A 115,343-nucleotide genomic window follows, 5' to 3' on the forward strand; every position below is an offset into this window, starting at 1 on the left:
ACACCGCATGTTTCACGGCCACCTCGCGCAAGGCATTCTGGTTCAACAGTGACAGCTCGCTGGCGGCCTGGCGCGCGGCCGGCAAGCGATCATAGAAGCCTTGGGCCAATGGGCAGGATTCGCCGTGGCAGGCTTTGTCCGGATGTTCGCAGGCCTTGTCCCGGGCGATCATCTCCAGAACCCGCAGCGGCGGCGCATCCGCGCTGTCGAGGATCACCTGCGCAGCATCGAGCGCCAGTTTGCGCCCCGGCGTTTTTGCCGTAAGAAAGAACACCTTGTCCAGTTGCTGCGGCGCCAGCGCCTTGAGCATCGGAAACAGCGTCCCAAGCGTCTTGCCGATGCCGGTCGGCGCCTGCGCCATCAGGCACCGGCCGGTGCTGACCGCCTTGAACACCGACTCGGCCAAATGCCGTTGGCCCGGACGAAAGCCTGCGTGGGGAAACGCCAGTTGCTGCGCCGCGCCGTTGCGCGCCTCGCGATGGGCCATTTCCTGTTCGGCCCAATGCAGGAACAGTCGGCAATGTTGCTCGAAGAACTCCTGCAATTCTCCAGCGCTGAAGGCCTCGACCAGGCAGGTTTCCTTTTCGCTGACGATGTCGAAATACACCAGCGCCAGGTTGATCTGCGCCAGGCCCAGTTTCTGGCACATCAACCAGCCATAGACCTTGGCCTGCGCCCAATACAGTTGACGATGGTTGGCCGGTTGTTTGCTCAAGTCCCCGCGATAGGTTTTGACTTCTTCCAGGCAGTTTTGCGCCGGGTCGTAGCCGTCCGCCCTGCCCCTGACCTTCAACGTCTGGTACAGACCTTCAAGCGCGACCTCACTCTGGTAACCCTCGCTACGCCGGGACGCCACCGTACGGTGGCCGACGATACCTTCCAGTGCCGTCGGCGAAGGCGTGAAACGCAGGTCGAGGTCCCCGACCTTGGCGGTGAATTCACACAACGCCCGCACCGCGATGCTGTAGCTCAAGCGCCCTGCTCCGCCCACTGCACGTAGCAAACAGCAATCGGCATCTGGTGATCATGGCAGAACTCGAGCCAGCGCAACTGGTTGTCCTGCAGGCGATCACCGGGGCCTTTGACTTCGATCATGCGGTAGGTCTTGTGCTGCGGCCAGAACTGAATCAGGTCCGGCATGCCGGCGCGATTGGCCTTGATGTCCAGCAGCAGGCGGTTGAACCAGTGTTTGAGGTGCTCGGCGGGCAGGCAGTCCAGGGCCTGCTCAAGCAGTGGTTCGCTCAACGCGCCCCAGAACACGAAAGGCGACTGCACGCCCCACTTGGCGACATACCGCTCACGGATGGTCTGGCGGTAACGTCCGTCATCCAGCTCGGCAAGGCAGGCCTGAAACAGGTCGGCCCGGCGCGCCTGGAAGTCTTCATTGAGCAAATCCGCCGGCCCGCGCTGGAACGGGTGGAAAAACGCCCCCGGTAACGGCGCAAAGATTGCCGGCCAGCACAGCAACCCGAACAACGAGTTGATCAGGCTGTTTTCGACGTAATGCACCGGCGCCGATTCCTCCGCCAGATGCGCTTGAACGTAAAACTCCACCGACAGCGTCGGGTCGGTTCTGGGCAGTTGCAGATCGAGACGCTGCATTTCCCGTGGAGAGGATCGTTTCACTGCCGGCCCGCCGAGTTTGCGCCGCAGCCTGGGCACCACTCGCAGTAATTGCTGTTGTTCGGCGGCGCTTTCCGGCGATTGCCCGGCAGCAACGGCCAGGTCCATGGCCAACTGATACTCGCCGCAGCGCTCCAGCACACGAATCAATCGCGACCGTGCGCCAGGCCAGGCGCACTCGCGGTATATGCCCAGGGCATTGGCGAAATCCGCCACGCGCTCGCAGTGCTGACCGATCTGGAACAGCAATTTGCTGCGCCGTTTTTGCAGCCAGGGATTGCTCAGCGCCAGCCCGTTGATCTGCTCGACAACCGCCTCCACCGCTTCACCGGCCTCGAACTGCTGCTGACAGTCATGGAGAAACAGGCAAGCGTCCACGTCCTCGCGACTGCGCAAGCCGCGGGATTCGGCGCAGAACTCGACTTTTTCATAGGTAAAGATGCCGAGGTCGGCAAGCACGAATTCCGACCAGTCCTGGTAAAGATTGCCGAAAAACATCAGGCGCAGGCGATCGCACAAGCCCATGATAGTCAGGCTGAACAACCGATCATCCAGTGGCGCGCACCACTGATTGAAGGGTTGAACCTCGGGAAACCGTTCGCTCAATGCAGGCAGCCAGTCGGACTTTTTCCCTTTGGGCTGATCGATGGCGGCACCGAAACATTGAAGGATTTCGGCCTTGAGCAACGCCTCGAACACCACGTCGAGCGGCAGCGGCGACTGCTCATCGATCCAACCCTGGGCCAACAGCGGCTCAGCGGCCATGGCAATGTCGCCGATCTCGACGTAATGCAGTTTGCTCGCCCGAAAGTGAACACCCTTGCGCATGACCATCCGGACCAGGAGCGCACGGGGTTCCCGGGGCAGTCGATTGAACTCACGGATGAAGCATTGCTCCTCGACACTCAATACATCGGCATAACGATGTTCAAGCCAATCAAGCACTTGCATGAAGTTGTTCAAGTAATAGAACGGATCGTCGAGGGGATTTGTGGTCACAGGAAAACAGGGCCGTGGCGTACGAGTACTGGTTATGCGTACAGATACCAGCTACGACCCGTCCGGTGCAAACGGAAAAGGATAAGCGGCGGCGCGATCCGTTTTTTTTGGGTGGCCCATCGAACTTTCCGGGGATCCGTCGCACCAACGGCGGTAGAAGTGCAGCGGCGATTGAAGGATTTGAAGCAGTCGCGCTGATTTTTGGAGGATGAGAGGTGGTTATGAATATCAAGACACTGGGTTTGCCACTGGTAGCGGCAGCCCTTCTGGCCCTGGCCGGTTGCTCGACGCCAACGGTGGTGACACTGCAGAACGGCACTCAATATTTGACCAAGGACATGCCAAAAGCCAATACCAAAGAAGGCTTTTACGAGTTCGAAGATATTTCCGGGGCGAAAGTGAAGGTCAAGGTTAATGACGTGGCCACGGTTCGCAAGGAAGACTGAAGACCGCGTTATCGTTCATCGCCGGCAAGCCGGCTCCTACAGGTCATGCGTCGTTCATGAAAACACCGATAACCTGTAGGAGCCGGCTTGCCGGCGAAGAGGCCCTTACAGGCGCCACATCACCTTCAAGCGATGACGACATTGGCCAGGCTATCCAGCCCAACCCCGACCAACGTTACCGAATCACTGCCAAACGTCAGCACCGTGTCTTGCCCCACAACCGTGGCATGGGCGCGTACGTCATCATTCGGCGCCACCCCCTGAACCCCGAGAAACACCAGTTTGTCGTTCGCCTGATAACCCACGACCCGATCATGGCCAAACGCGCCACTGAACAGGAACGTATCGATCCCGCCACCCGCCTCCATCAGGTCATTTCCTGCCCCGCCCACCAACACGTCGTTACCTTGGCCGCCCACCAGATGGTCGTTGCCGTCCAGACCAAACAACCAATCACCGCCGGGATGCGCCTTCAACGTATCAGCCCCCGCTCCGCCCTTCAGCGTGGACGCGTACTGCGTCAGGTCATTGCCCACCGCAAGGCCGTTGGCGGTGACCTTGTGGGTCACGTCATCCTTGAACAGCCCCCAGAGGAACCCCGGCTCCTTCGTGACAATGCTGCCGATGTCGCGGGTGATGCTGATGCCGCCCTGCGCATCGCGGATGTACAGGTTCCCCGCACCGTCATTGGCGAAATCGAAGTTTTTCACTGCCTGCTGCAGATCCAGCACGTTACTGCCCTTGCCACCCAGCACGATGTTGTAGCCGCCTCCGTCGCGGAAGGTGTCGTTGCCGTCGCGGCCTTCCAGGTAATCATTACCCTTACCGCCCTGGATCAGGTCGTTGCCGTCGCTGCCAATGATGAAGGTGCTGCCCTTGTGGGTTTCGGCGTTGCGATTGAGGTCCTGAACCCAGGTGCTGCTGCGCGCCGGGTCAGAGAGGTTGGCAACAATGACGGTCGAGTCCTTGCTGGTGAGGTCGTAGAACTTTGACTCCAGCACCCGCGTCATGCCATCGCCATACCCCGTGGGCAGGTGGGAAATCCAGGTCGGAATATTGAGGATGGAATACGGCAGCACATTCCACGCCGTCGAGGCGTAATGATCGTTGAAGCTGACAATGTTGTTGGTCGCCGAGTCCTGATGCGCATCGTGCACGCCCAGCGACGACAGGTTGAAGGACGAGCCGTCGAGTGCGCGGAACACCGGGTCATTCTCATAACCGACGTTCAGCACTTTATCGGTGCTGCTTTGCGTCGGTGAGGCGTAGGCGATGTAGTTGGCATCCTTGTAGAACCCGGCCCACTTGTCGTTGCTCAGGTCCGCCAGGCTATTGACCGCCAGGCCGCCAAGGCTGTGGCCACTGACCAGCACGTCCTTGCCCGACAAGCCATTGGCCCGGGCAAACGCGGCAACATCGGCAAGCAAGTCGCCGAAGGCCTCGCCCACGTAGTTTTTCGCGTAATCCTTGGGCCCCAACGCTGCCAGTACGTCGTTGATCACGTCGGCGATCGAATCGCTGATCAGGCTTTCCCGAGGTCCACTGGTGCCGCGAAAGGCCACGCCGATTTCGCTGAGATGGCCCTGCGCATCGTACTTGCCGAGGATCTCCACTTGGGCGCTGGTGTACCCGGCCTTTTCGCCGAAGAACGTTCCGCGTGCATCAACCTTGCCGTCGTAACCCAGCTGCGCAGCGGTGATCGGCGTCCAGCCGGCTTTCTGCACCGCCGCCAGCGCGGCTTTTTCCGAATCCGGGTTCCACGGCACGCCGGGAATCACGCCCTGGGAGTCAGTACCGCCAATCAACGCGGTCACCAGCGTCGCCGGCAAACCCAGGCCGAAGCCATTGTGCTGATAACCGGTGGCAAAGCCGTTATCGAGGTTGTGATAGGAGTACAGCGTGATTGCCATGGCGTCGGTGAACAACGCCTTTGAATCTGCTGTGCCGAAGTTTTTGTAGTCGTACACACCCATGGTAAAGCCTCTCTTTTGTTGGAATTGTCAGAGATCTTTCCGGCGTTCCTTCGGGCCTTGCCCAAATGCTTCGTCAACCTTGGCCAGGTCTTGCTCGTTCAAGGTGCCGGCGTAGTAATGCAACTTGGTCCATGCCATCAAATAGTCGTAGCGGCTCTGCGCGAGATCGCGGCGTGTGGTGTAGAGCTGCTGTTCGGCGTTCAGCGCGTCGAGGTTGACCCGCTCACCGCCGAGAATGCTTTGCCGGGTCGACACCACCAGCGCTTCGGCGGACGTCAGTGCTTTCTGATAGGCCCGCAGCTTGTTCACCCCCGACAGGCACGCGCTGAACTGGCGACGCAACTCGATCAGGGTTTCCCGTGTCTTGCCGTCCAGTTCGTATTCGGCCTGTTCCATGGCGCGGCTGGCCTGACGGGTCGACGCCGAGACACCGCCACCGGCGTACAGCGGGACGTTGACCTCGATGCCGATGGTGTTGGTGTCGTAGCGCTGGTTGTAGGTGTTGCCGCTTTCCGATTCGTTCTGGCGCACCGTTGCGTAGGCGCTGACTTTGGGCAGGTGCCCGGCGCGATTGCGCTCCACCTCGTAGCGCGCCACTTCCAGCGCCTGACGTTGCGAGGCCAGGGCCGGATTGTTGGCGACCGCCATCTCATGCCAGGTGTCGTAATTGGCCGGTTGCAGGGTGAAGGTCTGGAACTGCTGATCCAGCGGCGCGAGATCGCTGATATCGACGGCCGGCACGCCGATCAGCGCGCCCAGTTCTCGCAGGGACGCGTCCTGTTCGTTGCGGGCTTCGATTTCTTCGGCGATTGCCAGCTCGTAGCGTGACTCGGCTTCGAGGATGTCGGTGCGCGTGCCCTCGCCCTGACGGAACAGTTGCTCGTTCTGCCGGAACTGTTGCTCGAAGGCTTTCTTCCTGGCCTGGGCGATGTCGATCTGGTCCTGGGCGAACAGCGCCTGGGTGTAGTTCTCCAGCACCCGCACCAGCAATTGCTGGCTCTTGCCGCGAAAGTTCTCATCGGCGAACAGCGATTGCGCCACGCCTTTGCGGTACGTCGCGTAGGCCTCGTAGTCCAGCAGCGGTTGTTGCAGGGTCAACGACGAACCGTAACTGCTGTAGTTGCGGTCATCGCTCTGGTTTTGCCCGCGCTCGTTGAGGTAAGTGACCTTGGAGGTGTTGCGGCCCTTGTTGTAGTTGTAACCCAGTTTCGGCAGCAGCCCGGCGCGGCCGATCGCGCGGTTTTCAAGGCCGGCGTCGCGCTCCTTGATCGCGCCGAGGAACACCGGATCATTGCGCAACGCTTGCTCGTAAAGGTCGAACGGTCCCATGGCCATGGTCGGGTTACAGGTCAGCAGCACAAGGCTCGCCGCAAACACAGACAGCTTATTCATACAGCGCAACATCCTTATTCCTCGGTCAACGCGGAACCTGCCCGGTCGAGCAGCGGCTTGAACAGATAGTTGAGGAGCGAACGCTCGCCAGTGCGCACGAACATTTCCGCGGGCATGCCGGGCTTGATCACCAGGCCGTTGAGTTTTTCCATGGCGTGTTCGCTGACGCTGCTGCGCAGTACGTAATACGGAGCGCCGGTTTTCTCATCGACCATCTGGTCGGCGGAAATCAGGCTGACTTCGCCGGGAACCCGTGGTGTGCGGCTCTGGTTGAACGCGGTGAACAAAATGTCCACCGGCAAGTGCGTACCGACCTTGTCGATCAGGTTGATGGGCAGATGCCCTTCCACTTCCAGGCGAGTGCCCTGCGGAACGATTTCCAGCAGGGTTTCGCCCTGGCGCACCACCGCACCTTCGGTATGCACCCCGAGGTTGACCGCGATGCCGTCGGCGGTGGCGATGATTTCGCTGTGCTGCAAGTCGAAACCGGCGGAGGTCAGTTGCTCCTCCAGCGTCACGCTTTTGAGCTGTGCGTCGGCCAGCTGAGTGCGGACTTCTTTCTGGTACTCCTCGATGTGTTGTTGCAGTTTCAGCCGCGATTCGAGGATGCCCTGCTCCACCCGGCCGCTTTCGCCGGTGTTTTCTGCCAATTGTTGTTGCACCTGCGACAGTTGGCGCTGGTACTCCATCAGCCGATTGCGCGGGATGTAGCCGTTGTCCGCCAGCGGCTGAAGATTGCTCAGTTGCTGTTGCAGGGAACTGGCCTGGGCGGTCAAGTCCGAGCGTGCGCGGCGCATCCCGGCCAGTTGCGCGCCAGCGCCTTCGATGCTGGCGCGCAAGGCAGCCTGCTCGCGGGAAAACGCTTCACGGCGGCTGCTGAACAACTGGCGCTGGCCTTCCAGTACCAGCGCCAGACGCGGGTCGGGATCGTTGCTCAGTTCGGCGGGGAAACCCACCTGCTTGAGGTTGTCCCTTTCGCTTTGCCAGCGTGCCAGGCTGGCCCAGGCCATGCGGTATTGCGCTTGCAGGGATTGCACGTCGGCGGCGACTTGCGTCTGGTCGAGTTGAAACAGCGGCTGACCCAGCTTCACCGCTTGCCCCTCGCGCACCAGAATCCGGCTGACCACCCCGCTGCTCATCGATTGCACCGCTTTGCGCTTGCCCGAGACCACCACGGTGCCTTGCACCGGAATACCTTGGTCGAGCGGCGCCAGGCTGGCCCAAGTGAAGAAACTGCCGGCGCCGACGATGGCCAGAATCCAGCCCATGCGCGCAAAAAACCGCGCATCGCGCTCGGGGCGTTCGGCGATGTAGTCGTGTTCCATGTTGGCTTCGCTGAGGTTGCTCATACACCCGAACTCCTTGTCGAAGGCTGATAGTGCCGGCTCATGCTCAGCCCACCCGGTGCCTGCGCAGGCTTTTGTTCCTGGGCGCCGGAAAGCGCCTTGAGCACGTCCTGGCTCGGGCCGAACGCTTGCAAACGACCGTCGTTGAGCACCAGCAACTTGTCGGCCTGGGCCAGCGCCGAAGAGCGGTGAGTCACCAGGATCACGCTGGTGCCCTGGGCCTTCATGTGCGCGATGGCACTGGCCAGCGCCGCTTCGCCGACGGTGTCGAGGTTGGAGTTCGGTTCGTCCAGCACCACCAGGCTCGGCTTGCCGTACAAGGCACGCGCCAGTGCCACGCGCTGTTTCTGACCGCCGGACAAGCCACTGCCGTCCTCGCCGAGCAGCGTGTCGTAACCCTGAGGCATGCGCAGGATCAGTTCATGCACACCCGCCTGTTGCGCGGCCGCGACGACGGTTTGCGGATCGGCCTCACGGAACCGGGCGATGTTTTGCGCGATGCTGCCGCTGAACAGTTCGATGTCTTGCGGCAGATAACCGATGTAGGGACCGAGCTCGTCGCGATTCCAGCGATGAATATCGGCACCGTCGAGGCGCACCGTGCCACCAAGGGTCGGCCAGACGCCGACCAGCACTCGGGCCAGGGTCGATTTGCCGGAACCGGATGCGCCCAACACGCCGAGCACTTCGCCGGCATCCAGGCTGAAATTGACCAGGTGCAACGTCGCACCACGCTGCCCCGGAGGACCGGCGCTGACCTGTTCGAAACGGATGTGGCCCTTCGGTGCCGGCAGCGCCATGACGTCGTCGCCCGGCGGGAAGGCTTGCAGCAAAGCATCGAGACGGCGGTAAGCGAGCTTGGCGCCGCTCCACTGTTTCCAGACCGCGATCAATTGATCGATGGGGCTCAGGACGCGGCCCATCAGGATCGAACCGGCAATCATCATCCCGGCGGTCATGTCGCCCTTGATCACCAGTAGCGCGCCCAGACCCAATACGAGGGATTGCAGGCACAGACGCAAGGTTTTGCTCAGGGAACTGATGACCGCGCCGGTGTCGCTGGCCTTGTTCTGCTGGCCGAGGAAACGCGAATGCACCTGGAACCAGCGATGACGCAAGGCGCCGAGCATGCCCATGGCTTGAATGGTTTCAGCGTTATGCAGGTGACTGGTGGCCATCTGGCTGGACTTCTGGGAGAAAACCGCCGCTTCTCCCAAAGGCTTTTTGGTCATGGCCTCATTGAGGCACGCCAGCCCGATCAGCACTACCGCGCCCGCCGTGGCAAACACGCCGAGCCAGACGTTGAACAGATAGATCACGAGCAGGTACACCGGGAACCAGGGGGCATCGAAGAAGGCGAACAGCGCCGGGCCGGTCACGAACTGGCGAATGTGAGTCAAATCCCCCAGCGACTGCCCGGCGTTGCCTTCGCCCCTGAACAAATTGCGCTCGAAAGCGGCCTGATAAACCCGCAGGTTGAAGCGGCGCTCCAGTTGGCTGCCGATACGAATGACGATAAAACTGCGAATAATCTCCAGCAAGCCGATAAACGCAAAGAACCCCACGACCATCAGCGACAACATGGCCAGCGTGGTTTCATTTTGCGATGACAGCACCCGGTCATAGACCTGGAGCATATAAATAGAAGGCACTAACATCAGAATGTTGATTAGCGCCGTAAAACAACCGACGCTGATCAGAATGCTCTTGTAATCACCCAGCGCCCTTATTAACGGCGTGGAAACCGGGTTATTCGCCATCTTCATGGGCTCTTCCTGAGGTGTTATCCCGCGCCTGCCTGGCGAGGTCGTTACTTACACTTTAATAACAACTTGGCGCATCTCGATTAATCAAGCGGGTGCTCAAGTATTATGATCAGCCCGGACTTTGAAGTGCCTCGATACAGCCCGTCGCGCTGACGACTGAAAAACACAATCTTCGACCCTTCCTTGCCGGTGAGCGCGATGCCGTCGGGCTCAGGGAACCAGCCGACCGGTTGCTCCTCCAGCCATTCGACGAGGCACTCTGTGCCGTCGCCCAACGTCTGGTTGGCTTTGAATTCGAGGGGGCAAACGATCGACGGGTTGTCTTGCTGCGTCACCCGCCATTTTCCCGCCAGCTCCGACGGGTCTGCCAACTTCAGGCTGCTTGCCATGGCTACATCTCCAAAAAACATCATGAGCGCGGCTAACAGCCACACGTTTGTTTTGCAGGTAAAAGCGTTACAAATCATAGGCGTTTCACTCAGGGTCGTGGCTCAAGTGACAAAGGGCGGCGCATCGGCGCCGCCCTCCTTCTGCCTTGAATCAGGCCACGATGTCCGAGTACGCCGCCTGGCCGACGGTGCTGACCAGGAAGTCCGCCACACCATGCCCGGAGAAGTCCACCGACAGCAGGCTGTTACCACCGGAGGTCGTCAGCACGGCATCGCCCGCCGCACCCGTGAATGCGCTCACGAAATGCAGGCCTGCACCGTTGGTGATGCCGGTCAGGTCGATCTTGTCGAGGCCGCTGACAAAATCGAGGATCTGGTCGACTGCACCCGGTTTGGAGTCGCTGCTGGCGGCGAACACGAAGGTGTCCGAACCGGTGCCGCCCCACAACTTGTCCGCACCGCCCGCGCCGTAAAGGATGTCGTTGCCGGCACCACCCTTCAGCTCGTTGGAGACGCCGTTACCGATCAGCAAATCATTGCCCGAACCGCCAATGGCGTTTTCGACGGTGACGCCCTTGGCGATGGACACGTTACCCACCAGGCCGCCAACGTCGGAGAACGAGGTCTCATTGAGGTTGATCTTCTGGTTTTGGGTAAACCCGGAGAAATCCAGGGTGTCCTTGCCGCCCGCGTCCCACACCGAAAACACGACCTTGTCCGCCGACGAAGACGCGCTCAGGAAATCGCGACCGGTGTTGGAGTTGAAGCCGTAAGTGGTGTCACCGGTGCGAGTGGTGGTGTTGGCGCCGTAGAGTTTCTGGATGGCCGCGATATCGTCGATCAACGGGCCCGACGCATAAGCTTCGACGCCGCCCTTGCTGAAGTTCTGGCTGGTGTTGCTTTCACTCCAGTAACTCATGACGCTGTAGCCGCGGGTGTCTTGCCCGTAGGACGCGTCGTTGTAGGTCGGTGCGCCTTCACCGGCGTTGTAGTCGCCGGGGTGTGCCAGGCCAAGGGTGTGCCCGATTTCGTGGGTCAGGGTTTGCCGGCCGTAGTTGTTCAGGTCCGGGGTCTTGTTGGGCGTGTAGCTGCTGTTGATCAGGTACCAGGAAGTCCCGTCGTAACCTGCGCCCGTGCCAGGCAAATAAGCGAATGCCGCTGCGCCGTCCTGGCCGCCGCTGTAGTTGCCGAAGGTCATGTGACCGTCGCCGCCGGTGGCCTTTTCCGTGAAGGTGACATTGGCGACGTCGGCCCAGGATTGCAGGGCGAGCACGGTCTGGCCTTTCTGCTGGGCACTGAACTGACTGAACCCGGTAATCCCGTGCTTGTTCATGGTGCTCGACGAGGCCGAGGTCAGGAACGTGTAGGTCAGTTCGATTTTGCCGCTGCCGTCCTTGTCGTGGTAGGCAGCTCCGTCGCGCAGCAATTGGGTGGCTGCCTGATCGACGGAGAACGAGGGTTTGCCATTGACCGTCAGATTGCCGCCACGGTCATACTGATGGCTGAAACTATTGATCTGGTTGAACGCAGAACTGGGAGCCGCCAAGGCTTGAAATGGCTGGAATGCCTGTTCAGCGGAATCAATAGCGCTGTCTTTTACTTTCGACATAAACACACTTCCTTGTTTTGCTATGGAACAGTTTTTTTAGATAGCAACAATCTCTGGCGAGATCGTCCTATCACTCGCCCAATGAAGGCGAAAGAAAACTGACACAATTTGAAATCAATCGTCCACTACTTTTTTGGCGTCAAGTTTGCGCACTTCAGAATATGCCCGAAAACAATAGGCGCGATTAGAAGTCAGTGCATTTAAAATAATGAGCCAGCGTTATTGTCGGACAATCTACAATTTAAATATTAAATAAAAGTAAGTTGCCGGGATCAAAATCGTCCGACTATTGGCGTTTTGATTCGCGCACTTCCATGGGTAAAAATTAGACTTTTCGAAGAATGAGACCACACTGAATACCGGGTTAACTTTCTTCGCGGACCTCATGAAATGATCCGGGTGAAGTCGAGATGAAAAGGGTCACGCCCTTGTGGGTCAGGCTCATTACCGCCAGTGCGTGTGCGGCAACGAGCCTGTGCGCGAATGCCGGGATTTCTACGGTCCTGGCAACCAGCTTCGACTGCGCCAGGGCCAGCGCTGCCATCGAGAAGCTGATCTGCCGCACCCCACAACTGAAGCAGATGGACATTGAACTGACGCGCCTTTATCGCCTCGCGCTCACGGACGATCATTCAGTGCCGCGGCCTGACAAAGTCGAGATCGAACAACGGTTCTGGGTAGACGCCCGCAATCGCTGCTCTGCCGAGGCGGAACCCAAGGCCTGCACGATCCGCAGTTATGCCGAGCGTGCGCATCAGCTTCGGCAGGGCTCGGTGATTGCACGAACCAAGGATCCGAGCAGGCTCACCGACGGCCCGGTAGCCTTTCGTTGCACCGGGCTCAACGCGCTGATTGCCGTCACTTACTTCAATGTCGAGCCGCGTGTCGTGTACCTGAAATGGGCGAATACCTCTGCCACCCTTATCCAGGTGCCAAATGATTCCGCTACCCAATTCAACGGCAAGGATTACCGGGGGAGCTACAGCTTCTTGCAGAACGGCAGCGATGCCTTGTTCCAGATACCCGGCTCAGGGCAAATGAGTTGCACGGTCGAGCCGGTCGGCTGATTGCGCAACGGGACGTCCTGTCCCGATGCGTTGGTGCAACCTGTCAGCTGCCCGTGCGAATTTTGTTCCACACCCGTGTCCGTATCCGGTCGATGTTCAGCGGCATCGCTTCCAGCGCGAACAGTTTTCCCATCATTTCCGGGCTCGGATAAACCTTGGTGTCGTTCTTGATTGCCGGGTCGATCAGGCTGTCAGCCTGTTCGTTGCCATTGGCGTAGTGCACGTAGTTGCTGATGCTGGCCATGACGGCCGGGCGCAACAGGTAGTCCATGAAGGCGTAGCCGGCTTTCTCGTCCGGGGCGTCGGCGGGCATGGCGACCATGTCGAACCAGATGGCGGCGCCTTCCTTGGGAATCGCATAGCCGATGTCCACGCCGTTCTTGGCTTCCCTGGCGCGATTTTCGGCCTGCAGGATGTCGCCGGAGAAACCGACCGCCACGCAGATGTCGCCGTTGGCGAGGTCGCTGGTGTACTTGGACGAGTGGAAATAGCTGACGTAAGGCCGGACTTTCATCAGCAGCGCTTCAGCCTTCTTGTAGTCTTCCGGGTTCTTGCTGTGATGCGGCAGCCCCAGGTAGTTCAGCGCGGCCGGCAGCAGCTCGGGCCCGTTGTCGAGGATAGCCACGCCGCACTTCTGCAGCTTTGCCATGTTTTCGGGTTTGAAGATCAGGTCCCAGGAATCCACGGGCGCGTTATCGCCCAGCACCGCTTTGACCTTGGCAATGTTGTAGCCGATGCCGGTGCTGCCCCACAGGTACGGGAAGCCATGCTCGTTGCCCGGGTCGTTGGTTTGCAGGGCTTTGAGCAGTACCGGGTTGAGGTTCTTCCAGTTCGGCAACTGGCTCTTGTCGAGCTTCTTCAGCGCCCCGCCCTCAATCTGCCGCGCCATGAAGTGGTTGGACGGGAACACCACGTCGTAACCGGATTTGCCGGTCATCAACTTGCCGTCGAGGGTTTCGTTGCTGTCGTACACGTCATAGCTGAAGCCGATGCCGGTTTCTTTCTGAAAGTCTTTGGTGGTGTCCGGGGCGATGTAGTCCGACCAGTTGTAGATCTTCACGGTGTCGGCGGCGTGACTGAGGCTCACGACGAGCGCCAGGGGAGCGAGTGCCAGGGTCTTTCGGATCATGAGTGGATTCCTGTGTGAGTTTTTGTTGGCAGGCAATCAGAGGATCAAAAAATCAAAACGTAGGTCTTGCGTACGGTTTCCTGGATGTCCCAGATACCGAGGCTGTTGGCTGGCAACATCAGTGCGTCACCGGCTTCTATATGGAGGGTTTCACCGTCATCCGGAGTGAAGGTGCAGCGCCCCTGGATGAAATGACAGAATTCCTGGGCCACGATCTGCCGACGCCAACGGCCAGGGGTGCATTCCCAGACGCCGGTTTCGACACCGTCGTCGCGTTCGACGCTGGTGGTGGACGCCACCGCCACGGGAGTTCCCAACGGCACGGCGACCGGGTTTGATTCGTCCAGCTTCAGGGTTGCGGTGTTCTTGAACTGCGTGATGCCCATGGGAGTACCTGTCTATGGAGAAAGCGTCGATTACTGCATGAAACCTTCCATGATCCCGGCGACCCCGCTGGCCAGTTTGCGTCGCCAAGGCGCGGTAGCCGGGTTGGCCAGGGTCTGGTCTTCATGGACGAAGCTGCGGATGATCGCGTTGTAGCCGAGCCAGCGGCAGGGTTCCGGCTCCCAGGGTTTCAGTGCATCGAGACCGCCCTGAGGAATGACCCATGGCTGGCGAACCAGCTCGGTATCGCGTTGCAGGATCAAGTCGGCCAAGGTCCGTCCACCCAGGTTGCTGGCACCAACGCCCTCCCCGCCATAACCGCCGGAAATCGCAATGCCGCTCGCTTGATCGCACAGCATGTGCGGCTTGAACCGCCGCGACATGCCGAGGTTGCCGCCCCAGCCATGGGTAATACGTACGTTCTTGAGTTGCGGGAAAAGTTCGCCGAACAGGTAACGCCGCAAGTCGACTTCACTGGCGGTCAGGTCGAAGTCATGGCGCAGCTTGCCGGCAAACTGATAGCCACCCCGCGCGCCGAACACCAGGCGGTTATCCGCCGTACGCTGACCGTAAGTCACCTGGCGACTGCTTTCGCCGAACGCCTGCCCGTGGCTCAGGCCGATTTCGTCCCAAGTGGCGGCGGACAGCGGTTCGGTGGCGACGATCAAGCTTTGCACCGGCAACTGATAGCGCCCCAGCGGAGGCAGCGTGGTCGCGTACCCTTCTACCGCCGGAACGATCCAGCGGCTGCGCACCATGGCCTTCGCCGTGCGCAGGCTGCCCGATTGCCAGTGGGTGACCGGACTGTTTTCGTAAATCCTGACGCCCATGCGTTCGACCGTCCGGGCCAGACCTCGCACCAACTTTGCCGGGTGCAGGGTCGCCACGTGCGGTGCATAGATACCGCCATAAGGCTTGGCAATTCTGATCTGTTGCGCCAACTGCTCGGGGCTGAGCCAGCGGTAATGGCTTTCCGTCAGGCCCTGGCCATACAGTTTGTCCAGATACTGTCGCAGGCTGGTTTCCTGTTCCGGATACCGCGCCGCGCAATACAGCGCCCCGCCTTTACGGTAATCGCAGTGGATGCCTTCACGTTCGAGGACAACTTCGACTTCATCGGGAATGCTATGCAGCAGGTCATACGACGCCCGCCGCCGCTCGGCCGGTAAATCGGCGAGCAAACGGTCTTCCCCCAGGAGGTTGCCCATCAACCAGCCGCCATTACGCCCGGAGGCGCCAAAACCGGCGGTCTGCGCTTCAACGATGGCAATGTTCAGGCCCGGCGCCAGGCGCTTGAGGTAGTACGCGGTCCAGAGCCCGGTGTACCCCGCGCCGATGATGGCGACATCGACGTCAAGATCGTGTTCCAGCGCCGGACGCGCCAACAACGGCTCGTCGAGTTGATCCATCCACAAACTGATAGTGCGCCACGCCGGCATGCAAGACTCCGCCACTCAAACTTCGATGGCGTTGATCCTAGTGCGTGGGCTCAGAGGCTGTCTTGCGCGCGTGCACGCAAAGAAATTTGTTTGACGTAGGCCTTGGGCGACAGACCGGTGTGCTGGCGGAAACAGCTGTAGAACGCCGAGAGCGAATTGAAGCCGGCGGCAAATGCCAGATCGTCGATACGCAGTGGCGGCGCGGCGTTCTCCAGCGCGGCGAGCACATGTTGCAAGCGCGCCTGGTTAACGTAGCGGTAGAAACTCTGGCCCAGCACCTGGTTGAGCAGATAGGACATCTGATTGCGGCTGTACCCGCACGCCTTCGCCACCCGTTGCAAATCGAGCTCCGGGTCCAGATAGGGTTGCTGGTGCTGGAAGTACTGTTGCAGGTCTTGCGCCATGAAACTCAGCTGACGCGGCGACAACCCGAGCCGACTGACGGCTGGGCGCGCACTGTTTGCGGTTTTGCTGACGGGCTGCTCATGCACCAACGAGGCGTATTCGTTGACACGCCAGATCAGACCGTCGCGGACGGTAATCGCCTCGCTGGCCCGAAATGACACCAACCCTTCACCACCGCGCAGAGTAATGCGGTACTGAATGAACGCGGTGTTGCCGTCCAGACGGATGCGGTCCGAGTGCTCCAGCGCTTCATCCGGATCGCGCGGCATGCTGCTGCGCACGTACTCGCGCAACTCGTCCAGCCCCATCACGCGGTTCTGGAAGAAGTCGCTGTACTGGATGTCCGGGTGATACAACGCCATGACACCGTCCAGGTCGCGGTGCTTCCAGCGCAGGTGATAGCGCATGACCGTCTCGCTCGTGGCCTGGGTTTGCAGCGGACCATCATCATCGGCATGCATAAAGGACTCGACGAGAAAAAGGCGAGCTTGCCGAAATTCCGCACCGGCTTCAATGAGCAAGCAGTACCGGCCTTTTGCTGAAAGGTCACAGCGCTGGGAGCCGAATCAAAAAAAAGCAACCAATTGCCAATCGGCCTGAAAAATCCACATTATTTTCACATGCGGATGCTACTTTTAAAGACAGTCAACGGTTGAGCCAATGAAGGCTCTTCCCTCCTAACATGAGCTAACGGAAGCGCTCGATGAATCAGGCGGGCAACATATGAATAAAGGGTTCAGTAAAGTCACCTTTCCAAACGCCTGCCAGCTGATGCGCTGGCATTTTCATCCCATGGGTTTTGAGGCGAGCATGGACGCACCGGGCAGCATGATTGCCCGTCTTTTTGACCGTGCCACGGGCGAGACCATGATCGCCATTGCCGGCATTCCATGCGCCACTGTCATGAACGCAGCGGACGTAGAACGAATCATTGAAGCGGTGGAGGATGAGCTTGAGTCTTTCATTCCTCCGGTGGCCCTCAAGAGTTATGCCTGAAGGTTGAAGCGCAGCTGCCATAAAAAAAAGCCCACATCTTGTGGGCTTTTTTGTGAGTACGGGTTTACGCCGATGTCTTGCTCCGGTGATCGGCAAAAAACGCCTTGCCCTTGCCGATCCGGTCGGAGGCCTTGGGCATGTTCGCCGCCTGGGTGTCCTGGCCATCGACATACCAGTAGCAATGGCTGACCGCCCGGGTGATGCCGACATAGGCCAGTCGCAGAATCTCGTCTTTTTGCGCGTTATCGTAAGCTTCGTTGTCGCCAGCCTTGCCCAGACCCGCCATGCGGTAGACCTGATTCTTGTAGGGCGAACTGGTCAGGTGCTGGCAGTCTCCCAGCAGAAACACGGCGTCGGCCTGAAGACCCTTGGCGCTGTGATAGGTCAACTGCTTCAGTCGTCGCGACTCGTACGGCAAGCTAGAATCAACATTAACTACAGGCTGAATATGCTCTTCTATCAATGACTTATCGCTGCTTTTTCGATAAAGCATCAAGATTGTATCGCCCTGCCTGTAGTGCTCCATCAACCGCTTGGCCAAGCCTTGATCATCCCGATCAAGCACGTTGACTGGCAGCAGCGCTTTCGACTCGCCACTGGCCTTGGCCTTCTTGCCGGCGATGGCCGGTGCGGCGCGTACGATGTGTTCGGCGGCATCAATGATGTGTTGATGGCTGCGATAGTTGTCGCTGAGCATGACCTTGGTCGTGCTCGGCGACGGGAACTCCTTGTTGAAGTCCATGAAATACGTCGGCGAACTGCCGCGCCATCCATAAATGGACTGCCAGTCATCGCCCACGCACAGCAGCGACGAACGCTGAGCGCCGCGCCCCACGTGCATGGCCGGGCCGCGACTGCGAATCTCGGCGAGGCTGGCGCGAATCCAGGAAACAATCTGCGGCGATACGTCCTGAAACTCGTCGATCATCAGGTGCGACAGCGGCCGCAGCAGTTCATCGCTCAACAGCTTCTGGTTTTCCGGGGAATGCTCGCTGAACAAGGCAAACATGCGGTTGTAGGTCATCACCGGGGGCTTCTGATCCAGCAGATGATCTTCCAGGGCTCGCCAGAACAGGCTCAAGGCTTCGAAGAAAAACCGGTCCGGGTCGTCCTTGGCGAAGCTCATCTGGCCCACGGCATTCGGGACATCCAGGCCAAGGTTTTCGATGAACCCGGCCGCCGCGACAAAACAGTCCAGCAACGGCGCGGAACCGAGCTCGCCCTTGACCTTGTAATCAAACCCCGGCCCGGCGCTGGCATCGCCCGCAAGGGAGGCCAAAACACGCTTTGAAGTTTCATAACTATCTAGCCATATCAAAGGCTTACGACAGAAAGCTTGAAACAGGGTTCGCTTTACCGCCCATTCCGCACGGACGCTGAGCTTGGCATTCGGGCGGCTGACCTGCGGGTTTTCCCGAGGATCGAAACCCAGCACGACCCACGCGTCCAGGCTCGGGATATAGCCATGACAATGAAAGGTCGAGCCATTGATATCAAACGACTGGCGATTGGGCTCGATGCCTTTGATGGGCCAGGCACCCGCGCGAAACCACAAATCTTCAATCAAGTCGCACAGTTCTTCATCACGCTTGGCGGCCAGTTCGGTCACGGCCATGCGTTTTTGCACGTCCGGGTGATCGCGCTCCAGCTCCTTGAGCTGCAAGGCATGGCGCGACAACGGCTTGATCAGTTCGCGAAAGCGCTCATCACGCGTGTGCAGGTTGTGATAGCAGGCGTTGAGCTGCTGACGCTGGGCGTCGTTGATGCGTAAGTCGAAAGGATTGCTATCGGCCTCCTCATCAGCACCTTGCACACGGTTGCTGAGGTTTTCGAACGCTTGCAGCCGCTCGAAGCCCGGCAGGCTGCGAACCATGGGCAGGATTCGCGAATGGAAGGTGCGCACCAGGTCCCGCGCCTCCTTGAAACCGAGCGGCCGCCCCCAGAGCGCAAACATCTCGATCAGTTTGTTGATGAAGTCCTTGCGCGACTCCCGTGTAAAGGTCACGACGGTCATTGAGCTCAGCTCAAAGCCCAGATAGTGGGTCAGCAGCAAAATACGCAGTACCAGGGTGGTCGACTTGCCCGCCCCCGCGCCGGCAATGACCGACGTCGATGGCGTATCGCTGAAGATCATTTTCCACTGCGCGGCGCTGGGTTGAGCGTGCGGCGCGAGCAAACGAGCGACATCGGCCTTCATGCGCTTCTTCAGCTCGGCGCTCAATGGCAGGCGCCAGTCGTCGAACAGGTTGTCATCGACGTTGGGGGGCCGGTGCTCGGTGGAGCGCGAGTCACGAATCAGCAACACCTGCCGACCTTCCTCCAACCCTTCGAGCCTGCCTTCCTTATAGCCGTAATCCACCCCGGCGCTGTGACCGCTGCGAAAACCGTCGGCCTGGCCATGCAGCCATGACGCCCGATGTTGTGCACGCAGACGCGTCAGCCCATGGCCAAAGAATCGGGCGGCCAGGCGCTTGAGCAGCGGCATCTCGGCCAGGGGACGAAGTTCAGGAGGAAGATCGGGGGTGTGTTGCGGCACGCGGGCTGACTCCAGGGTGTGAGGCTGTTGAGGGCTATGGTGTCTGCATTTGCCGCTCAGTTCTAGTGAAATGCTTACAGGTCATTGGCTTATGCGATGAAGTGAAGGCTGGATGAGAATGTTTCGAGGTGATTTGATATCAATTTATTCGATTGTATTGAGGCATTTTTTACGCTTTTTATCGATCAGTGCCTGATAGATGATGCTCGCCATTCACCACCCCTTTCAGGAGACGATCATGCTCGAACTCAGACCCTTCAACTCCCTGGGCGGCGCCCACCATGGCTGGCTGGATGCTCATCACCACTTTTCGTTCGCCGAATACTACGACCCTAAACGCATGAACTGGGGCAACCTTCGGGTGTGGAACGACGACGTGATCGCCTCGGGTACCGGTTTCCCGAAACACCCGCACCGAGACATGGAAATCATCACATATGTCCGTGAAGGTGCGATTACCCACGAGGACAACCTCGGCAACAAGGGCCGCACCGAAGCAGGTGACGTGCAGGTCATGAGCGCCGGCACCGGGATCGCTCACAGTGAGTACAACCTGGAAGCGACTGAAACCAGGATCTTCCAGATCTGGATCATCCCGAACGAAACAGGCCTGGCACCGTCCTGGGGTGCGAAACCGTTCCCTAAAGGCCAGCGCGAAGGCTTCGTGACCCTGGCCAGCGGCAAGGCCGGCGACGATCAAAGCCTGCGGATCCGTGCGGATGCACGCCTGGTTGCGGCGAACCTGAAGGCTGGCGAGTCTGCGGAGTATCGTCTGGACAATGGCCGCCGTGCTTACCTGGTTCCGGCGACGGGCGTGATTGAAGTCAATGGCTTGCGAGCACAAGCTCGAGATGGTGTTGCGGTGGCTGATGAGCAGGTGTTGCGCGTGACGGCCATTGAAGACAGTGAGATTGTTTTGGTGGACCTGGCTTGATTGGGTAAATGCCGGGCAAAAAAAGGGGCGACTGTCATAGTCGCCCTTTTTTTGCCGATGGCTTTACTGACGCCTTCGCGGGCAAGCCTCGCTCCTACAGGTTTACGCCGACCACATTGAACCGTACGACATCGTTTTTGTAGGAGCGAGGCTTGCCCGCGAAGGGGCCCTCACTTATTTCGCAGAAATAGCGCCATCCACCAATGTTTGAGCTTCGGCAACCAACTGCTTGAGGTGTTCGTCACTGACGAAACTCTCGGCGTAGATCTTGTAGATGTCTTCGGTACCCGACGGACGCGCCGCGAACCAGCCGTTTTCGGTCATGACTTTCAAACCGCCGATCGCCTGGTCATTACCCGGCGCATGACTGAGGATGTTCTGGATCGCTTCGCCCGCAAGCTGGGTCGAGGTGACCTGCTCCGGTGACAGCTTGCTCAGCAAGGCTTTCTGTTGCGGATTGGCCTTGGCATCGACCCGCACCGAGAACGGTTCGCCCAGTTCATCGGTCAACGCGCGATACGCCTGGCTCGGGTCGCGACCGGTGCGGGCGGTCATTTCCGCGGCCAGCAGCGCCGGGATCAAGCCGTCCTTGTCTGTGCTCCACACACCACCGTCCTTGCGCAGGAACGAGGCGCCGGCACTTTCTTCGCCGCCAAAACCCAGCGAGCCGTCGAACAGACCGTCCGCAAACCATTTGAAACCGACCGGCACTTCGTACAAACGACGGCCCAAACGCTTGGCCACGCGATCGATCAAGCCACTGCTGACCACGGTTTTACCCACGGCTGCATCGGCGCGCCATTGCGGGCGGTTCTGGAACAGGTAGTCGATGGACACTGCCAGATAGCTGTTCGGCGCGAGCAAACCACCGGACGGCGTCACGATGCCATGGCGATCGTGATCCGGGTCGCAGGCGAACGCGACGTCAAAACGCTCTTTCAGGCCGATCAGGCCTTGCATGGCGTGGCTGGACGAAGGGTCCATACGAATCTGGCCATCCCAGTCGACCGTCATGAAGCGGAAGGTCGGATCGACCTGCGTGTTCACCACGTCCAGATCCAGCTTGTAATGCTCGGCAATCGCCGACCAGTAACGCACCCCTGCTCCGCCCAGCGGATCGACACCCAGACGCAGTTTGGCGTCGCGAATGGCGTCAAAGTCGATCACGTTGATCAGGTCGGCGACATAGGTATTGAGGTAATCGTGACGGTGCGTGGTGCTGGCCTTCAGCGCCTGCTCGTAGCTGATGCGCTTGACGCCGGCGAGCTTGTTGCCCAGCAGCTCGTTGGCCTTGGCTTCGATCCACTTGGTGATGTGGGTATCGGCCGGGCCACCGTTGGTGGGGTTGTATTTATAGCCCCCGCTTTGCGGCGGGTTATGGGACGGCGTGATGACGATGCCGTCTGCCAGGCCCGAGGTGCGGCCACGGTTGTAACAGAGAATCGCGTGGGAAATCGCTGGTGTCGGGGTGTACTCGTCACCCTCGGCAATCATCACCGTCACGCCGTTGGCGGCCAGCACTTCGAGGGCGCTGGCGCCCGCCGGGGTCGACAGCGCGTGGGTGTCGATGCCGACGAACAGCGGACCATCGATGCCCTGGGCTTCGCGGTACAGGCAGATCGCCTGGCTGATCGCCAGAACGTGCCATTCGTTGAAACTCAAGTCGAACGAGCTACCTCGGTGCCCGGACGTGCCGAAAGCGACACGCTGGGTGGAGATCGCGGCATCGGGCTGGCCGGTGTAATAAGCCGTTACCAGTCGCGGGATGTCGACCAACAACTCTGCCGGTGCCGGTTTGCCCGCAAAAGGACTGAGTGTCATGCAAAACCTCTGAATAGAGTGGTTCAGGAATAGGGACGCAGTTTACTGGCAGTTTGACCGCAACGCGATGGGATCGATCCACGGACGCAAAGGATGTTTTGCGGACATGCTCAGTCTACCGATTCCAGGCGCAAGGCATCGCCGAGCAGACTCAGTGCAGCGGCCAGATCATGATCACCGCCAAAGCTATGACTGAGGCGCAAGTGCTGCGTGTGCAGGCCCTGCAAACTGAACAGCTCGCCCGGCGCAATCACCACCTGATGCTTGAGCAGGCGCTGAAACACCCGCCGCACATCAACCTGACGCAGGGAGCGCACCCAGATCGTTGCACCGCCCTGAGGCTCGACAAAATGCAAGGCATCGCCCAGGCGCTCCTGCAACAACTGCGTCATCTGCACCTTGCGGTCCTTGAGCAACCTGCGCAGCACATGCAGGTGCTGGTCGATCCGTCCGTTACCGTACAAACGGGCGATGGCTTTCTGGCGAATCGGCGACAGGCGAAAGGCACGCAGTAAAAAGTGCCGCTGCAATTCGGCGCTGAAATGCCGTGACAATAGAAAGCCGTAGGGCGCTTCCGGGCCGATGATTTTCTCGAACGTGGAAAACACGATCAGCCGGTCTGGGTCGAGCAGGTCACGAAACCGCAAGCCGCCCGGTTCAAATTCGAGTTCGCCGTAGCAATCGTTTTCCAGCACCCAGCTGCCATGCCGTTCGAGGAGCTGCGCAATGGCTCGTCGGTTGTCGTCATCTGCAAGGCTGCCTTGCGGCATGTTCAAAGCGGATGACAGCACGACCAACCGCACCGGGTGGGTCTCCAGCAGCTTCTTGAGCTGTTCGACGTCTAGCCCGCCATCGGCTTGCAGCGGCAACTCGATCACCTGGACATCGGCGGCCTGAAGCAAGCGCAGAATCGCCCAGTCACACGGAGACTCAAGGACTACCGCGGCGTCTTTGAGGCTCAACACGGCGATCAGTATTTCCAGGACGCCGCGCAAGTCGGCGCCAATGTAAACGTCATCGGCATGCCAGCAGCGTACCGGCGTTGTGGTGTAGCGCGCTGCCAGGGCAGCACGCAGTTCCAGTTCCCCGCAGGGCTGCGAAGGCGGTTGCGGCTGGCGCGGATACTGGCGCAGCAGTTCCCGTTCCAGCAGCAGTAACGGACTGTCAAGGGGTTGCAACAATGCCGGCTCATCAGCGCTCAACACCAGCATGCCTGGGCACCTGGCACTGAAATAAACGCTTTCGAGCAAGTCATTGCCATTGCCGGGCGCATTGATGGCGGACACCGGCAACGCGTAATAGCCGGATTTGGCGACCGAATACACGCGCCCTTCTTTCTCCAGCAACGAATACGCGTACTGAATCGTCGAAATCGACACGCTCAAACGATCCGCCAACTGACGCAACGACGGCAGGCGCACACGCGTGTCGCTGACCGGCTCATTGATCAGGTGCGTCAGGTATCGGTACACCGCCTGATAAGCAAAGTCGGTCTCGCGTGGTCCTTTCAATGTCCCGCTGACCCTTCACCCGCCACCGCGGCATCATCGCCAAAGTCGGCGGCTTCCGATGGCAGGTCCACGCCATCAGCATTCGGGTCAACCACCCTGCCCTCGGCCCCTGGCACCGGCCCCATCCGGTAAAGTGTGCCGAGCAGGCCGACGGGCAGCCCGCTGACGTCGACCATCCATTGCAGAATCTGCTCCGACACCGGATTGCCCTGCATTGCCCGGTGCAAATCAGGCATCGCCACCAGCATTCCGGGATGACACTGACGCAGAAAGCGCTCAAGGACAGCACCGTTTTCGACAAAGGGTGCGAAGAGCAGGCACACCAGCTGAGCCTCGGTCAAACCGAGGTTTTTTTGCGCCTCGGCCGCGGCCAGCCCACGCTGTTCGGACAGCCTCGCCGGATTACCGAAGACCGCCACTGCCTGCTCGCACAAACGCTCCGGGAGTCGCTTGCGGCGCATCATCACTAATGCCCGTTGCAAGTATTCGGCGACACCCGCCTCATAGCTGCGACCGTGCACAAAGCACGCTTGCAGCCCCCGCACGTGTGCGGATATCGAAAGGCTGACGAATTCGTTGTCGCTGATCTGAGCCGCCAGTTCGTCAGGTTGAAAACCGAGAAACTCGGTGAGCAGCGGCCAGCGCTCTTCGAGGTTGCTGACCAGCATGTCTTGAATGTCGATGAACGTGGTACGGCGACAGGCCTCGAAGCGCTGGGCCGGCCGCCATGCCGCCTGCCCCTGTTCGGCATAAAACGCGCTATAGCAGTCACTGCCGATCTCATCGAGCAAGGCGAACAGTTCATCGAAGCCTGTTTCAACCGGACTTGAGGTCTTGAGCCCGGCCTTGGCCGCCGCCCGCTTCAAGCCTTCGAGAAACTGCTTTTGCTGACGTGACGTGTCACTGCTGACCAAGGCATCGACGCCACCGTCCCAACGCGCGATCTGCCCATAGAACTCGCCGGTCGCCAGATAGCCGTCGTCCCACAGATCGATTGGCCCGTTCCAGGTTCGACGGTGGCCCACCATCAGCACATTTAGCCGATTGGCTTCTCGACCGGCGTCGGAGATCGGTGCCGGGTGGCTGAACGGCAACACTTCGCGGTTATCCACCATCAGCACTTCGACCCGCGGATCGTCGTAGAGAAACAACGAACTGTAGCTGCGATGGATGTTTTCCTGGGCCATCGAGCTGGCACCGTTCATTCGCAGGGAGGCCACGCGCAACTGGAACGTGGCAGGCGCCCGGCCGGCAATGCTCAGTTGTGCGGCGCGCAGCAGCGCCAGGGTATAGCAACTGTCCCGCGAGCCGGACTGGATCGCCAGCACCTTGTAATCGCCAATGCGCTCCATGCCTCCCGCGGCCACCACCAGACGCTGGATCATCAGTTGTAATGCCGTGCGTTCGGCCCGAGAGAAAAAACTCAGCAAGCGTTGCAGCATTTGCTGATAGACATAGTTCATCGCCTGATCATGGATATGGGTCATCTTTATTTACCTGATGCTCGTAAGTTCAGTACTGCATAAACAGCGATATGCACTGCACAGCGGATTGTCTGACACGGATGAAGTGCTGGACATTATTGTCAAAGGCTAGCACTTATACTTTTGGTAATTATTTGAAATAGTTGATCGCCGACGCTGCATGCGCCGAAGCCGGATGGCGCAAAAGCCCCGTACCACCGGCATCTGGCGACTTAACAGAACATCCTAGGAAATGTCCGACAACGTCCCACAGATAGGTAGCACAAGAAATAAAGATAGAAGCCGCACATGTCTTTTTGAAAGCTGCGCAAAGAATTACTGTTGGTCGGATATCTATTAACAATGTGCATTGAAAAGTATCAGCCTGACACCCAGACATGACTCATTCCTTGAGATGAAAGTAATCATTCAATTATCAAGGCTTAGATGCTGATTAGAAGATACAGATCGAGAGCAAAAACCAGTTCAGTTGCTGAACTGACCCATCGACAGATCGATGAGACGTCTCAATGTTTTGCGAGGGGCAAAAAAAAAGTCCGTGCAGGCACGGACTTTTTCAGGGGCTGTTACGCAGGTTCGACCTGAAGGGCGACCCGCTCGCGGCATGGGCATTCGTCCATGTAGCGGTGTGCTTCGACAAACTCGGAAAACGGGAAGACCCGAGTCTTGAGCGGCAGCAGCACGCGATCGGCGGTCATCTGGTTGATGTCGCGCAAGGCCCGTTGCAGTGCAACCTGGTCCTGAATGATGCCCAACTCCGGCTTGCCGGTGAAATTGCCGATGCAGTGTACAAAGAACTGAATATTCTTCTGGAACGCTGCGCAGGCCGGGAATGGCGTCTGGTTACCACCTTGCAGGCCATACAGCACCAGGCTGCCGCGAGGCGCGAGCACATCGCCGAGCAGCGACATCTGCGGGCCGCCCAGGCCATCGAACACCACATCGACACCGCGGTTATCGGTGATCTTGTTGATCCGCATGAGCAGATCTTCTTCCTCGGTGACGATGACTTTCTCGGCACCCAGCGACAGCAGGTATTCACGCTCTTCGGCCGTTTTCGTGGCGGCAATCACCCGTACACCCAAGGCTTTACCCAATTGGACGAATGAAGGCCCGGCGCAGTGGCTCGCGTCAGTCACCAGGGCAAATTGCCCAGGCTTGACCCGTGCCAGATCGGCATAACCAAAGTAAGCAATCAACAGCGGCGTGTAATGCACCGCCGCTTCAATCGGGCTCAGCACGTCCGGATAACGGGTCAGTGCCGAGCGCGGCAGAACGATTTGCTCGCCATAGACGGGATAGTCGTTCGGACTTTCAGCCGGGAAACTGGCGACCTTGTCGCCAACCGCCAGATCATCGACGCCATCGCCAACCGCCGTCACGACGCCGGACATTTCATGGCCAAGGCCTGAAGGCAAGCGAGCATGGGAGGACGCCAGGTTCTGGCGCCAGAGTATGTCGTACCAGCTGATGCCAATCGCCTCGACGCGCACCTGCACTTCGCCCGGTGCAGGGAGAGCGGCCGCATGCTCTTCGCATTTGAGCACCTCGGCTGGACCAAACTTGTGAAAACGGATCGTGCGGGACATCGCAAACCTCGTCAAAGAAACCTCTAATGCCCTGAACTCTATCTGGGCTTTCTACCCAAGACTATCAGTGGCTATTAATAGTCGACATGCCTGTCATTGATTCCGCAGCGCCGGCGACATCTTCAAATGTCGTAAGAAACCGAAGCAGCCTTTGTAGGAAAACTGAATTACTCGGTGCAGAGTAGCAGCCTTTCCCCGTAATATTCATGCCGGCCATTGTTCTCATATGGCTGCTCCCGTCAAGCTTGATGACTCTGCCAGGACTCCAGATGAATCGTAATGACCTGCGTCGTGTCGACCTGAACCTGTTGATCGTTTTCGAAACACTGATGCACGAACGCAGTGTGACCCGCGCTGCGGAGAAATTGTTCCTCGGCCAGCCGGCGATCAGTGCTGCGCTCTCGCGCCTGCGCGGGCTGTTCGATGATCCATTGTTCGTGCGAACCGGGCGCAGCATGGAACCGTCCGCGCGGGCGGTGGAGATCTTCGCCCTGCTCTCCCCGGCCCTGGATTCGATTTCCACGGCTGTCAGCCGCGCAGCAGAGTTCGACCCGGCGACCAGTACGGCGGTGTTCCGCATCGGCCTGTCGGACGATGTCGAGTTCGCTTTGTTGCCGATGCTGCTCAAACGCCTGCGCGCCGAATCGCCCGGGATTGTGCTGGTGGTGCGGCGGGCCAACTACATCCTGATGCCAAGCCTGCTGGCCTCGGGCGAGATTTCAATCGGCGTCAGCTACACCGCCGACCTGCCGGCCAACGCCAAGCGTAAAGTGCTGCGCCGCAGCATGCCCAAACTGTTGCGTGCCGATACAGTGCCGGGCCCGTTGAGCCTGGATGATTTCTGCGCCCGCCCCCATGCGCTGGTGTCGTTCGCCGGTGACTTGAGCGGCTTTATAGATGAAGAACTGGAAAAACTCGGGCGCAAACGTCACGTGGTACTCGCGGTGCCGCAGTTCAACGGACTCAGCACGCTCCTCAGCGGGACGGATATCGTCGCGACGGTGCCGGATTACACGGCTGACGCATTGACGGCAGCAGGCGGTGTGCGGGCGGAAGATCCGCCGTTGCCGGTGCGCAGCTTTGAATTGCACATGGCGTGGCGTGGGTCGCAGGACAATGACCCGGGTGAGCGTTGGTTGAGGTCGCGGATTCAGATGTTCTTTGGGGATCCGGATAGTTTGGCCTGATCCTGATCTTCTGTTGGCGCTGATGGCCTCTTCGCGGGCAAGCCTCGCTCCTACAGGCAGTTGCGTATTCCTGTAGGAGCGAGGCTTGCCCGCGAAGGGAGCGACTCGGTCTCACGCCGATTCCTTGCATTCCCCGCAACACAGAATTGCCGTCAAACACATTGATCGCGTTCCAACCCGAGGTGCATGCTAGAGGGCTCGCACCGCGCTTATATCATTCCGAATGATAGTTACCTTCGCTTCATTCGATTCGTGCGACACCAACCCGCCGAGCATCATCCGCCCATCTCAATACATTGGCGGATGCATCCATGGAACAGTCACTCAAACATTTGCGCTTCCCGTTGGCCCTGCTGGCCGTAGTGGTGATGAGCGCTTGCGGCAAGGCTCCGGAGTCTGCCGCGACCATGCCTGCGGCGAAAGTCAGCGTCGCCAAGGTGCTGGAACAACCGGTCAATGAGTGGGACGAATTCACCGGGCGCCTTGAAGCGCCGGAAACGGTAGAGATTCGTCCACGGGTCTCCGGTCAGATCGATGACGTTGCTTTCACTGAAGGCGCGCTGGTCAAGAAAGGCGACTTGCTGTTCCAGATCGACCCGCGTCCCTTCCAGGCCGAGGTCCGCCGTCTCGAAGCGCTGGTCGCTCAGTCGCGCGCCAATGCGACCCGCAGCGAAAACGAAGCCCAGCGCGGTGAGCGTCTGCGTACCAGCAATGCGATTTCCGCCGAGCTGGCCGATTCGCGCACGAGTGCTGCACAAGAAGCCCGCGCTGCAGTCGGTGCCCTTCAGGCACAACTGGACCTGGCGAAACTGAACCTGAGTTTCACCCGCGTCACCGCACCGATCAGCGGCCGTGTCAGCCGTGCCGAAATCACCGCCGGCAACCTGGTGACCGCCGATACCACCGCGCTGACCAGCGTCGTGTCCACCGACAAGGTCTACGCCTACTTCGACGCTGACGAGCGTGTGTTCCTCAAATACACCCAACTCGCTCGCCAGGGCAAACGTGGTGCAACCACTCCGGTTTACCTCGGCCTGTCCAACGAAGACGGCAACCCGCACCAGGGCGTGATGAACTTCGTCGACAACCAGGTCAACCCGAAAACCGGCACCATCCGTGGCCGCGCCGTGTTCGACAACAGCGACGGCGCTTACACCCCGGGCCTTTATGCGCGTCTGAAACTGGTCGGCAGCGGCACCTACTCCGCCGTGTTGATCAACGATGAAGCGGTCGGTACCGACCTCGGTAAAAAGTTCGTGCTGGTGATGGATGCGGACAACAAAACCGCCTACCGCGCGGTCGAGCTGGGTCCGAAAATCGAAGGGCTGCGCATCGTGCGCAACGGTCTGAACAAGGACGACACGATCATCGTCAAGGGCCTGCAACGGGTACGTCCCGGTTCGCCAGTCACCCCTGAAGTGATCCCGATGGCCAGCGAACAAACCCTCGCGGCACTCGCACAACAACGACAAGCGCTGGAAGCCAGCAACCTGCCCCAAGTCGCACCTGCCAAGGTCGCGCCGGGTTCGGTTGTGAAACTGGCTGCTGCAACCCCACGCGGTTAAGGGATAACGACTCCGATGAATTTTTCCCAATTCTTCATTTCACGGCCGATCTTTGCAGCGGTGCTGTCGCTGCTGATCCTGATCGCCGGTGCCATCTCGCTGTTCCAGTTGCCGATCAGCGAATACCCGGAAGTCGTGCCACCGACCGTTGTGGTCCGTGCCAACTTCCCGGGTGCCAACCCAAAAGTCATCGGTGAAACCGTGGCTGCTCCTCTGGAGCAAGCCATCACCGGCGTCGAGAACATGTTGTACATGTCCTCGCAGTCCACCGCTGACGGCAAGATCACCCTGACCATCACCTTCGCGCTGGGCACCGACCTGGACAACGCACAGGTGCAGGTGCAGAACCGCGTGACCCGGACCGAGCCAAAACTTCCAGAAGAAGTGACGCGCATCGGTATCACCGTGGACAAGGCGTCGCCCGACCTGACGATGGTCGTGCACTTGACCTCGCCGGACAAACGCTACGACATGCTCTACCTGTCCAACTACGCGTTGCTCAATATCAAGGATGAGCTGGCGCGTCTGGGCGGTGTCGGTGATGTGCAGCTGTTTGGTATGGGCGACTACTCGTTGCGGGTATGGCTCGATCCGAACAAAACCGCTTCGCGCAATCTGACCGCGACCGATGTCGTAACCGCGATCCGCGAACAAAACCGTCAAGTCGCTGCCGGTGCATTGGGTGCCCCGCCTGCGCCGAATGCCACCGCGTTCCAGCTGTCGGTCAACACTCAGGGTCGTCTGGTTTCCGAAGAAGAGTTCGAGAACATCATCATTCGCTCCGGCGACAACGGTGAAATCACCCGACTGAAAGACATCGCGCGCGTCGAGCTGGGTTCCAGCCAATACGCCCTGCGTTCCTTGCTGAACAACCAGCCGGCGGTGGCGATCCCGATCTTCCAGCGTCCTGGTTCCAACGCGATCGAAATCTCCAACGAAGTGCGCGACAAGATGGCGGAGCTGAAGAAGAGCTTCCCGGAAGGCATGGACTTCAGCATCGTTTATGACCCGACGATCTTCGTGCGCGGCTCCATCGAAGCGGTGGTTCACACCCTCTTCGAAGCACTGATCCTTGTGGTTCTGGTCGTGATCCTGTTCCTGCAAACCTGGCGTGCCTCGATCATTCCGTTGGTGGCGGTGCCGGTTTCGCTGATCGGTACGTTTGCGGTGATGCACTTGTTCGGCTTCTCGCTGAACGCCTTGTCGCTGTTCGGCCTGGTATTGGCCATCGGCATCGTGGTGGACGACGCCATCGTGGTGGTGGAGAACGTGGAAAGGCACATCGAGCTGGGAGAAACGCCCGTAGAAGCCACCAAGAAAGCCATGCGAGAGGTGACCGGGCCGATCATCGCGACGGCGCTGGTGCTGTGTGCGGTATTTATCCCGGCGGCGTTCATTTCCGGACTCACCGGCCAGTTCTACAAACAGTTTGCCCTGACCATTGCCATCTCGACCGTGATCTCGGCGTTCAACTCGCTGACACTGTCCCCTGCCCTGGCCGCCGTGCTGCTCAAGAGCCACAGTGCGCCGAAAGATCGCTTTACCAAAGTGCTCGATAAACTATTGGGCGGCTGGCTGTTCCGTCCGTTCAACCGGTTCTTCGAACGCGCCAGCCATGGCTATGTCGGCACCGTAGCCCGGGTTATCCGCAGCAGCGGTATTGCCCTGCTGTTGTACGCAGGCCTGATGGTGCTGACCTTCTTCGGTTTCGCCCACACCCCGACCGGTTTCGTACCTGGCCAGGACAAGCAATACCTGGTGGCTTTCGCGCAACTGCCGGACGCTTCCAGCCTGGACCGTACCGAAGACGTGATCAAACGCATGTCCGACCTGGCCCTGAAACAGCCTGGCGTGGAAAGTGCGGTAGCGTTCCCGGGCCTGTCCATCAACGGTTTCACCAACAGCCCTAACGCCGGCATCGTGTTCGTGACCCTGAAACCGTTCGACGAGCGTAAAGACCCGAGCATGTCCGCCGGTGCGATTGCCGGTGCATTGAACGGCCAGTTCGCCGGGATTCAGGAAGCCTACATGGCGATCTTCCCGCCGCCGCCGGTACAAGGCCTTGGCACCATCGGTGGTTTCCGCCTGCAGATCGAAGACCGGGGCAACCTGGGCTACGACGAGCTGTACAAAGAAACCATGAACATCATCACCAAGAGCCACGGTGTGCCGGAACTGGCAGGCCTGTTCACCAGCTACACGGTGAACGTGCCGCAAGTCGATGCCGCCATCGACCGGGAAAAAGCCAAGACTCACGGCGTGGCCGTCAGCGACATCTTCGACACCCTGCAGATCTACCTGGGTTCGCTGTATGCCAACGACTTCAACCGCTTCGGCCGTACCTATCAGGTCAACGTCCAGGCCGAGCAGCAGTTCCGCCTCGAACCGGACCAGATCGGTCAGCTGAAAGTGCGTAACAACAAAGGCGAGATGATCCCGCTGGCGACCTTCATCAAGGTCAGCGACACCTCGGGCCCGGACCGCGTCATGCACTACAACGGCTTTATCACCGCTGAAATCAACGGTGCGGCAGCCCCAGGCTACAGCTCCGGCCAGGCCGAAAAAGCCATCGAGAAACTGCTCAAGGAAGAACTTCCGAACGGCATGACCTACGAATGGACCGACCTGACTTACCAGCAGATTCTGTCCGGCAACACCGCACTGTTCGTGTTCCCGCTCTGCGTATTGCTGGCGTTCCTGGTACTCGCGGCGCAGTACGAAAGCTGGAGCCTGCCATTGGCGGTGATCCTGATCGTACCGATGACCCTGCTGTCGGCCATCACCGGTGTGATTGCTTCAGGAGGCGACAACAACATCTTCACCCAGATCGGCTTGATCGTACTGGTGGGACTTGCCTGTAAGAACGCGATTCTGATCGTCGAGTTCGCCAAGGACAAACAGGAAGAAGGCATGAACCCGCTGGCTGCGGTGCTTGAAGCCTGCCGCCTGCGTCTGCGGCCGATCCTGATGACCTCCTTCGCGTTCATCATGGGTGTGGTGCCACTGGTGTTCTCCAGCGGTGCCGGTGCCGAGATGCGTCACGCCATGGGTGTGGCGGTGTTCTCCGGGATGCTCGGGGTGACTTTCTTCGGCCTGTTGCTGACGCCAGTGTTCTACGTGTTGATCCGTAATTTCGTGGAACGCGGCGAGCAGCGCAAAGCGGCCAAAGCCCTGAAACTGGAGGCGCAACAATGAGCCTGAAAGCCTTCCTGCCGAGCCTGCTGGTACTGGCCCTGAGTGCCTGTGCCGTCGGCCCGGACTACAAGACCCCGGCCACTGAACCGGCCAACATCACCACCGCCACCGATGGCGCTGCGGGTCAGAAAAACTTCGACCGCTCACGTTTCGAAGGCATCTGGTGGCAGCAGTTTGAAGACCCGACCCTCAACCAGTTGGTGACGCAATCGCTGCAAGGCAACCGTGACTTGCGCGTCGCCTTCGCTCGCTGGAAGGCGGCCCGGGCGATCCGCGATGACGTCAGCAATGACGCCATGCCGACCATCACCAGCCGCGTCAGCAGTGATCTGGGCAAAGGCCAGATTCCGGGCGAGACCACCAAACGGGTCAATAGCGAACGCTATGACCTGGGTCTGGACATGGCCTGGGAACTGGACCTGTTTGGTCGCATCCAGCGCAACCTGGAATCCAGCGACGCCGAACAGCAAGCGGCCGAAGCGGATCTGTACCAACTGCAAGTCACCATGATTGCCGAGTTGGTGGATGCCTACGGTCAGCTGCGCGGTGCGCAACTGCGGGAAAAAATTGCCCTGGCCAACCTGAACAACCAGCAGGAGTCGCGCAAGATCACCGAAAGCCTGCGCGATGCCGGCGTCGGCGATCAGCTCGATGTGGTCCGCGCCGACGCACGCCTGGCGTCCGTGGAAGCCAGCGTGCCGCAATTGCAGGCCGAACAGGTTCGGCAGAAAAACCGTATCGCCACCTTGTTGGGTGAACGTCCGGACAAGCTGACCGTCGACTTGAGCCCGAAAGACTTGCCGGCGATTGCCAAAGCGCTGCCGATCGGTAATCCAGGCGAACTGCTGCAACGTCGTCCGGACGTTCTCAGCGCCGAGCGCAAACTGGCTTCGGCCACGGCGCGTATTGGCGTGGCCAAGGCGGATCTGTTCCCGCGGGTCAGCCTCAGCGGCTTCCTCGGCTGGACCGCCGGACGTGGTTCGCAGATCGGCTCCTCGGCGGCCAACGCCTGGGCGCTGGGCCCAAGTATCACTTGGGCGGCGTTTGACCTGGGCAGTGTTCGAGCCCGTATCCGCGGTGCCGACGCGGATGCCGAAGGCGCCTTGGCGACCTACGAGCAACAAGTGCTGCTGGCGCTGGAAGAATCGGAAAACGCCTTCAGTGATTACGGCAAACGCCAGCAACGCCTGATTTCGCTGATTCGTCAGAGTGAATCAAGCCGCGCGGCAGCCGACCTGGCTGAAATTCGCTACCGCGAAGGCACGGCGGACTTCCTTGTCCTGCTCGATGCCCAACGCGAACGTCTGGCGGCGGAAGACACTCAGGCCCAGGCCGAGGTCGATCTGTATCGCGGTATCGTCGCGATCTACAAGGCCCTGGGTGGCGGTTGGCAACCAGAGACGGTCGCCAGCAAGTAACACGTTATAGAGCTCTTTTGGCTGGTCGCAACCAACCAATTTTTTAGCCCTGCGCCTCATTCGGTCGCGGGGCTTTTTTTGGGGGGTCTTAAGGATTACTTCATTTTCAGCCTCAACACAGTCCATTGTAGGAGCCGGCTTGCTGGCGATGGTCTCAAGTGCGCCGCAGTGAAACAATCCGTACGCATTATCGTTAACGACCATCGCCAGCAAGCCGGCTCCTACGGGGGATCAGGGGTGATTTTGGGAGGTGCGGGTTTCCTGCACGGTCACAGTGGCCGTTGTCCCCGCCCTCAGTTTGTCCTTGCCGGCATAGTCGGCGTCGATTTTTATCCGCACCGGCACCCGTTGCGCCAGTTTGACCCAGGTGTAACTGGGGTTGATGTTGGCCAGCAGGCGGCCGCCGGGCAGGTTCTCGCGGTCGGCGATGGCAAAGGCAATGCTTTGCACCGTGCCGCCGAAGGTTTCGCCGCTCATCAATTCGATCCTGACCCGATCCCCCTCCCCGATTCTCGGCAGCTTGGTTTCTTCGAAATAACCGCTGACATAAAACGAATCGCTGTCCACCAACGCCAACAATGCGCCCCCGGCCGCGGCATAGTCGCCCTGTCGGGTCAGCAGGTTGGTGACGTAGCCGCTGACGGGCGCTTCGACCCGGGTACGCTGCAAATCCAGTTCCGCCTGGGTCAAGGCCGCGACAGCCAATTGCACATTGGCCTGCGCCAGCCCCAGGTTGGCCTGGTTACGCAGCAACTCGGCCTGTGCTACCGCCACCTCTGTGCTGGACTTTTCCCATTCTTCGCCCGAAATCGCGAAGCGTTGCTTGAGTGTTCGCCGCCGGCGCTCTTCACTCTGACGCTGGCGCAGCAGCGCTTCGCTGGCGACAATCGTTGCTTCGGATTGGCCGAGAGTGGCCTTCGAAACCTCCACCGAACGCTTGGCATGCTCCACTGCGAGGATGTAGCGAGCCGGGTCGATCTCCAGCAGTAACTGGCCCTTGTCGACATGCTGATTGTCCTGAACCCTCAGCGCGACAATCCGACCCGATACATCGGCGGACAAGGTCACCACATCAGCCCGCACCCGTGCATCGCGAGTCCAGGGTGCGCGGGTGTAATGCTCCCAGGCGAACCAGCCGAGCACAAAGGCCAGCAGCACCACCGCCACTGTTGTGAGCCGGGCAAGGATCTTCTTCAAGGCATCAAGCTCCCATCACCAGAATCAGCGTCGCGCAAACGCAGGCGTACAACGCACCTTCGAACAAGGCTTCGTGCCAGACGAACCGCAACACACCAAGACGGCGCAAGGTCCAGTCCAGTAGCAGGAAAATCGGCAAGGCCAGCAACAGCGCCTGCGCGATCGGCGGCAAATAGACGCCGCCTACTTCCAGGTCAATGGGCAAGGATGGGGTCTCCTTCCTGTTCGGCGGGTTGAAACCAGGCGCGGTATCGCTCCAGAAACGACACCACAATCAATAGCGCCACGCGCATCCTGAAGACCGACCACAGGTGTTCATGAACGTCCAGATGCAAGTCGTCCATTTCATCACCCAGGACATGCAGGTTTTCCAGCAACCGTTCAAGGTCGATTCCGGCGCGCCCGGCAATCAATCGCCCTGTTTCGCGGACCGCCGCCAGCAAACGGTTCAATTGATCGGTACTGAGCAACGTGTTGTCTTGCGCCTGTTGCCTGAGCTGATTCAACGCCACGCCCAGTGCCATGCACCCGAGGCTGACTTCAAACAGGTCTCTGGAATGCTTGTCACTGATCGCCGGCAACAACCCCAACATCATGGTCAGGCGGTCGACCATGCGGCTTTCAAACGCAAATTGTTGCTCGTCGGTGGCCGGGGTCTTCAGCAAAGCGTAGACCTGCTGGCAGTTCTCATTGAACAGCCGACGCATCCGCAAGACGGGTCGGAACGGGAAGATCAAGGCATAGACACTGAGTGCAAGTGCAGCGGCACTGATGTAGGCGCCGGCAAACTCGAACCACTGAATCGCGGTGTTTTGCCCGACGCCGACGTTTTGCGGGCCCAGCAACAGCATCGTCGTCAATCCGAGGCCGATGCCGGTGCCCGTGGTTGGCGGGCTCGACAGCCCCACCGCGACGGCATACAGCAACAGAGCGAGCAGCAAGGCCAGCAGCTCGAAGCTATTGATCATCGGAATCAGCAAGAACAGATAGAGCGCCGACACCACCAACGACAGACCCAACCCCCTGGCAAAGCTTTGGCTGGCCAGTAATGGCCGAGGGAAAGTCGCCATCAGCGAACAGAGAATCCCCACCACAATCATCCCGCCCCGAGCCCCGTCCCAACCGGTCTCGATCCAGATGAATCCGGCCACCACCAATGCAGTAAAGGCGCGGATTGCGTTCATTGCCGCCAACGTATAGTCCAGATGCAACGGATTATCCTGGCCGCGAAAGACGCAACTGGCCGCCCGCTCTTCCTGGATTGCGTCGCTCAGCTCCAGCATCTGCCCCAGTTGCTCCAACATCCGGGCCTGTTCCCAGCGCAGTGCCCAGGCCAGGGAGCGCAACGTGGCAGGCATTGTTTCGGTGAGTTGTTCGGCCTTATAAGCCTGATCATCGAAACGCTGTTGCAGCGCCGCGAAATGGTGCCGCGCCTCGCTCGACAGCGAGCGCCCTTGCAGGGCCAGTTGATCGAGGAAGGCCAGCTCTTCGGCGCGCAAACGCTGGATTTCCTCGGGTAATGCCCCTTGCCAACGCTCGGTCAGCAGTTCTCGCTGGTGACGCAGCGCCGTCAGGCGCGAGGTCAGCAACACGAGCTGATTACCCAGTAGCTGCACGAGACCATTGGCGCTGCGTAACCGTGGCGCGTCGAAATACAAATGCCGGCGCACGCCTTCAAGCGCGCTGATTTCCCCCAACAGTTGCATCTGCCGGCGGTGAAAGTCAGCCTCGCTTTCTTCGGTGCGAATGACCGCAGCGGCATGGGTTGCCAGCAGCTTGATGACTTGATCGATTTTGGCGAAATAGTCCCGGGCCACGGTTTCCGGGCGCGCGGTGAGCAGGCTGACCACACACACGCAGGCCACCGCCAACAAGGTTTCGGTGACGCGGGTCACGGCCAACAGGAACGTGCCGTCCTGATCAGGTACTGCCAGCAGTGCCACGACCACCGCCGTGTAGCCGCTCAGGACAAATGCCTGGGAACTGGTGTAGCGCAACAAGGTGCCGCCGGCGGTACACAACGCCAGCCACAAGGCCAGGGTCACGATGAAAGGCAACGGCGCCTGGGGAAAAATGGCCATGATCACCACCGCGACGACGGCCCCGAGTGTGGTGCCGATGACCTGACCGAAACTGCGGGCCAGGGCCATTCCGCCCAATGGTTGACTGACGATGACCACCGCCATGATCGACCACTTGGGTTGGTCGAGGTCGAACAGGAACGCCAGGTACAGCGTCAACAGCCCGGCCGCAATGGTTCTCAAGGCGAACAACACCACCCCTGGGCCAGGGTTGAGTATTGCCTTGAAGTATTGAAGCAGCGGTTGCATGGGAGCGCTCATCGGGTCATCTCCAGCAAGCGTAGTCACTGCTTCGGCGGCTCGACAGGGTTTCAGTGTCGACAGCACTTGTAGGAAAAATACTGACTATTCGCCGCGCAATGGCCTCAGGGTTTGACTCACAGCCCGGCCTGACCGAAGCTGGCAACCTTGCAAAAGCTTGCCTGCTACCGGATTCCTGCATGCCCCAGTCCCGCCGCTACCTGATCATCAGCCTCTGTGTCCTGTTCGCCATCGGCCTTGCGTGGCTGTTGCTGCGCAGCACAACGCCCGTGGTGCCGGAGGCGATCAAGCGCGGTTTCAGCGAAGCGCTGGCCCAGGCGCGGGCCGGGCAACCGGGCGCAGCGCGGGTTTTGTACCAGCAATTGGGTCGCCCTGACATTTCGCCCAAACGCCGTGTCTGGCTGCATGCCGAACTGCCCAATTATCCCAGCCCGCTCGCCCTGAAACTGGCAGACGCAGACCTGCAACACCCGGCGGCCGAGGTGCGCATCGCTGCGATCAAAAGCATCAGCGGTTTAGTCCCCAGCGGGCAGCGCAGCCTGCTGTTGGGCCCGTTGCTCGATGACAGCGAACAAAGCGTGCGGTTTGCCGCCGTGAACGCATTGCTTGGACTGTCGCCGGACGACCTTGGCTTGTACTTTGGGCCGTTGCAGCAGGCGATCGACGCGTGGGAGCAAGTGCTCACGAGTGCGCCCGACAGCGCGGACAACCAGTACCAGCTGGCCCGGCTGCATCTGCACAACGGCGAATTCAAGGCGGCGCAACAGGCGCTCGAGAACACTTTGCGCCTTGCACCTGACAATCTGCCTGCACTGGTGATGCAGATCGAGGTGCTGGACAAACAGGGCCAAGGCGAAGCCGCCCGGCTGCTATTGGCCAAACAATTGAAGGCTCAACCCGACTCTGCCTACCTGCAACATGCCCTGGGGCTCTGGTTGCTGCATCACGGGCAGAGTGAGTTCGCCCTGCTCGGCCTGTCCAAAGCCGTGGAGCTGGAACCGGACAACAAGGATTACCGCTACGACCTCGCCACCACGCTACACGGCGAACAAGAGCTGGAAGCGGCGCAGAAACAGTTGCAGGAAATCGTCCAGCGCCATCCGGCCGACCGCAAGGCACGGGTGTTGTTGATCAACTACTGGAAAGAAAGCGGACAACTGCAAAACGTGCAGATTCTGTTGGCACAACTCGAACAGCTCAATCCCGACGATCCGGCCCTGCAGCAAGGGCTTTAAATCATCGCTGATCTTGCGGTCGCCATCGCCAGCAAGCTGGCTCCTACAGGATCGGGGCAACACGACGCAGCATTGTAGGAGCGAGGCTCGCCCGCGAAGAACGATAACGCGCAGTGTCAGAACTTACGCCATCGCCAGCAAGCCGGCTCCTACAGGTCTGGGACAACCTGTCGAGCCATACTCAGGACAGCATGTCCTGCATTATTTCCTGCAACACATCCAGATCAAACGGCTTACCCAGAATCGGCGCCGTGCGCGTGATCGGACTGTCGGTCTCGCGGATTTCCTGCGGGTAGCCGCTGATGAAAATCACCTTGAGCTCCGGTCGCAGTTTCACGGCGGGTTCGGCGATCTGCACGCCGGAGATCCCGCCCGGCAGTCGGAAGTCGGTGATCATCATGTCCAGATGCGGCTTGCTCGCCAGAATCTCGAAGGCCTGCTCGCCGTTTTCGGCCTGCAATACCCGGTAACCCTCACCCGACAGGTAGGCCGACAGCACCATCAGGATGGAGGGGTCATCTTCGACGATCAGTACGACATCTTGTGCATCTTCACTCATGGGTAGCCTTTGTTCGGTCAATAGCTGCTGATACGACCGTGAGGTCGATCAGAGGTTGCGTTTAAATGGCTGTTTTCCTACAGCGGCAGACAAACGCGAAACAAGGCGCCTTCGCCAATCCGGCTCTCGACGGTAATGGTACCGCCATGGGCGGTCACAATCTGTTCTGAAATAAACAACCCCAGGCCCAGCCCGGCGACGGCGTGTTTGGCCGAAACCCGTTCGAACTGCTGGAAAATACGCTTCTGGTTTTCTTCACCAATGCCGATCCCCTGATCGCGTACGTCCACCCGCGCCTGACCGCTCTCACTGTACACCTTCACGGTGATCGGGCTCTTCGCGCCGTATCGCAAGGCGTTGGTCAGCAGGTTGGAAATCACCTGTTCTATGCGAAATTCGTCCCAATTGCCCTCCACCGGATGCTCGGCGTCCAGGGTGACCGAGGATTCGGCGGCATCGATCTGCGGGGCGAAATTTTGTAACAAGTTGCGCACCAGCGCCGACAGATCGAAGCGTGTCGGTCGGATTGACAGCTTGCCAGTGCGAATGCGCGACACATCGAGCATGTCTTCGATCAGGCGAATCAGGCTTTTGATCTGCCGCTCGTCGCGGTCGACCATCGCGTGCATCTTTTCCAGGGTGAACGCTGCGGCGTTGTCGCGCGCCAGGTGCATCTTGCGCAGCTGGGTTTCGAGGATCAGGCCGTTGAGCGGCGTACGCACTTCGTGGGCGACGATGGACATGAAGTCATCGCGCATGCGCACCGCCTGCTCCAGTTCCTGCTGGGTGCTCTGCAACTGTTTAAGCAGCGCTTCCTGCTCGCGGCGGCTCTGCTCCAGCGCTTCGACCTGCTGCTTCATGGCCTTGCTCTGGCGGAACAGATCGACGAACACGTTGACCTTGCTCTTGACCGCGTGGATATCCAGCGGCTTGTGCAGGAAGTCCACGGCGCCGCTTTCGTAGCCCTTGAACGCATAGTTCAGCTCACGGCCGGCGGCGCTGACGAACACAATCGGGATGTTCTTGGTTTTTTCCGTGCCGCGCATCAACTCGGCCAGTTCGAAGCCGTTCATGCCAGGCATCTGCACGTCGAGAATGGCCATGGCGAATTCGTGTTGCAGCAGCAGCGACAAGGCTTCGTCGGCGGACAAGGCTTTGTAGACGATGCGGTCTTCGCGTTTGATCAGCGCTTCGAGCGCCAACAGGTTCTCCGGCAGATCGTCGACAATCAGCAGTTTGGCTTGGATGTTACTTAGCATGCTATTCGTTCCAGCTCGACAAGCAGACGGCCGATATCGTTGATAGGGAGAACATGGTCTGGCTGGTGAACATCCAGCGCCGCCAGGGGCATGGTCGCGACTTGGGCTTCTTTCGGATCCTGGACGATGGTCAGACCACCACGCTGCTTGACCTCGGCCAGACCGCTGGCGCCATCGCGGTTGGCGCCGGTCAACAGCACGGCGGCCAGGGCGGGACCGTAGGCATCCGCCGCCGACGAGAACAGAAAGTCGATGGCGGGCCGCGAATAATGCACGCGGTCTTCCAGGCTCAGGGAAAAGCTGCGGTCCTGCTCCACCGACAAGTGATAGCCCGGCGTGGCGAAATACAGCGTGCCCGCTTCAATCAGCGTCTTGTCATGGGCCTCGACAACGCGCATGGCGACTCTTCGGGAAAACACGTCGGCGAGATGGCTGCGACGCTCGTCCGGCAGGTGCAGCACCACGATGATCGGCAGCACGAAGCCTTCGCGCAGAGGGCTGAGGATGCTCAGCAACGCCTCCACGCCACCGGCCGAAGCCCCGATCACGATAGCCTCCACAGAAGGCAATTTCGCTGCACTGTTCATGATTTACGGTAGATCCGTTCTTGTTTGACCAACGGCTCGAACTGGTTGCCGAAGGCCGAAAAATCCGGGGTTTCCTTGCTGCCGAGCACCAGAAAACCGCGATGACAAAGGGATTCGTGGAACAACCCGAACGCCCTGTCCTGAAGTTTTTTATTGAAATAAATCAAAACATTACGGCACGAAATTAACTGAGTTTCTGAAAAGACACTATCGGTCGCCAGGCTGTGGTCGGCGAAGGTCACGTTCTCACACAAACTCTTGTCGAAAATCGCGTAGCCATACGCCGCCGTGTAGTAGTCGGCGAATGAACGCTGGCCACCTGCCTGCTGGTAGTTATGAGTGTAGGCCCGGACATTCTCCATGGAGAAAATCCCCTGCTTGGCCTTGTCCAGCGAGCGCGGATTGATGTCGGTGGCATAGATGATGGTGCGATCGAGCAAACCTTCCTCGCGCAGCAGAATCGCCATCGAGTACACCTCTTCTCCGGTGCTGCAACCGGCGATCCAGATCTTGATCGAGGGGTAGGTCTTGAGCAGCGGCACCACTTCCTGGCGAATGGCGAGGAAGTGCGAAGGGTCGCGGAACATCTCGCTGACCGGGATCGTCAGCAATTGCAGCAACTGCATGAACGCGGTTGGATCGTGCAGCACCTTTTCCTGCAGCGCCGAAATGGTCGCGCACTCGAACTGGCTCAACGCATGCTGGACGCGGCGTTTGATCGACGCGCCGGAATAATCACGAAAGTCGTAGCTGTATTTGAGGTAGATCGCCTCGATCAACAACCGCAATTCGATTTCGCTACTTCGCTCCACTGAATAATTGCGTTCCACTAAATGCGTTCCATCTTCGGTAACCACACGCGAATCAGCGAGAACAGGCGATCCAGGTCGATGGGCTTGGCCAGGTAATCGTTGGAGCCGGCCTGCAGGCAGCGCTCCTGATCGTCCTTCATGGCCTTGGCCGTCACCGCAATGATCGGCAGCTTGCGCCAGCGCGGGTCCTGACGAATCAGGCTCGTCGCCTCGAAACCGTCCATCTCCGGCATCATCACATCCATCAACACCAGATCGATGTCCTCCACTTCATTCAGTCTTTCAATCGCCTCACGACCGTTCCGGCCAATGACCACGATTGCGCCCTTTTGCTCCAGCGCGCTGGTGAGGGCGAAGATGTTGCGCACATCGTCGTCCACCAACAGCACTTTGCGACCCTCGAAGACTTTGTCGCGGCTGCGCGCGGTCTTGAGCATCGTTTGCCGTTCATGGGACAACCGCGATTCGACTTTGTGCAAAAAGAGTGTGACCTCATCCAGCAGACGCTCCGGCGAGCGCGCACCCTTGATGATGATCGAGCGCGAATACTTGCGCAGTTCGGTCTCTTCATCGCGAGTGAGGTTGCGCCCGGTGTAGACGATCACCGGCGGGAACGAACAGATGTCCTCGGTGGACATGCGCTTGAGCAGATCATTGCCCAACATGTCCGGCAGTTTCAGGTCGATGATCATGCAGTCGAAAACGGTGGTGCGCAGCAGGTCCAGCGCATCCTGCGCGAGGCCGACCGCAGTGATCTCGATGTCATCGTCGCCGATCAACCGGGCAATGCTGTCGCGCTGCAAGTCATCGTCTTCCACCAACAGCACGCGTTTGACCTTCTGGGTCAGCTTGGCTTCGAGGCGGGCAAACACGTCCTTGAGCTCTTCACGGGTAGTCGGCTTGACCGCGTAACCAATGGCGCCCATGTGCATCGCGGCTTCGACCCGGTCTTCGACCGAGATGACGTGCACCGGGATGTGTCGGGTTTCCGCGTGTTCCTTCAGGCGCTGCAACACGGTCAGGCCGGAGTGGTCCGGCAGGCGCATGTCCAGCAGGATGGCGTCGGGAATGTATTCCTTCGCCAGGTCATAACCTTCGTCGGCGCCGTGGGCCACCAGGCACTGATAACCCAGTTCGTGGGCCAGATCGTAGAGGATGTGCGCGAAGTTCGGCTCATCTTCCACCACCAGAATGCAGCGAGTGGTGAAAGGTGCCTTGCCTCGATCATCGTCGAAACGCGGGATATCGACTTCGGCGATCAGCGGCACCAGGACAGGCGCCGGTGCTCTCGGCGCCATCGCAACCGGTGAGGCCTGCATCGGCTCGACCGGCGTCTCGCCCGGTTCAACGTATTGCTGCGGCAAGACCAGGGTGAACACACTGCCCTGCCCCGGTTCGCTGGTGACGCTGATGGAACCGCCGAGCAATGCCGCCAGATCACGGGAAATCGACAGGCCCAGCCCGGTGCCGCCGTAACGGCGATTGGTGGTGCCGTCGGCCTGGCGGAACGCTTCGAAAATGCTTTCCTGCTGCTCTTGTGCGATACCGATCCCGGAATCGCGGACGATAAAGGCAATGCCGTCGCCGGGCTGGCTGGCGACGGTCAGGCTGACCGTGCCTTTCTCGGTGAACTTCACCGCGTTGGACAACAGATTTTTCACCACCTGCTCCAGACGCTGGCGGTCGGTGAAAATCATAATCGGTGCGCCGGGCTGCACATCGACCTGGAAATCCAGCTGTTTGTCCGTCGCCAGTGGCTGGAACATCCCGCGCAAACCGTCCACCAGGCGGGCGACGCTGGTGTTTTCCGGACGCATATCCAGCTTGCCGGCCTCGACCTTGGAGATGTCGAGAATGTCGTTGATCAAGTTCAGCAAATCATTGCCGGCCGAATAGATCGACTCGGCGAATTTGACCTGTTCGGCGCTGAGGTTTTCCTGCGGGTTTTCCGCCAGTAACTTGGCCAGGATCAACGAACTGTTCAGCGGCGTGCGCAATTCGTGGGACATGTTGGCGAGGAATTCGGACTTGTACTTGCTAGAGCGCTGCAACTCTTCTGCGCGCTCTTCGAGCTGGGCCTGGGCCTGATTGAGTTCGGTGTTCTTCAGGTCCATGGCATCGCGTTGCTCGGCCAGAGTCTGGGCCTGTTCGGCAAGCTGTTCGTTGGTCTGCTCCAGCTCGACCTGCTGGGTTTCCAGGTGCGCCTGGGATTCCTTGAGAACCCTCGATTGCTCTTCAAGCTCTTCATTGGCGGTCTTGAGCTCTTCTTGCTGAACTTGCAGTTCTTCGTTGAGTTGCTGGGTTTCGGCCAGCACTTCCTGCAAGCGTTGACGATAGCGCGCGGCCTCGATGGAAGTGCCGATGTTGCCGGCAATCAGTTCGAGCAGTTCGATGTCGCGGTCGTTCAACGGGCGCAGGAAGCCGAGTTCGATGACCCCGTTGACCCGATCGTCATCACTGGTCGGCACCACCAGCACACTGTGCGGCAAACCTTCACCGAGGCCGGAACTGACCTTGAAATAGTTGCTTGGCACGTTGTCGAGGCGTATCAGCTTCGCCTGTTGCGCCACTTGCCCGACAATCCCTTCGTCGCTGTAAATCTGTTGTTCAAGGGCTTCCTGCTCACGGGAAAAACCGTAAGAGGCAATGCGCTTGAGGCCGCCATGCTCCTCACGTACATAAATAGCCGCCACCGCCGTGCCGAGGTATTGCGCGCAAAACTGCAGAATGTTGCGCCCCAGCAGATTGAGCGACAGTTGCCCCAGCACTTGCTCGGCCAGCTCGGTCTGGCCGTTGCGCAGCCAGGCTTGCTGTTCCAGTCGATGGGCACTGGCCTGCTGCGCGGCCAGGTTGGCGCTGTAGCTTTGCGAAAGGTTGAGCAGATCCCGACGGCCAATGTAGGCGAGCAACCCGCTGATGCCGACAATGAACAGCAGATAAAGGCTGATGCTCCAGATCGTGCTGCGGCGCACTTCTTCGTTACGCGTGGCGCGTAACTGCTGCTCCATGTCGATCACGTCTTCGAATTGCTTGCGGATTTCATCAGTCAGGCGTTTGCCGCGCCCGGCCTTGATGGCGCTGCGGTAGTCACCGCCCGCATGCTGCAAGTCGATCATGTTCTGCGCGTAAGTCGCCCATTCATCCTGCAGGGCCTGGAGCCGTTGCAGGCGGTCGGTTTGCACCGGGTTGTCCGCCGTCAGTTCGAGCAAGGTCTTGACCGCTACCGCGACTCTCGGCTTGGCGGTTTCGTAGGGTTCAAGAAATCTCTCGTCGCCACTGAGCAGGAAACCGCGCATGCCGGTCTCCAGATCGACGGTCAGCTTGACCGCTTCATTGGCGTTATTGATCACCCGGTCGGTGTGCTGGACCCACTGGATCACCGACAGCAGATAGGTGATCAGCGAGACAAAGAACACCGCACTGAGCACACCGACACCCAACGGCAGGCTGACGTTGCGGCTCAGGAGTTTACGAAATCGTTGCTCGTCAACCGAAGACGCAGTGGTCATGGGAGGGCCTTGTCGAACTGTTGGAATCCAGGGAGTCTGCCTCAAATCTGCCGCATTGATCCAATTTTCTGACGTGATTGTGCGCTAAATCCTACATTCAACTGCCCCAGCGCAAAGGAGCGGTTATCCTTGTCCACCCTGGTACGGCTATTCTTTTTCCAGTGGGGTCGGGAACTTGTCGGGGTCCGTTACTTACTCATGCTAGAGCCCGGCGTTTTTGATCGGCCGGTCACTGCGAATTCAACTGTTGAGAACCCCCATTATGTCCGCTGAAACATCCATCATCCTGGTCGTTGAAGACGACGACATTGTGCGCATGCTGATCGTCGATGTGCTGGAGGAGCTGGAATTCAAGGTTCTGGAGGCGAACGGATGCGAGCAGGCGCTGGAATTTCTCAATGATGAAGATCAATACATCGATCTGATGATGACCGACGTCGGTTTGCCGGTCATGGATGGCCGCGAACTGGCCACGCAGGCGCGCATGGTACGCCCGGAACTGCCCGTCCTGTTTGCCAGCGGCTACGCAGAAAATATTGAGGTGCCCGCCGGAATGCATGTGATCGGCAAACCGTTTTCCATTGATCAATTGCGCGACAAGGTCAAAGGCATTCTCGCTATTACCTAGCCTTCGTTGAGCGGGCTGAGGAATCGTCCTCGGCTGTGGTTTAATTGCGCCCCGCTTTTATTCCCCTGCCCGCTTCAAGGAATCTCCCTGCATGAGTCTGCCCCGCGCCACCAAAGTCCTGGTTATCGGCTACGTCTGGCCCGAGCCACGCTCTTCCGCGGCGGGTGGGTATGTGATGCAACTGCTCGGGACGTTTCTGCAACAAGGTTGGGACGTGACCTTCAGCAGCCCCGCCGGCGCTGGCGAACATCAGGAAGACCTGACGGCGCTGGGCATTCGTGAAGTGCCGATTGAACTGAACAACAGCAGTTTCGATGTGTTTGTCCGCGAACTGGCGCCGGACATCGTGCTGTTCGAGCAATTCATGATGGAAGAACAGTTCGGCTGGCGTGTCGAGAAGCACTGCCCCGATGCCTTGCGCGTGCTCGGAACGCAGGATTTGCAAAGCCTGCGCCATGCCCGGCATCAACGACTCAAGGACCGGTTGAAGGCCAGCGACGACGACAATGACTTCAGCGGGCTGTTCGCACCGGCCTTGCGTGAAGAGTTCGAACTGATGGCCGACACCGACCTGGCGAAACGGGAAATCGCTGCGTTGTATCGCTGCGACTTGAACCTGATGATTTCCGAAACGGAAATCGAGTTGCTGGTCGAGCAGTTCAAGGTGCCACGCAGCCTGCTGCACTGGTGCCCGTTGATGGTCGATCCACCGAGCGCGCCGCTGGCGGGTTTTGAGGAGCGCACGGACTTCCTCAGTATCGGCAACTTCCGTCACGCGCCCAACTGGGATGCGGTGCTCTGGATGAAAACCACCATTTGGCCACTGATCCGCGAGCAATTGCCCACCGCTCGTTTGCTCATCTACGGGGCTTACACGCCACCCAAGGCGACCGCGCTGCACAATGCGGCGCAAGGTTTCCATGTAATGAACTGGGCAGAAGACGCGTTGCAAGTGATGTCGGCCGCTCGCGTGTGCCTGGCGCCGTTGCGTTTCGGTGCGGGCATCAAGGGCAAAATCGTCGATGCGATGATTTGCGGTACACCGAATGTCACCACGCCGATCGGTGCCGAAGCGATGTATGGCCAAGGCCCCTGGCCGGGCGCCGTGACCCGCACGGCACGCGAGTTTGCCGATAGCGCGGTGCAACTCTATAAAGACCAGGCCCAATGGTCGAACGCCCAGGCAGTTGGCCTGGAACTGCTGGCCGAACGTTATCAGCTGCACACCCACGGCCCGGCGCTGATTGCAAAACTCGAGTATTGCCAACAGCACTTGCGGACACTAAGACGGGACAACTTTACCGGCAGCATGTTGCGCCACCACCAACATAAAAGCACTCAATACATGGCGCAATGGATTGAAGCGAAAAACAGAACTAAAGATGACACTTGATCGTTAGAATCGTCTCCTCTGACGATTAACCTACTGCGCAAGGACGCACAATGAATAACGATCTAACAGCAACTAAGCTTAATTTCTTCTACAACAACCAATCATTTACAACCAATAGTTGGATGACCCAACTTCCGGCCATTGATTCACTCTCGCTTGCGGAACTTGTTTTACCTGGCGCGCATAATGCCGGCGTGGACAAAAAGGCCTCGTATGCGGCGCCGGGCATCAGTCACTGGGCCGCTTGCCAGACCCATACGTTCTACTATCAATTGACCCAAGGCGCCCGCGCGCTCGATGTCAGGCTGGAGTATGTAATCGGCAGCAATGGCGTCGGAACCTTCTGGTGCCAGCACAACGGTTTTCGTTCCTCCCGCTCCCTGGAAGACCTGATCACGAGCGTGATCCGGTTTCTGCAGGAAAACCCCGATGAGTTCATCGTGCTGGATTTTCATCAGTTGAATGCAGGCAACCAGGCCTTTGACCATCGGGAGTTCAACCGCCTGCTGATGACTCATTTGGGTGACCGGATAATTCCCTACACGAATGCGGGCCTGACACTCGGGCAATTGAAACGGGCCAGTCATGCCCGGCGTGTGCTGGTTGCCGCCGAATATCACCCGAGCTTCGATGCCACCTTGTTTTGCCGGTACATTCCGCACGAATGGAGCGGAATCGGGACGACCAGCATCAGTGAGCTGAACGCGCATATCTCGCAGGTCATGCGATACCCGCCAACCAGCGACATGCCATGGTCGCTCTCCGCCACCAGTTACCATGCCGTGGGCGGACCGGTGAACATCGGCGAACAGCTTGATCAATGGTTTGACCCGGCCGTCAGCGAGTGGATTCTGAAGTGCAGCATTATCAATGCGGACTTTTTTGAAGCATCGAATCTGGTCAGCCATTGCCGGATGGCCAATCTGATCAAAGCCAACGCCTGACACTATTAATTTGTGCAGATGTTTCCGTCACTGGCAATGCTGGAACGCACCCCTATGCTTGAAACTACATATATCCACTTCATCCCACGGATGGGCTGAAGCCACTATCAGGAATGACAATGACCCAATCTTTACAAGGTACGTTCGACAAAAAGAAATGGATGAGTAATGTGCTCGACATCGACCGCCTGAAGTTGACTGACTTGATCTGGCCAGGCACTCACAACAGCGGCATGGACAAAAAAGCCCCCAACTATGATGTTGTCATTGGTAACTGGACCACGTGCCAAAACGATTCATTTGCGTGGCAACTGGCCAATGGTGCACGGGCATTTGATATCCGACTTGGTTACACCGAGGGGCACGATCAATCGATCTTCTACTTTCATCACAATGGCTTTCAGTCTCATCGTGTCCTTGATGAGCTGATCGACGCGACAACCGCGTTCCTTGATCAAAACCCGGACGAGTTCATCGTCTTCGACTTCCACCAAATGGGCGACGGTGCCAAGCGTTTTGACCACAAGAAACTCAATGACCTGCTGGTGAGTCGACTCGGGCACCGAGTCATACCGTCCTATGACGCGTCGAAAACGGTGGGCCAACTCAAACGCATGAGCACCCGCCGCAGGCTGGTGCTGGCAGCGCACGTTGTGCGGGGGCTGGACGATGATTACTTCTGGCCGCGCATTCCGCACAAATGGAGCGGCGAAACCTTCACCGACACGGCGGAACTGGAGCGCCACATTGCCAACGAGCTGCAAGACGCACCGTTCGAGAGCTTTCTCTGGTCGTTGTCGGCCACCAGCTACGGTTTTCTGGGCGGGCCTCAGGACATCAAGAACCAGATCAACGCCTGGTTCAACCCGACCCGGGACTGGGTGACGCGATGCAGCATTGTCAGCACCGACTTTTTCGATGAGTCAGACATCGTGCGTTACTGCTGGAGCGCGTCGAGCATGAAGGCGGTTTATGGCAGCGCCCTGCATCCGTAACCGGGCGCATGACGTCGGTCGACATGCCCCAGGCTGGCAATGTCGGCCGGTAAAGAGGCATGATCAGGGCGCAATAACAATAAAAGCGCCCTGATATGACCCGGACTGCCAGAGTCACCGATCCTTCCTACGAACTGATGGACGACCATAACGGGTTGTCGATCATCTATCGCCAGCACGGTTTCCCCTGCCCCTTGGTGCGCTGGCATTTTCACAAGGAATACGAACTGCACCTGATCGTCGCCAGCTCCGGCAAGGTGTTCATTGGCGACTACATCGGCAACTTCTATCCGGAAACTCTCTTCCTCACCGGCCCCAACCTGCCCCACAACTGGATCAGCCAGGTCGCCGAGGACGAAGTGGTGCCCAAGCGGGACATGCTGGTCAACTTCACCGACGAGCTGTTCGAGAGCGGCCACCAGGTGTTTGCCGAACTCAAGACACTGGCGCCCTTGCTGGAGCGCGCGCAGTACGGCATCGAATTTCGCTGCAAACACACCATCCGCCAGGCGATGACCTTGATGCAGCGGATCGCCGACACCAAAGGCATGACCCGCCTCGGACACTTTTTCATTTTGCTGGAGCTGCTCGCAGCCACCGACGACTACCAACTGCTGTCCGGTGCCACAACGCCGCAACTGGCGGATGAACACAATATCGATCGCACCAACCGCGCGGTGGATTACATCTTTGCCCACTACGCCCGTGAACTGCCGCTGGAGGAAGTCGCCGAGCACCTGGGCATGAAGCCGACCTATTTCAGTCGCGTGTTCAAGCAAGCCACCGGGCGCTGCTTCATCGAGTTCGTCAACCGGCTGCGCATCAGCAAATCCTGTGAACTGCTGGCCGACGGCGACAAACCGGTGACCGATGTGTGCTTCGAGTCGGGCTTCAACAATATCTCCAATTTCAATCGGCGTTTTCAGCAGTTGAAAGGCATGACGCCATCGCATTATCGGCGGTTGGCGGTGCAGCGGTTGACCGAACAAAACCTGGTTTGACCCAAAACCCTGTGGGAGCGAGCCTGCTCGCGATGGCGGCGTGTCAGGCTACATCAATGCTGGCTGATACGACCTCATCGCGAGCAGGCTCGCTCCCACAGGTGCTTATTTCAACCTGAAACCTGTACGTATTCGATAGCGCCTGACCGCCGAAAAGCCCTTCCCTGTGTTTCACGCCACCAACCTCAGTGCAAAATAGTATCAATTCAAGTGCGATGGATGATTTGTCTCATCCTCAATTGAAGGCTGTAATCAGCGCACATTCTTCCTGCCCCGGAAGACACAAAAACAATAACCGTCCTTCTGTCCCCTCCGGGTGCAGAAAAGGAGTGCACGATGCAACCTTCTGTAAAAGCTCTGCTAGCCCTCACCTGCATGACCCTCAGCAGCGTCAGCCTCGGCGCTCAGACCCTGACCATCGCCACCGTCAACAACAGCGACATGATCCGCATGCAAAAGCTCTCGAAAACCTTCGAAGCCGAGCACCCGGACATCAAGCTCAATTGGGTGGTGCTCGAAGAAAACGTCCTGCGTCAGCGCCTGACCACTGACATCGCCACTCAGGGCGGGCAGTTCGACGTGCTGACCATCGGCATGTACGAAGCTGCACTCTGGGGCGCCAAGGGCTGGCTTGAACCGATGAAGGATTTGCCGGCCACATATGACCTCGACGCCGTGTTCCCTTCGGTGCGTGAAGGCCTGTCAGTCAAGGGTTCGCTGTATGCCTTGCCGTTCTACGCCGAAAGCTCCATCACCTATTACCGCACCGACCTGTTCAAGGACGCCGGGCTGACCATGCCGGAACATCCGACCTGGGAACAGATCGGCGAATTCGCCAGCAAACTCACCAACAAGGATAAAGAGCAGTACGGCATCTGCCTGCGCGGCAAGGCCGGCTGGGGCGAGAACATGGCGCTGATCACCACCGTCGCCAATGCTTATGGCGCGCGCTGGTTCGATGAGAAGTGGCAACCGGAATTCACCGGCCCCGAGTGGAAAAACGCCCTGAATTTCTACGTCGACACCATGAAGAAGTCAGGCCCGCCGGGCGCGTCGAGCAACGGCTTCAACGAAAACCTGGCGCTGTTCAACAGCGGCAAATGCGCGATCTGGGTCGATGCCAGCGTCGCCGGCTCGTTCGTCACCGACAAAACCCAGAGCAAGGTCAGCGAGCACGTGGGCTTCACCTACGCGCCGCACCAGACCACCGACAAAGGCTCGGCCTGGCTCTATTCCTGGGCACTGGCGATTCCGACCAGCTCCAAAGCCAAGGACGCGGCGAAGACCTTCAGTGCTTGGGCAACCTCCAAGGAATACGGCGCACTGGTCGCGGAAAAAGACGGCATTGCCAACGTACCGCCAGGCACGCGGGCCTCGACTTACAGCGAGGCGTACATGAGCGCCGCGCCATTTGCCAAGGTCACGCTTGAGTCGCTGAAAACGGCGGACCCAAGCAAGCCGACGCTCAAGCCTGTGCCTTACATCGGCATTCAGCTGGTGACCATCCCCGAGTTCCAGGGCATTGGCACTCAGGTAGGCAAGTCGTTCTCGGCGGCGCTGATCGGTCAGACCACGGTCGACCAGGCCCTGACCGCCGCCCAGCAAACCACCGAACGTGAGATGAAGCGCGCGGGTTACCCCAAGTAACCCCGCAAAGCCCCCTGTAGGAGCGAGGCTTGCCCGCGAAAGCGTCGGTACATCCGACAAATATCTTTCGCCAGAACCATCGCTTTCGCGGGCAAGTCGGATCGCCGCACCGCTCGCTCCTACAGTTGATCTTCATTTGTCTGTTCTTAACGGTTTAACGCCATGAATATTTCAACTGCCAAAGCTCACATGGACATTCCCCAGCCGGTGCGTAAAAGCCGGTTGGCCAACCCCGGCTGGTTTCTGGTCAGCCCCTCGGTGGCCTTGCTGCTGCTGTGGATGATCGTGCCGCTGGGCATGACTGTTTACTTCTCGATGATCCGCTACAACCTGCTCAACCCGGGCGAAAACGAGTTCGTGGGGCTTGAGAACTTCACCTACTTCCTGACCGACTCCGGGTTCATGCCCGGCGCCACCAACACGTTGTTGTTGGTGGGCAGCGTGTTGCTGATCAGCGTGGTGCTCGGGGTGTTGATCAGTGCGTTGCTGGAGGCCAGTGATTTTCTCGGTCGCGGCGTCGTGCGGGTGATGTTGATCTCGCCGTTTTTCATCATGCCCACCGTCGGTGCGTTGATCTGGAAGAACCTGATTTTCCACCCGGTGTCGGGGATTCTCGCCTACGTCTGGAAACTGTTCGGCGCGCAACCGGTGGACTGGCTGGCGCACTACCCGCTGCTGTCGATCATCATCATTGTGTCCTGGCAATGGCTGCCCTTCGCGATCCTGATCCTGATGACCGCCATGCAGTCCCTCGACCAGGAACAGAAAGAAGCCGCGCGCCTCGACGGTGCCGGGCCGATTGCGATCTTCTGGCACCTGACCCTGCCGCACCTGGCACGACCGATTGCCGTCGTGGTGATGATCGAAACGATCTTCCTGCTCTCGGTGTTCGCCGAAATTTTCACCACCACCAACGGCGGCCCCGGCTACGCCTCGACCAACCTCGCCTACCTGATCTACAACCAGGCGCTGGTGCAGTTCGACGTCGGCATGGCGTCCGCCGGCGGTTTGATTGCGGTGGTGATCGCCAACATCGCGGCCATCGTGCTGGTGCGCATGATCGGCAAAAACCTGACAGACAAAGCCTGAGGCCCGCGCCATGACCCTTCAACAATCCCGTCGTCTGCAAAGTGTGCTGCTCGGCACGCTGGCCTGGGCCATCGCGATCCTGATCTTCTTCCCGATTTTCTGGATGGTGCTGACCAGTTTCAAAACCGAAATCGATGCGTTCGCCACGCCGCCGCAATTCATCTTCACACCGACGCTGGAGAACTACCTGCACATCAACGAGCGCAGCGATTACTTCAGTTTTGCCTGGAACTCGGTGGTGATTTCCTTCAGCGCCACGGCGCTGTGCCTGCTGATCGCGGTGCCGGCGGCCTACTCGATGGCGTTCTACGAAACCCAGCGCACCAAAGGCACGCTGCTGTGGATGCTCTCGACCAAGATGCTGCCGCCGGTGGGCGTGCTGATGCCGATCTACCTGCTGGCCAAGAGCTTTGGCCTGCTCGACACGCGCATCGCGCTGATCGTGATCTACACGCTGATCAACCTGCCCATCGTGGTCTGGATGATTTACACCTACTTCAAGGACATCCCCAAGGACATCCTCGAAGCCGCACGTCTGGACGGTGCCACGCTGTGGCAGGAAATGATTCGCGTGTTGTTGCCGATCGCCAAGGGCGGCCTGGCTTCCACAGTGCTGCTGTCGCTGATCCTGTGCTGGAACGAAGCCTTCTGGTCGCTGAACCTGACCTCGTCGAAAGCCGCGCCACTGACCGCGCTGATCGCTTCGTACTCAAGCCCCGAGGGGTTGTTCTGGGCCAAGTTGTCGGCGGTGTCGACCCTGGCCTGCGCGCCGATCCTGATCTTCGGCTGGATCAGCCAGAAACAACTGGTCCGCGGCCTGTCGTTTGGCGCGGTGAAATAATCCGGTAACCGATCCCTGTAGGAGCACGGCTTGCCGGCGAAGGCGTCCGTGAGATCGCTTTCGCCGGCAAGCCTGGCTCCTACGAAAAGCCTGTCCGGTTTAACCCGAATAAAAACAAGCGGAGGCCCATCACCATGGCCAACCTGAAAATCAAGAATCTGCAAAAAGGCTTCGAAGGCTTTTCCATCATCAAAGGCATCGACCTGGAAGTGAACGACAAGGAATTCGTGGTCTTCGTCGGCCCGTCCGGCTGCGGCAAGTCCACCCTGCTGCGCCTGATCGCCGGCCTGGAAGAAGTCAGCGGCGGCAGCATCGAACTCGACGGCCGCGACATCACCGAAGTCAGCCCGGCCAAGCGTGACCTGGCGATGGTGTTCCAGACCTACGCCCTGTACCCGCACATGAGCGTGCGCAAAAACATGTCGTTCGCCCTCGATCTGGCCGGCGTACCGAAAGCCGAAGTCGAGAAGAAAGTCGGCGAGGCGGCGCGCATCCTTGAGCTCGGGCCGATGCTGGAGCGCAAGCCGAAGCAACTGTCGGGCGGTCAGCGTCAACGCGTGGCCATCGGCCGCGCCATCGTGCGCAACCCGAAAATCTTCCTGTTCGACGAACCGCTGTCCAACCTCGACGCGGCGCTGCGCGTACAGATGCGCCTGGAACTGTTGCGCCTGCACAAGGAACTGCAAGCCACGATGATCTACGTGACCCACGACCAGGTCGAAGCCATGACCATGGCCGACAAAGTGGTCGTGCTCAATGGCGGCAAGATCGAGCAAGTCGGCTCGCCGCTGGACCTGTATCACCAGCCCGCCAACCTGTTTGTCGCAGGCTTTCTCGGCACACCGAAGATGGGCTTTCTCAAGGGCAAAGTCACCCGTGTCGACAGCCAAAGCTGCGAAGTGGCGCTCGATGCCGGCACCCGCATCACGTTGCCGCTGAGCGGCGCCAGCCTGAGCGTCGGTGGCGCGGTGACGCTGGGCATTCGCCCGGAACATCTGGAGCTGGCAAAAACCGGCGATTGCACCTTGCAGGTCACCGCCGACGTCAGCGAACGACTGGGCAGCGACACCTTCTGCCACGTCCGGACCTCCTCCGGTGAAGCGCTGACCATGCGGGTTCGCGGCGATCTGGCCAGCCGTTATGGCGAGGCGCTGAGCCTGCACCTGGACGCCGAACACTGCCATTTATTCGATGCCGACGGCGTGGCGCTGACCCGCCCGTTGCGCGCAGCGGCCTGATTTCAGAGAGCCTGTGATGAAACTGAATAAACAGAACCTGCACCACCTCGCCCCCGAAGTGGTCCTGCCCGCCTACGCCCTGAGCGACGCCCGCCAAGGCATCGCGCACATTGGCGTCGGCGGCTTCCACCGCGCCCATCAGGCGTATTACACCGACGCCTTGATGAACACTGGCGAAGGCCTGGACTGGGCGATTTGCGGCGTCGGCCTGCGCGCCGAAGACCGCCGCGCCCGGGACGATCTGAAGGAGCAGGATTACCTGTTCACCCTGTTTGAACTCGGCGACACCGACGACACCGAAGTCCGGGTCATCGGCGCGATCCGCGACATGCTGCTGGCCGAGGACGGTGCGCAAGCGTTGATCGACAAACTGTCGAGCCCCGAGATCCGCATCGTCTCGTTGACCATCACCGAGGGCGGTTACTGCATCGACGACAGCAACGGCGAATTCATGGCCCACCTGCCGCAGATCCAGCACGACCTCGCGCACCCGGATTCGCCGAAAACCGTGTTCGGTTTTCTCTGCGCGGCGCTGGCCAAACGCCGGGCTGCGGGCACGCCGGCGTTCACCTTGATGTCCTGCGATAACCTGCCGCACAACGGCGCGGTCACCCGCAAAGCGCTGCTGGCCTTCGCCGCGCTGCGCGATGCAGACCTGCACGACTGGATCGCCGCAAACGTCAGCTTCCCGAATGCGATGGTCGACCGCATCACGCCGATGACCTGCACCGAACATCGCCTGCAACTGGCCGACAAACACGCGGTCGACGATGCCTGGCCGGTGGTCTGCGAACCGTTTGTGCAGTGGGTACTGGAGGACAAGTTCGTCAACGGTCGCCCGGCCTGGGAAAAGGTCGGCGTGCAATTCACCAACGACGTCACGCCGTACGAAGAGATGAAAATCAAACTGCTCAACGGCAGTCACCTGGCGCTGACGTACCTGGGGTTTTTGAAGGGTTACCGCTTCGTTCACGAGCCCATGAACGACCCGCTGTTTGTTCGATACATGCGCGCCTACATGGACCTGGACGTGACGCCGCAACTGTCGCCCGTGCCGGGGATTGATCTGACTGATTACAAGAACACCCTGGTGGAACGCTTTTCCAATCAGGCGATTGCCGATCAGCTGGAGCGTGTGTGCTCGGACGGTTCGTCGAAGTTTCCCAAGTTCACCATTCCGACCATCAACCGCTTGATTGCCGATGGCCGGGAGACCAAGCGTGCGGCGCTGGTGGTGGCGGCTTGGGCGTTGTATTTGAAGGGTGTGGACGAAAATGGTGATACCTATGCCATTCCGGATCCTCGGGCGGCGTTTTGTCAGGCGCTGGTGGCCGATGATGCGTTGATGACCCAGCGGCTGCTGGGGGTGGAGGAGATTTTTGGTACGGCGATTGCGCATTCGCCAGAGTTTGTCGCGGCGTTTGAGTGGTGCTGCAACAGTTTGCGCGAGGTTGGGGTTTCGCGGACGTTGGAGCGGGTGTTGGCGTAAAAGCGGCGGTGACATCACCGCCGTCATCGCGAGCAGGCTCGCTCCCACATTGGATCGGTGTCGTACACAAAATCCGCGTCCACTAAAGATCCCCTGTAGGAGCGAGGCTTGCCCGCGAATGGCTTCACCCCGATAGACCTGACACACCAAGGACCTCCCATGGCAAACCAACAACTTTTCCTCGGCATCGACTGCGGCACCCAAGGCACCAAAGCCATCATCCTCGATGCCCACAGCGGTCAGGTCCTCGGCCAAGGCGCCGCCGCGCACACGTTGATCAGCGGCGCCAATGGCCGTCGCGAGCAGGACACCTCGCAATGGCTGGAAGCATTCACTGCTGCCACGCATCGTGCGCTGATCGCGGCAAACGTCGACGGCCAGGACATCCTCGGCATCGGCGTTTCCGGTCAGCAACACGGCCTGGTCCTGCTCGACGATCAAGGCCAGGTACTGCGCCCCGCCAAGCTCTGGTGTGACACCGAATCCACTCCGGAGAACGACCGTCTACTGGCGCACATTGGCGGTGAAAAAGGCTCGCTCGAACGCCTCGGCGTGGTCATCGCACCGGGCTACACCGTTTCAAAACTGCTCTGGACCAAAGAACAGCACCCGGAGGTTTTTTCCCGGATCGCGCGCATCCTGCTGCCCCACGACTACCTCAACTACTGGCTGACCTGCCGCAGTTGCAGCGAGTACGGCGATGCCTCGGGCACCGGTTATTTCAACGTGCGCACCCGCCAGTGGGACTTGCAGCTGCTGCGCGACATTGACCCCAGCGGTCGCTTGCAAGCAGCGCTGCCGGAGCTTATCGACGCCCATCAAGCGGTGGGCACGATCCTGCCGGGCATCGCCGAGCACCTGGGCATCAACCCCAAGGCGCTGGTGTCCAGCGGCGGTGGCGACAACATGATGGGCGCCATCGGCACCGGCAATATCCGGCCCGGCGCGATCACCATGAGCCTCGGTTCCTCGGGCACGGTGTACGCCTATGCCGACCAACCGACCGTCAGCGCTGACGCGTCGGTCGCGACGTTCTGTTCCTCCAGCGGTGGCTGGTTGCCGCTGATCTGCACCATGAACCTGACCAATGCCACCGGAGTGATTCGCGATCTGTTCGAGCTGGATATCGAGCAGTTCAACGCCCTCGTCGCGCAAGCACCGATCGGCGCCGAAGGTGTGAGCATGCTGCCGTTTCTCAACGGCGAGCGCGTCCCCGCCCTGCCCCACGCCACCGGCAGCCTGCTCGGCTTGACCATGACCAACCTGACGCAAGCCAATTTGTGCCGCGCCGTGGTCGAAGGCACGACCTTCGGTTTGCGTTATGGGCTGGACCTGCTGCGCCACAATGGCTTACAAAGCCGCACCATCTGCCTGATCGGCGGCGGCTCGAAAAGCCCGGTGTGGCGCCAGATTGTCGCCGACATCATGAACACCAAGGTGATCTGCACCGAACAAAGCGAAGCCGCCGCCCTCGGCGCGGCGATTCAGGCGGCGTGGTGCAAATCCTGGGCAAACGGCCACGAAGACAGCCTCGCGGACTTGTGCGAGCGTTGCGTGAAGCTCGATCCGGCCAGCGAAACCCTGCCGATTGCAGAAAATGTAACGGCCTGTCAGCAGGCCTATGAACGCTATCAACAGCATGTCGCAACCCTTTAAAGAGTGAACAACTATGTATCTGGTGTGTGGCGAAGCGCTGTTCGATTTCTTCAGTGAAGACGACGCCAGCGGTCTGGCTTCAAAAGTGAATTTCAAGGCGATTGCCGGCGGCTCGCCCTTCAACGTGGCGGTCGGTTTGCGCCGCTTGGGCGTGGACGCGGCGCTGTTTGCCGGGTTGTCGACGGACTATCTGGGCCGGCGTTTGCAGCAAGTGTTGCAAGATGAAGGCGTACGCCCGGATTACCTGGTGGATTTCGCCGCACCGACCACCCTGGCGATGGTCGCGGTCGGTGCCAATGGTTCACCGCAGTACAGTTTCCGTGGTGAAGGTTGCGCAGATCGGCAGTTGAAACCGGAGCATCTGCCGGAACTGGGGCCAGAGGTGCGCGGCTTGCACATTGGCTCGTTCTCGCTGGTGGTGCAGCCGATTGCCGACACGCTGCTGGCCTTGGTGCAGCGGGAAAGTGGCAAGCGTCTGATCAGCCTTGATCCGAACGTGCGGCTCAATCCTGAACCGAACATCGAGCTTTGGCGTTCGCGGGTTGCGACGCTGGTTGAGCTGGCCGACCTGATCAAAGTCAGCGATGAGGACCTGAGCCTGTTGTATCCCGGGCAGGATCCGCAGCAAGTGATTGAAGGCTGGTTGCAGCATCGCTGTCAGGTGGTGTTCCTGACCCGTGGCGGCGAAGGGGCGACAGTGTTTTGCCGCAATCACGGTTCGTGGTCGGTGCCGGCCTGTCCGGTGAAGATTGCCGACACCGTTGGGGCTGGCGATACGTTCCAGGCGGCGTTGATTACCTGGCTGACCGAGCAGCAGCTGGATTCGGTCGAGGGCGTTCAATCGCTGGCGCGCGAGCAGATCGACGGGATGTTGAAGTTTGCGGTGCGGGCAGCGGCGCTGACGTGCAGCAAGACCGGGCCGGATTTGCCGTTTCGGCAGCAGTTGGATCTTGGCTGAATGTGAGGGCCCCATCGCGAGCAGGCTCGCTCCCACATTGGCTCGATGCCGAACACAAGATCCATGTTCACTAAAGATCCATTGTGGGAGCGAGCCTGCTCGCGATGGCGGCCTGTCAGGCGCTACAAGACTGAAAAGTTGTAGCTGATGATCAACCGCGTCTCATCCACGTCCCGGGCAAACTTCTCGTAGTTGGTCCGATATGTCGCGTTACGCAGCCGCAGGCTGACATCCTTGAACGTCCCGCTTTGCACCACGTACTTGAGCTCGCTGTCGCGCTCCCACTCCTTCCCTTCCTGATCGCTGCCAAGCACCTTGATGTGGTCGCCATTCACATAACGGGTCAGGAAACTCAGGCCGTTGATGCCGATCGACTTGAAGTCATAGTCATAACGCAGTTGCCACGAACGCTCCTGCGCGGCGGCGAAGTCATTGACCTGCACGTAGTTCACCAGGTACGGATTGGTGCCATCCAGGTACGGCATCGAGTTGTCGCCGTTCATGCGCTGCCAACCGGCGCTGAAGGTGTGGCCGCTGATGGCGTACGCGAGCATGCCGCTCAGTGCGCGGTTGTCGATGGAGCCGGCACGCTCGGCGCCGCTGTCGGCACTCTTGAGCACGCGCAGATCAGCCTTGAGCACGCCCTCACCCAGCGGCTGACTGGCCAGCAAACCCACGAAGTGCTGGCGATAGATGTCTTCCAGCTCGGCGTAGTGATACTGCGCAGTCAGGCGCTCATTGATCTTGTAGTCGAAGCCATACATGTCGAAGTGATCGGCGGTGACGTTGCAGGCGTAGCGCTTGTTCTTGCAGTGCACGCGGATGTCCTGGGCGTCGGTCGAGTCCCGGGCGGTGTACTGGTCCAGGCGCGCGGCCATGAACGTCAGGTCCTTGATCTCTTTAGAGGTGAGCTGCGCGCCGTTGAACATCGTCGGCAGCAAACGCCCGTCGTTGTACTTGAGCAGCGGCACGTCCGGCAGCAGCGCGCCGTACTTCAATACGCTGTCGGAGACGCGCACCTTGGCGGTCAGGCCAAGTTTGGCGTACTGGTCTTTCGAGCCACGCGGGTTTTCACCCGACGATGGCAGCAAGCCGCTGTTGCTGCTGTCGGCGCTGGAATCGAGCTTGAACCCGAGCATGCCCAGCGCATCGATACCGAAGCCGACGGTGCCTTCGGTGTAACCCGATTGCAGATTGAGAATGAAGCCCTGCGCCGACTCTTCGCGCTTGGACGCGCCCTGTTCGGTGGACGTATGACCATCACGAAAATCACGGTTGAAATACACCGTGCGCGATTCGATCTTCGCCGTGGTGTCATCGAGAAAACCGCTCGCCTGAGCCTGGACGGTAAAACCGGCGCACAGGACTAAAGCGCCGAAGCCGAGTGACTGGCGCGCGGTGATGAGTTGAAAAGGGGGACGCATGAAAAAGCTCCAACAGTGCAGCGTTTGCGCAAGGCGCAATAAGCCAGAAAATAGCTTCGCCCCGGACCAGGAACTGGCCAGGATGAAGGCGACACACGGGGGTGAGCGGCAATGATGGCAGAAGGCTTTTACCGGCTACAGACGACTTTAGTCGGAAAATGACTCCCTGTTCTGGCACGGCGTTGACCAGCGGGGGCAATTGATCGATGAGCCCGCAGGCGAAGAGCCCCCGTGTTTATTGGTCGAAACCGTGCCATTAGGGGTTTTCCCGATGCCGGGGTACGCCCTCATCTACGGCATTTGCGCCTTGAACGAGGCGGTTTAATCCTGCACCATCCGCTCCTGCTTATCCAAAGGACGGAATTCAAGGCATGCTGGACGCAAACGCAATCCATATTTCCCTCACGCTGGAAGGCGTTTCCGCTGACCTTCAGGTACTCAGTTTCGTCGGTCGCGAAGCCCTCAATCAGCCCTTCTGTTTTGACATCGAACTGGTCAGCGCGCGCCCCGACCTGAAACTCGAAGAATTGCTGCACAAGCCCGGCTGCCTGACCTTCGGCGCCACCGGCGAAGGCATCATTCACGGCCTGGTCTATCGCATCGAGCAAGGCGACTCCGGCAAAAGCCTGACCCGCTACAGCATCAGCCTGGTGCCGCAACTGGCCTACCTGCGCCACAACCATGACCAGCAGATTTTCCAGCATTTGACGGTGCCGAAGATCATCGCCCAAGTCCTTGAGGCCCGCGGCATTCTGGCCGACGCCTATGACTTCCAGCTCGGCGCGATCTACCCCGAGCGTGTCTACTGCGTGCAGTACGACGAATCCGACCTGCATTTCATCCAGCGCCTGTGCGAAGAAGAAGGCATTCACTTCCACTTCCAGCACAGCAGCAGCGGCCACAAACTGGTGTTCGGCGACGACCAGACGGTGTTCCGCAAACTGGCGCCCGTGGCCTATCAGCAAGACTCGGGCATGGCCGCCGAGAAACCGGTGATCAAGCGCTTCAACCTGCGCCTGGAAACCCGCACCAGCCGCGTCAGCCGTCGCGATTACGACTTCGAAAAACCGCGCATCCTGCCTGAAGGCGCCGCTTCCAGTGCGTTCGCTCCGGACCTGGAAGACTACGACTACCCCGGCCGTTTCACCGACCGTGCCCGTGGCAAGCAACTGGCAACCCGCGCCCTCGAACGCCACCGCAGCGACTACAAACTCGCGGAAGGCAAAGGCGACCAGCCGACGCTGGTCAGCGGTCACTTCATGGCTCTGAGCGAACACCCGCGCGCCGAATGGAACGACCTCTGGCTGCTGCTGGAAGTGGTCCACGAAGGCAAGCAACCACAAGTGCTCGGCGCCAACGTCACCAGCGACGTCACCCACAACAAAGACGATTTCCACCAGGGCTACCGCAACCGCTTCCTCGCCACGCCGTGGGACGCGCACTACCGCCCTGCCCTCGAACACCCGAAACCGCAAGTCCTCGGCAGCCAGACCGCCATCGTCACCGGCCCGCCCGGCTCGGAAATCCACTGCGACGAGTACGGCCGCGTCAAAGTGCAATTCCACTGGGACCGCGACGGCCAGGCCAACGACAACACCAGTTGCTGGCTGCGCGTCGCCACCGGCTGGGCCGGCAGCGCCTATGGCGGCATCGCCATCCCGCGTGTCGGCATGGAAGTGCTCGTCACCTTCCTCGAAGGCGACCCCGACCAACCGCTGGTCACCGGCTGCCTGTACCACAAGGAAAACGTCGTCCCCTACGACCTGCCGGCGAACAAAACCCGCAGCACCTTCAAGACCCTCAGCTCACCGGGCGGCAAGGGCTACAACGAATTTCGCATCGAAGACAAAAAAGGCGCGGAACAGATCTACCTGCATGCCCAGCGCGACTGGGATGAAAACATCGAACACGACCAGAAAATCCGCATCGGCAATGAGCGGCATGACACGGTTGAGGCAAAGGTGTTTAGCGAGTTCAAGGTAGAAGAGCATCGGATCACACATCTGGATCGCAAGACTGAAGCGCGGGCGGATGATCACCTTACGGTGGGTGTAACCCAGCATGTGAAGGTCGGCACGGCGCAGTTTGTGGAGGCGGGTGAAGAGATTCACTACCACGCGGGTAATAAAGTGGTGGTTGAAGGCGGGATGGAACTGACGGCGAAGGCTGGCGGGAGTTTCGTCAAGGTCGATGCGGGGGGTGTGACGATTAGTGGGGCTGAGGTGAAGGCCAACTCGGGCGGTGCGCCGGGTGCGGGCACGGGGATTGCTCAGTTGCCGCCGGTGGTGCCGACGCCTGCCGATCAGGATCGTGCGGGGAATGTGGTGCAGGCGAAGACGGTTCACTAAAACAGTTACGGCGAGCGAACGGGTCTTGACTCGATCGCTCGGCCACTTCGTCCATTGTGGCGGGATCAAATGAAGAATGTTGTGTCTGGCATTGGGCTTGTCATTTTTTGCGTTCAGGCATTGGCTGCTCAACCGCCGTTACAAACGATGATCGATTGCGAATTGGCAGGATCACAACACACGATTTCGCTGCTGCGTGGCTCGCCGATCATCGATTCCTATATTTACAAAACCCGCTATGGCCAAATCACCCGGTTTATATACGAAGATGCAGAGGCCTCTCGAGGAAGCGAAGTGCAATGGCAATGCACTTCAGATCAAAAAAATACAAACGTACTGGTGGTGTCGGGCGAGTTCACTTCTAACTATCTGCAAGGAGCTTTGTTCTATTTCGATTCAACGGACGGGAAAATCCAACGTATTGATTTCGCCGAAAGGAACCGTCCTCGCTGGGTAAAAATATCTGTACAAGGAGCGCAGGTGATCTTTGAGAATACAGGCAATGAAAGCTCGCACAAATATTTGAGCTACGGGAAAAACGGGCTTTTTCTAGAGTTAGATGAGTTTCCAGTGGTCTCGAAGGGCGAGTCGTTAATACAACTGAACGCCTCCGAGCCTTGACGCGAGGCCCCTTCCATAAAAAATCCAGCGCCTACGGGCGCTGGATTTGTCAGTACAGATCAAACGTCAGGCTGGTGCCTTCCAGCCCAGCATCCGTTGCTGCGCAACCTTGAGCAAGTCGCAACCGTCCTGCGTCAGCAGGTAAAGGGCGTGCGTGATGTGCGGAATGTCCTGCACGTCGCCGTCTTTGAAACATTGGAGGTGGAGTGTTTCAAGTAGCTCGCTGGAGGCGCGGATACGCTGGAGGGCGGCTTCGAGGATGTCTTGGGGGTTGGCTTCGGTGTCGATGACCAGAGGCGTTGAGTCGGTGACGCTGCTTTTGATTGAACGGTAGCGATCGGGGAACGGATTTAACGTATGCATAGTAATTACTCGGACATTAATTAGTAATCGCCAGCACCGTGACCAAACGATGGGAGGCGGCTGTGTACAGGCTTGGTCAACCGATAACGCCCAAATCGGCTCGCCCGAAGGCGTCCCGCACACAGCCGCCATTACAACGCAATACGAGACATAGAAGTTCGTAGTGCGAATGAGGGCACATGTGGGGGCATTATCAGGTGACCAAACCTGTTCGCTGATTTTGCAGCGAGCCCAAACAGTAATCGCTACGCCCCATCAGCCGAAAGTCGACAAAGCATCCATCCTTGTAGGACGAAGCCGAAGCTACCGAAGATTTTCACCCCAACGAAACGCCTGACAGAATCGTCCCTTACGACAGGCGGCATTCAGCCGGGTTAACCATTGCTTAACCCTGCGGTCCAAGACTTTACTGGACCGCACGCCCTCAGGTTCCTCTGACGCCCAGTGCGGCAGGTTCGACGTTCACTACGTCGAACTCTCGTTCCGTCCGCACCGGAGATTGCTCATGAATACGCGCATTTTGCTGGTTACCGCTGCCCTCGCCTGCACCGGGTTTACCGGGCTTGCCCAGGCCGACGACACCACTTCCTCACAAGCCGTGCCCTACGAATACGGGATGCCGCTGCACGTGGCCAAGGTGGTTGCGCTGACCGAACCTACGACGCTGGACTGCAAAGTCATTACGGCTGAGATGAAGTACATCGATACGTCGGGAAAACCCGCAGAGATCTCGTATCGCAAATGGTCGGATGCGTGCAGTTATCAGAATTGATAACGCGACACTCATGCTTTTCTGTAGGAGCGAGCTTGCTCGCGAAAAACGTTCGGATAACGCGTTTATTCAGAAAACACGCGTTATCGTTTACGTCCATCGCGAGCAAGCTTGCTCCTACAGGAGTGGGCTTAAAGCGCTTGCCGGTCGGGATGCAGCGTCTGCAGCGCTGCCCTATGCTGAATTTCGGTGCGCAGCTCGGCAATCAGGTCATTGATTTCCCGGCAGCCATTGAGTGTGCTGGCGTCTATGCCAGTGACCAATAGATCCACTTGATCGGTCTGGCCGTCGGCATACACCTTGATGCTCATCGACAGGTCGGGCGTCAGCGTGCATTGACAACGTTTCGGCAGAAAACTGCTTTCGATGATGTTGCGAAGTTCCAAGGCAGAAAGAAACATGGCGACCCTCTCCTTATGTGAGATTGCCAATCAGCTATCAATGCCGACTCAACTCATTCGCGGCCAGCTTCAGGACCAGATGAAGCATAAAACATGCCCCGGATTTCGCCGTGCAGCTCATCGGTAATTCAAAGGTTTAATGTGTCTTCAAGTAAATGCACTCATGCAGTCTGCATGAACGCAGGTTCTCGCCCCTGCAAATTGCAACCTGATGAGTCCGGGTTTGCATTGGCCGCCCATGGCAGTAAAAATGCGGCCACTCCCTTTCACATCCGCTGACCCTACTCACACGCAAGGAGGCATCATGGGTTCATTGACCCGAATCACTACCGTCGGCCTGATTGTTGCCGGGCTATCCGCCGTTGTTCACGCAGCCAAACTCGAAGACGTTGCACCGTTTCCCAAAGCCGAAAACGGCTTCACCCGCCAGGTCATTCACCTCGCCCCGCAAGCCGGTGAAGACAACTACCAGGTCGAAATTCTCGCCGGCAAGACCTTGACCGTTGACTGCAATCGCCAACGCCTGGGCGGCATGCTCGAGGAGAAAAACCTCGAAGGCTGGGGCTACCCGTTCTACCGCCTGGAAAAAGTGATCGGCCCGATGAGCACGCTGATGGCCTGCCCGGATGGCAAAAGCAAACAGGACTTCGTCCCGGTGGTCGGTGACGGTTTCAGGTTGCGTTACAACAGCAAGCTGCCGATCGTGCTGTATGTGCCCAAGGACGTTGAAGTGCGCTATCGGATCTGGTCGGCGTCGAGCACGGTCGAAAAAGCTGTTCAGGAATAATCCCCGCCCAAATGCAAAACCTGTAGGAGCAAGCTTGCTCGCGATAGCGGACTTTCAGCCACCAGATGTGTTGAATGTACAACCGTCATCGCGAGCAGGCTCGCTCCCACAGGGGGAACGGGTGATCGATTAGCGCCCAGCGCCCGCTCACGCTTACGCTGGGGCGTCGCTCAATGCAGCGCGCTCGGCGACGTGGCGCAAGCTGTCGAAGTTGATGTTGGCACCGGAGTCGATGGCCACCAGCGTCTGACCACGCACGCCAGTCTGCGCCACGTACTTCTTGATGCCCGCCACGGCCAACGCACCGGAAGGTTCGGTGATCGAGCGGGTATCGTCGTAGATGTTCTTGATCGCGGCGCAGAGTTCGTCATTGCTGACGGTCAGCACCTCATCCACGCAAAACCGGCAGACCTCGAAACCATAAGCGCCGATCTGCGCGACAGCGACGCCATCGGCGAACGTACCGACGTTGGACAGGACAACACGCTCGTCTGCCTGTAAGGCGGCGCGCAGACACGCGGAATGTTCCGACTCGACGCCAATGATGCGGACTTCAGGCCGCAGGTATTTGACGTACGCGGCGATGCCCGCGATCAGGCCGCCACCGCCCACCGGCACGAAGATCGCGTCGAGCGCTCCTTGGTGCTGACGGAGGATTTCCATGGCGACGGTGCCCTGCCCCGCGATCACGTCCGGGTCGTCGAAGGGCGAAACGAAGGGGCGGCCGGTTTGTTCTGCCAGGTTCAAGGCGTACGCCAAGGCAAACGGAAAACTCTCCCCGTGCAGCACGGCATCGGCACCGCGGCTGCGCACTCCAAGCACCTTCAATTCCGGTGTGGTGGCGGGCATGACGATGGTCGCGGCAATCCCCAATTCACGCGCCGCCAGCGCCACGCCTTGGGCATGGTTGCCTGCCGAGGCGGTGATCACGCCGCGCGCCTTCTGCTCATCGCTGAGCTGTACCAACTTGTTGTAGGCGCCACGGATCTTGAAGGAAAAAGTCGGCTGCAAGTCTTCGCGTTTCAACAGAATCTGATTGCCGAGGGCTTCGGACAGAGCCGGCGCTACTTGCAACGGCGTGCGTACCGCCAGTTCGTACACCGGCGCGGCGAGGATCTTTTTGACGTAATGCTCAAGCAAGCTCTGCTGGGCGGGTGTGCTGTTCATGGTCGTCTCCTGACGTTGATCAGAACCCAAGAGACAGAAAGTAAAAACCCGCCTCTAGGGCGGGTTGGGTGCTGCAGTCGTGAGCTAGCCCGCCAAATAAGGAATGGCGGTAATAATGCTTGGCTGGCAGCGCAATACGGTGGAAGTCATGGCTGGAAATTAGCCGGGCACGACAGGCAAGTCAATGGCCAAATTTTCCCGGCCTGTGTAGGCTCGCTGTTCTGCTCATCGTCCAAGGAAGGAAACCATGAAGTCCATCGCCCTGCCCCTGATTGCCCTGCTCGCCTTCGCTGGCTACACCGTTGCGGTGATGCTCCAGGCGGAACAATCGTTGATCGAATTTGGCATCAGCCTGATGTCACGACCTGATACGGCGCAGGTGGTGATTGATCTTTACCTGCTGGCGACGCTGGCCGGGGTGTGGATGTACAGCGATGCGCGCAAGCGTGGGCAGTCGGCATTGTCCGTCATTCCCTATCTATTGCTCACCGCGATTTTTGTATCGATTGGGCCGTTGTTGTATCTGGTGGTTCGCGGGTTGCAGGATCGGAAGAGGTCTGTGGGTGCCGCGCAAGAAGTCTGATCCGAAGTGTTTGGTGTTATTGAGGCCGCCATCGCCGGCAAGCCGGCTCCTACAAGTGGTGCGCGCTGCTGTAGGAGCCGGCTTGCCGGCGATGGCGGCCTGACATTCACCACATCATTTGGCCAACCGCCTGAGCCCCAACACCATCACTCCCGCCCCCAGCATCATCGCCGTCAAAAACAATGGATACGACACCCACCACGGCGTCCCCGCCGTCATCATGCTGAACTCGGACATGCCGCCGATGCTCGCAATCAGGTTCAGCGGCAGAAACACCACGTTGATCAGCGTCAGTTTGCGCAGCAGGTTGTTCATGCTGTTGTTCATCAGGTTGCCCCGGGCGTCGATCAGCCCGGAGAACACCGTGGAATAGATTTCCGCCTGTTTGTAGCACTGGTTGTTTTCAATGATCAGATCGTCGATCAGGCCGATGGCCTCGGCGCCGAAGTGCTCCTTTTCCGCGTGGTTGCGCAGGCGGGTCAGGACCGCGCCGTTGCTGTGTATCGCGTTGATGTAATAGATCAGGCTTTCACTGAGGTTGAACATCTGGATGAGGTGCTGGTTCTGCATCGACGCGTTGAATTTCTGCTGCAACTCCCGCGCAACCAGCTTGATCACCTTGAGGTGACCCAGGTAGTGATGGATGTTGTTGAACAGCAGATCCAGCAGCACATCCAACGGCGTGTTCAGTTTCTGCCGGGTGCCGAGCCCATGCAGAGGCGAATCGTCGGTGGCGATCACCAGTAAACGCTGGGTAGAAAACAGCAAACCGCAGGACGACACCTCAAAGGCCAGGCTGCCGGCGCCGGAGTAGTTCTCCGGGCGCTTCCAGATCAGAAACAGGTTGTCGGGGTGAAACTCGATGCGCGACACCTCGTCCGGGTCCAGCGCCGACGCCAGGGCGTGTTCATCGAGTTTGAAATGGCTGTGCAGCAAGTCGCGCTCGGCCGCATCGGGGTTGCTGAACAGCATCACTTCGGCGTCCAGCCGTTCGACCGCATGCAGCACGCCGTGGGTCAGTTGAAAGCTCTTGATCATCGGCCGATCACCAGGCCTGGCCGCGGCGTTTGAGTTCCAGTCGGCGGACGAATTCTTCCAGCACCAACGAGTACAAATCGTCCTGCAGATACGCGTCTTCGATGCCGGCGTCCATGTTCGGGTTGTCGTTGACCTCGATGACCACCACCTTGTCGCCGGACTGCTTGAGGTCGACGCCGTAGAGGCCGTCGCCGATGAGGTTCGCGGTTTTCAACGCCAGCTCCACCACCGCACGCGGTGCTTCGTGAATTGCCAGGGTACGGCATTCGCCGTTGATGTCTTGCCCCTTGGCCTTGTGGTTGTAGATCTGCCAATGGCCTTTGGACATGAAGTACTGGCAGGCAAAGATCGGTTTGCGGTTGAGCACGCCGATGCGCCAGTCGTACTCGGTGTAGAAGAACTCCTGAGCCAGCAACAGCACCGAGTGTTCGAACAGTTCGGCGGTCGCTTCGAGTAAGGCTTGCTGGCTTTCGACCTTGATCACGCCACGGGAGAAACAGCCGTCGGGAATCTTCAACACCAGCGGAAAACCCAGGCGCTCGCCGACACGTTCGAAGTCTTCCGGTCGTTCCTTGTAGAGGATTTCCGTGGCGGGCATGCCCAATTGATGGCTGTTGAGCAGGTCGGTCAGGTAGACCTTGTTGGTGCAGCGCAGAATCGATGCCGGGTCGTCCATCACCACCAACCCTTCGCTCTCGGCTTTTTTCGCGAAACGGTAGGTGTGGTTGTCGACGCTTGTGGTCTCGCGGATCAACAGCCCGTCGTATTCGGCGATGCGTGCGTAGTCCTTGCGCTCGATCAGCTCCACATCAATGCCCAAGGTCTTGCCCACGCGTACGAAATTTTCCAGTGCCTTGGGATTGGACGGCGGCAACGCTTCCTGCGGATCGTGCAGGATCGCCAGGTCATAACGGGCCAGGCGCCGCGACCGTGGCACGCGCCAGATCTTGCGGCTGAACGTGTCGAGTGAGTGGGCGAACTGATCTTCCTGATCTTCGCGCAACTTGTGCAGGGCGCCAGATTTTATCCCTTCGATGTGCCAGCCGTTAGTTCGACGAAACTCAACTAACAATATCGGACACGGAAACACTTCAAACAACTGCCGCGCCAAATCCTGCAACGGCTCTATATGTGTCTTGCCAAAATACAGGGTCAGGGTAAAACCTTCGGTATCACTGTAAAGGTGATGACTGAGGGCTTTTTCCAGGGTTTTATCCAGGTCATCCAGCGCCAGGCCGTACAGGGCTTTGCGCGTCAGTTCGCTGATGGTGCGCACCGATGGAATAACCTTGTGCCCCCGCGCCTCGGCCAGCAGCGAGCAGTAATAACCGTGCCCGAGGTACTTGTAGCTGCGGCACAGGTTGATCACCTGGACCCGTTTGCCCTGCTCGTTGTCGCGGGTCTGCTCGAGGTATTCCTGAGCCGTGACGATGTCTTCGCTGGGAAAGTAGGACGCCCAGTCTTCCTTGCGTTCGACGATGATAATCAACTGACTTGAAGTTCTAACCGTGTCATTTAAATAAGTTGCTGCCGGCAAACTTTGCTCGGATACTTCGCGCCAATGACCCTGTACCGCTGACATAGTGATTGATCCGTTGGAGAACAAGACCTTTCCTATTAAGCACGAACTTTTTCGAAAGTCCCGTTTCGTTACGCAACTTTTACGGCGGTCATATGAATCCTGTCTTTCGCTTGGCGGTAGTTGAAGACTTACCCGCGTTGCTGGCACTCGAACAGCAATGTTTCACCACGGACCGGCTCACCAGCCGCAGCTTTCAATGGATGATCACCCGCGCTCACGGACGACTGCTGGTGGCCCAGCGTGGCGAGCAATTGTTGGGCTACGCAGTGGTGTTGTTTCACCGGGGCACATCGCTGGCGCGGCTCTACTCGATTGCCATCGCCGAACAGGCTCGCGGCAGTGGGCTCGGTAAGCAATTGCTGGAACGCATCGAGGCCTGCGCCCTGGAACACGACTGCGCGTACCTGCGGCTGGAAGTGCGCATCGACAACCCCGCCGCCATCGCCCTGTATGAGCGCAACGGTTACCGGCGCTTCGCGCTGATCCATGATTATTACCAGGACCATGCCGATGCGCTGCGCCTGGAAAAACGCATCCTTCAGCACCGTGACTCGCGCAACATCAACGTGCCCTGGTACGCCCAGACCACCGATTTCACCTGCGGCCCCGCGTGCCTGTTGATGGCCATGGGCGCACTGCAAACCGGTCGCGTGCTGGAGCGCCGCGAAGAACTGCAGATCTGGCGCGAAGCAACCACCGTGTTCATGACCTCTGGCCACGGCGGTTGCAGCCCTCAAGGCCTGGCTTTGGCGGCGGCGCGACGCGGTTTTCGTGTGCGCCTGCAAGTGAGCATGGCCGGGCCGTTGTTTCTCGATGGCGTGCGCGATGAGCATAAAAAAGACGTCATGCGCCTGGTGCACGAGGAGTTCATGGCTCAATTGGGAACGACCGACGTCGAACAGGTGCTCGGTGGTCCGCTGGACCTGCCTCGGTTACTGAACGACGGAGGACAGCCGCTGGTGCTGATCAGCAGTTATCGGCTGACCCGCTCCAAGTCGCCGCACTGGGTGATCGTCACTGATTGCGATGAGGAATTTGTGTACCTGCACGACCCGGATGTCGACCATAGCCAGCATCGTCAGCCCATGGATTGCCAGCATTTGCCGGTCAGCCATGGGGAGTTCGAGAAGATGTGCAGTTTCGGGCGCGGCAAGTTGCGGGCGGCGGTGATTCTTTATCGCCGCTCCCTGTAGCAGTTGACGGAACCTGTGGGAGCGAGCCTGCTCGCGATGGGGCCTTACCAATCAACATAGATGTTGGCCATAAGTCCGCTATCGCGAGCAGGCTCGCTCCCACAAGTTTCGCCAGCGGCTGCAGGAATTGTGTTTATTTCAGGCCTACTTTGTACAACACGCCATCATCTTCATCGGTGAGCACATACAAATACCCATCCGGCCCCTGCCGCACGTCGCGGATGCGTTTGTTCAGCTCGCCCATCAAACGCTCTTCGTGAACCACTCGGTCGCCGTCCAACTGCAGGCGTATCAACTCCTGACTGACCAACGCACCGATGAACACGTTGTGCTGCCACGCCTTGAAGCGGTCAGCGTCGTAAAACGCCATGCCGCTCAGGCCGGGAGACTTTTCCCAGACGTGGCGCGGCGCAACAGTGCCTTCGGCGGTCTTGCCCGTGGCTTCCGGGATCGGTTGACCGGAGTAGTTGATGCCATGGGTCGCCAGCGGCCAGCCGTAATTCTTGCCACGTTCGATGATGTTGATCTCGTCACCGCCGCGCGGGCCGTGTTCGTTTTCCCAGAGCACGCCGGTCCAGGGATTGAGCGCCGCGCCTTGTGGATTGCGCTGGCCATACGACCAGATTTCCGGACGCACGCCCGCCTGGCCGACAAAGGGGTTGTCGTCGGGCACCGTGCCGTCCGGGTAGATCCGCACGACCTTGCCTTGCAGCTTGTCCAGATCCTGCGCGGTTGGCCGGTCATTGTTCTCGCCGAGGGTGATGAACAGGTAGCCGTCACGGTCGAACACCAGTCGCGAACCAAAGTGATTGCCGACCGAGAGTTTGGGCTCCTGACGGAAGATCACTTTGAAATTCCTGATCGCCGTCAGGTCTTGCGACAGTTGCCCGCGACCGACCGCCGTGCCGGCCTTGTTTCCCTCGCCGCCACCTTCGGCGTAGGACAGATAGACCGTGCGGTCCTGTTTGAAATCGGGCGACAGCACCACGTCGAGCAGACCGCCCTGCCCTTTGGCCCAGACCTTCGGTACGCCACTGAGCGGTGCCGAAAGTTTGCCGTCGACACTGACCACGCGCAGGTTGCCGGGCCGCTCGGTCACCAGCATCCCTTGGCGATCCGGCAGAAACGCCAAGGCCCACGGATGATCCAGCCCCTTGGCGATGGGTGTGACCTCAAGGGTGCCCTGTTCACTTTTCAGCGTTTGCACGGACGCCGCGAAAACCGGTGCGGTGGCGCTGATCAGGGCGCTGGCGCAAACGGTAGCCAGGAGGGTTTTACGCAACATGCACGATTCCTTTTGTCGTCTGAATGGCTGGCAAGACGTGCGTCCTGCTGCTCAACGGTTGCTGGTGCCTGGGTCCCGAGGGGGTGGATTAGGGATGAATTTCGGTGGGCTGACAGGCGCAGACCGATCCTGGGGATAGCGGTTGCCAATGCCGCCGTTGTCCAGCGTCGGTGGCCGCGGAACGGGAACCGTGTTCGGCCCGCGGATGGCCGGCGCACTGGGTTGTGTGCCTTGCATGCTATTGGGGTTGGCCCGGCGAATCGGGCTGTTGTAAGGATTGCTGGCGGCGCCCGTCGGGCTCTGGGCCAACAGCATCGGGAATACGGGTAACCGGGTGTCGGCCTGGGCCAGTTGGCTCAGTACGCCCGTCAATGCCATCGTGATGATGCCAAACGCTAATCGGTTCATGACCAGCCCCTCCAGGAGATACAGCCTTCGATAGCACGCTACGCCGAGGGTTCGGATTTGTTAACCAAAACCATGTAACACGAAGTTGATCCCCTGCCAGGACTGGCTTGTACGCCGCTGAAAACTTTGCGCCGGGCCATGGGCAGCCGCGACGCGTCAATCAGATCCAGACAAAAATCGCCAGCAACCCGGCAAAAATCGCCCACTTTTCCAGGTAATAGAGTGTGCGGTTGCGCTTCTTCAACGCTTTGCCGCGCAGGCGAATCTTGTAGATCCTGGTGAACAGTCGATTGATGCCACCCGTCTTGTCGCCCGCTTCGTTCGGTGCACCGGCCGCCGACATCACGTTACGACTGAACCAGCCATTGAACGCCGCCGCCCAGCGATACTTCATGGGGCGCTCGATGTCGCAGAACAGAATGATGCGGTTCTGCTGCGTAGTGTTTTCGGCGTAATGAATGAAGGTCTCGTCGAACATCACCGCTTCACCGTCACGCCAGTGATAGTTCTCGCCATCGACGTTGATGTAGCAACCGGTGTCGTTCGGCGTCTCCAGGCCCAAGTGATAACGGTAGGAACCGGCATACGGGTCGCGGTGACGCACCAGTTTCGAGCCGGGCGGCAGTTCGGCGAACATCGCCGCCTTGATCGAACCGATGCTCTGCACCAGTTCGGTGGTGCGCGGGCAAAGCTTCATTGCCGAAGGATGACTGTCGCCGTACCACTTCAAATAGAAGCGCTTCCAGCCGGTTTTGAAGAACGAGTTGAAGCCGACGTCGTCGTACTGGTTCGAGCGTTTGATCTCACCCGCCTTGAGCAGGTTCTGACCTTCGGCGCGGATTTCTTCCCAATGGGTCTGCAACGGGCTCAGGTCCGGGAAGTCGGCCGGATCGAGATACGGTTTGTTGGGAATCTTCGAGAACAGGTACAGGAAGCAATTGATCGGCGCGAGAAACGTCGAGTGATCGCTCAGTTGGCGGCCCAGCTTGTGGCGCACCTGACCGCGCAGGTGGACGTACGCAATCGATACAACATAAATAGCGGCAATGATGAGTTTCACGGAAATCGTCACACGTCAGAAGTGAACAAACTGCGTCCCCTGACAGGCCCGACGGCCCAAGGGTCTTGTGCAGCGTCTGAATACGAAACAGCGTCCCTGAGGCGCGTCCTTGAGCATGCCGGCGGTCGGCATCCGGTTGAAAGATGGCATTTTAGCCACGAGCTGTAACAAATAGTTAGCGTTCAACTGTGAAAATCTGTCCACTTGTACCGCCAAAGCATCCGTGCGGCCTAAACGCCCTATCGTTTAAAGAGCCAGACCAGTACAATCGCCGCCAAACATTACGCGCCCCCCTTGGTTGATGACGGGAATGAACCCCGTCTCAGCGCACTTCGACTCGGGCCAAGCGCTCCAACTGCTGCTGTCCACTTATTGCCAGATGGACCTTCCGCTTCTGATCGGGATGTATTTCCCGTGGTTTGAATACCGGAAACGGGTACTGAATCGGTACTGCCGCAACCCTAGCTACTCTGAATGCTTCGCAGGAAAAACCTTTGATCTCTACAGCTAACATCACGATGCAGTTCGGCGCCAAGCCGCTATTCGAAAACGTTTCGGTCAAATTCGGCGCGGGCAACCGCTACGGCTTGATCGGCGCCAACGGCTGCGGCAAGTCGACTTTCATGAAAATCCTCGGTGGCGACCTCGAGCCTTCCGGCGGTCAGGTCATGCTCGAGCCGAACGTGCGTCTGGGTAAATTGCGCCAGGACCAGTTCGCCTACGAAGAATTCACCGTGATCGACACCGTGATCATGGGTCACGAAGAACTGTGGAAGGTTAAAGCCGAGCGCGACCGCATCTACTCGCTGCCGGAAATGACCGAAGAAGACGGCATGGCCGTGGCCGAGCTGGAAACCGAATTCGCCGAAATGGACGGCTACACCGCCGAGTCCCGAGCCGGCGAACTGTTGCTGGGCCTGGGTATCGGCATCGAGCAGCACTTTGGCCCGATGAGCGAGGTTTCCCCAGGCTGGAAACTCCGTGTATTGCTGGCGCAGGCGCTGTTCTCCGATCCTGAAGTGCTGTTGCTCGACGAACCGACCAACCACCTGGACATCAACACCATCCGCTGGCTGGAAAACGTGCTGACCCAGCGCTCCAGCCTGATGATCATCATCTCTCACGACCGTCACTTCCTGAACAGCGTGTGCACCCACATGGCTGACCTGGATTACGGCGAGCTGCGCCTGTTCCCGGGCAACTACGACGAGTACATGACCGTGGCGACTCAGTCCCGCGAGCAACTGCTGTCGGACAACGCCAAGAAGAAGGCACAGATTTCGGAACTGCAATCGTTCGTCAGCCGCTTCTCGGCCAACGCCTCGAAAGCCAAGCAGGCCACTTCCCGCGCCAAGGCGATCGACAAGATCCAGCTGGCCGAGGTCAAGCCTTCGAGCCGTGTGAGCCCGTTCATCCGCTTCGAACAAACCAAGAAGCTGCACCGTCAAGCGGTCATCGTCGAGGGCATGGCCAAAGGCTTCGACGGCAAGACACTGTTCAAGGACTTTAGCTTCCAGGTTGAAGCTGGCGAGCGCGTTGCGATCATCGGCCCGAACGGTATCGGTAAAACCACCCTGCTGCGCACCCTGGTCAACGAATTGACCCCGGATGCCGGTACCGTGAAGTGGACCGACGCCGCGGAACTGGGCTACTACGCCCAGGACCACGCGCACGACTTCGAAGACGACTGCAACCTGTTCGACTGGATGGGCCAGTGGACCCAGGGCGGCGAGCAACTGGTTCGCGGCACCCTCGGCCGCATGCTGTTCTCCAACGACGAGATTCTGAAGTCGGTCAAGGTCATCTCCGGTGGTGAGCAAGGTCGCATGCTGTTCGGCAAGCTGATCCTGCAAAAACCGAACGTGCTGATCATGGACGAACCGACCAACCACTTGGACATGGAATCCATCGAGGCGCTGAACCTGGCGCTGGAGAACTATCCGGGCACGCTGATCTTCGTCAGCCACGACCGTGAGTTCGTATCGTCGCTGGCCACCCGCATCATCGAGTTGAGCCCTAGCGGCGTGATCGACTTCAGCGGTACTTATGATGATTACCTGCGTAGTCAGGGCGTTGTGTTCTAAGACACGCCTTGCTGCAACTGAAAGCCCTGTCCTTGTGACGGGGCTTTTTGCATTACATGGCCAAGGAATGTTGGGGTGCCAAGACCATCGCGAGCAGGCTCGCTCCCACAGGTGACCGCATTCCAATGTGGGAGCGAGCCTGCTCGCGAAGAGGCCCTTAAAAACACCACCGATATAGTTAGCCTGCTTTCTTTTATTCCACACCCGCGCCATGATGGACCTCTCCCACCGCCGCCCGCGAACGAGCCCTCATGTCTGCGCAGCAACTGCCACCGCAAAGCTCCATGGCGATCACCCTGCAGATCGTCTCCATCGTTTTCTATACCTTTATTGCCTTCCTCTGCATCGGCCTGCCGATTGCGGTGTTGCCAGGTTATGTCCACGAACAGCTCGGGTTCAGCGCCGTCGTCGCAGGGCTGACCATCGGTTCGCAATACCTCGCCACCCTGCTCAGCCGCCCGATGGCCGGGCGCATGTCGGACAGCATCGGCACGAAACGATCGATTGTTTACGGGTTGGTGGGGATTGTCTTGAGCGGCGCGCTGACGTTGCTGTCGACGCTGTTGCAAAGCTTTCCGCTGACGAGCCTGATGATTCTGATCGCCGGCCGTTTGTTGCTGGGCATCGCGCAGGGCTTGATCGGCGTCGGCACCATCAGTTGGTGCATGGGCCAGGTCGGCGCGGAACACACCGCGCGCTCGATCTCGTGGAATGGCATCGCGTCCTACGGCGCCATCGCGATCGGTGCGCCATTGGGCGTCGTGATGGTGGCCGCGTATGGTTTTGCCAGCCTGGGCATCGCGCTGTCATTGTTGGCTGCGTTGGCGCTGCTGCTGATCCGCAATAAACCTTCGGTGCCAGTGGTTCGCGGTGAACGCCTGCCGTTCTGGGCGGTGTTCGGGCGCATTGCACCGTTCGGCGCGAGTTTGAGCCTGGCGTCGATCGGCTACGGCACGTTGACCACCTTTATTACCCTGTATTACGTCAACCGTGGCTGGACCGGCGCCGCGTACTGCCTGACGGTGTTCGGCGTCTGCTTCATTCTCGCGCGACTGCTGTTCATTTCCAGCATCAGTCGTTTTGGTGGATTCACCTCGGCGATTGTCTGCATGAGCATTGAAACAGCGGGCCTGGTGCTGCTGTGGCTCGCGCCGTCGACCGGTTTCGCCCTGATTGGCGCGGGTCTGGCCGGGTTTGGCCTGTCGCTGGTGTACCCGGCGTTGGGGGTAGAAGCCATTAAACAGGTGCCCAACTCCAGTCGCGGCGCAGGTTTGAGTGCTTACGCAGTGTTTTTCGATCTGGCGCTGGCGATTGCCGGACCGCTGATGGGCGCGGTGGCGTTGAACATGGGGTACTCGTGGATTTTCTTCAGCGCGGCAATGTTGTCGATCACCGGCCTGGCCCTGACCCTGCTACTGAAACGCCGCGCTACAGCCTGATCAACACAAACCTTGCTGGCGATGGCGATTTCATGGGCGCCATCGCCGGCAAGCCGGCTCCTACGGATTTGGGGATGACTGGGTTTGTGGGTGCACCACAAGACCTGTAGGAGCCCGGCTTGCTGGCGATGGCGATTTCATGGGCGCCATCGCCGGCAAGCCGGCTCCTACAGTGGTGTGTGGGTCCTATTGATCGGCGGTTTGCATGCCGGCGCGGGTCGGTTTGCCCAGTGCGTGGGAGAAGAAGCGCCCTGCTTCGGAGATCATGTTGCGATGGATGTCCTCGCGATCGACACCGTCGGCATCGGTGCACAGCGCCGGCATCGCCTTGATCTGTTCTTCGTTGCACGGTGCCATGAACACGAAGTGCCCTGCCCCCGCCAGTAGCTTGAAGTCCGGTGCGGTCGGCAGTTTGCGCGCCAGCGCGGCGGCGTTTTTGTCGAAGGCCACCAGTTTGTCGCCGTCACCGCTATATAACAGCACCGGCACATGCACGTCGGCCAGGGTATGACGGCCGAATTTCAGGCTCAACGGCGCCATCAGCAGCAGCGCGTGCACCCGTGGATCCGCCACCGGTTGCAGGTCATCACGGTCGACAATCAGTTCGCCCTGGGTGTTGCAGGCATCGTGGTCGTCCGGACGTTCCTGGCAATAGCGACGCAGACGATCCAGATCCGGCGTCGCCCCCGACAGAATCAGCGCCGTCTCCCCGCCGGCCGAATAACCGATCACCCCCACCTGATCGGCATTGACGAACGGCGCGAGCATACGGTCGCCCAGTGTCGCGGTAATGGCTTCGGAAATCTGGATCGGCCGCCCATACAGGTTGCTCAAGGTACCGAGGCGGCTGTGGTCTTTGGAGTTGTCGCCGGGATGGATCACCGCCACCACCACAAAACCCTTGCGTGCCAGCGATGTGGCGAGGTCGTGCAGGGCCATCGGGGTTCCGGTGTTGCCGTGGGACAGCATCAGCATCGGGAAGCGGCCAATGGCGACGCGGGTGTCTTCGCCCGCTTCGACCGTGTAGCCCTCGAGTTTACTGGAGTGTTCACGGTCGCTGGAGGGATAGAACGCGATGGCGCGCATCGGTTGCAGGTCCAGTGGGTCGAGAAAACTCATCTCATGGAAACCGACGCTCCAGTGAGGATGTGGCGCAGGCGCGGCGTGCACTGAATTCAGGCTGCTGAGCAGGCAAATCAGTAACGTTGCCCAAAGACGCACCATGGGATGCCCCACCTTTGTTACTTGACCGGGAAGCCCGTTCTCCATCGATTACCGAGGAAGCGGCCTTGTACCAGCAATTGCGGCCACCAAGGTCGTTACAGAACGGGGACGTTAAACCCTCGACTGCATAACCTGGGCCACAACATGAAAGATTACGCAATGATCAGAAACAAAAAACTCCGTATCTGACCTTGCGGGATCAGAATACAGAGTTTTTTGGGGTGTTGCCCGAGCTGATTTACAACTTTACGCAAGCCTTACGCGGCGGCGAACAGTTGCTCGCTGATCTGAGTGCGAGCAGCGCTCATGGCTTTGGTGCGCACTTCATCACCGTACGCCAGGCCTTCGGCACGGACGAATTCAATGTCGGTGATGCCGAGGAAACCGAACAGCAACTTCAAATACTCTTCGTGCGCAACGCCACTCGCCTGACCAGCATGCAAACCGCCGGCAGTCGACACGATCACGACTTTCTTGCCACCGCACAGGCCTTCAGGGCCGGCTTCGGTGTAGCGGAAAGTCTGGCCGGCAACGGCGATGCGGTCGATCCAGGCCTTGAGTTGGGTCGGGATGGTGAAGTTGTACATCGGTGCTGCGATGACGACGGCATCGGCGGCGAGGAATTCGGCCAGTGTCGAGGCGCTCAGTTCGGCTTCGTGCTGCTGGGCGGCGTTGCGCAGTTCAGCGGAGGTGCCGGCGGCGACCAGGGTCGTGGCGGAGAAGTGGCTGATGGCATCGCTGGCCAGGTCGCGGTAGGTCACGACGGCGGTCGGCTCGGCAGCTTGCCAGGCGCTGACGACTTCGCGGCTCAGCTGACGGGAAGCCGAGTTGTCACCAAGAATGCTCGAATCGATATGCAGCAGTTTCATATGGGATCTCCAGGTGAGGACCGCCACGAGGCGATCTGATGGAGACAATCCTACAGACGAAACCAATAGCTGATTAGACTGCAACAATGCGATAGTTCGTCTCACTGATAGAACAATCGAGTTAACACCATGCAAGACCTCAATGACCTCTACTACTTCGCCAAAGTGGTCGAAGCTGGCGGTTTCGCGGCAGCCGGGCGTTTGCTGGGGATTCCCAAATCACGATTGTCGCGCCGCATCGCCGAACTGGAAGAACGCCTGGGTGCGCGCCTGCTGCAACGCACCACCCGGCAGCTTAAGTTAACCGCTGTGGGCGAGCGCTATTTGCGCCACTGTCAGGCCATGTTGCTGGAAGCCGAGATGGCCGATGAGGCCGTGGCCAGCATGTCCAGCGAACCGCGCGGACGCTTGCGGGTGTCCGCACCCGTCGGGCTGGCTCACGAAATGTTGCCAACGGTGATCAGCAAATTCCTCGAGAAATACCCTCATGTCCAGCTGGAGGTCATGCTGGTAAACCGCCGGGTCGATCTAGTGACCGAGGGCGTCGACGTCGCGTTGCGAGTTCGCGAACCGGGTGATGAAGACCCGCTGCTGGTGACCCGGCGCCTGCGTCAGGCACAGATGCTGATGGTGGCCAGTCCGGGTTTTCTTCATGGACGAGCAATCAATCATCCCGAAGACCTCAAGGGCTTGCCGGTGCTCGGCGCTCTGGAAGCGGACCGCATGGTGCACATCCGCATGCTCGACCAACAGGGTAAAAGTCATGAACTCGCGCTCGAAGCGCGACTGGGCATCGATGACTTTATCGTGCGCAGGGCCTGCACCCTCGCCGGACAGGGTTTTACCATGCTGCCGATGATGTATTGCGAGCAGGAACTGGAAAGCGGCGCGCTGGTGCAGTTACTGCCCGACTGGTCTTTGCCTGGCGGCTGGCTGCAAGCGGTCTACCCTCATCGGCGCGGAGTGATGCCGGCCGTTCGCGCCTGGCTCGACCATTTGATCGAATCATTCAATGCCTGTGGGGACCGACTGATATGAAGGCTGGGCGTATGAGCGAAGAGGATGTCGCGCAATTCTGTCTCGCGCTGCCGGGGGCGCGGGAAGATTACAAGTGGGGTGGCGTGCGGGTGTTTTCGATTGCCGGGAACAAGATGTTCGCCCTGCAGAACCTGCGGGGCGACTCTTTGGCGTTCAAGGTCGACAAGGACTTGTTTCTGGGGCATTGCGACCGTCCGGGCATTCATCCGGCGCCGTATCTGGCCCGGGCCCAGTGGATCATCATGCAAACGCCCTACCCGCTGGGCAGCGAAGAACTGCAAGGGCTGCTGCAACGCTCCCATCAACTGGTGGTGAGCAAACTGCCCAAACGCACGCAGGTCGGGCTGCTGCTTTAAAGCAGCGCCAGATTAGCGCCCAGGAACAGTTGATCGATCCAGAACACCTGATGCAGCAGCACGATCACCCAGAACAGCAACTGAAACGACACTTTGCGGGTCTTGTGCCGAAACACCTGCTGGGCCAGCAACGCGCCCGGCCAGCCGCCGGCGAGTTCCACCGCATGCAACACGTTTTCCGGCGTGCGCCAGCGGTCGGTCCGGGCCTTGCGCTTGTCGCTCCAATAAAGGAAGAACGCCAGCACGCTGACGATGCCATAGGCCGCCAGGGGAATCAGCGAAACCCCTCGCAGCCAGAACGACATCGAGCCGAACAACGGCAGCGCACACACCATCGCGAACACCAGCAGTTTCAGCCGTGGGTTCTGGATTCCGCCCCCGGACTGGCGCCCGGGATTGTTGCGTGCGCGGGTGTCATTCATGGCTTGACCGCTGTCCAGTCAACCCAGCCAAACTGCCAGGTGGCGAGAATGACCAGGCCAAATGCAATACGGTACCAGGCGAACACCGCGTAGCTGTGGCTGGCGATGAACTTGAGCAAGCCCCGTACGGCAATCATTGCGAAAATGAACGCAGTGACAAAGCCGATGGCGAACACCGGGAAATCGGCCGGGACGAACAGGTCGCGGTATTTGTAGCCCGAGTACACCGCCGCAGCGACCATGGTCGGCATTGCCAGGAAGAAGGAGAACTCGGTAGCGGTCTTGCGCGACAGGCCAAACAGCAACCCGCCAATGATGGTCGAGCCGGAACGCGATGTACCGGGAATCATTGCCAGGCACTGGGCGAAACCGACTTTAAGCGCATCTTGCCAGGTGATTTCATCGACCGTTTCAGCATGCACTTCATGCTGACGCTTTTCAGCCCACAACATGATGATCCCGCCCACCACCAACGCCGACGCGACCGTAATCGGGTTGAACAGGTAGTGGTGAATCAAGTCGGAAAAAATCACCCCCAACACCACGGCCGGCATGAAGGCAATCAACAGGTTGGCGGTAAAGCGTCGGGCGCCGGGCTGCGTTGGCAAACCGGTCACCACATCGAGAATCTTGCGACGAAACTCCCACACCACCGCCAGAATCGCACCCAGTTGAATAATGATGTTGAAGGCAATGGCCCGTTCACCACCGAAATTGAGCAAGTCGGCCACGATGATCTGGTGTCCGGTACTGGAAATGGGCAAAAACTCCGTCAGCCCTTCTATAACGCCAAGTATCAATGCCTGAAAGGCGGTCCAAAGATCCATCAATCCCCCAAGAAGCGATGCGCCACGGCATGCCCCGTTAATATTTTTCAAAACATTGACTGCGATCAGCGCAGCTGCAGCCAGACGCGCACAGAATCCAGACGAAACCGTAAAAATTCCGTGAAAAATCAACTTGGATTCAGGTTTTTCCGTGCGGGGCCGAAATCCTATCAGACAAGGCTGAATAACGCTGCCACGTTATTGGACTTGGGTCGGATATGCCCGATCGGCAAAATGTGGTTGGATGCTGGCGGTCGTTTATTACAAGAAAAAGAAACAGGAGTGACAGCGTTATGAACAGCTTGCGCAATATGTCGATCAGCCGGCGTTTGTGGTTGATTTTGATCGTGGCCGTCATGATGCTTTTGACGTTGGGCGTGTTGATGCTCAAGCAGATTCACGAGGACCTGTATCACGCCAAGGCGCAGAAAACCCAGCACGTCGTGCAGACGGCCAGCGGCATTCTGACCTATTACCACGGGCTCGAAACCGCCGGCACGCTGACCCGCGAAGCTGCGCAGAAACAGGCGCTGACCGCCGTTCGCGGCCTGCGCTATGACCAGAACGACTACTTCTGGATCAACGACCTGACGCCGGTGATGATCATGCACCCGGCCAACCCCAAACTCGATGGCCAGAACCTCTCGGCGATCCGCGACCCGGACGGGTTTGCGGTGTTCAATGAAATGGTTGCCCTCGCCAAGGCCAAGGGCGCCGGCCCGATCGACTATCGCTGGCCGAAACCGGGCGCCAGCGAGCCGGTCGCAAAAACCTCCTACGTCAAACTCTTCGAACCGTGGGGCTGGGTGATCGGCTCGGGCGTGTATATAGATGACATGCAAGCCGAGTTCATGGGCCAGGTCTGGAAAGCGACAGTGGTCGGGTTGGTGATCGCCGCCTTCATGGCGCTGCTGGTGATCCTGATTGCCCGCAGCATCGTCCGTCCGCTGCAGGACACCGTGAACGCCATGGCCAACATTGCCAGCGGCGAGAGCGATCTGACTCGCAGCCTCGACACCCACGGTCAGGACGAAGTCACGCAGTTGGCACACCACTTCAATGCGTTCACCGCCAAGCTAAGACTGGTGATCAGCGAATTGCAGGTGTCCGCCAGCGCCCTGGGCCAGTCGTCCAGCGAACTGGGCAACGACGCCGTCCAGGCCCAGCAACGCAGCCAGCAGCAATCGCAGCAGATGGAACTGGTGGCCACGGCCATCAATGAAGTGACCTATGGCGTGCAGGACGTGGCGAAGAACGCCGAGCACGCCGCCAGCGAGATGCGCGATGCCGAGTCTCAGGCGCAGCAAGGCCAGGTCAACATCGACAGCAGCCTGCAACAAATCGACAAGCTGTCTTCAACGATTGATCAGGCCGTGGAGGTCATCCGTACCCTCGCCGCCGAAAGCACTCAGATCGGCAGCGTGCTGGAAGTGATCCGCTCAATCGCCGAGCAAACCAACCTGCTGGCCCTTAACGCGGCCATCGAAGCCGCCCGTGCCGGTGAGCAAGGTCGCGGGTTTGCCGTCGTGGCCGATGAGGTGCGCCTGCTGGCCCAGCGCACGCAGAAGTCCACCGCCGAGATCCAGGCAATGATCGAACGCCTGCAAAGCCATTCCGAAGCGGCGGTCAAGGTCATCGGCGACAGCAGCCGCGCCTCGCAACTGACCATCGAACAGGCCGGCCTCGCCGGTGCAAGCCTGAATGCCATTGGCCAGGCACTGCGCAACCTCAACGGGTTGAACGCTTCCATTGCCAGCGCCACCCTGCAACAGGCCCATGTGGTCGAAGACATCAACCAGAACGTGACCCAGGCAGCCGGTTTGTCCCACAGCACGGCGCTGGCGGCGGAACAGTCGAGCGTGGCCAGCGTCCACCTCAAGGAACTGAGTGAGCAATTGAACGGGTTGCTCAAACAATTCCGCGTGTAGGCGCCTGGCTTGTAGGCGATAGCGCCCATGAAATCGCCATCGCCGGCAAGCCGGCTCCTACAGGTTTAGGGTGAACCCACAATCCCCGACACCCTTGCGATCCGTAGGAGCCAGCTTGCTGGCGATAGCGCCCATGAAATCGCCATCGCCGGCAAGCCGGGCTCCTACAGGTCAACGAGTGCTTTCTCCCTCGCCAGCACAGCCTCATCCGTTGCAATCCGGGTACAATTCGCTCCCCTCTTCGTCTGCTCCAAGGAACCTCCATGTCCGGGCTTGAACTGTTTGCCGCCGCCCTCGGTGTCATTGCCGTCTGGTTGACGGTCAAACAGAACCCCTGGTGCTGGCCGATCGGTCTGGTCATGGTGTCGCTGTACAGTTGGGTCTTTTTTGAAGTGAAGCTGTATTCGGACATGCTGTTGCAGGTGATCTACGCCGCGTTGCAACTCTATGGCTGGTGGCAGTGGACCCGCGCGGGGGTTGCGCGGCAAGGGCGGCAGGTTAGCCAACTCAAGGGCAAATCGATCGCGACAGGTCTGGCCATCGGTGCCCTCGGCAGTCTGTTGCTCGGCGCGGCCATGGCGCACTGGACCGATGCCGCGCAGCCCTGGCTCGATGCGGCACTGACGGGGTTCAGCCTGGTGGCGCAGGTCTGGATGGCGCAAAAGCGCGTTCAATGCTGGCCACTGTGGATCACCCTGGATGTGATTTTCGTCGGGCTCTTCGTCTACAAGGGCATGTACCTGACCGCCGGGCTCTATGCGTTGTTTGCCGTGATCGCGGTTCAAGGCTGGCGGGAATGGCGCACTGACCCGGCATTGCGCACATGAAAGTCCTGGTACTCACCGGCCCTGAATCCAGCGGCAAGAGCTGGCTCGCGGCCGAGTTGCAAGCGCATTTCGGCGGGATGCTGGTCGACGAATATGTCCGCTGGTTCATCGAACAAAACCCGCGTGATACCTGCCTGGCCGACATTCCGGAGATCGCCCGCGGGCAATTGCAATGGGAAGACGAGGCCCGCGCCCGGCAGCCATCGTTGCTGATTCTCGACACCCACCTGCTGAGTAACATCCTCTGGAGCCAGACCCTGTTTGGCGATTGCCCCGCGTGGATCGAGCAGGCGCTGCTGGCTCGCCAGTACGACTTGCATCTGTTGCTGTCTCCCGAACAGGTCGACTGGAAGGATGATGGCCAACGCTGCCAACCCGATTTGAGCGAGCGCCGGGCATTTTTCGACGCAACCCTGACATGGCTTGAAACCCATCAACAGCCTTTTCAAATTCTGCAGGGAAACTGGGCGGAACGGCGATTTCAGGCACTGCAAGCCGTCACCCTGCTGCTGAACCCCTGACCCGTTTTTAGGGGTTTTCACCCAGTAATTCCCCTGTTTTGGGGGCAAAAGTGTCCATACCTGTTACACCCACCCCACCCCAAACAGGCCGTTTCAGCGGTCTGCACCCTCTTCGCCCGTCAGCTGTTAAGCCCCCAATACACCTCGGCGCAAAGCATTGATCTAGAGCACTGCAACCGCTTTTGTTGGACAAAAGCGCCCGCGCCCGTCTCAGACGTGAAACAGCACCGACATCGGCCTCCCGGACAAAATTTTTAACCCGTTGAATTAAAACAAAATTCAAAAAACGGCACAGCATTCGCTCTCTCCTTCACATCGCTGACAAGGGCCAGCCCACAAAAAGAAGGAATTGCCACTGTGGGGACTTTCAATACTTTCAATAAAGGCTTTACCTGCCTCCTCCTGATCGGATGCGCATTGGGCTCAAGTGTCCAGGCTGACGACGGCATCATCATTATCAAGCGTGATGTCCAGACACGAAACGCCGTGCAAGCGCCGGTGGTTCCCGATCCTAACCCCACGACCGCAAATGCCAACCCGAGCCAACAAATCCTCAGGCAAACGAACGAGTTGAACGACGGCGACTTTGCCAACGTCGCCAGTGGTGCCGGGATCACCCGCCTCGTCACGTTAGGCAACACAAACCTGGGCGGCAACATCACCACCCAGAATCAGCTTTCCAACCTTCCCGCCGGACGCTCGGGAGGTTCGGGCAACGGTATTTCCAACCTGGTCAATTCAAGCGTCCAGCGAGGCCTGAGCGGTCTGAACGTCATTACGGGAGGCCGTTGAGATGAATCGTAAGCTGCTGATTATCAGCATGTTTTGCAGCGCATCGAGCTTTGCTCAACCCCCCGTTATCAATAATGCCGACATCAGTAATTCGGGCGCGCAGTACCAAGGTAACTTCGCGGTCAACCAGGCTGCCGGCGATCAGCAGCAACAGGCTAATGCCCGGGCCATCGCCATGGGCCATGGCGCCAGCGCGACCACACAGATTCGCCAACGATTGCATACCGAAGTCGACCCCAGGATGGATGCTCGAGCCAGCATTCAGGGCGACTCCTTCAGCCGCGGCTACGGCGTACTGGGTGTCAACCAGAGCGCCGGTGCCAGCACTCAGCAAGCCAATGCCCTGCGGATAAGCATCAGCAATCAACCGCAAAGTATCGACGACAGCGTCCTCATGCAACAGAACGTGGCGCTGATCAAAAACTCCGATCCGACTGACTCTGCACCAGGCTATCGCCAGGTCTCTACCAGTGACCAGGCATTCACCGGTAGCCGCGGGGTGATTCAGTTGAATCAGAGCGCCGGGGTGGGAAACCGAATGGCCAACACCCTGAACGTACGGGTCGCGGATTGACCCAAACAGTTAGGAACAACACTTAACCTAAAATAAGTACGGAGAATCACCATGAAACCTTCGACGGCACTCAAGCCTCTGGTTTTCGCAATTGCTGCGGTCATGGCTGTTGCTGTACAAGCTGGGCAAAACGATCGGCGTCACGATGACCACCACAATGGCCATCATAACAACGGTCACCACAATCCTCCTCCAATGAAGATCCCTGTTTACGCGACTGCCAATGCCTACGACAAACAAAGCAGCACCAACAATCGCATCCGTAACGAAGGGACTATTAACAAGGCAGAGATGACCGACTCTGCCACAGGCGCCGACGGCAACGTCGGTATCAACGTGGCGGCAGGCGACGGCAACCAACAAGACAACGCTGCCGCCATCGCGAACGCTGGCGCCACTTCCGCTCTGGATAACTCCTTCGTGTTCGGGGTTGCCACTGCCACTGCCAGCGTCAAGCAGTACAGCAACCACAACAAGGTCGACAACTACAACACCACAGCCTCTGCCGTGATGAGCGGATCGGGCAATGGTGGCAACGGCAATATGGGGATCAACATTGCCGGTGGCGACCTGAACCAACAGAAAAACACCATGGCGATTGCCAACTCCAATTCGCCGCTGGGTAACGCAACAGCCACCGCCTCCGCCGATCAGAATGGTCCTGGTCTGGTAGTGAATAACAACGCCGATCGGAACTTCGCCCTGACGACGGTGACGCTAACCACAACCAAAAGCGGTAATTCCTCTTTCAGTCATAACTCCGAGCTGAACATTGATAAGAGCGCGTCCAGCAACTGGACCAAGAAAGGTGCTAGCAGTTTTGACGTCAGTGGCACCAAGCACTTTGAAGCAATCGGATCAAAAAGCACCGACAAGAGCTCCACCAGCCATGCTGCTGTGGAAGCTATGTTGACCGCAGATGCGAATGTTACCAAAACCGTTACTCATAATAACGGCTATGGCGATCGCACTCGCAGCAAGTCTGTCGACCTATCGGTTGACGCATCGCTTAAAGCATCTATCGATACAGAGCACTCAAAATCGACCGACTCTTCGTTCGAGAAGAAGTTCGATTCTTCGTTCTCAAAATCGTTTGACTCTTCGTTCGAGAAATCAGGCGAGAAATCGTCCGCTTCTACCAAACACGAAGAGAAGGGCTACAGCGAAAGCAATGCATGGGAATTGAGCAACACTGTTTCCTATCAAATCCTGACCCCAAATGGCTGGGCTAACCCTGTCACCAACACTGCAACCCTTAGCGGTTCGGTGAATGGCGGCAGTGGCAACCTCGGCGTCAACGTGGCTGCCGGTGTGGGTAACCAACAAAGCAACTCGTTGGCCATTTCCAACCAATCGTTCTGATGGCTGTCTCTGGAGGCCCCCTCACGGGGGCCTTTTTCAACACAACCAGAGGGCGTCCCACCATGCGCATTATCGCCTTGGTACTTTTGCTTTGTGTGTCCAGTGTGATCGAGGCTGCACAAATGCCGCTTTCCGTCCTGCCGGGCGGCGCGGTGGTGTACAAGCCGATCCAGAGCATACGCGAGCGTAAATTTGCCGACCTGGTGCAACAGAAAACCGACTTCAGTTGCGGCGCAGCTGCGCTGGCGACCATATTGCGCCAGGCCTATTGGCTGGACGTGAACGAAGAACAGATCATCGAAGGCATGCTGGCATACGCCGATCAAGACCTTGTCCGCGTTCAGGGCTTCTCCATGCTCGACATGAAGCGTTACGTGGAAAGTATCGGCATGCGGGCCCGTGGCTACCGGGTGGCGCCGGAAACGCTGAACGACATCAGAATTCCGGTCGTGGTCCTCATGGATATCCGTGGCTACAAACATTTTGTGGTCCTGCAAAAAGTCCACAAGGGCTGGGTATACATCGGAGATCCGGTACTCGGTCATAAACGCTACCAAGTCGACGACTTTGTCAAAGGCTGGAACGGCATCATCTTTGCTGTCATTGGCCAGGGCTACGACAAAACCAACGCGCTGCTCGACCCTCCCGTGCCACTGACCGCCAAGAACCGCCTCGACACCTTCAGCCCGGTGCAAGACGCAGAGTTGTTGGACTTCGGATTTATCCGAAGCGACTTCTTCTAATAACAAGGGAGCATGACGCTCCGGGAGCATCTAATGAAGACTCCAATCTGGCTGGCCGTGGCTTGCCTGGCCGCCAGCCTGCCAACCCAGGCACAGACGTTCAAACCTATTGAACTGAGCGATCAGGAACTGGCGAACCTGCGAGGCCGCTATGTCATGCCGGGGCGCGTCATCAGTTTCGGGATTGTCATGACCAGCACCTGGCAAAATGCCAACGGTCAGGTGATCGGGGCAACCTCCTCGATGCAAATTCAACAAACGACCATCAAGCCACAGTTCTATGTGTCGATGATCGATCGGAATGGCGATGGCTCGGCGGTTTCTCAGGGCACCGGGACCGTCAGCGGCGGTAACGGTTTGAGCACTACCCAGGGCGTCACTCAGGTTGTGCGCGCTGCCGGCGACAACAACAGCGCTTACAACAACGTTGATCTCAACGTCAGCAGAGGTAGCCAGGCACCACAGATGGACAACCAGGGGCAAGCGTTGGCCTCGGGCTCAACCCTGAACCACACCAACGGTGCCGGCGCGATGAGTATTTCCGCCACCGGCACGGGCGTGCAGCTCAACATCATCGCCAACAACAACCAGGGCAACACCGTGCAGCGCCTTGCCCAAGGCGGGCTGATGCAAAACGCGACCCTGCTTGGCGGTGGTAACCAGGTCAGAAACATGATGTCGATCAACGTTGTACTGCGCGACAACCTGCCATCAACCGGCTCAATGAACGGCAACCTGGACCAACTCAAAGGAGTTCGCACTCTAGGATTCTGATCTACGCTCAGTCTCATTAGATGCAGTCAGAAGGGACGGCTAACCCATGCACCGATCTATAACGCTCAGAGCTATCGTTTGTTTGAGTAGCCTGGCCCCGGCCACATTGCTGTACGCAGCACCGGACCCCCAGGTCGAAGCATTAAAACAAGAACTCATGGAGTTGAAACAGCGTTACGAAGCACAACAGAACGCGCTGATGGTACTTGAACAGCGCGTTCGCCAAGTAGAAGAAGCACCTGCGACACCGGCCCCCAAACGCCTGACCAAATCCCCTGCCGAGCCGACCAGGGGTGGCCAGACGGTGGCCGCCGGTGCGCCGGGCACCACGGGCAGTTCATACGGCCAATCGCTCAAAGAAGATGCCGAGCCTGCGCAAAGCGTGTCCAACCTGTATGACGAAGCCAGCGGGTTCTTCGGCGGCGGCAAGTTCAGTGTCGAAACCGGCCTCACCTACACGCACTTCGATACACGCGCGCTGACGCTCAATGGTTTTCTGGCACTGGACTCGATTTTCCTCGGCAACATCAACCTCGACCGCATCAAGGCCGACAACTGGACACTGGACCTGACCGCCCGCTACAACGTGGCGCAACGCTGGCAGTTCGACATTAACGTCCCCGTGGTGTATCGCGAATCGACGTATTCCTCCGGTGGCGCCGGTGGCGCTGGCCCCGTGACGTCGGACGCAACCGTCACCCGCGACCCGACCATCGGCGATGTGAACGTTGGCGTTGCTTACAAGTTTCTGGATGAGTCGGTCAGTCTGCCAGACGCGGTCTTTACACTGCGCGTCAAGGCACCGACCGGCAAGGACCCTTACGGCATCAAACTGGTCGAAGACCCGAACAACGACAACCTCGCGGTCCCCGAGGACTTGCCTACCGGCAATGGTGTCTGGTCGATCACCCCGGGTATCTCGCTGGTCAAGACCTTCGACCCGGCCGTGCTGTTCGGCACCCTGGCCTACACCTACAACATGGAGGACTCTTTCAGCGACATCAGCCCTCAGGTCGGCTCCAAGGTGAAAGGGGACGTGAAACTGGGCGATTCCTGGCAAGTCGGCGCCGGCATTGCATTCGCCTTGAACGAGAAGATGAGTATGTCGTTCTCGTTCACCGACCAGTTCGCCCGCAAGAGCAAGATCAAGCCCGACGGCGGCGATTGGCAATCAATTTCCAACAGCGATTACAACGCGGCCAACTTCAACATCGGCATGACCATGGCAGCCACCGACAACCTGACGATCGTCCCCAACCTGGCCATCGGCCTGACCGACGACGCGCCAGACTTTTCCTTCAGCCTGAAATTCCCGTACTACTTCTAACCGCTACACCTGAATGAAAAAGGCCCGCTGCGAGGTTCATCGCAGCGGGCCTTTTCGTTTCGCCCCGCCCTAACGGATCTGGTGCTTGTGCAGCAGTCGGTAGAAGGTTGGCCGCGACACGCCCAGCACTCGGGCGGCGACACTCAGGTTGTCGCTGTGGCGGTTCAATACATCGCACAACGCCTGCCGTTCGGCGCGGGTCTTGTAGTCTTCGAGGGTGCCCATCGGCGCGGCGATTGTATGTTGACTGATCAGCCCGAGGTCTCGCGCCTCGATCTGCCGCCCTTCCGCCAGAACCAGCCCGCGACGTACACGGTTGGCCAGCTCCCGCACGTTGCCCGGCCAGTCGTGCTTGCCCATGGCGATCAGTGCGTCCTCGCTGAAACTGCGCGGACGGCGGCCGGTTTCATGACTGTAGAAATGGGAGAAATGGTTGGCCAGCATCGACAGGTCGCCATGCCGCTCACGCAGCGGTGCAGTGACCACTTGCAGCACGTTGAGGCGGTAATACAAATCCTCGCGGAAGCGTTTCTTCTCGATGGCCGCTTCAAGGTCGACGTGGGTCGCCGCCAACACCCGCACATCGACCGGAATCGGCTGGCTCCCGCCCACGCGTTCGATGTGTTTTTCCTGGAGAAAACGCAGCAGGTTGGCTTGTAGCTCCAGCGGCAAGTCACCGATCTCGTCGAGAAACAGAGTGCCGCCATTGGCCGCTTCGATCCGCCCGACCTTGCGCTGATGGGCGCCGGTAAAGGCACCTTTCTCGTGGCCGAACAATTCGGACTGGATCAGGTGTTCGGGAATTGCGCCGCAATTGATCGCGACAAAGGGTTTGCTGTGGCGCTGGGATTGCCGATGGAGGGTGCGGGCGACCAGTTCTTTACCGGTCCCGCTCTCGCCGCGAATCAACACCGGAGATTCGGTTGGCGCCAGTTTGCTCAGCAGTTTGCGCAGTTCGCGAATCGGTTTGCTGTCACCGAGCAGCTCGTGTTCGGGCTGATCGATGTGAACCGTGCCTTGACCACGCAAGCGCGCCATACCGAACGCCCGCCCCAGCGTCACCTGAACCCGGGAGACATCGAACGGCAAGGTGTGGAAATCGAAAAACCATTCGCAGACGAAGTCCCCGACGTTTTGCAGCCGCAGGACTTCCTGGTTGAGCACAGCGATCCATTCGGTGCCGCTGCGGCTGATCAGTTCCTTGACCGCATCGGGGTGCTCCAGATGAAAAGGCTGGAGCCGCAACAGGCCGACGTCGCAGGTTCGGTCAGCGGCATTTTCCAGCGTACAGCTATCAACGTCCCAACCTACAGAGCGCAGACCTGGCAGCAGGCGATGACAGTCGTCGCAAGGGTCCACTACTAACAGACGTCGTAACGCAGGCGCTTCGATCATGACTGTTCCTTGACGCCAAATTTTATGAAATTTTATTAAAAACAATCATTTGGCGGATCTGGCTGTAACACTAGCAAGAATTTGACACTGTCTTGTATCGATTGACTATAGGAAGTGCGCGCAAGCAGTTATAAGAAGCAACTTTATTAGTTACCTAACGACTCGAACCTTTCGCCCAGCTTTCAAAAGCCGTCGAAACCTTGAACCGATGAAAGAAAGTTGAAAATTCTTTTAATTGTATGTGACCCACCCACCGGTTGCGGGCATCAGTACAAGTAACCAGCCGAACGGTAAGCCCAACCGACGGCACATCACTTGATTGGGCATACAGAGAGAAGACCCCATGACCGCCCCGCTCCGTATCAACGAAGCTCTTTTGATTGCCGACCGCGCGTTCAAGCCATTTCAATGCGTGGCCTGGGCCCCACAAGACGGCAACGGCGAACTCAGCCTGACCGTCATCGACCGCACCAACACCTGCATTCGCAAGCAGATCCCAAGCAGTGCCTATACCGACCCGGCACAATTGGAACATGTTCTGGAAGAAGCCCGTAAAGAGCTGAGCCAGGAAGGTTACACGCTGCAATCGTGGTCGATGCCGCACTAATCTTTTTGCGGATTACTTATCGGTAATCCGCACCCTCCTCCATGATCGTTAGTTTGCCGGCCTTGCCAGCAGACAACACGCGCAACATTTATTTGTACCTGTACGCGGCCAAATACTTGGCAGGCTTGTCAGTGGGTCGAAAAGACACTGTTCTGGCACAAAACGACCCTCCGTCTGTTAGTTATTACAGTTGTGCAACCAATCATTCAGGGATTGAATGTTTCTACTATAAGTCGCCCCCCCAACTCCTGGATCAAGACGACTCGCAAGGAGATGCGTGCATGTCAACCCAGACCGCTGTGGTCCTGCCTGCGACGCTGAGCGCCGCCGGGGAGCTCGACAAAACCTTTGCCAGCGCCGGCAAAACCCAGGTGTATTTCGCCGGCAGCACATCGAGCATGGCCACCGGCGTCGCGATTGATTCACAAGGCCGGCTGCTCGTCGCGGCCAAGGTCGGAACCCCGAGCGGCAGCCGCTTCGGTCTGGCCCGCCTGCTTGCGGATGGCTCGGCGGATCTGGCGTTCGGCAAACAAGGCAGTGTCATCAGCCAGTTCGAACCCGGCTTCGAGTCCATGGGTGGCAAAGTGCTGATCCGGCCCGACGGGTGCATTCTGTTGGCCGGCCTGCACTATGAAAATGAGCACCAGACACTGCCTGCCCTCGCCTTGTTCGATCAGCAAGGCAAACCGGTCCCCGACTTTGGCGACAACGGACGCCTTGTCGTACGCCTGCCGGGCAATCTTTCCCGGGGCGTGCGGGATGCCTGGCTTCCCCCCGGCGTACCGGGCGCCGAAGCCTGTGATGTGTGCGTGCAGGAAGACGGCCGGATGGTCCTGCTGGCCAATCATCATTTTGAACTGGCCGATCACGTCGGCCTGCTGGTGCGACTAAACCCCGACGGTTCGCTGGACGACACCTTCAACGGTCGTGGCTTCGTCCTGGTCAGGCACCTGCTGATGAACACCTGGCTCAGCAGCCTGCTGGTGCAACGCGACGGCCGGATTCTGGTGGGCGGCTCGATCAACTTCCCTGAAGAAGGCCTGCTTGCGCGCTATCTAAGCGACGGCAGCCTGGACGACCGTTTCGCCGTGGATGGCTTCATGAGTTTCTTGGCGCAAGGGCGTCACGCCCAGGTCAGCCAGGTCGTCCAGCAGGCCAACGGCGACCTGCACTGTTTTGGCAGCAGCCGCGACCCGATGCATTGCATGGCCTTGAAAGTACACAGCAACGGTCGCCCGGACATCCATTGCAACGGCGGCCAGCCGCATTTGCTGGGGATCGGCCACAGTGGCTGCCAGTGGACCGCCGCCCACGCCCTTGCAGATGGGCGCGTGCTGACCGTTGGCGCGACCATCGGTGGTGTCGAAGCCGACTTCATCCTGGCCCGGCATCGTCCTGACGGACAACTCGACGAGCTGTTTGGCAAAGGCATCGGCTGGGTCCGTACCCGCCTGGGTCGCAGCCTGGATACCGCAACGTCGCTGGCCGTGCAGGACGACGGCAACATTGTCGTAGGCGGCTATTCGCTGGATGGCAACTACCGGGCAATCGTCGCTCGCTATCTGGGATAGGCCTGCCGAGCTTTCCTGCGCTTGATCTTCCGTACCGCTTGCGGCAAGTTGCGCGCTTCTTAATACAAGGAGCAGCCGATGTCCGGCTCAATGGCCCAGGCGTTCGCGCATAATTTTCTCGGGCACTCACCTCGCTGGTACAAGGCCAGTATTGTCGGTTTCCTGATTCTCAATGCCCTGGTGCTGTGGACCGTGGGTCCGGTAGCGGCCGGTTGGCTGCTGGTGCTGGAATTCATCTTCACCCTGGCCATGGCGCTCAAGTGCTATCCGCTGATGCCGGGCGGCTTGCTGCTGGTCGAAGCGCTGTTGCTGAAGATGACCACGCCTCAGGCGCTGTATGACGAACTGCTGCACAACTTCCCGGTGATTCTGCTGCTGATGTTCATGGTGGCCGGCATCTACTTCATGAAAGACCTGCTGCTGTTTCTGTTTTCGCGCCTGCTGCTCGGCGTTCGCTCCAAAGCCATGCTGGCGTTGATGTTCTGCTTTCTTTCGGCGTTCCTCTCGGCTTTTCTCGATGCCTTGACCGTGACCGCCGTGATCATCAGTGCCGCCGTGGGGTTTTACTCGGTGTATCACCGTGTCGCTTCGGGTAACGATCCGCGCCAGGACAGCGAATTCAACGATGACCAGCACCTGCCAACGCTGCACCACGGGGACCTCGAACAGTTCCGCGCCTTCCTGCGCAGCTTGCTGATGCACGGCGCCGTGGGCACTGCACTGGGTGGCGTTTGCACGCTGGTCGGCGAGCCGCAGAACCTGCTGATCGGCCACGAAATGGGTTGGCACTTCTCTGAGTTCTTCCTGAAAGTCGCCCCGGTTTCCATGCCGGTGCTGGTGGCGGGCCTGGTGACCTGCGTGCTGCTGGAGAAACTGCGCTGGTTCGGTTACGGCACGCTCCTGCCAGACAACGTGCGCGCGGTGCTGGCCAATTACGCCGCCGAAGACAACGCCCAACGCACCTCACACCAACGCGCTGCGCTGATCGTTCAGGGGCTGGCGGCACTGATACTGATTGCCGCCCTGGCGTTCCATATTGCCGAAGTCGGTTTGATCGGCTTGATGGTGATCGTGCTGATTACCGCATTCACGGGCATCACTGACGAGCACCGCCTCGGCAACGCCTTCAAGGACGCCATGCCGTTCACGGCGCTGTTGGTGGTGTTTTTCGCGGTAGTGGCGGTGATTCACGACCAGCAGTTGTTCACGCCGCTGATCCAGTGGGTGCTGGCGCTGCCGGCGAATCAGCAACCGGGCATGCTGTTTATTGCCAACGGTTTGCTCTCGGCGATCAGCGACAATGTGTTCGTCGCGACCATTTACATCACCGAAGTGAAACAGGCGTTCATCTCCGGACACATGAGCCGTGAGCATTTCGAGACACTGGCGATTGCGATCAACACCGGCACCAACCTGCCGAGCGTGGCGACGCCGAATGGCCAGGCAGCGTTTCTGTTTCTGCTGACGTCGGCGATTGCCCCGCTGATTCGCCTGTCGTATGGGCGGATGGTGTGGATGGCGTTGCCGTATACGGTGGTGATGGGTGTGCTGGGGTGGTATGCCGTGAGTTTCTGGCTTTGAGTCGGCAGGTTTGACGCCTTCGCGGGCAAGCCTCGCTCCTACAGATTCACCGCTAACTTGTAGGAGCGAGGCTTGCCCGCGAAGAACGATAACGCGGTTAACCTGCGTTGAGGATGTACTGCTCGATCGCCTGCGCTGCGCCGTCTTCGGTATTGGCCCCGGTCACTACGTCGGCCTGACGCTTCACCGCCTCCTCCGCCTGACCCATGGCAATCGACAATCCGGCGCGATGAAACATCGCCGGGTCATTGCCGCCATCGCCCATGGCGGCGGTCTGCCCGAGCGGTACACCGAGGAACTCCGCCAGTGTCGCCAGCGCGTCCCCCTTGTTTGCCTGCATCGCGGTCACGTCGAGGTACACCGGCTGCGAGCGTGACACCTGCGCCTGGCCCTCGACCCTGGGCAGCAACTGCGCCTCAAGCTCAATCAACAACTGCGTGTTGTTGCTCGCCGCGACGATCTTGTCGATGTATTCCAGATAGGGCTCGAAACTCTCCACCACCACCGGCGGATACCCCAGGCCGTGCTGTTCCCGCGGCACCATGGGGCCATTCGAGTCTTTCACCAGCCAGTCGCCGCCGCTGAACACCCACACCTCGATGTCCGGCAGATCGGCAAACTGTGTCAACGTGGTCAGCGCGGCCGTTGCCGGCAAATAATGCGCGACCAGCAAACTGCCGTCGGGGTTTACGATGGTGCCGCCATTGAACGCCGCCGTCGGCAGATCGACGCCCAAGGCTTCGATCTGCTGCAGCATGGCTTTCGGCGGCCGGCCGGTGGCCAGGCTGAACAGCACGCCCGACTCACGCAACGAACGGACCGCTTCGATGGTGCGCTGACTGAGGCTGTGATCGGGCAGCAACAATGTGCCGTCCATGTCACTGAGCAAAAAGCGGATGGGTTGTTGCGTTTCGTCACTCATCCGAGGCTATGCCAAACGCGACCGTCGCGGGTCAGCAGGTCTTCTGCCGCCGCCGGCCCGTCTTCGCCCGCCGCGTAAGTCTGCACGCTCGCATCCTGCTGCCAGGCATCGAGAAACGGTTGCACGGCACGCCAGCCGTTCTCGATGTTGTCGGCGCGCTGGAACAGCGTCTGATCGCCGGTCAGGCAATCGTAGATCAGGGTTTCGTAGCCGGTGGACGGCTGCATTTCGAAGAAATCCTTGTAGGCAAAACCCAGTTCGATATTGGCCATTTTCAACGCCGGACCGGGGCGTTTGGCCAACAGGTCGAACCACATGCCTTCGTTGGGTTGAATCTGAATCCGCAGATAGGTCGGTTGCAGCTCATCGACCTCGGTATCGCGGAACTGCGCGTAAGGCGCCGGTTTGAAGCAGATGACAATCTCGGTGTCGCGCACGCTCATGCGCTTGCCAGTGCGCAGGTAGAACGGCACGCCGACCCAACGCCAGTTGTCGATCATGACTTTGAGCGCGACATAGGTTTCGGTCGTGCTGTCAGGCGCTACGTTGTTTTCCTGGCGATAACCCGCCAACGGCTTGCCGTCGATTTCGCCGGCGGCGTATTGGCCGCGCACCGAATTGGCCCGTGCCTCTTCGGTGGACCAGGGACGGATCGCCCCCACCACTTTGGCCTTCTCGCCGCGAACCGCATCGGCGCCAAAGGCAGCCGGCGGTTCCATGGCCACCATCGCCAATAGCTGGAACAGGTGATTGGGCACCATGTCCCGCAGGGCGCCGGTGTGTTCATAAAAACTGCCACGGGTTTCCACGCCGACGGTTTCCGCGGCGGTGATCTGTACGTGGTCGATGTAATGGTTGTTCCAGAACGCTTCGAACAGGCTGTTGGAGAACCGGCTGATCAGAATGTTCTGCACGGTTTCCTTGCCCAGATAGTGATCGATCCGGTAGATCTGGTTTTCCGTCATGACCTTGAGCAAGCACGCGTTCAAGGCTTCGGCGGTATGCAGGTCAGAGCCGAACGGCTTTTCGATGACCACCCTTCTGAACGCTTGCGGCGTCTCTTGCAGCAAACCGGCAGCGCCGAGACGACGCACCACTTCGCTGAAGAAACGTGGCGCGGTGGCCAGGTAGAACACCGCGTTGCCGGTGCCGCTGGCGGCGATTTTCGCCGCCAGCGCCTGATACGTGCTGTCGTCCAGGAAGTCGCCCTGGACGTAGCTGATGCCTTTGGCCAGTTTGGCCCACAACGCCGGGTCAAGGGCTTGATCGCCCTTGCCGACCTTGCTTGCCACTTCGGCCCGAATGAAGTCTTCGAGCTTCTGGGCAAACGCTTCGTCGGTGATGGCGTTGTGGTCGACGCCGATGATCCGCAGTCCATCGCCAAGCAGACCGTCGCGACTCAGGTTGTACAGCGCCGGCATCAGCAAGCGCTTGACCAGGTCACCGTGGGCACCGAACAGGAACAGCGTGGTCGGTGGTGCGGGTTCTGCCTTGGATTTATTGCGGATCAAACGGGTCATTTCTTCGCAGTCTCCACGTGGCCGCCGAAGCCGAAGCGCTGGGCCGAGAGGATCTTGTCGCCAAAGGTGCCTTGGCCGCGCGAGCGATAGCGGGCGAACAGCGAGTTCGACAGCACGGGCACCGGTACCGCTTGTTCCATGGCCGCTTCAATGGTCCATTGACCTTCCCCGCTGTCCGCTACGGAACCGGAGAAATTATCGAGCTGCGGATCGGCAGCCAGGGCATCGGCGGTCAGGTCGAGCAGCCACGACGAGACCACGCTGCCACGACGCCAGACTTCGGCGATATCGCCGACGTTCAGGTTGAAGCGCTGGTCTTCCGGCAGGTTGGTGCTGGCCTTGGTCTTGAGGATGTCGAAGCCTTCGGCGAAGGCCTGCATCATTCCGTATTCGATGCCGTTGTGGATCATCTTCACGAAATGGCCGGAACCCGCGGGGCCGGCGTGGATGTAACCGCGTTCGGCGCGATCGTCGTCCGACTTGCGGTCCTTGGTGCGCGGGATGTCACCCATGCCAGGCGCCAGGCTGTCGAACAGTGGATCAAGGCGTTTAACCACTTCGGCTTCGCCACCGATCATCATGCAGTAACCGCGCTCCAGGCCCCAGACGCCGCCGGAGGTGCCGACGTCGATGTAGTGCAGGCCTTTTTCCGAGAGGGTTTTTGCCCGGCGAATGTCGTCCTTATAGAAGGTGTTGCCGCCGTCGATGATGGTGTCGCCGGCTTCAAGCAAGGTGCTCAGGGTGTCGATGGTGTCTTCGGTCGGTGCGCCTGCCGGCAGCATGATCCAGACCGCTCGTGGTTTGGCCAGGCCGGCGACCAGGGCCGGCAGGTCGATGACGCCCTTGGCGCCTTCGGCGGCCAGGGTGTCGACGAAGGCGGTATTGCGGTCGTAAACAACGGTGGTGTGCCCGTTGAGCATCAGGCGCCGCGCAATATTGCCGCCCATGCGGCCCAGTCCAATAATCCCGAGTTGCATGTGCTGATGCTCCCTACTACAAATAAATGTGTGTCAAAGGTTATAGCCCAACGCGACTAATGAGGGTTAGTCCAGAGCGCTGGCATGAAGTTTCCGGGCATTGTGCCCGATCCTGATTGATAACGTCGGGAATCGTGCCGAAGACACAACGACCACGAAAAATAAAAAAGTTCCCTTCCGGGACAAAAGAAATCAAAATCAGCGCCGATAGTAAATCAGCACCGATGTCGGGGCGGATTTACAGTTGAGGCAAGCCATTTGCGAGGTGAGCAATGGGCACAGTACAAGCAGCACGGCCAGCACAAACCCTTTACGTCACGATCCGTCGTGATGAATTGCGCCAGTTGAAAGACGAACGCGACCAGCTCAAACAGGAAGTCGAGCAATTGCGCCTGCTGACGCAAGGTATCCAGGCTCAGCCGATGCCTGTCACTTTGCGCGCTCCCCACGCCTGATCCCCTCGCCTGAATCGGAAGCAGCCAATCGCTGTTTCCGATACGCCATCACGATTTACCCGCGCCCAGCAGCTCACAAAACTTTCACACGCCCTTGTTGATACTCCGGTCCTTTATGGCCGCCCGGTATCTGCGCGGCGCCTGTTCGTCGGCGACCTTCCCGTCCCGGCGGTGGAAGTGATTTCTGGCTGGAGCACGCAATGGCTTTGTATGAACGCAGCAATTCGACTGCGGACAAGTTTGATTGGGCAGGGTTTCTCTGGCTGTTTCTGTTCTTCTGGTATTTCTCCGGCATTACCCAACTGCTGATCCAATTGACGGGCACCTCCGGGTTCAGCGGTTTCCGCCAGGCCTTCACCATGAGCGCCATCTGGCTGGCGCCGATGCTGCTGTTTCCCCGCAAGACGCGTGTATTGGCGGCGCTGATCGGCGTGGTGCTGTGGGCCTGTTCCATGGCCAGTCTCGGTTACTTCTTCATCTATCAGCAGGAATTTTCCCAGAGCGTCATCTTCATCATGTTCGAGTCGAACATCTCTGAAGCCGGCGAGTACATGACCCAGTATTTTGCCTGGTGGATGGTGGCGGCATTTGTCGCCCACACGCTGTTTGCCTATTTCCTGTGGACCCGCTTGCGCCCGGTGTACATGCCCCGTGGTCGCGCCTTGGTCGCCGCGACCGCCATTCTGGTGGCCGTGGTGGGTTATCCGCTGGCCAAGCAGACCGTTCACACCGGCAGTTTCGCCAGTGGTTTCGAGAAGTTCGAAACCCGCATCGAACCGGCAGTGCCGTGGCAGATGGCCGTGGCCTATCACCGCTACCTCGACACCCTGGCCGACATGCAGGGCATGCTCGACAGCGCGAGCAAGATTCCACCGCTGCACAATTTCAAGGACTCGATGGCCAATCAGCCCGCCACCCTGGTGTTGGTGATCGGCGAATCCACCAACCGTCAGCGCATGAGTCTCTACGGCTACCCGCGTGAAACCACGCCGGAACTGGACAAGCTCAAGGACCAACTGGCGGTCTTCAATAACGTCATCACCCCGCGCCCTTACACCATCGAGGCATTGCAGCAGGTCCTGACGTTCGCCGACGAAGAAAACCCGGACCTGTTCCTGTCGACGCCGTCGCTGGTCAGCATGATGAAACAGGCGGGCTACAAGACTTTCTGGATCACCAACCAGCAAACCATGACCAAACGCAACACCATGCTCACGACCTTCTCCGAGCAGGCCGACGAGCAGGTGTACCTGAACAACAACCGCAACCAGAACGCCGCCCAGTACGACGGCGACGTGATCGAGCCGTTCAACAAGGCCCTGGCCGACGCGGCGCCACGCAAGTTGATCGTTGTGCATTTGCTCGGCACACACATGAGCTATCAGTACCGCTACCCATCGACCTTCGACAAGTTCAAGGACCGCAACGGCGTTCCGGCTGGCGTGCGTGACGATCAGTTGCCGACCTACAACAGCTATGACAACGCGGTGCTGTACAACGATTTCGTGGTTTCGAGCCTGATCAAGGATTACGCCAAGACCGATCCTAACGGCTTCCTGCTGTACCTCTCCGACCACGGCGAAGACGTTTTCGACTCTGCCGGTCACAACACCCTGGGTCGCAACGAGGCCAAGCCGACGGCGCCGATGTACACCATTCCATTCATGGCCTGGGCCTCGCCGAAATGGCGCGAAAACCATGACTGGAGCTTTGCCGGTGATCTGGGGCGGCCGTACAGCAGCTCGCACCTGATCCATACCTGGGCCGATCTGGCGGGCCTGAGCTTCGATGAACTGGATCGCAGCAAGAGCGTGGTCAGCGACAGTTTCAAGCCGCGCCCACTGCTGATCGGCAATCCTTATGAGCGCGAGCAGAAAGCGCTGATCGACTTCAGCCTGATCAAACCCAAGGTGAAGCCGACCCCGGCAGTCGCTCAGCAGTAACCCTGTAGGAGCGAAGCTTGCTCGCGAAGAGGTCGGCAGATTCAACATCTATGCTGGCTGGGGCAACGTCTTCGCGAGCAAGCTTCGCTCCTACAACTCACTCGAAAGATAATAATAATTCTCGTTTATAACTAAATACCCCCGCCCTCCTTCGTCTTTGAACAAACGGAATTTTTTCATTGACGACAAGGAGTCGGCCGCGATGTTCGCGCCTATCACCCGTTCCATAACCTTTACCCTTGGGTTTTGCAGTGCCGTACTAAGCCCGGACCTGCTGGCTGAAACCGACCCGGACAAACAACCCTCCGCCCTGGTACTCGGTGCCACCAGCATCACGGCCCAAGGCTTGGGCAGCACCACCGAAAACACCGGGTCGTACACCACCGGCGCCATGAGCACCGCCACCCGCCTGAACCTGTCGATCAAGGAGACGCCACAATCGGTGTCCGTGATCACGCGCCAGCAAATGGACGACTTCAAACTCGACACGCTCTCCGACGCCATGCGCCAGACCACGGGCGTGGTGGTTCAGCACAACGACTCGGACCGGGTCGTCTATTCCTCCCGCGGCTACACGATCAACAATTTCCAGATCGACGGGATGCTCAACACCTTCAACTACATGAAGTCCGATTCCGACACCATCATCTATGACCGTATCGAAGTCGTGCGCGGTGCAACCGGCCTGACCACGGGCGCAGGCGACCCTTCGGCCACCATCAACATGGTGCGCAAGCGTCCGACGTCGCAGTGGGAAGCCAAAACCGGTGTCAGCGGCGGCAGTTATGACGATTACTACAGTTACGTCGATGTCGGCGGGCCGCTGGCGTTCGACGGACGCTTGCGCGGGCGCAGCGTGCTGGCCTACCGCGACAGTCATTCGGTACGCGACAAGTATCAGCTGCAAAGGGAAGTCGGCTACGGGATTCTCGAAGCCGACCTGACCGACGATACGCTGCTCGCCGTGGGTTATGACTATCAGGACAAACAGGTGCAGGGCACCTCCTGGGGGACCGTGCCCTACTGGAACGCAGACGGCAGCAAAGCCAGCCTCGGCCGCTCCACCAACATGGCCACCCCCTGGAGTTCCTGGCCGCTGAAAGACAAGACCGCGTTCGCCACGCTGGATCAGCAACTGGGGATGGGCTGGCACCTCAAGGCGGCTTACACCCATCGCGAAAGCGACACCGACGGCAAGATTTACTACGGCGGTGGCGGCTTCCCCGAGGCGGATCGCAGCGGCATGATCGCCAACGTCAGCCACATGATCGGCACGCAAAAAATGAAGGCTTACGACTTCAACGTGTCCGGACCCTATTCATTGTTCGGGCGTGAGCACGAAATGATGCTCGGGTATGGCGAAGCCGAACGCAGCGACGAAAGCCCACACACCGTCGATGGCGCCCGCGCGAAGGACTACGAAAACGTACCCGACTGGAAGTACATGGGCGACATCCCCAAATTCCCCGACACCGTCACCAGCTTGCGTGGCTCCAGCGACAACACCCGCCAAAAGGCCGGTTACCTGGCCACTCGCCTGACGTTGACCGACGATCTGCACGCCGTCCTCGGCAGCCGCTATGGCAGCTGGAAAGCGTCGAAAACGGCTAACAGTTACACCGACAATCTGCAGTTGAGCGAGTCTGAAGTTACCCGCCAGCAACACAACGACCTATGGACGCCATACGCCGGACTGCTGTACGACCTGACACCCGAATACACGGCTTACATCAGCTACACCGATATATTCAAGCCACAAACCAACCGCGACAGTAGCCGCAAGTACCTCGAACCGGTGGTGGGCAGCAACTATGAACTTGGCCTCAAGGGCAGCCTGCTGGAAGAGCGACTGAACCTCGCCACCGCCGTGTTCTGGAGCAAACAGGACAATGTCGCCGAACGCGACGATTCGGTGCCGCCGGACCCGGTTACCGGCGAGGAGTTCTACACCTCCAGCGGTAAGGGCAACAAGGTACAGGGGTTCGAAGCCGAGCTCTCCGGCGAGGTCATGCCGCACTGGAACATGAGCGCCGGTTACACCTACACCCACTCGGTCAATGGCGAGGAAAAACGCACCAATACCAGTCAGCCGCTGAACCTGCTTCGGGTGTCGACTTCGTATCGCTTGCCTGGCGACTGGCAGGCCCTGACCGTGGGCGGTGCAGTGAACTGGCAAAGTGACGTTTACCGCGCCGCCAATCGCCCGGTCGGACGCAACGCCGCTGGCAATGTGATAACTGAACGCACAAACATCCGGCAAGGCGCCTACACCGTGGTCAACCTGATGTCACGTTACGAGTTCGACCCGCACCTGTCCGCCTCGCTCAACGTCGAGAACCTGTTCGACAAGAAGTATTACGACAACGTCGGTTTCTATAACGGTGTGTATTGGGGTGATCCGCGTACGGTGACACTGAGCCTGGACTGGAAACTCTAGGCGCAGTTAATTCCCAATCGACGAAATCGGCAGATAATGTTCTCGCGACATTGCTTCATGGATGAAAAGCACCCGATATCCGTTTTGGGAGGCGAACCATGAAATGTACACCCTTGATCGTTGCCGGCCTGATGACGTTCGTTTCGGTCAGCGCATTTGCCGAAGGTGGCGCAGAACGCATGCGCTATTACTACGAAAGCCTGCGGCTCAGCCAACAGGAGAATCAAAGCCAGCAAACCGCTGAGGTCCGGGTTCCGGACGATCAAACGGCGCAAGTGACCGAGCATTACAAGCCTTGAACCGGCGTGGAATCTCGGACCTGTAGGAGCCAGCTTGCTGGCGATGGCGTCTTCAAAATTGCCATCGCCAGCAAGCTGGCTCCTACAGAACGCGGTGCGCGGTAGGTTAAAGGGGTTTGGTCCAGAACAGCATCCGGCCGTGCTCCGGATCGAACATGCCAGCGCTGAAGCCGAATTTAGCGTAGGACGACTGCGCCACGGCATTGCCTTCCAGCACCTCCAGCGTGATTTTGCAGCAGCCGCGCTGACGGGCGATTTCCTCGACCTTTTGCAGCATCTTCTGGCTCAGGCCCAATCCGCGAAACTGTTTCACCACCACTACGTCATGCACGTTGACCAATGGCCGACACGCAAACGTCGAAAAACCTTCAAAGCAATTGACCAGCCCTGCCGGTTCGCCCCCGACGAACGCCAGCACGCTGTACGCATGGGGACGTTTGGCGAGTTCCCTCGGAAGGTGCTCCAGCACCTCGGCCGGCAAAGAATGACCGATACCCATCGGGTCCTCGGCGTAATGATTCAACACCTGACCTATCGCCTCGGCATGCACCGGATTGGTGTAACTGGCCTGAAGCACTAGAATTTCTGCGGATTCCATTTCCATCCTCGATTGTGAGAGCGAGCCTGCTCGCGATGAGCCTGAGAGCGCCGCGTTTAAAAAGCAAGCCCGCGTTATCGTTGACGTCCATCGCGAGCAGGCTCGCTCCCACAGGGAAAATCCGCTTTCAATACCCCCAGATCAATGCTTCGGTCCACCCCAGCTCGGCGAAATCCGCCGCCCTCAGGCCCGACTCCCCGGCGCAGAAAAACTCGTCCAGTTGTGGTGGCGCAACCGACGTGCCGCTGAGCATGGCGTGTACCTGCCCGCGATGATGGATCTGATGCTCGAGCAGATGAGACAGCAGGCGCAAACGGCTGTCGTATTGCGGCGTGTCTCGGGCGATTGTCACGATTTTGCCCAGGTCGGCGTCGCGCATTTGCTCGCAGTAGGCGATCAAGCGGCGGTCAACCTGGGCCTGTTCGCGCTGCAGGTCAGCGGCAGTGGTGAACGGCTCGTCTTTGTTGAAGAACACCGTGCATTCAGGATGCGGAACATCGCCACGCAACTCCCGTTCCAGCGCATCCATGTAAAACCAGTCGCAGGTCAGGATGTGGTTGAGGGTCGCACGCAGGCTGGGGAAGAAACTGACGCGCGGCGCAGCCAGCTCCTCTGCGCTCAACTGGCTCCAGGCCTTGGCCAGTCGATGATTGGCCCAGGCGTTCTGATAAGCCATGGTCAGCAAATGGTGGGACAAGGGCTGATTCATGTTCGCGGCTCCTTGGGTTCAAGCGTCGGCGAAACGTTGCAGCTGCATTTCCTGTAGGCGACTGAGTGTGCGGCGGAACGGGAATTCCAGATAGCCTTCGGTGTAGAGCGATTCCATCGGCACCTGGGCTTCGAGGTACAGCGGCACTTTGCGGTCATAGCATTCGTCCACCAACGCGATGAAGCGCCGCACACCGTCGTCGTGCACCGACAATTGCGGCAACTCGCGATCACCCGCCACCACCCGCTCGACCCCGTCTTCGGTGCCACGGGCGATGCGGCCGGCGCGTTTTTGCGCGCTGAGGTTGGGCACGTCACTCAACAGAATAGCCCTGAAGGTGTCGCACAGGGCCATGAAATCCATGGCAGCAAAGGGTTGTTCACAGAGGTCGGCGTAACGGCTCCAGAGCACGGTTTCACTGGCCTGCACCACGTTCAGCGAACGGTAACCGACCTTGATCGGTTCGCTGGAGACTGACTGGCCGGCGGTCAGCGCCTTGAACACATCCTCCAACGCGCCGGGTTGCCCGGGCGCGGCGACCCAATAGCGTTGCAAACCAGCGCCGGGATGCAGGCGATGATCTTCGCCGCCATCCACCGCGATCACCTGCATGTGCTGCTTGATCGCCTCGATCGCGGGCACGAAGCGGTCGCGGTTGAAGCCATCGGCGTACAGCATGTCCGGCGGCTGATTGGACGTGCAGACCACCACCACGCCCTCCTCGAACATCACCTGAAACAAGCGCCCGAGAATGATTGCGTCGCCAATGTCGTTGACGAACAGCTCATCGAAACACAACACGCGAACTTCTTCGCTCAGCTCGCGGGCCAGGGCTTTGAGTGGATCGGCGGTGCCGGTCAGCTGAAACGAGCGTTGATGCACCCACCCCATAAAATGGTGAAAGTGCTGGCGACGGGCCGGGACCTGCAGGCTTTGGTAAAACTGATCCATCAGCCAGGTCTTGCCACGCCCGACGGGGCCCCACAGGTACACGCCCGTGACCGGCGTCTGACCTTCATGCAACGCTTCATAGCATTTTTGCAACGCCCAGACGGCATGTTCCTGGGCTTCGTCCTGGACGAAGCCCTTCTGTTCGATGGCGTGTTGCCAGGCGCTTAACGGGGAGTCGGCATTCATGCGCGGCAGTATGCCATCGTGACGCGACGTCTACAGTGAAATGTCCAGCCGGGCGATCTTGCCCTGCTCGTTCAGGCGAAACATGTAGCGCAATTCCAGCGGGCTGCCGGGAAACGTCCCGGAGATCAGGTTGTGCACCAGCACCTTGCCGGTGCGCAGTTGTACGTCGAGCACTTCGACCTTCGGCTGGTAACGCCGGGCGGTGTCTTGCATCCATTGGGCGATAGCCTGGGTGCCAATCCGGTGTTGACCTTCATCGAACACATTGGCGTCCTCAGCGAAAAAACTGGCGACCGTCGAGGTGTCGCGGGCATTGGCGGCAGCAATGTAAGCGGCGATGGCGGGCGCCAGTGCAGAGGCAGGATGGGACATGGTGACAGCTCCTTGTTGGTTGATTCTGACGCCATGCTAGAACACGCCTGTGTCAGTTCTTGTCAGGAGTGAAACGCCCCGCTTCATCCAGTTGCATCTGCTTGCGCCAGGTGCGCAACAGATCGCTGCGCCGCCCCGGATAACGCTCGCCCTGCTCGCTCGCCGCCGAAATCCGGTCGGTACGAAAAGTCCGATAGGCGCCGCGCAACTCACACCAGGCGACGATGATCCGCACTTCATTGAGAAACCCCAGCGCCAGCGGCCAGATCAGCCGCTGACTCGGCACTTGCTGTGCGTCCGCATAGTCGATGTGCAGCTTGGCCTGATCGCGAATCGCCTGGCGAAACGCATTCAGCGGCACGGCATTTGGCGCGAAGCCATAACCGGGCGGGCCCGGCATCACCGTCGGGTTGCGCAGAGCGTCCAGCGCTTCGGGGGCTAGTACCGCAGCAATCTTGGCCAACGCATCGGCTGCCGCTTTGCTCAACACTTCATCGCCGCGCTGATCCACGTAACGCAGCCCCAGCACGATGGCTTCGGTTTCATCGGCATTGAGCATCAACGGCGGCAGGAACAAACCGCTGCGCAACACGTAACCGATCCCCGCCTCACCGTAGATCGGCGCGCCCAGTGCGGTGAGTTCCGCGATGTCGCGATAGAGCGTACGCTCGGAAATCTCAAGCTCGCTGGCGAGTGTCGCCGCCGTGACCGGACGACTTTTGCCGCGCAGCACTTGCAACAAAGTCAGTAAACGCGTGGTGCGAGACACAATCGGCAGGCTCTTTTAGGAAAGGATGTCGCAGATTAGCAGAGCCCCCTGTCAGAAAGTGGCAGTAACCACGGGCCCGTTTTGCCACTCATGAAAAAGCACCTTGACTGAATACATGACTAGCATCATCTTAAATACATGTCTTACGACATTTATATTAATCCGCAGCGTCTTCCTTCAGGAGTCATCCCATGCATTACAAAGTGTTCGGCCGAAAAACCGGCTTGCGCGTTGCGGAACTGGCGCTGGGTGCCGGTAACTTTGGTACCGGTTGGGGTCATGGCGCCGAGCGCGATGAAGCCAAGCGCATCTTTGATGGCTACCTGGAGGCCGGCGGTAATTTCATCGACACCGCCAACGGCTATCAGGGTGGTCAGTCGGAAGCCATGCTCAGTGAATTCATCGCCGCTGAGCGCGATCGCCTGGTCATCGCCACCAAATACACGTTGGGGACTACACCGGCCGCAGGCATTTCCTACACCGGCAACAACCGCAAGAACATGGTCCGCGCCGTGGAAGAAAGCCTGACACGGCTCAAGACCGACCACATCGACCTGTTCTGGGCGCACATGAGCGACGGTGTCACGCCCATGGAAGAAATCCTCCGTGGTTTTGATGATCTGGTGCGCGCCGGGAAGATTCATTATGCCGGGCTGTCGAACTTCCCGGCCTGGCGCATCGCCCGCGCCGATCTGCTGGCTGAAGTTCGCGGTTTTGTGCCGATTGCCGCCATTCAGGTCGAGTACAGCCTCGCCGAGCGCACGGCCGAACGTGAACAACTGCCGATGGCCGAAGCGTTGGAGCTGGCCGCTACCTTATGGTCGCCGCTGGGTGGCGGGTTCCTGACCGGCAAATACCGCACCAACGACGAGAACAGCCGTGCCGCCAAACTGGGCATGCTGGTACACGCCGAGAAAAGTGCCCGCGAAACCGCCCTGCTCGACACCTTGCTCGCGGTCGCGGCGGAGCTGGACGCAAGCCCGACGCACGTGGCCATTGCCTGGCTGCGGGAAAAAGCCAAACGCTCGACCACGGCGCTGATTCCGATTCTGGGTTCGCGTACGCGTGAGCAGCTGGATGCGACGTTGGGCGCGTTGGATGTGCAGTTGAGTGCCGATCAGTTGTCGCGGCTGGATGGCATCAGCGAAGTGGCGAAGGGCGTGCCGCATGAATCCATTGCCGGTTCTTTTGCACGGTTCAGCGGGGGCGAAACCCTGGACCTGCCAATAATCCCGGTCGCCTGAAAAAGCTTCGCGGGCAAGCCTCGCTCCTACAGGTCATGCGCTATGTAGGAGCGAGCGGTGCGGCGATCCGACTTGCCCGCGAAAGCGTCATCACGAACACCGCAAATCCGTACTACCGATCGACCTTATGCTTCGCCGCATAAAGACACAGCATCTCCATCGCCAATGTCGCCGCCGCCAGTGAGGTAATGTCCGCACTGTCGTAGGCCGGCGCCACTTCCACCACGTCCATCCCCACCAGATTGATCCCGCGCAAGCCGCCGAGGATTTCCAGCGCCTGGACCGTGCTCAAACCGCCACACACCGGTGTGCCGGTGCCGGGTGCAAACGCTGGGTCGAGGCAATCGATGTCGAACGTCAGGTAAACCGGGTTGTCGCCGACCCGTGCGCGAATCGCTTCGACAATCGCGTCCACCCCACGCCGATGCACTTGCCGCGCATCCAGCACCTGAAAGCCCTGAGGATCGTCATTGGTGGTGCGCAAACCGATCTGCACCGAGCGCGACGGGTCCACCAGACCTTCCTTGGCCGCGTGCCAGAACATCGTGCCGTGATCGACGCGCTTGCCCTCTTCATCCGGCCAGGTGTCGCTGTGCGCGTCGAAGTGAATCAACGACAGCGCCCCATGTTTACGGGCATGCGCCTTGAGCAGCGGGTAACTGATGAAGTGATCGCCGCCGAACGTCAGCATCGCGCAACCGGCATTCAGAATATGCTCGGCGTGGGCTTCAATGCTTTCCGGCACCGAATGCGGCGAGCCGTAATCGAAGTCGCAATCTCCGTAGTCGATCACCGCCAGATGATCGAACGGGTCGAACGTCCATGGCCAATGCCGCTCCCAGGCGATCCCGGTGGACGCCGCACGAATGCCACGCGGTCCGAAACGCGCGCCGGGACGGTTGCTGGTGGCGGTATCGAACGGCACGCCGCTGACGGCCACGTCGACACCGCGCAAGTCGCGGCTGTACCGGCGACGCATGAAACTGGTGATACCGGCGTAGGTACTTTCGGCGGCAGTCCCGTAGAGACTGTCGCGGGTCATGGCCTGATCGTTTTGCACTGGGACGTCCATCAGGTGCTCCTTCTTGTTTATTTACTGGCGGCTACGGAAAGTGGTCCACAAACGGGTGCGCTGACGCATGTCCTTGAGGCTCATGCTGCGGTCGGCGTACAACCGCTCGCGCACATCGGCGAGGGGGTAAATGTCGGGATCGCTGCGTACCGCCTCATCCACCAGCGGTGTGGCGGCCTGGTTGGCGGTGGCAAAGAACAGCGTGTTGGTCAGCGCCGCCACGGATTCGGGACGCAACATGAACTCGATAAAGGCGCGGGCGGCTTCGGGGTGCGGCGCGTCCTTGGGGATGGCCAGGTTGTCCTGCCAGACCAGCGTGCCTTCCTTGGGAATCCGGTACGCCACTTCATACGGTTTGTTGGCCTTGCGCGCCTGATCGGCGGCCATGCTCGCGTCACCGTTGTAGGTCAAGGCCAGGCAGACGCTGCCGTTGGCCAGGTCGTTGATTTGCCGGCCACTGGCGACATACAGCACATTCGGCTGCAACTGATGCAATAACGCCTCGGCGGCTGACAGATCAGACTTGTCGGTGCTGTAGGGATCTTTACCGAGGTAGTGCAGCGCCAGGCCGATCACTTCCTGCGGCGAATCGATGATCGCCACGCCGCAATCTTTCAGCTTGCTGGCGTATTCGGGTTTGAACAGCAAGTCGAGGCTGTTGAGCGGCACATCCGGCAAGCGCTTTTTCACCGCATCCACATTCATCCCGAGTCCGAGCGTGCCCCAGGTGTACGGCACGCCGTAGCGGTTGCCGGGATCGACCGCGGCGAGTTTTTCCAGCAAATCCGGATCGAGGTTGGCGTAGCCCTTGAGGCCTTCGTGGGGAATAGCCTTCAACGCACCGGCTGCCAACCCCCGCGCCAGCACGCTGGACGACGGCACCACCACGTCATAGCCGCTGCCGCCGGTGAGCAACTTGGTTTCCAGGACTTCCGAGGAATCGAACGTGTCGTAGCGCACGTGAATGCCGGTTTCCTGCTCGAAGCGCTGCAAGGTTTCCGGGGCCACGTAATCGGCCCAACTGTAAAGATTGACGACCTTCTCCTCGGCATGGGCCGACACGGAGGCGGCAAGGAACAGCGCGGGTAAACACAGCTTGAATAGAGGAGCCATGACGAACACCTGACCAGAGGAAGTGGCCCCAGCATGCGTCGTCGGATACATTGGAAAAATACCAAGTCAGTTACCCTGACTTTATTGCGGAGTAATGTTTGATGCTCGGCCAGCTTCACGATGTGGATCTGCAATTGCTGCGCCTGTTCGTCAGCGTGGTGGAATGCGGCGGTTTCAGCGCGGCACAGGGGGAACTGGGCCTGAGCCAGTCGAGCATCAGCCAGCAAATGGCCAGGCTTGAAACCCGGCTCGGCTATCGGCTGTGCAGTCGCGGCAAGGGCGGATTCAGGATCACCCCCAAAGGCGAACAACTGTTGACCGCGACACGCGGACTGTTCGAATCCATTGAAGCGTTCCGTCATCAATCCAATGGCGTGGCCGGTCGGCTGATCGGCGAGGTGCGCCTGGGGCTGTCCGAAGCCGTGGATCAATCGGTGCTGCAACGGGTGGCCGAGGCGATCCGGCGCTTTCGTGAACGCGATGAGTCGGTGCGCATCGAACTGATCAGCGCCATGCCCGGCGAGATGGAGCGCTTGCTGCTGCAACAACGGCTGGACCTGGCGATCGGCTATTTTTCACAGGTGCAGAGCGCGTTTGACTACCGCGAACTGTTCACGGAAACCCAGCACTTGTATTGCGCCGCCGGCCATCCGCTGTTCACCGACGAGGCGCCGGACGATCAAGCGTTGCAGGCGTGCGACCGGGTGGATCACCCTTACCGTTTTTTGCGCAGCGACGAACCCTTTCAGGGCAAACGGTGCTCGGCGCGCTCGGAACAGGTCGAAGGCACCCTCGCCTTCATTCTGTCCGGCAAGCATGTCGGTTACCTGCCCAGCCACTTTGCCCGCAGTTGGGAAGACAAAGGATTGCTCAGGGCTGTGCGCCGCAGCGACATGAGTTTCGACGTGGCATTCCACCTCGCCCGCCACCGTGCGCAGGTGCCGGGGGATGCGCAGAAAGCCTTTGAAGAAGATCTGCTCGCCGCGTTCCCCTGAAGAACACAACAACCCCCTGTAGGAGTGAGCCTGCTCGCGATGGCGGTGGATCAGTCGACATTTATATTGACTGATCCACCGCCATCGCGAGCAGGCTCGCTCCCACAAGGGTTTTGTGTAAGTCGATGAATTTTCTGGCATCCTGCGCCTCCATTTTCTGACCCGGCCCGCCTTTCGGCACGCAAACCACCATGACCGCCTCTGAAAAAGCCCCTGCCCCGCGCCACAACGACCTGATCTACGGCCTCGACGACCGCCCGCATCTGACCGCCACCGTCTTCGCCGCCCTGCAACACGTCCTCGCCAGCTTCGTCGGCATCATCACCCCGACCCTGATCATGGGCAGCGCCCTCGGCCTGCAAAGCGAAATCCCCTATCTGATCAGCATGGCGTTGTTTGTCTCGGGGCTGGGCACCTTCGTCCAGGCGCGCAAGTTCGGCCCGATCGGTTCCGGTTTGCTGTGTCTGCAAGGCACTAGTTTCTCGTTCATCAGTGTGATCCTCAGCGCCGGTTTCATGGTCAAGGCCCGCGGCGGCGGCACTGATGAGATCCTTTCGACAATCTTTGGCGTGTGCTTTTTCGCCGCGTTCATCGAAGTGGTGTTGAGCCAGTTCATCGGCAAATTGCGGATGCTGATCACGCCGGTGGTAACCGGGACGATCATCACGCTGATGGGGTTGTCGCTGATCAAAGTCGCCATGACCGATATCGCCGGCGGCTTCGGTGCGACGGATCTCGGCGCCGCCAGTCATCTGGCGTTGGCTGCGTTGGTGCTGGGCACCATCGTTGTGCTGAACCGTGTTGATGTGCCGTTCCTGCGCCTCGGCGCCATCGTGATCGGCCTGACCCTCGGTTATCTCGTGGCATGGCTCATGGGCCACGTGGATTTCGGCAGCATGCCCGACGTACCGCTGATGAGCGTGCCGGTGCCGTTCAAGTACGGTTTCAACTTCGACTGGGTGGCGTTCGTGCCGGTGGCGGTGATTTTCCTCGTGTCGCCGCTGGAGGCTGCCGGTGACCTGACGGCCAACTCGATGATTTCCCGGCAGCCGGTCAAAGGCCCGATCTACATTCGCCGGATCAAATCCGGCCTGCTCGCCGACGGCCTCAACTCGGCCATGGCGGCGGTGTTCAACAGCATGCCGATGGTGACCTTCGCGCAGAACAACGGCGTGATTCAACTGACCGGCGTGGCCAGCCGCTACGTGGCGTTTTTCATTGCTGGTCTGTTGGTGGTGCTGGGGCTGTTCCCGATGATCGGCGCGGTGCTGCAACTGATGCCGAAACCGGTGCTCGGCGGCGCTGAACTGGTGATGTTCGGCACCGTTGCAGTAGCCGGGATCAAGATCCTCGCCGAAGCCGGCCTGCATCGGCGCAACATGCTGATCGTGGCGATTTCCCTCGGCATGGGCCTGGGGGTGGCAGCCGTGCCGGAGGTATTGCGCGAACTGCCCAAGGCGCTGCATAACATCTTTGAATCGCCGATTACCGTCGGCGCGTTGTGCGCTATCGTGCTGAACATCTTCCTGCCTGAGGAATTCATCGAGCTGGAAGAAGACGATTTCGATCCGGAAGCCTCGATCCTCCAGGTCATGGAAAACCCGGATGTCCCGGCCAAAGGTTAGCCCGCCGTTCTGTAGGAGCCGGCTTGCTGGCGAAAGCGGCCTAATAATCAACGCAAGTCTCAAGGCCGCCATCGCCAGCAAGCCGGCTCCTACAGGGGGGTGTCAGAGGAAGCGGACACCGGGTTTGGCGCGTTCATCCACGGTCAACTCAAACACATCCGGGCGCGCGTAGTGGCCGACGACGTCGTAGTCGTAACGCGCGCGGATCAGGTCGTCGGTGTCGATTTCGGCGGTGAGCAGGCCGCGCTCACCGCGCAGCGGCCCGGCCAGAATGTCGCCCA

General features: G+C 59.4%; 99 protein-coding genes and 1 pseudogene (2 of these 100 cut by a window edge). 50 read left to right on the forward strand and 50 right to left on the reverse strand.

Features of this window, described 5'->3' with window-relative positions; all coding sequences use genetic code 11:
- Window positions 1-973 carry the start of an ATP-dependent DNA helicase gene (locus KGA97_RS00475; protein ID WP_223480022.1) on the reverse strand. It extends 1,307 nt beyond the left edge of the window, so 973 of the gene's 2,280 nt are visible here — the first part of the coding sequence; it begins with the start codon at window positions 971-973; its stop codon lies off the left edge, out of view.
- Entirely contained in the window at window positions 970-2,622 is a 1,653-nt protein-coding gene (locus KGA97_RS00480; RefSeq protein ID WP_411738375.1) for a VRR-NUC domain-containing protein, read from the reverse strand. The genes KGA97_RS00475 and KGA97_RS00480 overlap by 4 nt, the downstream gene beginning before the upstream one ends.
- A gap of 221 nt (window positions 2,623-2,843) precedes the next feature.
- On the opposite strand from KGA97_RS00480, the gene KGA97_RS00485 reads away from it, so the two are divergent.
- Window positions 2,844-3,068: a YgdI/YgdR family lipoprotein gene (locus KGA97_RS00485; protein ID WP_008026328.1), complete on the forward strand. Its 225-nt coding sequence runs from the start codon at window positions 2,844-2,846 to the stop codon at window positions 3,066-3,068.
- Window positions 3,069-3,193: 125 nt separating this feature from the next.
- Here KGA97_RS00485 and KGA97_RS00490 read toward each other — a convergent pair whose 3' ends face one another.
- From KGA97_RS00490 to KGA97_RS00515, 6 genes are all read right to left on the reverse strand, one after another.
- A complete protein-coding gene (locus KGA97_RS00490) occupies window positions 3,194-5,041 on the reverse strand; it encodes a polyurethanase (RefSeq protein ID WP_223480023.1) in 1,848 nt (615 codons plus the stop codon).
- A gap of 27 nt (window positions 5,042-5,068) precedes the next feature.
- Complete coding sequence (locus KGA97_RS00495; RefSeq protein WP_192227160.1) at window positions 5,069-6,445, reverse strand: TolC family outer membrane protein; 1,377 nt, start codon at window positions 6,443-6,445, stop codon at window positions 5,069-5,071.
- A 2-nt stretch (window positions 6,446-6,447) separates the two neighbouring features.
- Window positions 6,448-7,782: an HlyD family type I secretion periplasmic adaptor subunit gene (locus KGA97_RS00500; protein WP_223480024.1), complete on the reverse strand. Its 1,335-nt coding sequence runs from the start codon at window positions 7,780-7,782 to the stop codon at window positions 6,448-6,450.
- Window positions 7,779-9,545, reverse strand: coding sequence for a type I secretion system permease/ATPase (locus KGA97_RS00505; protein WP_223480025.1), 1,767 nt, complete (start codon window positions 9,543-9,545; stop codon window positions 7,779-7,781). The genes KGA97_RS00500 and KGA97_RS00505 overlap by 4 nt, the downstream gene beginning before the upstream one ends.
- A gap of 80 nt (window positions 9,546-9,625) precedes the next feature.
- Window positions 9,626-10,012, reverse strand: a complete 387-nt coding sequence (locus tag KGA97_RS00510) for an AprI/Inh family metalloprotease inhibitor (protein ID WP_207284344.1) — start codon at window positions 10,010-10,012, stop codon at window positions 9,626-9,628.
- A gap of 73 nt (window positions 10,013-10,085) precedes the next feature.
- Complete coding sequence (locus tag KGA97_RS00515; protein ID WP_223480026.1) at window positions 10,086-11,543, reverse strand: serralysin family metalloprotease; 1,458 nt, start codon at window positions 11,541-11,543, stop codon at window positions 10,086-10,088.
- 410 nt (window positions 11,544-11,953) lie between these two features.
- Between KGA97_RS00515 and KGA97_RS00520 the strand changes: the two genes are divergently transcribed.
- Window positions 11,954-12,610, forward strand: a complete 657-nt coding sequence (locus tag KGA97_RS00520; protein ID WP_223480027.1) for a hypothetical protein — start codon at window positions 11,954-11,956, stop codon at window positions 12,608-12,610.
- Between the two features lie 43 nt (window positions 12,611-12,653).
- On the opposite strand, the gene KGA97_RS00525 is transcribed toward KGA97_RS00520, so the two are convergent.
- Genes KGA97_RS00525 through KGA97_RS00540 form a run of 4 tightly spaced genes read right to left on the reverse strand, consistent with a single transcriptional unit; the run spans window position 12,654 to window position 16,428 of the window.
- Window positions 12,654-13,739, reverse strand: a complete 1,086-nt coding sequence (locus KGA97_RS00525) for a polyamine ABC transporter substrate-binding protein (protein WP_008044305.1) — start codon at window positions 13,737-13,739, stop codon at window positions 12,654-12,656.
- Between the two features lie 44 nt (window positions 13,740-13,783).
- A complete protein-coding gene (locus KGA97_RS00530; RefSeq protein ID WP_008026311.1) occupies window positions 13,784-14,125 on the reverse strand; it encodes a cupin domain-containing protein in 342 nt (113 codons plus the stop codon).
- 30 nt (window positions 14,126-14,155) lie between these two features.
- Window positions 14,156-15,562 carry an NAD(P)/FAD-dependent oxidoreductase gene (locus KGA97_RS00535; RefSeq protein ID WP_223480028.1) on the reverse strand — a complete coding sequence of 469 codons (1,407 nt, stop codon included), beginning with the start codon at window positions 15,560-15,562 and terminating at the stop codon, window positions 14,156-14,158.
- A gap of 50 nt (window positions 15,563-15,612) precedes the next feature.
- The gene (locus KGA97_RS00540) at window positions 15,613-16,428 is read right to left on the reverse strand and encodes a helix-turn-helix transcriptional regulator (RefSeq protein WP_008026304.1); all 816 of its coding nucleotides are present in this window, start codon (window positions 16,426-16,428) and stop codon (window positions 15,613-15,615) included.
- A 262-nt stretch (window positions 16,429-16,690) separates the two neighbouring features.
- On the opposite strand from KGA97_RS00540, the gene KGA97_RS00545 reads away from it, so the two are divergent.
- Entirely contained in the window at window positions 16,691-16,963 is a 273-nt protein-coding gene (locus KGA97_RS00545; protein WP_192227150.1) for a DUF1652 domain-containing protein, read from the forward strand.
- A gap of 64 nt (window positions 16,964-17,027) precedes the next feature.
- Here KGA97_RS00545 and KGA97_RS00550 read toward each other — a convergent pair whose 3' ends face one another.
- Window positions 17,028-19,499 carry a UvrD-helicase domain-containing protein gene (locus KGA97_RS00550; protein ID WP_223480029.1) on the reverse strand — a complete coding sequence of 824 codons (2,472 nt, stop codon included), beginning with the start codon at window positions 19,497-19,499 and terminating at the stop codon, window positions 17,028-17,030.
- A gap of 238 nt (window positions 19,500-19,737) precedes the next feature.
- On the opposite strand from KGA97_RS00550, the gene KGA97_RS00555 reads away from it, so the two are divergent.
- A complete protein-coding gene (locus KGA97_RS00555; RefSeq protein WP_008044296.1) occupies window positions 19,738-20,433 on the forward strand; it encodes a pirin family protein in 696 nt (231 codons plus the stop codon).
- Between the two features lie 174 nt (window positions 20,434-20,607).
- On the opposite strand, the gene pgm is transcribed toward KGA97_RS00555, so the two are convergent.
- The 4 genes from pgm to KGA97_RS00575 all read right to left on the reverse strand — a co-directional run bounded on the left by pgm (window position 20,608) and on the right by KGA97_RS00575 (window position 26,838).
- Complete coding sequence (gene pgm / locus KGA97_RS00560) at window positions 20,608-22,254, reverse strand: phosphoglucomutase (alpha-D-glucose-1,6-bisphosphate-dependent) (protein ID WP_223434329.1); 1,647 nt, start codon at window positions 22,252-22,254, stop codon at window positions 20,608-20,610.
- 110 nt (window positions 22,255-22,364) lie between these two features.
- Window positions 22,365-23,765 (reverse strand): PLP-dependent aminotransferase family protein, encoded by a 1,401-nt coding sequence (locus tag KGA97_RS00565; RefSeq protein WP_223480030.1) that lies wholly within the window; start codon window positions 23,763-23,765, stop codon window positions 22,365-22,367.
- On the reverse strand, window positions 23,762-25,252 hold the full coding sequence (locus KGA97_RS00570) for a hypothetical protein (RefSeq protein WP_223480031.1): 1,491 nt from the start codon (window positions 25,250-25,252) through the stop codon (window positions 23,762-23,764). Before KGA97_RS00570 ends, KGA97_RS00565 begins: the two co-directional genes overlap by 4 nt.
- A gap of 563 nt (window positions 25,253-25,815) precedes the next feature.
- Window positions 25,816-26,838 (reverse strand): zinc-dependent alcohol dehydrogenase family protein, encoded by a 1,023-nt coding sequence (locus KGA97_RS00575; protein ID WP_008044290.1) that lies wholly within the window; start codon window positions 26,836-26,838, stop codon window positions 25,816-25,818.
- 269 nt (window positions 26,839-27,107) lie between these two features.
- Here KGA97_RS00575 and KGA97_RS00580 point away from each other — a divergent pair, with 269 nt between their 5' ends.
- From KGA97_RS00580 to KGA97_RS00595, 4 genes are all read left to right on the forward strand, one after another.
- Window positions 27,108-28,025, forward strand: coding sequence for a LysR family transcriptional regulator (locus tag KGA97_RS00580; RefSeq protein ID WP_008026287.1), 918 nt, complete (start codon window positions 27,108-27,110; stop codon window positions 28,023-28,025).
- Between the two features lie 311 nt (window positions 28,026-28,336).
- Entirely contained in the window at window positions 28,337-29,590 is a 1,254-nt protein-coding gene (mexE, locus tag KGA97_RS00585; protein ID WP_008026285.1) for a multidrug efflux RND transporter periplasmic adaptor subunit MexE, read from the forward strand.
- 15 nt (window positions 29,591-29,605) lie between these two features.
- A complete protein-coding gene (locus KGA97_RS00590) occupies window positions 29,606-32,785 on the forward strand; it encodes an efflux RND transporter permease subunit (RefSeq protein WP_008044286.1) in 3,180 nt (1,059 codons plus the stop codon).
- Window positions 32,782-34,203: an efflux transporter outer membrane subunit gene (locus KGA97_RS00595; protein WP_207284355.1), complete on the forward strand. Its 1,422-nt coding sequence runs from the start codon at window positions 32,782-32,784 to the stop codon at window positions 34,201-34,203. The genes KGA97_RS00590 and KGA97_RS00595 overlap by 4 nt, the downstream gene beginning before the upstream one ends.
- 231 nt (window positions 34,204-34,434) lie before the next feature.
- Here KGA97_RS00595 and KGA97_RS00600 read toward each other — a convergent pair whose 3' ends face one another.
- Genes KGA97_RS00600 through KGA97_RS00610 form a run of 3 tightly spaced genes read right to left on the reverse strand, consistent with a single transcriptional unit; the run spans window position 34,435 to window position 37,742 of the window.
- Window positions 34,435-35,400, reverse strand: coding sequence for an HlyD family secretion protein (locus tag KGA97_RS00600; RefSeq protein WP_223480032.1), 966 nt, complete (start codon window positions 35,398-35,400; stop codon window positions 34,435-34,437).
- A 4-nt stretch (window positions 35,401-35,404) separates the two neighbouring features.
- Window positions 35,405-35,605 carry a DUF1656 domain-containing protein gene (locus tag KGA97_RS00605; RefSeq protein ID WP_008026537.1) on the reverse strand — a complete coding sequence of 67 codons (201 nt, stop codon included), beginning with the start codon at window positions 35,603-35,605 and terminating at the stop codon, window positions 35,405-35,407.
- Window positions 35,595-37,742 (reverse strand): FUSC family protein, encoded by a 2,148-nt coding sequence (locus KGA97_RS00610; protein ID WP_223480033.1) that lies wholly within the window; start codon window positions 37,740-37,742, stop codon window positions 35,595-35,597. The genes KGA97_RS00605 and KGA97_RS00610 overlap by 11 nt, the downstream gene beginning before the upstream one ends.
- 179 nt (window positions 37,743-37,921) lie before the next feature.
- Here KGA97_RS00610 and KGA97_RS00615 point away from each other — a divergent pair, with 179 nt between their 5' ends.
- Window positions 37,922-38,977: a tetratricopeptide repeat protein gene (locus tag KGA97_RS00615; RefSeq protein ID WP_192227135.1), complete on the forward strand. Its 1,056-nt coding sequence runs from the start codon at window positions 37,922-37,924 to the stop codon at window positions 38,975-38,977.
- A gap of 181 nt (window positions 38,978-39,158) precedes the next feature.
- Here the strand turns inward: KGA97_RS00615 and KGA97_RS00620 are convergent, their stop codons facing one another.
- From KGA97_RS00620 to KGA97_RS00640, 5 genes are all read right to left on the reverse strand, one after another.
- Window positions 39,159-39,536 carry a response regulator gene (locus tag KGA97_RS00620; RefSeq protein WP_008026542.1) on the reverse strand — a complete coding sequence of 126 codons (378 nt, stop codon included), beginning with the start codon at window positions 39,534-39,536 and terminating at the stop codon, window positions 39,159-39,161.
- A gap of 77 nt (window positions 39,537-39,613) precedes the next feature.
- Complete coding sequence (locus KGA97_RS00625) at window positions 39,614-40,795, reverse strand: hybrid sensor histidine kinase/response regulator (protein WP_192227134.1); 1,182 nt, start codon at window positions 40,793-40,795, stop codon at window positions 39,614-39,616.
- Window positions 40,789-41,382, reverse strand: coding sequence for a chemotaxis protein CheB (locus tag KGA97_RS00630; RefSeq protein ID WP_008026546.1), 594 nt, complete (start codon window positions 41,380-41,382; stop codon window positions 40,789-40,791). Before KGA97_RS00630 ends, KGA97_RS00625 begins: the two co-directional genes overlap by 7 nt.
- Entirely contained in the window at window positions 41,379-42,212 is an 834-nt protein-coding gene (locus tag KGA97_RS00635; RefSeq protein WP_008044275.1) for a CheR family methyltransferase, read from the reverse strand. The genes KGA97_RS00630 and KGA97_RS00635 overlap by 4 nt, the downstream gene beginning before the upstream one ends.
- Window positions 42,212-45,703, reverse strand: coding sequence for a response regulator (locus KGA97_RS00640; RefSeq protein ID WP_223480034.1), 3,492 nt, complete (start codon window positions 45,701-45,703; stop codon window positions 42,212-42,214). The genes KGA97_RS00635 and KGA97_RS00640 overlap by 1 nt, the downstream gene beginning before the upstream one ends.
- Before the next feature lie 262 nt (window positions 45,704-45,965).
- Here KGA97_RS00640 and KGA97_RS00645 point away from each other — a divergent pair, with 262 nt between their 5' ends.
- The 12 genes from KGA97_RS00645 (at window position 45,966) to KGA97_RS00700 (ending at window position 59,582) form a co-directional block, all read left to right on the forward strand.
- Window positions 45,966-46,331: a response regulator gene (locus KGA97_RS00645; RefSeq protein ID WP_008044272.1), complete on the forward strand. Its 366-nt coding sequence runs from the start codon at window positions 45,966-45,968 to the stop codon at window positions 46,329-46,331.
- Window positions 46,332-46,422: 91 nt separating this feature from the next.
- Entirely contained in the window at window positions 46,423-47,724 is a 1,302-nt protein-coding gene (locus KGA97_RS00650) for a glycosyltransferase (RefSeq protein WP_223480035.1), read from the forward strand.
- 50 nt (window positions 47,725-47,774) lie between these two features.
- Window positions 47,775-48,668: a phospholipase gene (locus KGA97_RS00655; RefSeq protein WP_223480036.1), complete on the forward strand. Its 894-nt coding sequence runs from the start codon at window positions 47,775-47,777 to the stop codon at window positions 48,666-48,668.
- Between the two features lie 119 nt (window positions 48,669-48,787).
- Complete coding sequence (locus tag KGA97_RS00660; protein ID WP_223480037.1) at window positions 48,788-49,663, forward strand: phospholipase; 876 nt, start codon at window positions 48,788-48,790, stop codon at window positions 49,661-49,663.
- 95 nt (window positions 49,664-49,758) lie between these two features.
- Complete coding sequence (locus KGA97_RS00665; RefSeq protein ID WP_008044265.1) at window positions 49,759-50,664, forward strand: AraC family transcriptional regulator; 906 nt, start codon at window positions 49,759-49,761, stop codon at window positions 50,662-50,664.
- A gap of 336 nt (window positions 50,665-51,000) precedes the next feature.
- Entirely contained in the window at window positions 51,001-52,311 is a 1,311-nt protein-coding gene (locus KGA97_RS00670; protein WP_223480038.1) for an ABC transporter substrate-binding protein, read from the forward strand.
- A gap of 162 nt (window positions 52,312-52,473) precedes the next feature.
- Complete coding sequence (locus KGA97_RS00675) at window positions 52,474-53,400, forward strand: carbohydrate ABC transporter permease (protein ID WP_032828623.1); 927 nt, start codon at window positions 52,474-52,476, stop codon at window positions 53,398-53,400.
- A gap of 10 nt (window positions 53,401-53,410) precedes the next feature.
- A complete protein-coding gene (locus KGA97_RS00680) occupies window positions 53,411-54,241 on the forward strand; it encodes a carbohydrate ABC transporter permease (protein ID WP_223480039.1) in 831 nt (276 codons plus the stop codon).
- A gap of 134 nt (window positions 54,242-54,375) precedes the next feature.
- Window positions 54,376-55,479: an ABC transporter ATP-binding protein gene (locus tag KGA97_RS00685; protein ID WP_223434339.1), complete on the forward strand. Its 1,104-nt coding sequence runs from the start codon at window positions 54,376-54,378 to the stop codon at window positions 55,477-55,479.
- Window positions 55,480-55,495: 16 nt separating this feature from the next.
- On the forward strand, window positions 55,496-56,968 hold the full coding sequence (locus KGA97_RS00690; RefSeq protein ID WP_223480040.1) for a mannitol dehydrogenase family protein: 1,473 nt from the start codon (window positions 55,496-55,498) through the stop codon (window positions 56,966-56,968).
- A gap of 159 nt (window positions 56,969-57,127) precedes the next feature.
- On the forward strand, window positions 57,128-58,624 hold the full coding sequence (gene xylB, locus KGA97_RS00695; protein WP_223480041.1) for a xylulokinase: 1,497 nt from the start codon (window positions 57,128-57,130) through the stop codon (window positions 58,622-58,624).
- A 13-nt stretch (window positions 58,625-58,637) separates the two neighbouring features.
- Window positions 58,638-59,582: a carbohydrate kinase family protein gene (locus tag KGA97_RS00700; RefSeq protein WP_223480042.1), complete on the forward strand. Its 945-nt coding sequence runs from the start codon at window positions 58,638-58,640 to the stop codon at window positions 59,580-59,582.
- Between the two features lie 122 nt (window positions 59,583-59,704).
- Here KGA97_RS00700 and KGA97_RS00705 read toward each other — a convergent pair whose 3' ends face one another.
- A complete protein-coding gene (locus KGA97_RS00705) occupies window positions 59,705-61,006 on the reverse strand; it encodes an OprD family porin (protein WP_207284366.1) in 1,302 nt (433 codons plus the stop codon).
- Between the two features lie 371 nt (window positions 61,007-61,377).
- Here KGA97_RS00705 and KGA97_RS00710 point away from each other — a divergent pair, with 371 nt between their 5' ends.
- Both KGA97_RS00710 and KGA97_RS00715 read left to right on the forward strand, forming a co-directional pair.
- Window positions 61,378-63,354 carry a type VI secretion system tip protein VgrG gene (locus KGA97_RS00710; protein ID WP_223451586.1) on the forward strand — a complete coding sequence of 659 codons (1,977 nt, stop codon included), beginning with the start codon at window positions 61,378-61,380 and terminating at the stop codon, window positions 63,352-63,354.
- Window positions 63,355-63,423: 69 nt separating this feature from the next.
- The gene (locus tag KGA97_RS00715; protein WP_223480043.1) at window positions 63,424-63,975 is read left to right on the forward strand and encodes a hypothetical protein; all 552 of its coding nucleotides are present in this window, start codon (window positions 63,424-63,426) and stop codon (window positions 63,973-63,975) included.
- A gap of 66 nt (window positions 63,976-64,041) precedes the next feature.
- On the opposite strand, the gene KGA97_RS00720 is transcribed toward KGA97_RS00715, so the two are convergent.
- Window positions 64,042-64,338, reverse strand: a complete 297-nt coding sequence (locus KGA97_RS00720; protein WP_223434345.1) for a hypothetical protein — start codon at window positions 64,336-64,338, stop codon at window positions 64,042-64,044.
- A 505-nt stretch (window positions 64,339-64,843) separates the two neighbouring features.
- Between KGA97_RS00720 and KGA97_RS00725 the strand changes: the two genes are divergently transcribed.
- Entirely contained in the window at window positions 64,844-65,110 is a 267-nt protein-coding gene (locus KGA97_RS00725) for a DUF2790 domain-containing protein (protein WP_008044241.1), read from the forward strand.
- A gap of 131 nt (window positions 65,111-65,241) precedes the next feature.
- Here the strand turns inward: KGA97_RS00725 and KGA97_RS00730 are convergent, their stop codons facing one another.
- Window positions 65,242-65,511 carry a DUF1652 domain-containing protein gene (locus KGA97_RS00730; protein WP_008026579.1) on the reverse strand — a complete coding sequence of 90 codons (270 nt, stop codon included), beginning with the start codon at window positions 65,509-65,511 and terminating at the stop codon, window positions 65,242-65,244.
- Between the two features lie 304 nt (window positions 65,512-65,815).
- Between KGA97_RS00730 and eco the strand changes: the two genes are divergently transcribed.
- On the forward strand, window positions 65,816-66,298 hold the full coding sequence (gene eco, locus KGA97_RS00735) for a serine protease inhibitor ecotin (RefSeq protein ID WP_223480044.1): 483 nt from the start codon (window positions 65,816-65,818) through the stop codon (window positions 66,296-66,298).
- Between the two features lie 165 nt (window positions 66,299-66,463).
- Here the strand turns inward: eco and ilvA are convergent.
- Window positions 66,464-67,465 (reverse strand): annotated as a pseudogene (ilvA, locus tag KGA97_RS00740) (threonine ammonia-lyase, biosynthetic); the annotation flags it as partial.
- 247 nt (window positions 67,466-67,712) lie between these two features.
- Here ilvA and KGA97_RS00745 point away from each other — a divergent pair.
- Window positions 67,713-68,048, forward strand: coding sequence for a DUF2834 domain-containing protein (locus KGA97_RS00745; protein WP_223480045.1), 336 nt, complete (start codon window positions 67,713-67,715; stop codon window positions 68,046-68,048).
- Window positions 68,049-68,162: 114 nt separating this feature from the next.
- On the opposite strand, the gene KGA97_RS00750 is transcribed toward KGA97_RS00745, so the two are convergent.
- Both KGA97_RS00750 and KGA97_RS00755 read right to left on the reverse strand, forming a co-directional pair.
- Window positions 68,163-69,086, reverse strand: a complete 924-nt coding sequence (locus KGA97_RS00750; RefSeq protein ID WP_008044231.1) for a magnesium transporter CorA family protein — start codon at window positions 69,084-69,086, stop codon at window positions 68,163-68,165.
- A gap of 7 nt (window positions 69,087-69,093) precedes the next feature.
- Window positions 69,094-70,668 carry a RimK family protein gene (locus KGA97_RS00755; RefSeq protein WP_223480046.1) on the reverse strand — a complete coding sequence of 525 codons (1,575 nt, stop codon included), beginning with the start codon at window positions 70,666-70,668 and terminating at the stop codon, window positions 69,094-69,096.
- 92 nt (window positions 70,669-70,760) lie between these two features.
- On the opposite strand from KGA97_RS00755, the gene rimI reads away from it, so the two are divergent.
- Window positions 70,761-71,861, forward strand: coding sequence for a ribosomal protein S18-alanine N-acetyltransferase (rimI, locus tag KGA97_RS00760; RefSeq protein ID WP_192416296.1), 1,101 nt, complete (start codon window positions 70,761-70,763; stop codon window positions 71,859-71,861).
- A 133-nt stretch (window positions 71,862-71,994) separates the two neighbouring features.
- On the opposite strand, the gene KGA97_RS00765 is transcribed toward rimI, so the two are convergent.
- The 3 genes from KGA97_RS00765 to lpxO form a co-directional block, all read right to left on the reverse strand.
- The gene (locus KGA97_RS00765) at window positions 71,995-73,146 is read right to left on the reverse strand and encodes a PQQ-dependent sugar dehydrogenase (protein WP_223480047.1); all 1,152 of its coding nucleotides are present in this window, start codon (window positions 73,144-73,146) and stop codon (window positions 71,995-71,997) included.
- Between the two features lie 51 nt (window positions 73,147-73,197).
- The gene (locus KGA97_RS00770; RefSeq protein WP_223480048.1) at window positions 73,198-73,554 is read right to left on the reverse strand and encodes a hypothetical protein; all 357 of its coding nucleotides are present in this window, start codon (window positions 73,552-73,554) and stop codon (window positions 73,198-73,200) included.
- Window positions 73,555-73,714: 160 nt separating this feature from the next.
- Window positions 73,715-74,614 carry a lipid A hydroxylase LpxO gene (gene lpxO, locus KGA97_RS00775; RefSeq protein WP_223480049.1) on the reverse strand — a complete coding sequence of 300 codons (900 nt, stop codon included), beginning with the start codon at window positions 74,612-74,614 and terminating at the stop codon, window positions 73,715-73,717.
- Between the two features lie 494 nt (window positions 74,615-75,108).
- Here lpxO and KGA97_RS00780 point away from each other — a divergent pair, with 494 nt between their 5' ends.
- Together KGA97_RS00780 and KGA97_RS00785 are read left to right on the forward strand one after the other, a co-directional pair.
- Entirely contained in the window at window positions 75,109-76,698 is a 1,590-nt protein-coding gene (locus KGA97_RS00780) for an ABC-F family ATPase (protein WP_008026595.1), read from the forward strand.
- 251 nt (window positions 76,699-76,949) lie between these two features.
- Window positions 76,950-78,137 carry an MFS transporter gene (locus KGA97_RS00785; RefSeq protein WP_223480050.1) on the forward strand — a complete coding sequence of 396 codons (1,188 nt, stop codon included), beginning with the start codon at window positions 76,950-76,952 and terminating at the stop codon, window positions 78,135-78,137.
- 186 nt (window positions 78,138-78,323) lie between these two features.
- Here the strand turns inward: KGA97_RS00785 and KGA97_RS00790 are convergent, their stop codons facing one another.
- Both KGA97_RS00790 and KGA97_RS00795 read right to left on the reverse strand, forming a co-directional pair.
- Window positions 78,324-79,361, reverse strand: a complete 1,038-nt coding sequence (locus KGA97_RS00790; RefSeq protein ID WP_192227111.1) for an alpha/beta hydrolase family protein — start codon at window positions 79,359-79,361, stop codon at window positions 78,324-78,326.
- Between the two features lie 257 nt (window positions 79,362-79,618).
- Complete coding sequence (locus tag KGA97_RS00795; RefSeq protein ID WP_008043774.1) at window positions 79,619-80,230, reverse strand: FMN-dependent NADH-azoreductase; 612 nt, start codon at window positions 80,228-80,230, stop codon at window positions 79,619-79,621.
- A 129-nt stretch (window positions 80,231-80,359) separates the two neighbouring features.
- On the opposite strand from KGA97_RS00795, the gene KGA97_RS00800 reads away from it, so the two are divergent.
- Both KGA97_RS00800 and KGA97_RS00805 read left to right on the forward strand, forming a co-directional pair.
- Window positions 80,360-81,268, forward strand: a complete 909-nt coding sequence (locus KGA97_RS00800) for a LysR substrate-binding domain-containing protein (RefSeq protein ID WP_008029879.1) — start codon at window positions 80,360-80,362, stop codon at window positions 81,266-81,268.
- A complete protein-coding gene (locus tag KGA97_RS00805; RefSeq protein ID WP_008043775.1) occupies window positions 81,265-81,624 on the forward strand; it encodes an MmcQ/YjbR family DNA-binding protein in 360 nt (119 codons plus the stop codon). Before KGA97_RS00800 ends, KGA97_RS00805 begins: the two co-directional genes overlap by 4 nt.
- On the opposite strand, the gene KGA97_RS00810 is transcribed toward KGA97_RS00805, so the two are convergent.
- Window positions 81,621-82,046, reverse strand: coding sequence for a DUF1294 domain-containing protein (locus KGA97_RS00810; RefSeq protein ID WP_008029882.1), 426 nt, complete (start codon window positions 82,044-82,046; stop codon window positions 81,621-81,623). The genes KGA97_RS00805 and KGA97_RS00810 overlap by 4 nt on opposite strands.
- Window positions 82,043-82,873: an undecaprenyl-diphosphate phosphatase gene (locus KGA97_RS00815; protein ID WP_008043777.1), complete on the reverse strand. Its 831-nt coding sequence runs from the start codon at window positions 82,871-82,873 to the stop codon at window positions 82,043-82,045. Before KGA97_RS00815 ends, KGA97_RS00810 begins: the two co-directional genes overlap by 4 nt.
- A gap of 293 nt (window positions 82,874-83,166) precedes the next feature.
- Here KGA97_RS00815 and KGA97_RS00820 point away from each other — a divergent pair, with 293 nt between their 5' ends.
- The 9 genes from KGA97_RS00820 (at window position 83,167) to KGA97_RS00860 (ending at window position 91,721) form a co-directional block, all read left to right on the forward strand.
- Window positions 83,167-84,801 (forward strand): methyl-accepting chemotaxis protein, encoded by a 1,635-nt coding sequence (locus tag KGA97_RS00820; protein ID WP_008043778.1) that lies wholly within the window; start codon window positions 83,167-83,169, stop codon window positions 84,799-84,801.
- 263 nt (window positions 84,802-85,064) lie between these two features.
- On the forward strand, window positions 85,065-85,628 hold the full coding sequence (gene pnuC, locus KGA97_RS00825) for a nicotinamide riboside transporter PnuC (RefSeq protein WP_192416287.1): 564 nt from the start codon (window positions 85,065-85,067) through the stop codon (window positions 85,626-85,628).
- Window positions 85,625-86,149, forward strand: a complete 525-nt coding sequence (locus tag KGA97_RS00830) for an AAA family ATPase (protein ID WP_008040281.1) — start codon at window positions 85,625-85,627, stop codon at window positions 86,147-86,149. Before pnuC ends, KGA97_RS00830 begins: the two co-directional genes overlap by 4 nt.
- Before the next feature lie 357 nt (window positions 86,150-86,506).
- Window positions 86,507-86,941 (forward strand): hypothetical protein, encoded by a 435-nt coding sequence (locus KGA97_RS00835; protein ID WP_223480051.1) that lies wholly within the window; start codon window positions 86,507-86,509, stop codon window positions 86,939-86,941.
- 1 nt (window position 86,942) lies between these two features.
- The gene (locus tag KGA97_RS00840; protein WP_008040271.1) at window positions 86,943-87,515 is read left to right on the forward strand and encodes a hypothetical protein; all 573 of its coding nucleotides are present in this window, start codon (window positions 86,943-86,945) and stop codon (window positions 87,513-87,515) included.
- 51 nt (window positions 87,516-87,566) lie between these two features.
- Entirely contained in the window at window positions 87,567-88,877 is a 1,311-nt protein-coding gene (locus KGA97_RS00845) for a hypothetical protein (RefSeq protein ID WP_008040269.1), read from the forward strand.
- A gap of 62 nt (window positions 88,878-88,939) precedes the next feature.
- Window positions 88,940-89,620, forward strand: coding sequence for a C39 family peptidase (locus tag KGA97_RS00850; RefSeq protein WP_008040267.1), 681 nt, complete (start codon window positions 88,940-88,942; stop codon window positions 89,618-89,620).
- Window positions 89,621-89,653: 33 nt separating this feature from the next.
- Window positions 89,654-90,394 (forward strand): hypothetical protein, encoded by a 741-nt coding sequence (locus KGA97_RS00855; RefSeq protein WP_008040265.1) that lies wholly within the window; start codon window positions 89,654-89,656, stop codon window positions 90,392-90,394.
- Window positions 90,395-90,440: 46 nt separating this feature from the next.
- Window positions 90,441-91,721, forward strand: coding sequence for a transporter (locus KGA97_RS00860; protein WP_008040263.1), 1,281 nt, complete (start codon window positions 90,441-90,443; stop codon window positions 91,719-91,721).
- A 69-nt stretch (window positions 91,722-91,790) separates the two neighbouring features.
- On the opposite strand, the gene KGA97_RS00865 is transcribed toward KGA97_RS00860, so the two are convergent.
- The gene (locus tag KGA97_RS00865) at window positions 91,791-93,116 is read right to left on the reverse strand and encodes a sigma-54 dependent transcriptional regulator (RefSeq protein ID WP_008040261.1); all 1,326 of its coding nucleotides are present in this window, start codon (window positions 93,114-93,116) and stop codon (window positions 91,791-91,793) included.
- 343 nt (window positions 93,117-93,459) lie between these two features.
- On the opposite strand from KGA97_RS00865, the gene KGA97_RS00870 reads away from it, so the two are divergent.
- The 3 genes from KGA97_RS00870 (at window position 93,460) to nhaB (ending at window position 96,875) form a co-directional block, all read left to right on the forward strand.
- Complete coding sequence (locus KGA97_RS00870; protein ID WP_008040259.1) at window positions 93,460-93,723, forward strand: hypothetical protein; 264 nt, start codon at window positions 93,460-93,462, stop codon at window positions 93,721-93,723.
- Window positions 93,724-94,004: 281 nt separating this feature from the next.
- Complete coding sequence (locus KGA97_RS00875) at window positions 94,005-95,294, forward strand: hypothetical protein (RefSeq protein ID WP_223480052.1); 1,290 nt, start codon at window positions 94,005-94,007, stop codon at window positions 95,292-95,294.
- A gap of 78 nt (window positions 95,295-95,372) precedes the next feature.
- Window positions 95,373-96,875 carry a sodium/proton antiporter NhaB gene (gene nhaB, locus KGA97_RS00880; RefSeq protein ID WP_223480053.1) on the forward strand — a complete coding sequence of 501 codons (1,503 nt, stop codon included), beginning with the start codon at window positions 95,373-95,375 and terminating at the stop codon, window positions 96,873-96,875.
- 97 nt (window positions 96,876-96,972) lie between these two features.
- Here nhaB and KGA97_RS00885 read toward each other — a convergent pair whose 3' ends face one another.
- The 3 genes from KGA97_RS00885 to gnd are packed head-to-tail and all read right to left on the reverse strand — an operon-like array spanning window position 96,973 to window position 100,294.
- Window positions 96,973-97,797 (reverse strand): HAD family hydrolase, encoded by an 825-nt coding sequence (locus tag KGA97_RS00885; RefSeq protein ID WP_223480054.1) that lies wholly within the window; start codon window positions 97,795-97,797, stop codon window positions 96,973-96,975.
- On the reverse strand, window positions 97,794-99,317 hold the full coding sequence (zwf, locus tag KGA97_RS00890; protein WP_223480055.1) for a glucose-6-phosphate dehydrogenase: 1,524 nt from the start codon (window positions 99,315-99,317) through the stop codon (window positions 97,794-97,796). The genes KGA97_RS00885 and zwf overlap by 4 nt, the downstream gene beginning before the upstream one ends.
- Window positions 99,314-100,294 carry a phosphogluconate dehydrogenase (NAD(+)-dependent, decarboxylating) gene (gene gnd, locus KGA97_RS00895; protein WP_223414242.1) on the reverse strand — a complete coding sequence of 327 codons (981 nt, stop codon included), beginning with the start codon at window positions 100,292-100,294 and terminating at the stop codon, window positions 99,314-99,316. The genes zwf and gnd overlap by 4 nt, the downstream gene beginning before the upstream one ends.
- Before the next feature lie 272 nt (window positions 100,295-100,566).
- Here gnd and KGA97_RS00900 point away from each other — a divergent pair, with 272 nt between their 5' ends.
- The 4 genes from KGA97_RS00900 to KGA97_RS00915 all read left to right on the forward strand — a co-directional run bounded on the left by KGA97_RS00900 (window position 100,567) and on the right by KGA97_RS00915 (window position 105,428).
- The gene (locus tag KGA97_RS00900; RefSeq protein ID WP_008029917.1) at window positions 100,567-100,749 is read left to right on the forward strand and encodes a DUF6026 family protein; all 183 of its coding nucleotides are present in this window, start codon (window positions 100,567-100,569) and stop codon (window positions 100,747-100,749) included.
- 200 nt (window positions 100,750-100,949) lie between these two features.
- On the forward strand, window positions 100,950-102,692 hold the full coding sequence (locus tag KGA97_RS00905; protein WP_223480056.1) for a phosphoethanolamine transferase CptA: 1,743 nt from the start codon (window positions 100,950-100,952) through the stop codon (window positions 102,690-102,692).
- A 202-nt stretch (window positions 102,693-102,894) separates the two neighbouring features.
- The gene (locus KGA97_RS00910; protein WP_223480057.1) at window positions 102,895-105,129 is read left to right on the forward strand and encodes a TonB-dependent siderophore receptor; all 2,235 of its coding nucleotides are present in this window, start codon (window positions 102,895-102,897) and stop codon (window positions 105,127-105,129) included.
- A gap of 98 nt (window positions 105,130-105,227) precedes the next feature.
- Complete coding sequence (locus KGA97_RS00915) at window positions 105,228-105,428, forward strand: hypothetical protein (protein ID WP_008040245.1); 201 nt, start codon at window positions 105,228-105,230, stop codon at window positions 105,426-105,428.
- Window positions 105,429-105,534: 106 nt separating this feature from the next.
- On the opposite strand, the gene KGA97_RS00920 is transcribed toward KGA97_RS00915, so the two are convergent.
- From KGA97_RS00920 to KGA97_RS00940, 5 genes are all read right to left on the reverse strand, one after another.
- Window positions 105,535-106,026 (reverse strand): GNAT family N-acetyltransferase, encoded by a 492-nt coding sequence (locus tag KGA97_RS00920; protein WP_008040243.1) that lies wholly within the window; start codon window positions 106,024-106,026, stop codon window positions 105,535-105,537.
- 127 nt (window positions 106,027-106,153) lie between these two features.
- A complete protein-coding gene (locus KGA97_RS00925) occupies window positions 106,154-106,735 on the reverse strand; it encodes a DinB family protein (RefSeq protein ID WP_207284385.1) in 582 nt (193 codons plus the stop codon).
- An 18-nt stretch (window positions 106,736-106,753) separates the two neighbouring features.
- Entirely contained in the window at window positions 106,754-107,872 is a 1,119-nt protein-coding gene (zapE, locus tag KGA97_RS00930; protein WP_008029929.1) for a cell division protein ZapE, read from the reverse strand.
- A 30-nt stretch (window positions 107,873-107,902) separates the two neighbouring features.
- Entirely contained in the window at window positions 107,903-108,244 is a 342-nt protein-coding gene (locus tag KGA97_RS00935) for a nuclear transport factor 2 family protein (RefSeq protein ID WP_223480058.1), read from the reverse strand.
- Between the two features lie 52 nt (window positions 108,245-108,296).
- Entirely contained in the window at window positions 108,297-109,013 is a 717-nt protein-coding gene (locus tag KGA97_RS00940) for a helix-turn-helix transcriptional regulator (protein WP_192227094.1), read from the reverse strand.
- Window positions 109,014-109,204: 191 nt separating this feature from the next.
- On the opposite strand from KGA97_RS00940, the gene KGA97_RS00945 reads away from it, so the two are divergent.
- Window positions 109,205-110,257, forward strand: coding sequence for an aldo/keto reductase (locus tag KGA97_RS00945; RefSeq protein WP_223480059.1), 1,053 nt, complete (start codon window positions 109,205-109,207; stop codon window positions 110,255-110,257).
- A 112-nt stretch (window positions 110,258-110,369) separates the two neighbouring features.
- On the opposite strand, the gene speB is transcribed toward KGA97_RS00945, so the two are convergent.
- Window positions 110,370-111,329: an agmatinase gene (gene speB, locus KGA97_RS00950; RefSeq protein ID WP_223451649.1), complete on the reverse strand. Its 960-nt coding sequence runs from the start codon at window positions 111,327-111,329 to the stop codon at window positions 110,370-110,372.
- Window positions 111,330-111,350: 21 nt separating this feature from the next.
- The gene (locus KGA97_RS00955) at window positions 111,351-112,442 is read right to left on the reverse strand and encodes a polyamine ABC transporter substrate-binding protein (protein ID WP_223480060.1); all 1,092 of its coding nucleotides are present in this window, start codon (window positions 112,440-112,442) and stop codon (window positions 111,351-111,353) included.
- Between the two features lie 101 nt (window positions 112,443-112,543).
- On the opposite strand from KGA97_RS00955, the gene KGA97_RS00960 reads away from it, so the two are divergent.
- Both KGA97_RS00960 and KGA97_RS00965 read left to right on the forward strand, forming a co-directional pair.
- Window positions 112,544-113,437, forward strand: coding sequence for a LysR family transcriptional regulator (locus KGA97_RS00960; RefSeq protein WP_008036661.1), 894 nt, complete (start codon window positions 112,544-112,546; stop codon window positions 113,435-113,437).
- A 191-nt stretch (window positions 113,438-113,628) separates the two neighbouring features.
- Window positions 113,629-115,062, forward strand: coding sequence for a nucleobase:cation symporter-2 family protein (locus KGA97_RS00965; RefSeq protein ID WP_008036659.1), 1,434 nt, complete (start codon window positions 113,629-113,631; stop codon window positions 115,060-115,062).
- Between the two features lie 102 nt (window positions 115,063-115,164).
- On the opposite strand, the gene KGA97_RS00970 is transcribed toward KGA97_RS00965, so the two are convergent.
- Window positions 115,165-115,343 carry the 3' portion of a carbon-nitrogen hydrolase family protein gene (locus KGA97_RS00970; protein WP_008029947.1) on the reverse strand. The gene runs 742 nt beyond the window's last position, so only the last 179 of its 921 coding nucleotides appear in the window; the start codon falls outside the window, past its right edge — the gene reads right to left on this strand; its stop codon occupies window positions 115,165-115,167.

Source organism: Pseudomonas sp. BF-B-15 (assembly GCF_019946675.1).
GTDB lineage: Bacteria > Pseudomonadota > Gammaproteobacteria > Pseudomonadales > Pseudomonadaceae > Aquipseudomonas > Aquipseudomonas migulae.

Bases quoted from the DNA above. Each gene is read 5' to 3' on its own strand.
- KGA97_RS00795 (WP_008043774.1), bottom strand. From the start codon at position 80,230: ATGAAACTGCTGCATATCGATTCGAGCATTCTTGGTGACAACTCGGCT.
- KGA97_RS00700 (WP_223480042.1), top strand. From the start codon at position 58,638: ATGTATCTGGTGTGTGGCGAAGCGCTGTTCGATTTCTTCAGTGAAGAC.
- KGA97_RS00515 (WP_223480026.1), bottom strand. From the start codon at position 11,543: ATGTCGAAAGTAAAAGACAGCGCTATTGATTCCGCTGAACAGGCATTC.
- KGA97_RS00625 (WP_192227134.1), bottom strand. From the start codon at position 40,795: ATGCTAAGTAACATCCAAGCCAAACTGCTGATTGTCGACGATCTGCCG.
- xylB (WP_223480041.1), top strand. From the start codon at position 57,128: ATGGCAAACCAACAACTTTTCCTCGGCATCGACTGCGGCACCCAAGGC.
- KGA97_RS00660 (WP_223480037.1), top strand. From the start codon at position 48,788: ATGACCCAATCTTTACAAGGTACGTTCGACAAAAAGAAATGGATGAGT.
- KGA97_RS00860 (WP_008040263.1), top strand. From the start codon at position 90,441: ATGCACCGATCTATAACGCTCAGAGCTATCGTTTGTTTGAGTAGCCTG.
- zwf (WP_223480055.1), bottom strand. From the start codon at position 99,317: ATGACCCGTTTGATCCGCAATAAATCCAAGGCAGAACCCGCACCACCG.
- KGA97_RS00670 (WP_223480038.1), top strand. From the start codon at position 51,001: ATGCAACCTTCTGTAAAAGCTCTGCTAGCCCTCACCTGCATGACCCTC.
- KGA97_RS00545 (WP_192227150.1), top strand. From the start codon at position 16,691: ATGAATAAAGGGTTCAGTAAAGTCACCTTTCCAAACGCCTGCCAGCTG.
- KGA97_RS00610 (WP_223480033.1), bottom strand. From the start codon at position 37,742: ATGAGCGCTCCCATGCAACCGCTGCTTCAATACTTCAAGGCAATACTC.
- KGA97_RS00865 (WP_008040261.1), bottom strand. From the start codon at position 93,116: ATGATCGAAGCGCCTGCGTTACGACGTCTGTTAGTAGTGGACCCTTGC.
- KGA97_RS00500 (WP_223480024.1), bottom strand. From the start codon at position 7,782: ATGAGCAACCTCAGCGAAGCCAACATGGAACACGACTACATCGCCGAA.
- KGA97_RS00490 (WP_223480023.1), bottom strand. From the start codon at position 5,041: ATGGGTGTGTACGACTACAAAAACTTCGGCACAGCAGATTCAAAGGCG.
- KGA97_RS00870 (WP_008040259.1), top strand. From the start codon at position 93,460: ATGACCGCCCCGCTCCGTATCAACGAAGCTCTTTTGATTGCCGACCGC.
- KGA97_RS00640 (WP_223480034.1), bottom strand. From the start codon at position 45,703: ATGACCACTGCGTCTTCGGTTGACGAGCAACGATTTCGTAAACTCCTG.
- KGA97_RS00675 (WP_032828623.1), top strand. From the start codon at position 52,474: ATGAATATTTCAACTGCCAAAGCTCACATGGACATTCCCCAGCCGGTG.
- KGA97_RS00665 (WP_008044265.1), top strand. From the start codon at position 49,759: ATGACCCGGACTGCCAGAGTCACCGATCCTTCCTACGAACTGATGGAC.
- KGA97_RS00690 (WP_223480040.1), top strand. From the start codon at position 55,496: ATGAAACTGAATAAACAGAACCTGCACCACCTCGCCCCCGAAGTGGTC.
- KGA97_RS00915 (WP_008040245.1), top strand. From the start codon at position 105,228: ATGAAATGTACACCCTTGATCGTTGCCGGCCTGATGACGTTCGTTTCG.
- KGA97_RS00955 (WP_223480060.1), bottom strand. From the start codon at position 112,442: ATGGCTCCTCTATTCAAGCTGTGTTTACCCGCGCTGTTCCTTGCCGCC.
- KGA97_RS00540 (WP_008026304.1), bottom strand. From the start codon at position 16,428: ATGCATGCCGATGATGATGGTCCGCTGCAAACCCAGGCCACGAGCGAG.
- KGA97_RS00555 (WP_008044296.1), top strand. From the start codon at position 19,738: ATGCTCGAACTCAGACCCTTCAACTCCCTGGGCGGCGCCCACCATGGC.
- KGA97_RS00885 (WP_223480054.1), bottom strand. From the start codon at position 97,797: ATGAGTGACGAAACGCAACAACCCATCCGCTTTTTGCTCAGTGACATG.
- rimI (WP_192416296.1), top strand. From the start codon at position 70,761: ATGAATCCTGTCTTTCGCTTGGCGGTAGTTGAAGACTTACCCGCGTTG.
- KGA97_RS00680 (WP_223480039.1), top strand. From the start codon at position 53,411: ATGACCCTTCAACAATCCCGTCGTCTGCAAAGTGTGCTGCTCGGCACG.
- KGA97_RS00570 (WP_223480031.1), bottom strand. From the start codon at position 25,252: ATGACCCATATCCATGATCAGGCGATGAACTATGTCTATCAGCAAATG.
- KGA97_RS00745 (WP_223480045.1), top strand. From the start codon at position 67,713: ATGAAGTCCATCGCCCTGCCCCTGATTGCCCTGCTCGCCTTCGCTGGC.
- KGA97_RS00910 (WP_223480057.1), top strand. From the start codon at position 102,895: ATGTTCGCGCCTATCACCCGTTCCATAACCTTTACCCTTGGGTTTTGC.
- KGA97_RS00920 (WP_008040243.1), bottom strand. From the start codon at position 106,026: ATGGAATCCGCAGAAATTCTAGTGCTTCAGGCCAGTTACACCAATCCG.
- KGA97_RS00530 (WP_008026311.1), bottom strand. From the start codon at position 14,125: ATGGGCATCACGCAGTTCAAGAACACCGCAACCCTGAAGCTGGACGAA.
- mexE (WP_008026285.1), top strand. From the start codon at position 28,337: ATGGAACAGTCACTCAAACATTTGCGCTTCCCGTTGGCCCTGCTGGCC.
- KGA97_RS00805 (WP_008043775.1), top strand. From the start codon at position 81,265: ATGAAGGCTGGGCGTATGAGCGAAGAGGATGTCGCGCAATTCTGTCTC.
- KGA97_RS00655 (WP_223480036.1), top strand. From the start codon at position 47,775: ATGAATAACGATCTAACAGCAACTAAGCTTAATTTCTTCTACAACAAC.
- KGA97_RS00580 (WP_008026287.1), top strand. From the start codon at position 27,108: ATGAATCGTAATGACCTGCGTCGTGTCGACCTGAACCTGTTGATCGTT.
- KGA97_RS00830 (WP_008040281.1), top strand. From the start codon at position 85,625: ATGAAAGTCCTGGTACTCACCGGCCCTGAATCCAGCGGCAAGAGCTGG.
- KGA97_RS00840 (WP_008040271.1), top strand. From the start codon at position 86,943: ATGAATCGTAAGCTGCTGATTATCAGCATGTTTTGCAGCGCATCGAGC.
- KGA97_RS00620 (WP_008026542.1), bottom strand. From the start codon at position 39,536: ATGAGTGAAGATGCACAAGATGTCGTACTGATCGTCGAAGATGACCCC.
- gnd (WP_223414242.1), bottom strand. From the start codon at position 100,294: ATGCAACTCGGGATTATTGGACTGGGCCGCATGGGCGGCAATATTGCG.
- KGA97_RS00800 (WP_008029879.1), top strand. From the start codon at position 80,360: ATGCAAGACCTCAATGACCTCTACTACTTCGCCAAAGTGGTCGAAGCT.
- KGA97_RS00855 (WP_008040265.1), top strand. From the start codon at position 89,654: ATGAAGACTCCAATCTGGCTGGCCGTGGCTTGCCTGGCCGCCAGCCTG.
- KGA97_RS00685 (WP_223434339.1), top strand. From the start codon at position 54,376: ATGGCCAACCTGAAAATCAAGAATCTGCAAAAAGGCTTCGAAGGCTTT.
- KGA97_RS00845 (WP_008040269.1), top strand. From the start codon at position 87,567: ATGAAACCTTCGACGGCACTCAAGCCTCTGGTTTTCGCAATTGCTGCG.
- KGA97_RS00630 (WP_008026546.1), bottom strand. From the start codon at position 41,382: ATGAACAGTGCAGCGAAATTGCCTTCTGTGGAGGCTATCGTGATCGGG.
- KGA97_RS00755 (WP_223480046.1), bottom strand. From the start codon at position 70,668: ATGTCAGCGGTACAGGGTCATTGGCGCGAAGTATCCGAGCAAAGTTTG.
- KGA97_RS00510 (WP_207284344.1), bottom strand. From the start codon at position 10,012: ATGATTTGTAACGCTTTTACCTGCAAAACAAACGTGTGGCTGTTAGCC.
- KGA97_RS00590 (WP_008044286.1), top strand. From the start codon at position 29,606: ATGAATTTTTCCCAATTCTTCATTTCACGGCCGATCTTTGCAGCGGTG.
- KGA97_RS00730 (WP_008026579.1), bottom strand. From the start codon at position 65,511: ATGTTTCTTTCTGCCTTGGAACTTCGCAACATCATCGAAAGCAGTTTT.
- KGA97_RS00595 (WP_207284355.1), top strand. From the start codon at position 32,782: ATGAGCCTGAAAGCCTTCCTGCCGAGCCTGCTGGTACTGGCCCTGAGT.
- KGA97_RS00815 (WP_008043777.1), bottom strand. From the start codon at position 82,873: ATGGATCTTTGGACCGCCTTTCAGGCATTGATACTTGGCGTTATAGAA.
- KGA97_RS00900 (WP_008029917.1), top strand. From the start codon at position 100,567: ATGGGCACAGTACAAGCAGCACGGCCAGCACAAACCCTTTACGTCACG.
- KGA97_RS00965 (WP_008036659.1), top strand. From the start codon at position 113,629: ATGACCGCCTCTGAAAAAGCCCCTGCCCCGCGCCACAACGACCTGATC.
- nhaB (WP_223480053.1), top strand. From the start codon at position 95,373: ATGTCCGGCTCAATGGCCCAGGCGTTCGCGCATAATTTTCTCGGGCAC.
- pgm (WP_223434329.1), bottom strand. From the start codon at position 22,254: ATGACACTCAGTCCTTTTGCGGGCAAACCGGCACCGGCAGAGTTGTTG.
- KGA97_RS00725 (WP_008044241.1), top strand. From the start codon at position 64,844: ATGAATACGCGCATTTTGCTGGTTACCGCTGCCCTCGCCTGCACCGGG.
- KGA97_RS00525 (WP_008044305.1), bottom strand. From the start codon at position 13,739: ATGATCCGAAAGACCCTGGCACTCGCTCCCCTGGCGCTCGTCGTGAGC.
- KGA97_RS00650 (WP_223480035.1), top strand. From the start codon at position 46,423: ATGAGTCTGCCCCGCGCCACCAAAGTCCTGGTTATCGGCTACGTCTGG.
- KGA97_RS00575 (WP_008044290.1), bottom strand. From the start codon at position 26,838: ATGTCCCGCACGATCCGTTTTCACAAGTTTGGTCCAGCCGAGGTGCTC.
- KGA97_RS00710 (WP_223451586.1), top strand. From the start codon at position 61,378: ATGCTGGACGCAAACGCAATCCATATTTCCCTCACGCTGGAAGGCGTT.
- KGA97_RS00790 (WP_192227111.1), bottom strand. From the start codon at position 79,361: ATGGTGCGTCTTTGGGCAACGTTACTGATTTGCCTGCTCAGCAGCCTG.
- KGA97_RS00770 (WP_223480048.1), bottom strand. From the start codon at position 73,554: ATGAACCGATTAGCGTTTGGCATCATCACGATGGCATTGACGGGCGTA.
- KGA97_RS00615 (WP_192227135.1), top strand. From the start codon at position 37,922: ATGCCCCAGTCCCGCCGCTACCTGATCATCAGCCTCTGTGTCCTGTTC.
- KGA97_RS00765 (WP_223480047.1), bottom strand. From the start codon at position 73,146: ATGTTGCGTAAAACCCTCCTGGCTACCGTTTGCGCCAGCGCCCTGATC.
- KGA97_RS00705 (WP_207284366.1), bottom strand. From the start codon at position 61,006: ATGCGTCCCCCTTTTCAACTCATCACCGCGCGCCAGTCACTCGGCTTC.
- KGA97_RS00645 (WP_008044272.1), top strand. From the start codon at position 45,966: ATGTCCGCTGAAACATCCATCATCCTGGTCGTTGAAGACGACGACATT.
- KGA97_RS00720 (WP_223434345.1), bottom strand. From the start codon at position 64,338: ATGCATACGTTAAATCCGTTCCCCGATCGCTACCGTTCAATCAAAAGC.
- KGA97_RS00810 (WP_008029882.1), bottom strand. From the start codon at position 82,046: ATGAATGACACCCGCGCACGCAACAATCCCGGGCGCCAGTCCGGGGGC.
- KGA97_RS00850 (WP_008040267.1), top strand. From the start codon at position 88,940: ATGCGCATTATCGCCTTGGTACTTTTGCTTTGTGTGTCCAGTGTGATC.
- KGA97_RS00935 (WP_223480058.1), bottom strand. From the start codon at position 108,244: ATGTCCCATCCTGCCTCTGCACTGGCGCCCGCCATCGCCGCTTACATT.
- KGA97_RS00875 (WP_223480052.1), top strand. From the start codon at position 94,005: ATGTCAACCCAGACCGCTGTGGTCCTGCCTGCGACGCTGAGCGCCGCC.
- eco (WP_223480044.1), top strand. From the start codon at position 65,816: ATGGGTTCATTGACCCGAATCACTACCGTCGGCCTGATTGTTGCCGGG.
- KGA97_RS00945 (WP_223480059.1), top strand. From the start codon at position 109,205: ATGCATTACAAAGTGTTCGGCCGAAAAACCGGCTTGCGCGTTGCGGAA.
- KGA97_RS00960 (WP_008036661.1), top strand. From the start codon at position 112,544: ATGCTCGGCCAGCTTCACGATGTGGATCTGCAATTGCTGCGCCTGTTC.
- KGA97_RS00820 (WP_008043778.1), top strand. From the start codon at position 83,167: ATGAACAGCTTGCGCAATATGTCGATCAGCCGGCGTTTGTGGTTGATT.
- KGA97_RS00520 (WP_223480027.1), top strand. From the start codon at position 11,954: ATGAAAAGGGTCACGCCCTTGTGGGTCAGGCTCATTACCGCCAGTGCG.
- KGA97_RS00785 (WP_223480050.1), top strand. From the start codon at position 76,950: ATGTCTGCGCAGCAACTGCCACCGCAAAGCTCCATGGCGATCACCCTG.
- speB (WP_223451649.1), bottom strand. From the start codon at position 111,329: ATGGACGTCCCAGTGCAAAACGATCAGGCCATGACCCGCGACAGTCTC.
- KGA97_RS00905 (WP_223480056.1), top strand. From the start codon at position 100,950: ATGGCTTTGTATGAACGCAGCAATTCGACTGCGGACAAGTTTGATTGG.
- pnuC (WP_192416287.1), top strand. From the start codon at position 85,065: ATGTCCGGGCTTGAACTGTTTGCCGCCGCCCTCGGTGTCATTGCCGTC.
- KGA97_RS00750 (WP_008044231.1), bottom strand. From the start codon at position 69,086: ATGATCAAGAGCTTTCAACTGACCCACGGCGTGCTGCATGCGGTCGAA.
- KGA97_RS00535 (WP_223480028.1), bottom strand. From the start codon at position 15,562: ATGCCGGCGTGGCGCACTATCAGTTTGTGGATGGATCAACTCGACGAG.
- KGA97_RS00485 (WP_008026328.1), top strand. From the start codon at position 2,844: ATGAATATCAAGACACTGGGTTTGCCACTGGTAGCGGCAGCCCTTCTG.
- KGA97_RS00505 (WP_223480025.1), bottom strand. From the start codon at position 9,545: ATGAAGATGGCGAATAACCCGGTTTCCACGCCGTTAATAAGGGCGCTG.
- zapE (WP_008029929.1), bottom strand. From the start codon at position 107,872: ATGAATGCCGACTCCCCGTTAAGCGCCTGGCAACACGCCATCGAACAG.
- KGA97_RS00925 (WP_207284385.1), bottom strand. From the start codon at position 106,735: ATGAATCAGCCCTTGTCCCACCATTTGCTGACCATGGCTTATCAGAAC.
- KGA97_RS00715 (WP_223480043.1), top strand. From the start codon at position 63,424: ATGAAGAATGTTGTGTCTGGCATTGGGCTTGTCATTTTTTGCGTTCAG.
- KGA97_RS00495 (WP_192227160.1), bottom strand. From the start codon at position 6,445: ATGTTGCGCTGTATGAATAAGCTGTCTGTGTTTGCGGCGAGCCTTGTG.